The organism is Arthrobacter sp. 01T428, assembly GCF_056398685.1.
This window is the reverse complement of record NZ_JBFTPW010000001.1, coordinates 457834-573176: the sequence shown is the minus strand read 5'-3', so window position 1 is coordinate 573176 and position 115343 is coordinate 457834. Positions and strand designations below refer to the sequence as shown.

The 115343-nt window shown below is 62.8% G+C and carries 99 protein-coding genes, 1 other RNA gene and 1 riboswitch (2 of these 101 only partly in view); of the genes, 45 read left to right on the top strand and 55 right to left on the bottom strand.

Annotated features, from left to right (window positions below; all coding sequences use genetic code 11):
* A protein-coding gene (gene hrpA, locus AC1DJB_RS02675) for an ATP-dependent RNA helicase HrpA (RefSeq protein ID WP_307053597.1) crosses the window boundary here: on the top strand, nt 1-528 show its end. It extends 3474 nt beyond the left edge of the window; 528 of the gene's 4002 nt are visible here — the last part of the coding sequence; its start codon lies off the left edge, out of view; it ends in the stop codon at nt 526-528.
* A gap of 134 nt (nt 529-662) precedes the next feature.
* Here hrpA and AC1DJB_RS02670 read toward each other — a convergent pair whose 3' ends face one another.
* From AC1DJB_RS02670 to AC1DJB_RS02660, 3 genes are all read right to left on the bottom strand, one after another.
* Entirely contained in the window at nt 663-1091 is a 429-nt protein-coding gene (locus AC1DJB_RS02670) for an HIT family protein (protein ID WP_306960950.1), read from the bottom strand.
* Nucleotides 1088-2269 (bottom strand): NAD(P)-dependent alcohol dehydrogenase, encoded by a 1182-nt coding sequence (locus tag AC1DJB_RS02665; RefSeq protein ID WP_441432438.1) that lies wholly within the window; start codon nt 2267-2269, stop codon nt 1088-1090. Before AC1DJB_RS02665 ends, AC1DJB_RS02670 begins: the two co-directional genes overlap by 4 nt.
* A gap of 78 nt (nt 2270-2347) precedes the next feature.
* Nucleotides 2348-3202: a sulfurtransferase gene (locus tag AC1DJB_RS02660; RefSeq protein ID WP_441432439.1), complete on the bottom strand. Its 855-nt coding sequence runs from the start codon at nt 3200-3202 to the stop codon at nt 2348-2350.
* A gap of 115 nt (nt 3203-3317) precedes the next feature.
* On the opposite strand from AC1DJB_RS02660, the gene cds1 reads away from it, so the two are divergent.
* Nucleotides 3318-4406 carry an L-cysteine desulfhydrase Cds1 gene (gene cds1 / locus AC1DJB_RS02655; protein WP_441432440.1) on the top strand — a complete coding sequence of 363 codons (1089 nt, stop codon included), beginning with the start codon at nt 3318-3320 and terminating at the stop codon, nt 4404-4406.
* 15 nt (nt 4407-4421) lie between these two features.
* On the opposite strand, the gene AC1DJB_RS02650 is transcribed toward cds1, so the two are convergent.
* Nucleotides 4422-5078 carry an MBL fold metallo-hydrolase gene (locus tag AC1DJB_RS02650; protein WP_441432441.1) on the bottom strand — a complete coding sequence of 219 codons (657 nt, stop codon included), beginning with the start codon at nt 5076-5078 and terminating at the stop codon, nt 4422-4424.
* 108 nt (nt 5079-5186) lie between these two features.
* On the opposite strand from AC1DJB_RS02650, the gene AC1DJB_RS02645 reads away from it, so the two are divergent.
* Nucleotides 5187-5669: a Fur family transcriptional regulator gene (locus AC1DJB_RS02645; protein WP_441432442.1), complete on the top strand. Its 483-nt coding sequence runs from the start codon at nt 5187-5189 to the stop codon at nt 5667-5669.
* Here AC1DJB_RS02645 and AC1DJB_RS02640 read toward each other — a convergent pair.
* The 5 genes from AC1DJB_RS02640 to AC1DJB_RS02620 form a co-directional block, all read right to left on the bottom strand.
* Entirely contained in the window at nt 5666-6583 is a 918-nt protein-coding gene (locus AC1DJB_RS02640) for a metal ABC transporter permease (RefSeq protein ID WP_441432443.1), read from the bottom strand. The two genes, AC1DJB_RS02645 and AC1DJB_RS02640, sit on opposite strands and share 4 nt — an antisense overlap.
* Nucleotides 6584-7417, bottom strand: coding sequence for a metal ABC transporter ATP-binding protein (locus AC1DJB_RS02635; RefSeq protein ID WP_370872698.1), 834 nt, complete (start codon nt 7415-7417; stop codon nt 6584-6586).
* A gap of 119 nt (nt 7418-7536) precedes the next feature.
* Nucleotides 7537-8529 carry a metal ABC transporter solute-binding protein, Zn/Mn family gene (locus tag AC1DJB_RS02630; protein WP_307053592.1) on the bottom strand — a complete coding sequence of 331 codons (993 nt, stop codon included), beginning with the start codon at nt 8527-8529 and terminating at the stop codon, nt 7537-7539.
* Nucleotides 8530-8624: 95 nt separating this feature from the next.
* The gene (locus AC1DJB_RS02625; protein WP_059387599.1) at nt 8625-9695 is read right to left on the bottom strand and encodes a hemolysin family protein; all 1071 of its coding nucleotides are present in this window, start codon (nt 9693-9695) and stop codon (nt 8625-8627) included.
* Nucleotides 9692-11164 carry a hemolysin family protein gene (locus tag AC1DJB_RS02620; protein WP_307053591.1) on the bottom strand — a complete coding sequence of 491 codons (1473 nt, stop codon included), beginning with the start codon at nt 11162-11164 and terminating at the stop codon, nt 9692-9694. The genes AC1DJB_RS02625 and AC1DJB_RS02620 overlap by 4 nt, the downstream gene beginning before the upstream one ends.
* A gap of 543 nt (nt 11165-11707) precedes the next feature.
* Here AC1DJB_RS02620 and AC1DJB_RS02615 point away from each other — a divergent pair.
* The 5 genes from AC1DJB_RS02615 (at nt 11708) to AC1DJB_RS02595 (ending at nt 18029) form a co-directional block, all read left to right on the top strand.
* On the top strand, nt 11708-15520 hold the full coding sequence (locus tag AC1DJB_RS02615; protein ID WP_476909861.1) for a multifunctional oxoglutarate decarboxylase/oxoglutarate dehydrogenase thiamine pyrophosphate-binding subunit/dihydrolipoyllysine-residue succinyltransferase subunit: 3813 nt from the start codon (nt 11708-11710) through the stop codon (nt 15518-15520).
* 143 nt (nt 15521-15663) lie between these two features.
* On the top strand, nt 15664-16263 hold the full coding sequence (locus AC1DJB_RS02610; protein ID WP_059387597.1) for a GDSL-type esterase/lipase family protein: 600 nt from the start codon (nt 15664-15666) through the stop codon (nt 16261-16263).
* Nucleotides 16264-16382: 119 nt separating this feature from the next.
* Nucleotides 16383-17231, top strand: a complete 849-nt coding sequence (locus tag AC1DJB_RS02605; protein WP_332601910.1) for a DUF4097 family beta strand repeat-containing protein — start codon at nt 16383-16385, stop codon at nt 17229-17231.
* Nucleotides 17231-17845 (top strand): PadR family transcriptional regulator, encoded by a 615-nt coding sequence (locus AC1DJB_RS02600; protein ID WP_059387595.1) that lies wholly within the window; start codon nt 17231-17233, stop codon nt 17843-17845. Before AC1DJB_RS02605 ends, AC1DJB_RS02600 begins: the two co-directional genes overlap by 1 nt.
* 109 nt (nt 17846-17954) lie before the next feature.
* Complete coding sequence (locus tag AC1DJB_RS02595) at nt 17955-18029, top strand: 50S ribosomal protein bL37 (protein WP_369299106.1); 75 nt, start codon at nt 17955-17957, stop codon at nt 18027-18029.
* A gap of 79 nt (nt 18030-18108) precedes the next feature.
* Here AC1DJB_RS02595 and rsrA read toward each other — a convergent pair whose 3' ends face one another.
* Nucleotides 18109-18366, bottom strand: a complete 258-nt coding sequence (gene rsrA / locus AC1DJB_RS02590) for a mycothiol system anti-sigma-R factor (RefSeq protein ID WP_028264789.1) — start codon at nt 18364-18366, stop codon at nt 18109-18111.
* Nucleotides 18363-19202 (bottom strand): sigma-70 family RNA polymerase sigma factor, encoded by an 840-nt coding sequence (locus AC1DJB_RS02585; protein WP_059387594.1) that lies wholly within the window; start codon nt 19200-19202, stop codon nt 18363-18365. Before AC1DJB_RS02585 ends, rsrA begins: the two co-directional genes overlap by 4 nt.
* A 217-nt stretch (nt 19203-19419) precedes the next feature.
* On the opposite strand from AC1DJB_RS02585, the gene AC1DJB_RS02580 reads away from it, so the two are divergent.
* From AC1DJB_RS02580 to AC1DJB_RS02550, 7 genes are all read left to right on the top strand, one after another.
* A complete protein-coding gene (locus AC1DJB_RS02580) occupies nt 19420-19935 on the top strand; it encodes a DoxX family protein (protein ID WP_059387593.1) in 516 nt (171 codons plus the stop codon).
* Nucleotides 19936-19941: 6 nt separating this feature from the next.
* On the top strand, nt 19942-21336 hold the full coding sequence (gene aroA, locus AC1DJB_RS02575; RefSeq protein ID WP_441432444.1) for a 3-phosphoshikimate 1-carboxyvinyltransferase: 1395 nt from the start codon (nt 19942-19944) through the stop codon (nt 21334-21336).
* A 2-nt stretch (nt 21337-21338) separates the two neighbouring features.
* The gene (gene rsgA / locus AC1DJB_RS02570; RefSeq protein WP_284988440.1) at nt 21339-22454 is read left to right on the top strand and encodes a ribosome small subunit-dependent GTPase A; all 1116 of its coding nucleotides are present in this window, start codon (nt 21339-21341) and stop codon (nt 22452-22454) included.
* 59 nt (nt 22455-22513) lie between these two features.
* Nucleotides 22514-23326: a histidinol-phosphatase gene (gene hisN, locus AC1DJB_RS02565; RefSeq protein WP_476909860.1), complete on the top strand. Its 813-nt coding sequence runs from the start codon at nt 22514-22516 to the stop codon at nt 23324-23326.
* A gap of 160 nt (nt 23327-23486) precedes the next feature.
* Nucleotides 23487-23599, top strand: a riboswitch (SAM riboswitch).
* A gap of 35 nt (nt 23600-23634) precedes the next feature.
* Nucleotides 23635-25047, top strand: a complete 1413-nt coding sequence (locus tag AC1DJB_RS02560) for an aminotransferase class V-fold PLP-dependent enzyme (protein ID WP_284988441.1) — start codon at nt 23635-23637, stop codon at nt 25045-25047.
* 51 nt (nt 25048-25098) lie between these two features.
* Entirely contained in the window at nt 25099-25875 is a 777-nt protein-coding gene (locus tag AC1DJB_RS02555; RefSeq protein ID WP_284988442.1) for a class I SAM-dependent methyltransferase, read from the top strand.
* Nucleotides 25876-25904: 29 nt separating this feature from the next.
* Nucleotides 25905-26618, top strand: a complete 714-nt coding sequence (locus tag AC1DJB_RS02550) for a metal-dependent transcriptional regulator (protein ID WP_441432445.1) — start codon at nt 25905-25907, stop codon at nt 26616-26618.
* Between the two features lie 26 nt (nt 26619-26644).
* On the opposite strand, the gene AC1DJB_RS02545 is transcribed toward AC1DJB_RS02550, so the two are convergent.
* A complete protein-coding gene (locus AC1DJB_RS02545) occupies nt 26645-28096 on the bottom strand; it encodes an MFS transporter (protein ID WP_441432446.1) in 1452 nt (483 codons plus the stop codon).
* A gap of 74 nt (nt 28097-28170) precedes the next feature.
* Here AC1DJB_RS02545 and AC1DJB_RS02540 point away from each other — a divergent pair, with 74 nt between their 5' ends.
* Both AC1DJB_RS02540 and AC1DJB_RS02535 read left to right on the top strand, forming a co-directional pair.
* Nucleotides 28171-28551: a hypothetical protein gene (locus AC1DJB_RS02540; RefSeq protein ID WP_253257134.1), complete on the top strand. Its 381-nt coding sequence runs from the start codon at nt 28171-28173 to the stop codon at nt 28549-28551.
* 114 nt (nt 28552-28665) lie between these two features.
* A complete protein-coding gene (locus tag AC1DJB_RS02535) occupies nt 28666-28806 on the top strand; it encodes a hypothetical protein (RefSeq protein ID WP_172465476.1) in 141 nt (46 codons plus the stop codon).
* Between the two features lie 66 nt (nt 28807-28872).
* Here AC1DJB_RS02535 and AC1DJB_RS02530 read toward each other — a convergent pair whose 3' ends face one another.
* Together AC1DJB_RS02530 and AC1DJB_RS02525 are read right to left on the bottom strand one after the other, a co-directional pair.
* Nucleotides 28873-29871 carry a S1C family serine protease gene (locus tag AC1DJB_RS02530; RefSeq protein ID WP_332601913.1) on the bottom strand — a complete coding sequence of 333 codons (999 nt, stop codon included), beginning with the start codon at nt 29869-29871 and terminating at the stop codon, nt 28873-28875.
* Between the two features lie 838 nt (nt 29872-30709).
* Nucleotides 30710-33217, bottom strand: a complete 2508-nt coding sequence (locus AC1DJB_RS02525; protein ID WP_332601914.1) for a polysaccharide deacetylase family protein — start codon at nt 33215-33217, stop codon at nt 30710-30712.
* A 398-nt stretch (nt 33218-33615) separates the two neighbouring features.
* Here AC1DJB_RS02525 and AC1DJB_RS02520 point away from each other — a divergent pair, with 398 nt between their 5' ends.
* The 3 genes from AC1DJB_RS02520 to AC1DJB_RS02510 are packed head-to-tail and all read left to right on the top strand — an operon-like array spanning nt 33616 to nt 36656.
* A complete protein-coding gene (locus AC1DJB_RS02520; protein WP_441432660.1) occupies nt 33616-34668 on the top strand; it encodes a permease in 1053 nt (350 codons plus the stop codon).
* Nucleotides 34658-35413 carry a TIGR03943 family putative permease subunit gene (locus AC1DJB_RS02515; protein WP_441432447.1) on the top strand — a complete coding sequence of 252 codons (756 nt, stop codon included), beginning with the start codon at nt 34658-34660 and terminating at the stop codon, nt 35411-35413. The genes AC1DJB_RS02520 and AC1DJB_RS02515 overlap by 11 nt, the downstream gene beginning before the upstream one ends.
* Nucleotides 35403-36656, top strand: a complete 1254-nt coding sequence (locus tag AC1DJB_RS02510) for a hypothetical protein (RefSeq protein ID WP_441432448.1) — start codon at nt 35403-35405, stop codon at nt 36654-36656. Before AC1DJB_RS02515 ends, AC1DJB_RS02510 begins: the two co-directional genes overlap by 11 nt.
* A 130-nt stretch (nt 36657-36786) precedes the next feature.
* On the opposite strand, the gene ssrA is transcribed toward AC1DJB_RS02510, so the two are convergent.
* The 13 genes from ssrA to AC1DJB_RS02445 form a co-directional block, all read right to left on the bottom strand.
* Nucleotides 36787-37155: a transfer-messenger RNA gene (ssrA, locus tag AC1DJB_RS02505) on the bottom strand.
* A gap of 147 nt (nt 37156-37302) precedes the next feature.
* A complete protein-coding gene (gene smpB, locus AC1DJB_RS02500; protein ID WP_028264808.1) occupies nt 37303-37773 on the bottom strand; it encodes an SsrA-binding protein SmpB in 471 nt (156 codons plus the stop codon).
* A gap of 64 nt (nt 37774-37837) precedes the next feature.
* Nucleotides 37838-39229, bottom strand: a complete 1392-nt coding sequence (locus AC1DJB_RS02495) for a peptidoglycan DD-metalloendopeptidase family protein (protein ID WP_441432449.1) — start codon at nt 39227-39229, stop codon at nt 37838-37840.
* 38 nt (nt 39230-39267) lie between these two features.
* On the bottom strand, nt 39268-40182 hold the full coding sequence (ftsX, locus tag AC1DJB_RS02490; protein WP_059387584.1) for a permease-like cell division protein FtsX: 915 nt from the start codon (nt 40180-40182) through the stop codon (nt 39268-39270).
* On the bottom strand, nt 40179-40943 hold the full coding sequence (gene ftsE / locus AC1DJB_RS02485) for a cell division ATP-binding protein FtsE (protein ID WP_059387583.1): 765 nt from the start codon (nt 40941-40943) through the stop codon (nt 40179-40181). Before ftsE ends, ftsX begins: the two co-directional genes overlap by 4 nt.
* Before the next feature lie 170 nt (nt 40944-41113).
* Nucleotides 41114-42229, bottom strand: a complete 1116-nt coding sequence (prfB, locus tag AC1DJB_RS02480) for a peptide chain release factor 2 (protein ID WP_284988451.1) — start codon at nt 42227-42229, stop codon at nt 41114-41116.
* A gap of 67 nt (nt 42230-42296) precedes the next feature.
* Entirely contained in the window at nt 42297-42707 is a 411-nt protein-coding gene (locus AC1DJB_RS02475) for a pilus assembly protein TadG-related protein (RefSeq protein ID WP_059387582.1), read from the bottom strand.
* A gap of 65 nt (nt 42708-42772) precedes the next feature.
* The gene (locus tag AC1DJB_RS02470) at nt 42773-43165 is read right to left on the bottom strand and encodes a hypothetical protein (protein WP_441432450.1); all 393 of its coding nucleotides are present in this window, start codon (nt 43163-43165) and stop codon (nt 42773-42775) included.
* Between the two features lie 121 nt (nt 43166-43286).
* Nucleotides 43287-43709 (bottom strand): TadE family protein, encoded by a 423-nt coding sequence (locus AC1DJB_RS02465; RefSeq protein ID WP_441432451.1) that lies wholly within the window; start codon nt 43707-43709, stop codon nt 43287-43289.
* Between the two features lie 4 nt (nt 43710-43713).
* Nucleotides 43714-43977, bottom strand: coding sequence for a hypothetical protein (locus AC1DJB_RS02460; protein ID WP_307053579.1), 264 nt, complete (start codon nt 43975-43977; stop codon nt 43714-43716).
* 146 nt (nt 43978-44123) lie between these two features.
* Nucleotides 44124-45062 carry a type II secretion system F family protein gene (locus AC1DJB_RS02455; protein ID WP_441432452.1) on the bottom strand — a complete coding sequence of 313 codons (939 nt, stop codon included), beginning with the start codon at nt 45060-45062 and terminating at the stop codon, nt 44124-44126.
* Nucleotides 45059-45913: a type II secretion system F family protein gene (locus AC1DJB_RS02450; protein ID WP_441437146.1), complete on the bottom strand. Its 855-nt coding sequence runs from the start codon at nt 45911-45913 to the stop codon at nt 45059-45061. Before AC1DJB_RS02450 ends, AC1DJB_RS02455 begins: the two co-directional genes overlap by 4 nt.
* Nucleotides 45913-47136, bottom strand: a complete 1224-nt coding sequence (locus AC1DJB_RS02445; RefSeq protein ID WP_059387575.1) for a TadA family conjugal transfer-associated ATPase — start codon at nt 47134-47136, stop codon at nt 45913-45915. The genes AC1DJB_RS02450 and AC1DJB_RS02445 overlap by 1 nt, the downstream gene beginning before the upstream one ends.
* Nucleotides 47137-47697: 561 nt before the next feature.
* Here AC1DJB_RS02445 and AC1DJB_RS02440 point away from each other — a divergent pair.
* Nucleotides 47698-50148 (top strand): polysaccharide deacetylase family protein, encoded by a 2451-nt coding sequence (locus tag AC1DJB_RS02440; RefSeq protein WP_441432475.1) that lies wholly within the window; start codon nt 47698-47700, stop codon nt 50146-50148.
* A 341-nt stretch (nt 50149-50489) separates the two neighbouring features.
* Here the strand turns inward: AC1DJB_RS02440 and AC1DJB_RS02435 are convergent, their stop codons facing one another.
* Nucleotides 50490-50738 (bottom strand): hypothetical protein, encoded by a 249-nt coding sequence (locus tag AC1DJB_RS02435; RefSeq protein ID WP_284988458.1) that lies wholly within the window; start codon nt 50736-50738, stop codon nt 50490-50492.
* Between the two features lie 49 nt (nt 50739-50787).
* Between AC1DJB_RS02435 and AC1DJB_RS02430 the strand changes: the two genes are divergently transcribed.
* The 3 genes from AC1DJB_RS02430 to AC1DJB_RS02420 all read left to right on the top strand — a co-directional run bounded on the left by AC1DJB_RS02430 (nt 50788) and on the right by AC1DJB_RS02420 (nt 55804).
* Nucleotides 50788-52884, top strand: a complete 2097-nt coding sequence (locus tag AC1DJB_RS02430; RefSeq protein WP_476909859.1) for a lysozyme — start codon at nt 50788-50790, stop codon at nt 52882-52884.
* Nucleotides 52885-53024: 140 nt separating this feature from the next.
* Nucleotides 53025-54089, top strand: coding sequence for a substrate-binding domain-containing protein (locus AC1DJB_RS02425; protein ID WP_084784325.1), 1065 nt, complete (start codon nt 53025-53027; stop codon nt 54087-54089).
* On the top strand, nt 54086-55804 hold the full coding sequence (locus AC1DJB_RS02420; RefSeq protein ID WP_306961017.1) for a DUF2142 domain-containing protein: 1719 nt from the start codon (nt 54086-54088) through the stop codon (nt 55802-55804). Before AC1DJB_RS02425 ends, AC1DJB_RS02420 begins: the two co-directional genes overlap by 4 nt.
* Nucleotides 55805-55887: 83 nt before the next feature.
* Here the strand turns inward: AC1DJB_RS02420 and AC1DJB_RS02415 are convergent, their stop codons facing one another.
* The 3 genes from AC1DJB_RS02415 to AC1DJB_RS02405 are packed head-to-tail and all read right to left on the bottom strand — an operon-like array spanning nt 55888 to nt 59090.
* The gene (locus AC1DJB_RS02415) at nt 55888-57297 is read right to left on the bottom strand and encodes a sugar nucleotide-binding protein (protein WP_476909858.1); all 1410 of its coding nucleotides are present in this window, start codon (nt 57295-57297) and stop codon (nt 55888-55890) included.
* Between the two features lie 4 nt (nt 57298-57301).
* A complete protein-coding gene (gene rfbB, locus AC1DJB_RS02410) occupies nt 57302-58300 on the bottom strand; it encodes a dTDP-glucose 4,6-dehydratase (RefSeq protein ID WP_441432477.1) in 999 nt (332 codons plus the stop codon).
* Between the two features lie 34 nt (nt 58301-58334).
* Nucleotides 58335-59090 carry a glycosyltransferase gene (locus AC1DJB_RS02405; RefSeq protein ID WP_441432478.1) on the bottom strand — a complete coding sequence of 252 codons (756 nt, stop codon included), beginning with the start codon at nt 59088-59090 and terminating at the stop codon, nt 58335-58337.
* A 96-nt stretch (nt 59091-59186) separates the two neighbouring features.
* Here AC1DJB_RS02405 and AC1DJB_RS02400 point away from each other — a divergent pair, with 96 nt between their 5' ends.
* The 8 genes from AC1DJB_RS02400 to AC1DJB_RS02365 all read left to right on the top strand — a co-directional run bounded on the left by AC1DJB_RS02400 (nt 59187) and on the right by AC1DJB_RS02365 (nt 67242).
* A complete protein-coding gene (locus AC1DJB_RS02400) occupies nt 59187-60425 on the top strand; it encodes a polysaccharide biosynthesis protein (RefSeq protein ID WP_306961023.1) in 1239 nt (412 codons plus the stop codon).
* Between the two features lie 10 nt (nt 60426-60435).
* On the top strand, nt 60436-61368 hold the full coding sequence (locus AC1DJB_RS02395) for a glycosyltransferase (RefSeq protein WP_284988464.1): 933 nt from the start codon (nt 60436-60438) through the stop codon (nt 61366-61368).
* 14 nt (nt 61369-61382) lie between these two features.
* Nucleotides 61383-62138: a glycosyltransferase family 2 protein gene (locus tag AC1DJB_RS02390; protein WP_284988465.1), complete on the top strand. Its 756-nt coding sequence runs from the start codon at nt 61383-61385 to the stop codon at nt 62136-62138.
* Nucleotides 62138-62521 (top strand): DUF2304 domain-containing protein, encoded by a 384-nt coding sequence (locus AC1DJB_RS02385; protein ID WP_059387560.1) that lies wholly within the window; start codon nt 62138-62140, stop codon nt 62519-62521. The genes AC1DJB_RS02390 and AC1DJB_RS02385 overlap by 1 nt, the downstream gene beginning before the upstream one ends.
* Before the next feature lie 8 nt (nt 62522-62529).
* The gene (locus tag AC1DJB_RS02380) at nt 62530-63417 is read left to right on the top strand and encodes a glycosyltransferase (protein ID WP_059387559.1); all 888 of its coding nucleotides are present in this window, start codon (nt 62530-62532) and stop codon (nt 63415-63417) included.
* A gap of 10 nt (nt 63418-63427) precedes the next feature.
* Entirely contained in the window at nt 63428-64342 is a 915-nt protein-coding gene (locus AC1DJB_RS02375; RefSeq protein ID WP_306961026.1) for a glycosyltransferase, read from the top strand.
* A gap of 71 nt (nt 64343-64413) precedes the next feature.
* Nucleotides 64414-65277, top strand: a complete 864-nt coding sequence (gene rfbA, locus AC1DJB_RS02370) for a glucose-1-phosphate thymidylyltransferase RfbA (RefSeq protein ID WP_059387568.1) — start codon at nt 64414-64416, stop codon at nt 65275-65277.
* Nucleotides 65278-65286: 9 nt separating this feature from the next.
* A complete protein-coding gene (locus AC1DJB_RS02365; protein ID WP_441432479.1) occupies nt 65287-67242 on the top strand; it encodes a DUF6541 family protein in 1956 nt (651 codons plus the stop codon).
* Between the two features lie 108 nt (nt 67243-67350).
* Here the strand turns inward: AC1DJB_RS02365 and AC1DJB_RS02360 are convergent, their stop codons facing one another.
* From AC1DJB_RS02360 to glf, 4 genes are read right to left on the bottom strand one after another with little or no spacing between them, the layout of a single operon-like run.
* Nucleotides 67351-68112 (bottom strand): ABC transporter ATP-binding protein, encoded by a 762-nt coding sequence (locus AC1DJB_RS02360; protein WP_059387557.1) that lies wholly within the window; start codon nt 68110-68112, stop codon nt 67351-67353.
* Between the two features lies 1 nt (nt 68113).
* On the bottom strand, nt 68114-68983 hold the full coding sequence (locus AC1DJB_RS02355) for an ABC transporter permease (protein WP_059387556.1): 870 nt from the start codon (nt 68981-68983) through the stop codon (nt 68114-68116).
* Nucleotides 68984-70948 (bottom strand): glycosyltransferase, encoded by a 1965-nt coding sequence (locus AC1DJB_RS02350; RefSeq protein WP_059387567.1) that lies wholly within the window; start codon nt 70946-70948, stop codon nt 68984-68986.
* A gap of 14 nt (nt 70949-70962) precedes the next feature.
* Nucleotides 70963-72150 (bottom strand): UDP-galactopyranose mutase, encoded by a 1188-nt coding sequence (gene glf, locus AC1DJB_RS02345; protein ID WP_059387555.1) that lies wholly within the window; start codon nt 72148-72150, stop codon nt 70963-70965.
* A gap of 212 nt (nt 72151-72362) precedes the next feature.
* On the opposite strand from glf, the gene AC1DJB_RS02340 reads away from it, so the two are divergent.
* A complete protein-coding gene (locus AC1DJB_RS02340; RefSeq protein WP_441432480.1) occupies nt 72363-76481 on the top strand; it encodes an FtsK/SpoIIIE domain-containing protein in 4119 nt (1372 codons plus the stop codon).
* 24 nt (nt 76482-76505) lie between these two features.
* Here AC1DJB_RS02340 and AC1DJB_RS02335 read toward each other — a convergent pair whose 3' ends face one another.
* Nucleotides 76506-76913, bottom strand: a complete 408-nt coding sequence (locus AC1DJB_RS02335; protein ID WP_253257159.1) for a hypothetical protein — start codon at nt 76911-76913, stop codon at nt 76506-76508.
* A 318-nt stretch (nt 76914-77231) separates the two neighbouring features.
* Between AC1DJB_RS02335 and AC1DJB_RS02330 the strand changes: the two genes are divergently transcribed.
* The gene (locus AC1DJB_RS02330; protein ID WP_003804966.1) at nt 77232-77480 is read left to right on the top strand and encodes a WhiB family transcriptional regulator; all 249 of its coding nucleotides are present in this window, start codon (nt 77232-77234) and stop codon (nt 77478-77480) included.
* A 130-nt stretch (nt 77481-77610) separates the two neighbouring features.
* On the opposite strand, the gene AC1DJB_RS02325 is transcribed toward AC1DJB_RS02330, so the two are convergent.
* The 4 genes from AC1DJB_RS02325 to AC1DJB_RS02310 are packed head-to-tail and all read right to left on the bottom strand — an operon-like array spanning nt 77611 to nt 85976.
* The gene (locus tag AC1DJB_RS02325; RefSeq protein WP_236811889.1) at nt 77611-79080 is read right to left on the bottom strand and encodes a sensor histidine kinase; all 1470 of its coding nucleotides are present in this window, start codon (nt 79078-79080) and stop codon (nt 77611-77613) included.
* A gap of 30 nt (nt 79081-79110) precedes the next feature.
* Nucleotides 79111-83964 (bottom strand): NAD-glutamate dehydrogenase, encoded by a 4854-nt coding sequence (locus AC1DJB_RS02320; RefSeq protein ID WP_284988471.1) that lies wholly within the window; start codon nt 83962-83964, stop codon nt 79111-79113.
* 57 nt (nt 83965-84021) lie between these two features.
* On the bottom strand, nt 84022-85335 hold the full coding sequence (locus tag AC1DJB_RS02315) for a CpaE/TadZ family protein (RefSeq protein WP_476909857.1): 1314 nt from the start codon (nt 85333-85335) through the stop codon (nt 84022-84024).
* Entirely contained in the window at nt 85332-85976 is a 645-nt protein-coding gene (locus AC1DJB_RS02310) for an SAF domain-containing protein (protein WP_441432483.1), read from the bottom strand. The genes AC1DJB_RS02315 and AC1DJB_RS02310 overlap by 4 nt, the downstream gene beginning before the upstream one ends.
* 152 nt (nt 85977-86128) lie before the next feature.
* Between AC1DJB_RS02310 and AC1DJB_RS02305 the strand changes: the two genes are divergently transcribed.
* Nucleotides 86129-86344, top strand: a complete 216-nt coding sequence (locus AC1DJB_RS02305) for a helix-turn-helix domain-containing protein (RefSeq protein ID WP_059387549.1) — start codon at nt 86129-86131, stop codon at nt 86342-86344.
* 46 nt (nt 86345-86390) lie between these two features.
* On the opposite strand, the gene AC1DJB_RS02300 is transcribed toward AC1DJB_RS02305, so the two are convergent.
* Nucleotides 86391-86963: a hypothetical protein gene (locus tag AC1DJB_RS02300; RefSeq protein WP_059387548.1), complete on the bottom strand. Its 573-nt coding sequence runs from the start codon at nt 86961-86963 to the stop codon at nt 86391-86393.
* A gap of 154 nt (nt 86964-87117) precedes the next feature.
* Here AC1DJB_RS02300 and AC1DJB_RS02295 point away from each other — a divergent pair, with 154 nt between their 5' ends.
* Together AC1DJB_RS02295 and AC1DJB_RS02290 are read left to right on the top strand one after the other, a co-directional pair.
* Entirely contained in the window at nt 87118-87906 is a 789-nt protein-coding gene (locus AC1DJB_RS02295; protein WP_441432484.1) for a LysM peptidoglycan-binding domain-containing protein, read from the top strand.
* A gap of 46 nt (nt 87907-87952) precedes the next feature.
* A complete protein-coding gene (locus AC1DJB_RS02290) occupies nt 87953-88468 on the top strand; it encodes an Rv3235 family protein (protein ID WP_307053561.1) in 516 nt (171 codons plus the stop codon).
* A 141-nt stretch (nt 88469-88609) separates the two neighbouring features.
* On the opposite strand, the gene secA is transcribed toward AC1DJB_RS02290, so the two are convergent.
* The 7 genes from secA to mtrA form a co-directional block, all read right to left on the bottom strand.
* Entirely contained in the window at nt 88610-91354 is a 2745-nt protein-coding gene (gene secA, locus AC1DJB_RS02285) for a preprotein translocase subunit SecA (RefSeq protein WP_441432485.1), read from the bottom strand.
* A gap of 134 nt (nt 91355-91488) precedes the next feature.
* On the bottom strand, nt 91489-92730 hold the full coding sequence (locus AC1DJB_RS02280) for a winged helix-turn-helix domain-containing protein (RefSeq protein WP_306961046.1): 1242 nt from the start codon (nt 92728-92730) through the stop codon (nt 91489-91491).
* Nucleotides 92731-92762: 32 nt separating this feature from the next.
* Nucleotides 92763-93488 (bottom strand): ribosome hibernation-promoting factor, HPF/YfiA family, encoded by a 726-nt coding sequence (gene hpf, locus AC1DJB_RS02275; RefSeq protein WP_234748144.1) that lies wholly within the window; start codon nt 93486-93488, stop codon nt 92763-92765.
* A 158-nt stretch (nt 93489-93646) separates the two neighbouring features.
* Nucleotides 93647-94525, bottom strand: coding sequence for a ComF family protein (locus AC1DJB_RS02270; protein ID WP_306961049.1), 879 nt, complete (start codon nt 94523-94525; stop codon nt 93647-93649).
* Between the two features lie 258 nt (nt 94526-94783).
* On the bottom strand, nt 94784-96520 hold the full coding sequence (locus tag AC1DJB_RS02265; RefSeq protein WP_370872694.1) for an LpqB family beta-propeller domain-containing protein: 1737 nt from the start codon (nt 96518-96520) through the stop codon (nt 94784-94786).
* The gene (gene mtrB / locus AC1DJB_RS02260) at nt 96517-98529 is read right to left on the bottom strand and encodes an MtrAB system histidine kinase MtrB (protein ID WP_332601930.1); all 2013 of its coding nucleotides are present in this window, start codon (nt 98527-98529) and stop codon (nt 96517-96519) included. The genes AC1DJB_RS02265 and mtrB overlap by 4 nt, the downstream gene beginning before the upstream one ends.
* Nucleotides 98501-99175, bottom strand: coding sequence for an MtrAB system response regulator MtrA (gene mtrA, locus AC1DJB_RS02255; protein ID WP_059387541.1), 675 nt, complete (start codon nt 99173-99175; stop codon nt 98501-98503). The genes mtrB and mtrA overlap by 29 nt, the downstream gene beginning before the upstream one ends.
* A gap of 176 nt (nt 99176-99351) precedes the next feature.
* On the opposite strand from mtrA, the gene AC1DJB_RS02250 reads away from it, so the two are divergent.
* Genes AC1DJB_RS02250 through AC1DJB_RS02225 form a run of 6 tightly spaced genes read left to right on the top strand, consistent with a single transcriptional unit; the run spans nt 99352 to nt 105642 of the window.
* Nucleotides 99352-100617 carry a DUF7847 domain-containing protein gene (locus AC1DJB_RS02250; protein ID WP_307053558.1) on the top strand — a complete coding sequence of 422 codons (1266 nt, stop codon included), beginning with the start codon at nt 99352-99354 and terminating at the stop codon, nt 100615-100617.
* Nucleotides 100614-101300, top strand: a complete 687-nt coding sequence (locus tag AC1DJB_RS02245) for a DUF4129 domain-containing protein (RefSeq protein ID WP_441437151.1) — start codon at nt 100614-100616, stop codon at nt 101298-101300. Before AC1DJB_RS02250 ends, AC1DJB_RS02245 begins: the two co-directional genes overlap by 4 nt.
* Nucleotides 101297-102466: a DUF4350 domain-containing protein gene (locus AC1DJB_RS02240; protein WP_476909856.1), complete on the top strand. Its 1170-nt coding sequence runs from the start codon at nt 101297-101299 to the stop codon at nt 102464-102466. Before AC1DJB_RS02245 ends, AC1DJB_RS02240 begins: the two co-directional genes overlap by 4 nt.
* Nucleotides 102467-102477: 11 nt before the next feature.
* Nucleotides 102478-103521, top strand: a complete 1044-nt coding sequence (locus tag AC1DJB_RS02235) for an AAA family ATPase (protein ID WP_441437153.1) — start codon at nt 102478-102480, stop codon at nt 103519-103521.
* 40 nt (nt 103522-103561) lie between these two features.
* Nucleotides 103562-104854: a DUF58 domain-containing protein gene (locus AC1DJB_RS02230; RefSeq protein WP_441437154.1), complete on the top strand. Its 1293-nt coding sequence runs from the start codon at nt 103562-103564 to the stop codon at nt 104852-104854.
* Between the two features lie 53 nt (nt 104855-104907).
* On the top strand, nt 104908-105642 hold the full coding sequence (locus AC1DJB_RS02225; RefSeq protein ID WP_441437155.1) for a DUF4166 domain-containing protein: 735 nt from the start codon (nt 104908-104910) through the stop codon (nt 105640-105642).
* 18 nt (nt 105643-105660) lie between these two features.
* On the opposite strand, the gene AC1DJB_RS02220 is transcribed toward AC1DJB_RS02225, so the two are convergent.
* Together AC1DJB_RS02220 and AC1DJB_RS02215 are read right to left on the bottom strand one after the other, a co-directional pair.
* Nucleotides 105661-106716: a uroporphyrinogen decarboxylase/cobalamine-independent methonine synthase family protein gene (locus tag AC1DJB_RS02220; protein ID WP_284991549.1), complete on the bottom strand. Its 1056-nt coding sequence runs from the start codon at nt 106714-106716 to the stop codon at nt 105661-105663.
* Nucleotides 106717-106720: 4 nt separating this feature from the next.
* Nucleotides 106721-107107: a chorismate mutase gene (locus tag AC1DJB_RS02215; RefSeq protein ID WP_476909855.1), complete on the bottom strand. Its 387-nt coding sequence runs from the start codon at nt 107105-107107 to the stop codon at nt 106721-106723.
* Nucleotides 107108-107185: 78 nt separating this feature from the next.
* Here AC1DJB_RS02215 and AC1DJB_RS02210 point away from each other — a divergent pair, with 78 nt between their 5' ends.
* Nucleotides 107186-107845 (top strand): NADPH-dependent F420 reductase, encoded by a 660-nt coding sequence (locus AC1DJB_RS02210; protein WP_059387535.1) that lies wholly within the window; start codon nt 107186-107188, stop codon nt 107843-107845.
* An 80-nt stretch (nt 107846-107925) separates the two neighbouring features.
* Here AC1DJB_RS02210 and AC1DJB_RS02205 read toward each other — a convergent pair whose 3' ends face one another.
* The 5 genes from AC1DJB_RS02205 to mnmA form a co-directional block, all read right to left on the bottom strand.
* The gene (locus AC1DJB_RS02205) at nt 107926-109635 is read right to left on the bottom strand and encodes an ABC transporter ATP-binding protein (protein WP_476909854.1); all 1710 of its coding nucleotides are present in this window, start codon (nt 109633-109635) and stop codon (nt 107926-107928) included.
* Nucleotides 109632-110666: an ABC transporter permease gene (locus AC1DJB_RS02200; RefSeq protein WP_284991547.1), complete on the bottom strand. Its 1035-nt coding sequence runs from the start codon at nt 110664-110666 to the stop codon at nt 109632-109634. Before AC1DJB_RS02200 ends, AC1DJB_RS02205 begins: the two co-directional genes overlap by 4 nt.
* Before the next feature lies 1 nt (nt 110667).
* The gene (locus tag AC1DJB_RS02195) at nt 110668-111756 is read right to left on the bottom strand and encodes an ABC transporter permease (protein ID WP_284991546.1); all 1089 of its coding nucleotides are present in this window, start codon (nt 111754-111756) and stop codon (nt 110668-110670) included.
* Between the two features lie 115 nt (nt 111757-111871).
* Nucleotides 111872-113500 carry an ABC transporter substrate-binding protein gene (locus AC1DJB_RS02190; RefSeq protein ID WP_059387532.1) on the bottom strand — a complete coding sequence of 543 codons (1629 nt, stop codon included), beginning with the start codon at nt 113498-113500 and terminating at the stop codon, nt 111872-111874.
* Between the two features lie 261 nt (nt 113501-113761).
* Nucleotides 113762-114883 (bottom strand): tRNA 2-thiouridine(34) synthase MnmA, encoded by a 1122-nt coding sequence (gene mnmA, locus AC1DJB_RS02185; RefSeq protein ID WP_370872699.1) that lies wholly within the window; start codon nt 114881-114883, stop codon nt 113762-113764.
* A gap of 238 nt (nt 114884-115121) precedes the next feature.
* Here mnmA and AC1DJB_RS02180 point away from each other — a divergent pair, with 238 nt between their 5' ends.
* On the top strand, nt 115122-115343 hold the 5' end (the start) of the coding sequence (locus AC1DJB_RS02180) for an NAD(P)/FAD-dependent oxidoreductase (RefSeq protein WP_441437156.1). The gene runs 1017 nt beyond the window's last position; 222 of the gene's 1239 nt are visible here — the first part of the coding sequence; it begins with the start codon at nt 115122-115124; the stop codon falls past the right edge of the window.

The window sequence follows — 115343 nt, the reverse complement described above, 5'->3', positions numbered from 1 at the left end:
CCGTGGGACAAGGAGGCATTCGACGCCCTGTACGAGCTGGTCCGTGCGGAACTGATCGACACCGTCTTCACGGTGACCGCCGTCGTCGAACGCATCTTGGGCAGCACACGGCGGATCGAGAAGCAACTCAAGGGCAGCACGAGCCTCGCCTTGATCAGCGCGCTCAACGACATGAAGAGCCAACTCGAGCAACTCGTGTTCCCCGGTTTTGTGGCACGGACGGGCTACGCCCAACTGAGCCAGCTGCCGCGGTATTTGGCCGCAATCGAGAAGCGCCTCGAAAAGCTCCCGAACAATGTCCAGCGTGACGGGCTGAACATGTCCGTTGTTCAGGCGTTGGAGGACGACTACGACGACGCTGTCTCCGCGCTGCTGCCTGGCCGACGGGCAGGAGCTGAATTAACACGGGTGCGCTGGATGATCGAGGAGCTGCGCGTGAGCCTCTTCGCCGTCGAACTCGGCACGGCCTACTCAGTCTCGGAAAAGCGCATCCGCGCGGTTCTCAACCAGGCGCTGGCCCCCGCGTAGCCGGGGCGGTACCAACGCCCGCTCACCTATATGGCCAAATCCCAGGACGCCCGCTCACCTATACGGCCATTCCTGCCAAAGGTGAGCGAGCGTTTGGGAAAACACCACCAAAGGTGAGCGAGCGTTGCCCCAACTCAATCTGCTGGAACGTACTCGCCGTGTCCGGCGGCGACGAGCCCGGCGCGGAGTTTTGCCGCATTCGCGTCGAGCCGGGCAGGGTCCGGGTTGTGCTCCACGGTTCCGAAGTCGAAATCGGCCAGGGACGTTGCCGGGAAGACGTGCACGTGGAAGTGCTCCACTTCGAAGCCCACCACGGACAGTCCCGCCCGTGGTGCGCCAAACGCCTCCACTTGTGCCTTGCCGATTGTCTGCGCGACCGACATGACTTTGTTGAGGAGCTCGGGAGGGACGTCGGTCCAGCGGTCCACCTCTTCGCGCGGCACCACGAGGGTGTGGCCATCGGTCAGCGGGGCGATGGTCAGGAAAGCCACCACGTCGTCGTCCTTCCAGACAAAACGTCCGGGAATCTCGCCGTTGATGATCTTGGTGAAGAGGGTGCTCATACGTCTGCCTTTTCCGAAGGGGGCTGAAGGGTCTTGGTATCGAGGACGAAACGGTATTTGACGTCGCCGGCAACCATGCGGTCGTAGGCTTCATTGAGTTGCCGGGCGGTGACCACTTCGACTTCGCTGACGACGCCGTGCTCAGCGCAGAAATCCAGCATTTCCTGGGTCTCGGCAATGCCGCCGATCAACGAGCCTGCATAGGAGAGCCGCCGCCGGATCAGCGCGCCAGGACTGACCGGAGGCATGTCGGTGGGAGGCAGCCCCAACTGGAAGAGGGCGCCGTTCAGCCGCAAGGTCCGGAAGTACGGGTTCAGGTCATGGGGCGCCGCGACGGTGTCGATAATGACGTCGATAGTGCGGTCGGCGCCTTCCATGGCTTCGGAGTCCTTCGAGAGGATCACGTCGTCCGCACCGAGCTCTATTGCCGCCTCGACCTTGGCATCCGAGGTGGTGAAGACCACCACGTGCGCCCCCATGGCTTTCGCGATCTTGACCGCCATGTGTCCCAGTCCGCCGAGGCCGACGACGCCCACAACGTCCCCCTCCTCGACGTCGAAGTAGCGAAGCGGCGAGTAGGTGGTGATGCCCGCGCACAGCAAGGGCGCCGCCGCGGCCGGGTCAAGGCCCTCGGGAACGCGCAACACGAAGCGGCGGTCAACCACCACGGAAGTGGAGTAACCGCCTTGGGTGATGGCGCCGCCGTTCCGGGAATCCTTCACCCCATAGGTGCCGACGTTTCCGCGTTCGCAATACTGCTCCAAGCCTTCGAGGCAGCTATCGCACTCGCGGCAGGAGTCCACCAAGCAACCGACGCCCACCAGGTCTCCGGGCACGAAGTCGTCGACGGCGGAGCCCACCCGACGGACCCGGCCCACGATTTCGTGGCCTGGGACGAGCGGATAGCTCTGGGCACCCCATTCGCCCCGCGTCGCGTGGACATCGGAGTGGCAAAGACCGCAGAAGTCGATCTCGATCTCGACGTCGTCTTCCTTGGGAACGCGGCGGGCCACTGTCAGCGGGACAAGACCGCTTTCCGCGGAAGTGGCGCCGTATGCGGCCGCCAGGGTCGGCATGCCTTTCGCGGCCACGGGTGCAGCGGGGCTGGCCTCCGCGGTCTCGTCACTCACGACGAGCGGCTTGCCAAGGGGCGGAGGAACGGGGCGTCCGGGAGTCATGCCTCGACGCTACCCCTGCGGGCGGATTTTTTGCCACTCCGCGCTGCCATACCCCTCCGGCGTCACCGGACCCATGACTCATGGGCTCGGAGTGCCTAGCGGCGCTGCACCGGTGACAACCGGGTTGGCGTCGAGCGAGGACCATTGCGAAAAGGAGCCCGGGAAGAGGGCTGCCCTGAATCCGGCGATTTCGAGGGCGGCGATTTCGTGGGCTGCCGTCACCCCGGAGCCGCAGTAAACCGCTACCTTGCTGCCTTCGTCGATGCCCAGGGCAGCAAATCTATTGCGGAGCTGCGCTGCGCGGAGGAACGTGCCGTCCGGTCCGAGGTTTCCGCTGGTGGGGGCGCTCAGCGCGCCGGGAATGTGTCCCGCGCGGGGATCAATGGGTTCGATTTCGCCCCGGTAGCGCTCCCCCGCCCGGGCATCGAGAAGGATTCCACGGCTGTGCCAGTCAGCCGCGTCCTCCATGCTGATGGCATCCATGTGGCCGTGTCCAAGCACGACGTCGCCCGGAACCGGCGGTTGCTCGTCCTGCGCCAGCGGGTGGCCTGCGGCGCGCCAGGCACCCAGTCCACCGTCGAGCAGGAAGACGGAATGGAAACCGGCGTCCCGCAGCAGCCACCACAACCGTGCCGCGGCAGTGCTGCCGCTGTCGTCGTAGGCAACCACGGTATCGCCGTCGTTGATTCCCCAGGCACGGGCGCTCCGCTGCAAAGCAGCGGTGGACGGCAACGGATGCCTCCCCTGGCCCTCGGCCGTGGGATCGGCGAGTTCGTGATGGAGGTCCACATAGACCGCGCCAGGGATGTGGGCTTGGCGGAAGTGCGAATGGCCGTGCGGATCGCCCAACACCCACCGGACGTCGAGCAACACAGTCCGCTTGCCCGCATCCATGCGGTCCTTGAGTGCGGCTGCGTCAATGATCGTGGCCATCAAATCTCCTTTGTTTTGCTGTGTCTACCAAACGATTGCGACGCTGCCGCCGTGCAGCTGCCGACCGGCTACCAGCCTATCCTTGGGCGGCAGCCTCCGCCGGTAGGCTGGATCGGTGAGCACTCTACGCAACCAGGACCGGGCATGGGCCAGCGAGGCAATCCGACGAATCGAAGCCGAGAACAACCGCTCGGCGGATACGCACCTCTACGCAGTGCCGCTCCCCGAACACTGGGGTGTCCAGCTCTACCTCAAGGACGAGTCCACGCACCGTTCGGGCAGCCTCAAGCATCGCTTGGCCCGCTCGCTTTTCCTCTACGGCCTGGTCAATGGATGGATCACGGAAGGGACCACCATCGTGGAGGCTTCCAGCGGGAGTACCGCCGTGTCCGAGGCGTACTTCGCCAGGCTGATCGGACTTCCGTTCATCGCCGTGATGACCCGGACCACCAGCCCGGAAAAGATCGCCCTCATCGAAGAGTTCGGCGGCGCCTGCCTCCTCGTGGATCACGCCTCTGAGGTCTACGCAATGGCCGAGGAGGTTGCCCGGACGTCCGGCGGTTACTACATGGACCAATTCACCTTTGCTGAGCGCGCCACCGACTGGCGCGGCAACAACAACATTGCGGAATCGATTTTCGAGCAACTCGCCCTCGAAGAACATCCGGTGCCCGAGTGGATCGTGGTGGGCGCCGGCACCGGCGGCACCAGCGCCACGATCGGCCGGTACCTGCGGTACCACTGCCACTCAACGCGGCTGGCCGTGGTCGATCCTGAAAATTCCGCGTTCTACCCCGGCTGGCGCGACGGCGTCTCGGACTACACGACGGGAATGCCATCCAGGATCGAAGGCATCGGACGGCCGCGCATGGAACCCAGCTTCGTCCCGGCCGTCATCGACACCATGATCCAGGTCCCCGATGCCGCTTCTGTGGCCGCCATGCGGCACCTGCGCAGGCTGGCCGGGCTGCACGCCGGGCCCTCCACGGGAACCAACCTGTGGGGTGTTTGCCAACTGATTGCCGAGATGGTGGCCCAGGGAAAGCGCGGCAGCATCGTGTCACTCATGTGCGACGCCGGTGATCGCTACGCGGGCAGCTACTACAACCCGGACTGGCTCGCTGAGCGCGGCCTGGATCCCGCCCCATACGAGGCCGTACTGGCCGACTTCTTCGAGACGGGTACGTGGCCAGGCAGCATGTAGGCGGCGCAGACTGAGCTAGACCTCCACGGACTCGAGCGGCGACAACCTCGCATAGCGGGTACCGTACTTCGCGCCGATCCGGGTTACGTGGCCTTCCACCAAACCGCGTCCGAGTTCGTTGAGCAGGCCATCGTGGACCGGGTAGGCCTGGGGTGCGCGGACCGCGATCACGAAGTCAACCACTTCGCCCACCTTTGACCACGGCGCGTGGATGGGCACCAGCAGGGTTTGCACGTCGATGCCATCGGGGACGACGAATGAGTCCCCGGGGTGGAAGACATTTTCGTCCACGAGGTAGCCGATGTTGGCCACCACCGGAATCTGCGGGTGGATGAGGGCATGCTGCCCTCCGAAGGAACGGATCGCGAAGCCCCCGGTTTCAAAAGAGGTGCCGGGTTCGACGGCGTGTACACGCTCGCCGTCGTCGCCCGCCTTCTCGGCAAGTCGGGACGCGACACCGGAGGGTGCGTGCACCTGCAGCCCTGGGTTTCCCTTGAGGGCTCCGACGACGGCGTCCACGTCCACGTGGTCGGCGTGCTCATGGGTGATCAGCACCGCGTGGGCGCCCGCAAGGGCTTCCTCGGACTCGGAAAAAGTCCCGGGGTCGATCACAAGGACCTGGCTGTCCTTTTGCAGGCGGACACAAGCGTGGGTGAACTTGGTGAGCTTCATGCAGCCAGCCTAGGACGGGCCTCCAATGGTGTCCACGAACCGGCGTCCGAGCGTGGCCTGCTGGTAACGTTGGTACTTGCGAACAACCACATCGAAATGAGTCCACGAATGTCACAGGGCGCCAATGCCGCCACGTCCGGGCCCTCAGCCCGGTCGCTTCCGGATGCCAAGGATCCCGCCGTCAAAGAGCAGCGCGTCACCAAGCAACGCCTGGCCGTCAGCGCCGCCCTGGACGAACTCGACGATTTCGTGAGCACCCAGGAACTGTACCGGCTGCTCCAGAACCAAGGCGTCTCGGTGTCCCTGGCCACGGCCTACCGCATCCTGCAGTCACTTGCCGACGACGGCCTGATCGATGTCCTGAGAAATGCCGATGGCGAAGCCGTCTACCGCCGCTGCGCGGTCACAGGCCACCACCACCATTTGCTGTGCCGCAATTGCGGCAAGGCCGTCGAAGTGGAAGCTCCGGCGGTGGAGACGTGGGCAGCCCGGGTGGCTGCCGAGAACGGCTACACCGAAGTGGCGCACACGGTGGAGATTTTCGGGCTCTGCCCCGAGTGCACTGCCAAGAAGGCCGCGGGCCTGCTCTAGCCGGCTACCGCCTGGTCTTCCACTGCCTGGCCCACGGCAGCGTGGGGACGGACGATCCGGCCGTTGATCCCCCGTTTGACGCGCACGTTGCCGATGACCCGGCACACCACATAGATCAGGAACGACAACGTGGTGACATACGGGCTGATGGGAATCCTGCTGCCGAGCGCCAGGAGGATGCCGCCCACAGTGGCCGTGATCGCAAAGACCACGCTCAACAAGACCACGAGCCGCGGCGAAGTGGTCACGCGAAGGGCAGCGGCAGCGGGCGTGATCAGCAAGGCCAGCACCAGAAGCGCGCCGACTATCTGGATGGACAAGGCAACGCTGACGCCGAGCAACACCATGAAGGCAATTGCCAGGCCGCGGACAGGCACTCCCCTGGCTTCCGCCATCTCAGGATCCACACTGGCGAAGCTGAGCGGGCGCCATATCGCGGCCAGAGCGAGCATGACCACCACGGCCGTGCCTGCCAGGACCTGGAGCTGGACAGTGTCCACTGAGACGATCTGGCCGGTCAGTAGCCCGAACTTGTTGGCCGCCCGGCCTTGGTAGAGGGCCAGGAACAAGATGCCCAGGCCTAGCCCGAACGGCATGATGACGCCAATGATCGAGTTCTTGTCCCGCGCCCGGACGCCCATGAGTCCCAGAAGCAGCGCAGCCGCAACGGATCCCGCGAGCGAACCGAAAATGATGTCCGCCCCGATAAGCAGGGCAAAGGAGGCACCGGCGAAGGACAACTCCGAAATGCCGTGCACCGCGAAGGCGAGGTCCCGCTTCATGACAAAAGTGCCTATGAGCCCGCCGAGCAGGCCAAGGACCGCACCGGCCCAGATGGAATTCTGGACCAGGGCCAGCAGTTCGCCATAGTTTTCAAAGTTGAAGATGGTGTGCAGGATGCTTCCGAGATCCATTTAGTGACCTTCCTCCACACCGGCGTGGGCGTCATCGTGGTAGTGCGTCGTCGCGTCCGGAAGGCCGACGACGACGATCCTGCCGTTCGCGCGGATGACCTCAACGCGGCTGTTGTACAGCTCGGACAGGACCTCGGTGGTCATGACCTCTTCCGGTGTTCCCACGCGGAACCTGCCGCCGGCAAGGTAGAGGACGCGGTCTACGTAGTCGATGACCGGGTTGATCTCGTGCGTCACGAACACCACGGCGCTGTTCCGCTCGTGGCATTGCTGGTTGATGAGGGCACTTACGGCCTGCTGGTGGTGCAGGTCCAAAGACAGCAGCGGTTCGTCGCAGAGCAGGAGTTCAGGCTCCGCGGCAAGGGCTTGTGCAACCCGGAGCCTCTGTTGCTCGCCACCGGACAATTGGCCAAGCGGTACGCGGGCGTAGTCACTCGCCCCCACCAAGTCCAGGAGGGCGTCGACGCGCTCATTGACGGCCTTGGCCTTGATCCGCAGGCCCCAACGGTGGCCGTCGACGCCGAGGGCCACGAGGTCCCTGGCGCGCAAGGGCGTATCCGGAGCAAAGGACTTCTGCTGCGGGATATAGCCGATTTTCCGGCTGCCACGTTCCACGGCCTGTCCGGCCACGGTCACCGTCCCCGAGTGAAGCTGCTGCAAACCGAGGAGGACTTTGAGGAAGCTGGTCTTGCCGCTGCCGTTGGGGCCGAGCACAGCGAAGAACTCACCCGCCTGGATGTCCACGTCGAGGTCCTTCCAGAGGGCCCGTTGGCCAAACTGGAGGCCCGCGCCGCGAAGGCTCACTACCGGTGTCAAAAAGAATCCTCGATCCATGGGGTTCGCGAAGAGATGTCGCTGCCGGCCTGCACTTGGATGAACAGGGAGGGCCCCGCAGCCGCCCTGTATATCTTAGGACGATTGCGGGGCCCGTCTGTTCGTATCTGCATAGGCCTTTACTTGTTCAGGGCAGCAGCAACGTTGCCCACATTGTCCGTCATCCAGGCAACGTAGTCCTTGCCCTCGGGAAGTGTCTCGGTAAAACCGATCACCGGGACGCCGGCAGCAGTTGCCGCGGCCTTCAGCTTTTCCGTCTCAGCGCTGGCGGTCTGCTCGTTGTACGCGAGGAAGCGAACCGACTTCGAGGAAATCAGATCGCTCGTTTCCTTGACCGCTGCCGGCGGAACGTCCGAGCCGACCTCAATGGCGTGGCTGAATTCCTCGGGCGTCTTGTTCTCCAAGCCCGCAGCCTCAAGCAAGTACCCCGGTACGGGCTCTGTAACCGCTACCGGAGCGGAACCCTTGGAAGCCTTGATCGCTGCGACTTTGGCGCTGAGTCCGGTCAGCGAAGACTTGAACTTGTCGGCATTGGCGGTGAAGGTCTTGGCATCGGCGGGGTTCAGGCTTCCGAGCTTCGCAGCGATAGCATCGGCCACTTTCGCCATCGCGTCGAAGTTGTACCAGACGTGCTCGTTGAACCCTTCCGGCACCGCTGAGGGAGATGTGCCGGCCGTGGCCGCGGGAAGGAGCCCGGAGACGTTGACGGCGGTAAGGGTCTTGTCCGCCGCGACCTTGCTGTCATCGGCCAGCTTGCTGAAGAAGTCGTCGTAGCCCGCGCCGTTGTCGATCACCAATTGGGCCTTGGAGACGGCCAGCTTGTCCTGGGTGCTTGCCTCGTAGGAGTGCGGATCCTGGCTGGTCTTGCTGATGATGGAGGTGACTGACACTTTGTCACCGCCGACGCTCTTGGCGATGTCGCCGTACACGCTGGTGGAGGCCACTACGTCGATCACCCCGGAGGGCGACGACGGCGCCGTCGCGGCGGGTGCCGCGCATGCGGAAAGCAGGACTGCCAGGCCCGCGGAAGCGGCAAGCGAAAGGCGGGCGGCAAGGGAAAGGCGGGCGGCGGCACGACGCACGGAAAACCTCGGATCTACCGAATCAAGCACAACAGGGGACTCCATGAGTGTACCCGCAAATGGGAATGATTCCTATTTAGAATTTTGGGCGGCTCCTGCCGGCCCCGTTGGAGGCCAGCAGGAGGTTACGCTGATTCCGTTCCGCCCAGCCGTCGGATTCCCCTGGCCTGGGTGGCGTCGCGGATCTCGCCCACAAGCTGTTCGATGACGTCTTCCAGGAACAACACCCCCAGAGTCGCACCGCCCGTCCCCACCACGCGACCCAGGTGCGAGCCGGTCCGCTGCATCACGGCCATGGCATCTTCAATCTCGTCCTCCGGTGCGAGGTTCACGAGGGACCGGATCCGGCTTTCCGCGATCGGATAGCGGCGCCCTTCCTCGGGAATGGAAAGCACATCCTTGATGTGAAGGTAGCCGGTCAGCTCACCGTCGTCGTCCAACACGGGGAAGCGTGAGAAACCGGTGCGGCTGACCGCTTTCTCGAGTTGCCGCGGCGTCGAGCCAGGCTTGAGCGTGACGAGTTTGTCCAGCGGCACCATGATGTGCGCAGCGGTGTGCTCGGAAAACTCCAAAGCGCCGCTCAGCAGGCCGGCGTCGTCGTCCACCAGCCCGTGACGGGTCGATTCCTGCACGATGGACTGCACTTCCTCGAGGGTAAAGGAGGAGGTCACCTCGTCCTTGGGCTCGATCTTCATCAAGCGAAGGATGCGGTTGGCCAGCCAGTTCAGCGTCCAGATGACGGGCTTCACGAAGCGGGCCACGTGGACCAACGGCGGCGCCAGAAGCAAAGCCGCCTTGTCTGCGACCGAAACAGAGATGTTCTTGGGGACCATCTCGCCAAAGGTGACATGCAGGAAGGTGACCGCGAGCAAGGCAACCGCAAACGCGATGACATCCGCCAATTCAACCGGGACGCCCACGGACTCCAGCGGTGCCCCCAGCAAATGGTGGATGGCAGGCTCGGCCACGAGGAGAATCAGCAAAGAACACACCGTGATGCCAAGCTGGGCACACGCCAACATCAGCGAGACGTGTTCCATCGCATAGAGGGTGGTCTGCGCGCGCTTTGACCCGCGTTGGGCCAAAGGCTCGATCTGGCTGCGGCGCGCAGACATTACGGCAAACTCGGCGCCGACAAAGAAGGCGTTGCCGATCAACAGCACCACGAGCCACAGGATTCCTGCCCAGTCGCTCATGCGGCACGTCCTTTACGGCTGGTTTTGGCCACGGGGTTGCCTACGGCATCGCCTGCAGAACCGCCGGACCCCTTGCTCAACCGCTTGCTGGCCTGCTTCCTGCTTTGCCATCCGTTCGAATCGCTTTCCGCTGTGCCAATTTCGGTGCCTTCGTCGTCGTCGGCGTCACCGTCGGGCGCCGTGGGGTGGAAACAAATGCGGTCGATCCGGCGGCCGTCCATCCGGGTGACGGCCAGCGTGCCGCCGCCGGCCTCGACGACGTCGCCGACCATCGCGATCCGGCCAAGTTGGCTCATGACGTAGCCACCCACGGTTTCGTAGGCGGGGTCGTCGGGAACCGTGAGGCCCGGGATCTGTTCACTGACCTCGTCCGGACGCAATAATCCGGGAAAATACCAATCCCCCGAGGCGCTCTGCAGCAATCCGGGCCGGACCCTGTCGTGCTCATCCGCCACCTCGCCGACGATTTCCTCCACCAGGTCCTCAAGGGTGGCGATCCCCGCAGTTCCGCCGTACTCGTCAAGCACGACGGCGAGTTGCAGGTTGCCCTCGCGGAGTTCCAAAAGCAGGGCGTCAAGATGGATGGTCTCGGGAACGCTCAGGACTTCGGACATGATGGCTCCGGCCTCCAGCCGGCTCCTGCGTTCCGACGGGACTGACACGGCTTTCTTGATGTGCACCACGCCCCGGATGTCATCGGCCGATTCGCCGATGACCGGGAAGCGCGAATACCCGGTCCGCCGGGCCGCTTCGATGATGTCCGACACGGGCTGGTCGGCGTCGATGGTTTCCATGCGGATGCGCGGGGTCATGACGTCGGCCGCCGTACGCGCCGAGAAATTCAAGGTCCGGGCAACAAAGTTGGCCGTCCCGGCGTCGAGGGTTCCCAGCTCTGCCGAACGGCGCACCAGGGAGGCCAGTTCAGAAGGCGAGCGCGCGCCAGAGATCTCCTCCTTGGCCTCGAGTCCCACAAGGTTGAGCACCTTGTTCGAGAAGCCATTGAGCACAATGATTGCGGGCTTGAACACGGCCGTGAACATCAGTTGCGGGCGGGCCAGCGCCCGGCCGAGCGGAAATGCCAAGGCCAGGGCCATGTTCTTGGGAACGAGTTCGCCGATCAGCATCGACAAGCCGGTAGCGAAGGCCATGGCCAGGATGAGCGACAAGGACTGGGCAGCAGCCTCAGGCAGCCCGGCCCAAAGAAGCGGTCCGTGCAAGAGGGAGCCGACCGATGGCTCCATGACGAAGCCGGTCAGCAAGGTGGTGAGGGTGATCCCCAATTGGCAGCTCGAGAGCTGGGTAGAAAGGGATCTGAGGCATCTGAGCAACGCCTCGGCGGCGTGGTCGCCGCCGTCGACCGCTCTTTGGACCGTTGACTGGTCGAGTGCCACGAGTGAGAACTCGACGGCTACAAAGAAGCCGGTGCCCAGAATCAGGAGCACGCCGGCGAGAAGGAAAAGCCACTCCATTAGAGGCCGCCGGATCGTGCGGAGGGCAGGAGCAGGGCACCAGGAGGGCTACAGGCTGGTTGGCCCGGCGGGGGTTGGTCGGACGCAGCGGATGAGCGATCCGCCGACCGGCCGGCCAGGAGATCCGGAGTGCGATGGGCATGTGTACGGGTATTGCCGGCTCGGCGGGTGCGCTGCGCGGAGATTGCCGAACGGCTTCCCCTGCAGCTCCCAGGCCGGCACCTAGAATTACTGTCCATAAGAATTCAAGTCTACAGTCCGGCCGAGACGCGGCTTCACGCGACTTCACCGGCCAGGGCCGGGCTCTGCGACGCAGCAAACGACCGGAAAATCCCGGGAAAGATGAGCCCCCTCCGGACGCAAAAGCCGGGCCATCCCGCCTTCAGCATGATTTAGGTCACCACTATTGGCAGATAGCCGCCGCTCGTCACTAGACTGGCTAGGGTCTGAGTTCGCGGGACCCGGACCCTGGCTCGCCTTGCACCCCCCTGCAGTTCCCCGGGCCAGCTGGAAATCAACACTCATGGAAGAGGCGTATTTCAAGTGCCAGAGCAGCCAAGCCACCGTCTACCCGAGGAATTTGGCGGAAACGAGTGGCTCGTTGACGAACTGTACGAGCGGTACCAACAGGACAAGAATTCGGTCGACGCCAAGTGGTGGCCGCTTTTCGAGTCCTTCTATACCGCTGACGGCACTTCTTCCAACGGAACATCAGCAGCCCCTGCCAACCCTCCCACTCGCGAAATTCCTGTCGTGGCACAGGCCGCCGCAACGGCAATGACGCCGGTCGCGCCCGTGGTTGCCCCGGCAGCTCCCCCCGCCGCCCCCGCACCTGTTCCGGCTGCTCCCGCGGCACCGGTCAAGAAGGCACCGGCCACTGTCGCCAAGGACGGCGCGCAGAAGCCATCCGACGGCAGCCAGTCCCAGCCGATCCCGGCACAGCTTCCCAAGAGCACCAAAGCTCCCACCCCGCCGGAAGAGGACGTCGTCTCCGTCCTCCGTGGTCCGGCCAAGGCCATTGCGTCCAACATGGTCATGAGCCTTGAGGTTCCTACCGCCACGAGCGTCAGGGCCGTTCCTGCCAAACTCCTGATCGACAACCGCGTTGTCATCAATTCCAACCTTGCCCGCGCCCGTGGCGGCAAGGTTTCCTTCACCCACCTCATCGGCTACGCAGTGGTCCGCGCACTGTCCCAGTTCCCGTCGATGAACGTGTACTACGACGAAGTGGATGGCAAGCCCGTTGCCGTGCAGCCCGCGCACGTCAACTTCGGCATCGCCATTGACATGCCCAAGCCCGATGGCACGCGCCTCCTGATGGTTCCCAACATCAAGAAGGCCGAAACGATGAACTTCGCGGAGTTCTGGCACACCTACGAAGACCTCATCAAGCGCGCGCGCAACGGCAAGCTCACGGCGGACGACCACGCCGGCACCACCGTGTCCCTGACAAACCCGGGCGGCATCGGCACCGTGCACTCCGTGCCCCGGCTCTCGAAGGGCCAGGCCGCCATCATCGGCGTCGGAGCCCTCGACTACCCGGCCGAGTGGCAAGGCGCGAGCGAGAAGATCATCGCCCAGAACGCCATCAGCAAGATCCTCACGCTGACGTCCACGTACGACCACCGCGTCATCCAGGGTGCCGGAAGCGGCGAGTTCCTCAAGCTCGTCCACCAGCTCCTCCTCGGTGCCCAGAACTTCTACGACGAGATCTTCGAAGCGCTGCGCATTCCCTACGAGCCCGTCCGTTGGAGCCCCGACCTCCAGGTCGACCCCGCTGACGAAATCAACAAGGTTGCCCGGATCCAGCAGTTGATCCACTCCTACCGGGTCCGCGGCCACCTCATGGCAGATACGAACCCCCTCGAATACGTCCAGCGCAAGCACCCGGACCTCGACGTGCTGACCTATGGCCTCACCCTGTGGGACCTGGACCGCGAGTGGCCCACCGGCGGATTCGGCGGCAAGCCGATGCTCAAGTTCCGCGACATCCTGGGCGTCCTCCGCGACGCTTACTGCCGCACTACGGGCATTGAGTACATGCACATCCAGGAACCCGAAGAACGCAAGTGGTTCCAGGACCAGGTGGAGCACCCGTACTCCAAGCCGAGCCGCGAAGAGCAACTGCGCATCGTATCCAAGCTCAACGCAGCAGAGGCCTTCGAAACCTTCCTGCAGACCAAGTTCGTGGGCCAGAAGCGATTCTCCCTCGAAGGCGGGGAATCCCTGATTCCGCTGCTGGACACCATCATTTCCGACGCCGCCGACGACGGACTCGACGAAGTCGCGATCGGCATGGCCCACCGTGGCCGCCTCAACGTGCTCACCAACATCGCGGGCAAGACGTACGCCCAGGTGTTCCGCGAGTTCGAAGGCACCCAGGACCCCCGCTCGGTGCAGGGCTCGGGCGACGTCAAGTACCACCTCGGCACCGAGGGCACGTTCACGTCGGACAACGGCAATGAGACCAAGGTCTACCTCGCCGCCAACCCGTCCCACCTCGAAGCGGTTGACTCCGTGCTTGAAGGCATTGTCCGGGCCAAGCAGGACCGGCTGGACCAGGGCGAGGCGTTCCCCGTGCTGCCCATCATGGTCCACGGCGACGCCGCGTTTGCAGGCCAGGGCGTTGTCGCGGAAACGCTCAACTTGTCCCAGCTGCGCGGTTACCGCACCGGTGGAACCATCCACATCATCGTGAACAACCAGGTCGGCTTCACCACCGCACCGTCGTCGTCGCGCTCTTCGACGTACTCCACCGACGTGGCCAAGATGATCCAGGCTCCGGTCTTCCATGTGAACGGCGACGACCCCGAGGCCGTGGTGCGCATCGCGCAGTTGGCCTACGAGTTCCGCCAGCGATTCCACAAGGACGTCATTGTGGACATGGTGTGCTACCGCCGCCGTGGACACAACGAGGGCGACGACCCCTCGATGACGCAGCCGCTCATGTACAACCTCATCGAAGCCAAGCGCTCCGTCCGCAAGCTCTACACGGAATCCCTCATCGGCCGTGGCGACATCACCGAGGACGAAGCCGAACAGTTGCTGCGCGACTACCAGGAACGCCTCGAACGCGTCTTCGCGGAGACCCACGCCGCACAGACTTCGCCTATCCCGATCATCACGGCGGATTCCGCCGCGGTGTCGGACATCGAGCGTCCCATCGCCCAGCAGGCGGACTTCGGCACCAACGCGCCGGCCACCACCGCCATTTCAGCCGAAATGCTGCAGCGGATCGGCCAGGCGCACCTCGATATTCCGGAAGGCTTCACGGTCCACTCCAAGCTCAAGCAGCTCTTGGAGAAGCGTGAGCAGATGTCCCGCGAAGGCGGCATCGACTGGGGCTTCGGCGAGATCGCGGCCTTTGGTTCGCTCGTCATGGAGGGCGTCCCCGTCCGCCTCGCCGGCCAAGACTCCCGCCGCGGCACGTTCGTTCAGCGTCACGCCGTGTTCCACGACCGCGCCAACGGCAGCGAATGGATGCCGCTGGGCAACCTGAGCGGGGATCAGGCCAAGCTGTGGATCTACGACTCCTTGTTGTCCGAATACGCGGCCATGGGCTTCGAGTACGGCTACTCCGTGGAACGCCCGGACGCCTTGGTGCTGTGGGAGGCCCAGTTCGGTGACTTCGTCAACGGTGCACAGACCATCATCGACGAATTCATCTCCTCGGCCGAGCAAAAGTGGGGCCAGCGTTCCTCGCTCGTGCTCATGCTGCCCCACGGGTACGAAGGCCAGGGACCGGACCACTCGTCCGCACGCATCGAGCGCTTCCTGCAGCTTTGTGCCGAGGACAACATGATCGTGGCGAACCCCACCACGGCCGCCTCGCACTTCCACTTGTTGCGCCGGCAGGCTTACAGCCGTCCGCGCAAGCCGCTTATCATCTTCACTCCGAAGCAGCTTTTGCGCCTCAAGGGTGCGGCTTCAGCGGTGGAGGACTTCACCACGGGCGGCTTCAAGCCGGTCATCGGCGAACACGAGCCCCTTCAGGCACAGGGCGTTGACCGCGTGATCCTGGTTTCCGGCCGCCTGTACTACGATCTTCTGGCGAACCGGCAGAAGACCGGCGACACGTCGACTGCGATCATCCGCCTGGAGCAGCTGTACCCGCTGCCCCAGGCCCAGCTCGAGGCGGAACTGGCCAAGTACCCGAACGCCGACATCGTCTGGGCGCAGGACGAACCCGCCAACCAGGGTCCGTGGCCGTTCATCGGCTTGAACCTGCCGCAGGCACTGGACCGCAAGGTCCGGCTCGTTTCGCGTCCGGCATCGGCCTCTACGGCAGCCGGTTCGATGAAGCGCCACAGCGCTGAACAGGCCACGTTGCTCAAGCAGGCATTCGAACGCAAGTAACCCTCAAAAGAGAAGGCCGCCCGGCTGGAGGTTCAATACCCGCTTCCAGCCGGGCGGTTCTGTTTAATGGAACAAGTGCCCGGTGATCCAGCCGCCCGGCCGGGCACAGTGCAAGGACCGCAACGTTTGGTGAAGAGGTAACCGTGGAAGACAGGAAGCTGCGCATCGCAGCTGTTGGTGATGAACTACTCGCCGGGCTCGGTGACCCCAGGGCCTTGGGCTGGCTCGGAAGGGTTCTTGCGCGGACTCCCCAGGACTCCGTTCCCGTGGAGAGCTACTCGCTTCCCTGCCCCATGGAGGGCACGGAGGGCCTTGCGGCGCGCTGGCTCGACGAAGCCGGGAGACGCTTCAGCAACGTCCACGAAAACCGCCTCGTGATCGGTTTGTCCGGCCGCGACATCGAATTCGGTGTCTCCACGGCACGCAGCCGCCTCAATCTTGCCAATATCCTCGACGGGGCGTCCCAAAGCAACATCGAAGTATTCGTCGTCGGTCCACCACCCACGCTGGACCCGGCCAAGAACCGCCGGATCGCGGAACTCAATGCCGCATTTGCGGACGTCACCACCCGCCGCAACCACCACTACGTCGACACGTTCTCGCCGTTGCTCAACCACGAACAGTGGCGCACCGACCTCGCTGCGAATGGCGGCACCCCGGGCCAAGCGGGCTACGGGCTCATGGCCTGGCTCGTGTTGCACCGCGGCTGGTTCCAGTGGTTGAGGATCGCCCAGCCGGAATAGCCAGGGCCCGAGGCACCCCTCTCGCTTTCGGGACCCATTGCCAAGCGCGATATCGCGATATATCGTGAATTCATCAACGCGATATATCGCGACAATGGTAGCGCAGCAATGGAGGGGCCATGTCAGAAGAGAACTGGACCGTTACCGGTCCGCAGACCATCGACGTCGACGGCGTCCGCTCACTCAAGCTGGGGATCGTCAAGGGTCGCTTCGACGTCGTCACGCACGACGAGGCGACCACCAGGATCGAAGTCTCGGAGATCGACGGCGATCCGCTGAGCGTCAGCCTCATTGACGGCCGGCTCGAGGTCCGCCACCAGTTGCACGGCCCCCAGGGCTGGTTCCGCAACCTGATGGGGACCGTCAACAACACCAGCACCAACACGATCGTCATTAGCATCGCACTGCCAGCCGGCGTCGACGTCGAAGCAGGAACCGTGGGCGGCGACGGCATGGTGTCGGGAGTCACCGGCCATATCCGCCTCAACACGGTGTCCGGGTCAGTCCTCGCGGACGGCACGCGGGGCGAGCTTCACGTCAACACCGTGAGCGGCGAAGTCATCGCCCGAAACCACGACGGCGTCATGACCGCCAAGAGCGTCTCGGGCGAAGTCACGGCTTCGGGCCGTTTCAAGAACATCCGGGCCAATACTGTCAGCGGCGACCTCAGCTTCGACCTTCACGGCTACACCCAGGATTTCGGAGCCAACTCCATTTCAGGGGACCTCACTGTCCGCCTTCCGCATGACGTGGGCGTGGACATCGTGGCCAAGACGGCAAGTGGCACCGTGATGATCGATGACCAGCTCTATGCCCAGTCAGGTGGAAGGGTCCAGACCATCGTTGGCCCTGACGAGCGGCTCATGGTGGCACGCACCAATTCCGTGTCCGGAAAGACCTCCATCATCCATGGCAGTGCGCCAGCCCCCGGAACAACGCACTCAGCACCCGGAGAGGAGGAAGCCTGATGCCGCCCGTCTTTGCCCACGGAGCCCTCCGGCTTTACCTGCTGGCGCTCCTGGAATCAGGCCCCAAGCACGGCTACGAGCTCATCAAGGCCCTCGGCGAACGCTTCGGCGGGACCTACTCGCCCAGTGCCGGAACCATCTATCCGCGCCTTGGCAAACTCGAGGAAGAAGGACTCGTAGCCACCAGCAGCGACGGGCGCCGGACCAACTACTCCATCACCGCGGCCGGACTGGCCGAACTCAACAGCCGACGGCAGGAACTGGCCGACGTCGAGGACAACATCTCCGCCTCCGTGCGGCGCTTGGCCGACAATCTCCGAGACGACATCCGCAGCAACATGCGCGGCTTGCGTGCAGACCTGGCGGCGACTGCCGAAGCCGCGCGAGCCAATGCGAAGTCCGCGGACTTCCAGTCGTGGGCCGGAAGCTACTCTCCGGAGGGACACCGCATCCTGAAGGAAGCCGAAATGATGGTCCAGTCCTTCCGTGATGACATCCGGGTGGAGCTGCGACAGCACGCCGGCTCCAAGGCCCTGACTCCGGTCGCCCTTGAGACCGTGCGCACTGTCCTGGACCAGGCCAGGATCTCCATCCGGAATTCCCTGCGCGGCTGAGTCCCCCGATTCCCTCCGCGGTTGGCCGGCACGGTTCGCGGGGCGGCCCCGTGATGTGGGAGACTGGAGGGCAGCTTTATTGAGTATCAAGAATCTAAGGAGGCCAGCTATGAGCAAGCGTGCACGTAAGCGTCGTGACCGTAAGCGCGGCGGCGCAAACCACGGCAAGCGTCCCAACACCTAAGCCAGCGGCTTAGCGTAAGACTTAATGCGGAGGGCCCCGGAAACCATCAGGTTTCCGGGGCCCTTGCCGTTTGAGGCTGTTAGACGTCCACGGACTTCATAGCGTGGATCCTGTCCAGGATCGAGTTCTTGAGATTCTCAGGAGCCGCTTCCGTACAGGAGCGCTTGACCACGGTGCGAATGACGCACTCAAGGTCGTATTGCTCGGTGCACTCCGGGCAATCTTCCAGATGCACCTTGATCTCTGCGATGTCCTCGCGGGTCAACGCACCATCGAGGTACTCGTAGATACGCTGCATCCGAGCATCGTCGCAGTCGCCCAATCCTTGGCAGCTCATTTCCTTTTCTCCTGTTTTTTGCTTGTGGCCGCGCCCACGGCCAAGGCCTTTTCTTCCGCGCCGGCGCTGATTCCCCGTTCTGCGGCGTAGTCCGCCAGCAGATCGCGCAACATTTTCCTGCCGCGATGAAGCCGGGACATGACCGTGCCGATCGGGGTATTCATGATGTCTGATATTTCCTTGTAGGCGAAGCCTTCGACGTCAGCGAAGTACACCGCGAGCCGGAATTCCTCCGGAATGGACTGCAGGGCGCTCTTCACGTCCGAGTCCGGCAAATGGTCCAGTGCCTCCGCCTCCGCAGAACGCAGCCCCGCCGACGTATGGGACTCCGCCCGCGCCAGCTGCCAGTCTTCGATGGTGTCCGAATTCGACTGCAACGGTTCTCGCTGCCGCTTCCGGTAGAGGTTGATGTACGTATTGGTCAGGATGCGGTACAGCCACGCCTTGAGGTTGGTACCCGGCTTGTACTGGTGGAAGGCGGAGAAGGCCTTGGTGTAGGCCTCCTGGACCAGGTCCTCGGCGTCGGACGGATTCCTGGCCATGCGCATGGCGGCCGAATAAAGCTGGTCGACATACTGCATCGCGTCGCGTTCGAAGCGCGCCCTCCGTTGTTCGGGGGTCTCCGTTGCGAAGTCCACCGCAATCTCGACGTCGGACTCAACCGTCGCGTCGCCGTCGGACGTTGCGTCCGTGACTTCGGTCGCTGCCTTGTACATGGCCGCTGCGGCCGGATCCATGGTGCTCATTGCATCCAAGTCTACTGTCACCCTCCGGGAGTCCCCTGGCAGCTCCCGCCCAAGCGCCAAGTGTCCCTCGCGGTCCTTAACCAAGGCCAAAAAACCATCTCCACTCAAACGACATGACAAAGCGCGGCACCACACACACGCCACAATCCAAGGTCCAGCCCATACCGCACCTTCTTCTGACAACGGCAAGCTCCGGGCAAATATTCCGCAAAGATGCAAGACTAGATCCGACTGCACCCCGTGAACACCGCACCACTTGAACGCAGCACCACCTGAACACCGTGGCACGCCATCCAGGAGGCAAAACATGTCCCTCGTCCGTTTTCTCGCCAGGCCAATGTTGGCTTCCAGTTTTGTCGTCGCAGGGCTGGACAAGCTCAAGAACGCGGATGACACTGCCAAGCAGCTCTCTCCGCTGCTCCGCCGCGCTTCCGAGTCACTGCCTTTCCCGGCGGACGAGAAGACGCTGGCGAGGGTCATCGGCGGTGCGCAAGTGGGCGCCGGCGCCTTGCTGGCACTCGGCAAATGCTCCCGGTTCTCGGCAAGCGTGCTTGCCGGCATCTCGGTCCTGAACACTTTTGTCGAGTGGCGTTCTGCCGACATCAGCACCAAGGAAGGCCGGCTCGCCCGCCGCGCCCAGTTGCTCAAGAACATTTCGCTGACGGGTGGCGTTTTCCTCGCCGCCGTCGACACCGCGGGCAAACCAAGCCTCGCATGGCGTGCCGAACACCTCGCCATGGACGCCAAGAAGGCCACGGGCAAGCAGTTCAAGAAGACAGACCGTGCCGTCCGCAAGGCCGTAGACAACGCAGTTGGAGCATAAGGAAGCATGCCAGGATCCCCCGCCACGCAGACCGACGATTCAGGAAGCGCCACGCCGCCCGCACTCCCCCTGTGGCCGGCACCCTTCGCCAGCCACCCTGTGGATGCCACGGTCACGGTTCCCGGCTCGAAGTCGCTGACCAACCGTTATCTGGTCCTGGCGGCCTTGGCCAACGGCCCAAGCAGGCTGCGGGCACCCTTGCATTCGCGGGATTCCGCCTTGATGGTCGAGGCCTTGCGCCAGCTTGGCGCCACCATCACCGAAGTTCCCGGCGATGGACACTACGGCCCGGACCTTGAAGTCACCCCCATCGATCCCGCGGCCACGGCGTCGGAGACCGCCATCGACTGTGGCCTGGCCGGCACGGTCATGCGCTTTGTGCCGCCGCTCGCGGCCCTCCGCAACGGCGCTTCGGTGTTCGACGGCGACCCCCACGCGCGGCTTCGTCCCATGGGCACCATCATCGAAGCCCTCCGGACACTCGGAGTGGAAGTCAGCGGCCTCGACGGGCATACAGCGAACTCCCTCCCGTTCAAGGTTTCCGGCACAGGCTCTGTCCGCGGCGGCCACTTGGTGATCGACGCAAGCGCTTCGTCGCAGTTCGTCTCCGCCCTGTTGCTGGTCGGCGCCCGGTTCGATGAGGGCCTTCACCTCGAGCATGTCGGCAAGCCCGTGCCGAGCCTCGACCACATCAACATGACCGTCTCGGTCCTGCGCGGCGTCGGAGTGCAGGTGGATGACTCCGTGCCGAACCATTGGCGGGTCGCCCCCGGCACCATTCAGGCGTTCGACGAGAGGATCGAGCAGGACCTTTCCAACGCGGGTCCCTTCCTCGCCGCGGCGTTGGCCACGAAGGGAACCATCCGCATCCCCAACTGGCCGGCCAACACCACGCAAGTCGGGGACCTTTGGCGGGACATCCTCGCCACCATGGGTGCAACCGTCACGCTGGACAACGGCACACTGACGGTCACCGGCGGACCGGAAATCCTGGGAGCGGACTTCGACGAAACCAGCGAACTCGCTCCTACCGTAGCGGCATTATGCGCCCTGGCAACCGGTCCTTCCAGGCTCACCGGCATCGCGCATTTGCGGGGACACGAAACGGACAGGCTGGCCGCGCTGGTCGCCGAGATCAACCGGCTCGGCGGCGACGCCGAGGAAACCAGCGACGGCCTGGTGATCCGGCCCGCAGCGCTGCACGCCGGCGTCGTGCACAGCTACGCCGACCACCGCATGGCTACTGCGGGCGCCATCCTGGGGCTCGCCGTCGAGGGTGTCCAGGTTGAAGACATCGCAACGACGTCAAAGACCATGCCGGAATTCCCGCACATCTGGGCGTCGATGCTCACTGCCGGCGCAGCTGCCGCGGACACCGTTTCAATGGAGACAAGCAACTGACGATGGCTCGCGACGCACGCTCCTGGGATGAGTCCGATGTCCGGATCCGCCCCAACAAGAAGGGCACACGACCCCGTACGAAGGACCGCCCCAGCCACGACGACGCCGTGATCGGGCGTATCATCACAGTCGACCGCGGGCGCTACACCGCGATCGTGGGCGAAAGCTCGGACAACGAGCGCATCGTCATCGCGGCCCGCGCCCGGGAGCTCCGTCGCTCCCCTGTGGTTCCCGGAGACTTCGTAGCGCTCGTCGGCGATGTGTCCGGAGCACCGGACACCCTCGCCCGCCTCGTGCGCGTCGAGGAGCGAAAGACCCTCCTGCGGCGAAGTGCCGATGACACGGATCCGATCGAGCGGGCCGTCGTCGCCAACGCCGACCAGCTCGTGGTGGTGGTTGCGGCAGCCAATCCGGAACCACGCACCGGATTCATCGACCGCGCCTTGGTGGCAGCGTACGACGCCGGAATCGAGCCGCTGCTGCTCGTCACCAAGGCAGATGTCAAGGATCCGACGGAACTACTCGCCAACTATGTGAGCCTCGGTTTCCCCATCATCATCAGCCGGACGGCCGACGCAGGCGCCTCCGGAATCGACGCCCGCTCCGACGACGGCCTGTCCGCCCGCCTCGACAGTGACGCCGTCGGCCAGTTGCGGGACTACCTCGACGGCAAGGTCACCGTCCTCCTGGGCCATTCAGGCGTCGGGAAGTCCACTATGGTGAACGCCCTCACCGGGGCCGAGCGCGCCACAGGCGGGGTCAACGCCGTGACGGGGCGCGGACGCCACACCTCGTCCTCTGCCCTCGCACTGAAGCTCAGCGACGCCCCTGGCGGAAGCTGGATCATCGATACGCCCGGCATCCGTTCTTTCGGCCTCGCCCACGTGAACCCGGACCGCATCCTGCACGCCTTCCCGGACCTGGAGCCGGGGACGGAAAGGTGCGAGCGTGGTTGCAAGCACGATGCCTCCGCCGTTCGATGCGGGCTGGATTCCTGGGTCGCCGAAGGCCACGCGGGCGAGGCCGGCCCCGCCCGCCTTGCATCGCTCCGCAGGCTCCTTGGTGCGGACCCGCGCATGGAAGCCCAAGAGGCCAAGGAACTGGGTACGGTCAACTAACTCAGCGCATGCCGTCCTACCTCCCCGGCTCACCGGCGAATAGACGGTAGTTTGGAACCATGACCCAACCCGATTCGAGCTACAACGACGACCTACGGCTGGCCCATGTGCTGGCCGATTCCGTCGATTCCCTGACAATGGAGCGGTTCAGGGCGCTGGACCTCCAGGTGGAGACCAAACCCGACCTGAGCCCAGTCACCGATGCCGACAAAGCCGCCGAGGAAGCAATCCGTGGGCAGCTCTCCCGCTCCCGGCCCCGCGACGCCGTCCTCGGCGAAGAATTCGGCAGCACGGGCCACGGCTCCAGGCGTTGGATCATCGATCCCATCGATGGGACCAAGAACTTCGTGCGCGGCGTACCCGTCTGGGCTACGCTCATCGCCCTCGTGGACGAGGGCGAAGTAGTAGTGGGGCTCGTGAGCGCTCCGGCGCTCGGCAAGCGTTGGTGGGCGGCCAAGGGCTCCGGCGCCTACATGGGCCGGTCGCTGGCCGCCGCCACCCGGTTGAAAGTTTCCAACGTGTCCCGGCTCGAAGACGCCTCGCTTTCCTACTCCGAGCTTTCCGAGTGGAAGCAGCACGGGAAGCTGGACAACTTCCTGGGCCTCGAGAACGATGTCTGGCGCAGCCGTGCGTACGGCGATTTCTGGTCCTACTGTCTCGTTGCCGAGGGCGCCGTGGACATCGCCGCCGAACCGGAACTCCAGGTCTACGACATGGCCGCCTTGGTGCCGATCGTCACCGAGGCCGGCGGACGCTTCACATCCCTGGATGGCGCGGACGGCCCCTTCGGCGGAAACGCCGTCGCCACTAACTCGATCCTCCATTCCGAGGTCCTCAAGAGGCTCAACCCCGAACTCGACGACCTTCTGTAGCCCCTCCTGTTCACTGAATAAACGACGGCGGACGCCCCCTTTTAGGGGCGTCCGCTGCTTTTTCTTCGGCTGAAGGCACATTTTTCGGGCGGTGTAACAATCCGCTTAACAATCGCGGTCACATTGGAACCCGCCTCGCCGGTGTCCTACTCTCTTTACAGGTCACGAGTGCCAGCGCGAAACCCCGGTTTGCTGGCCGGCAACCCTCCATCGCGGCGGGGTGCCCCGGGTGACGACCCGGCCGGTCCGGAACGGATGCGGCAAGCGCGGACCCCCTGCACGCAGGGGTCCCTCTTGAGTGAGGTCCCATGAGCACAGCCACAATTACTTCTACGGCTCTTTCGCAGCACCACGAAACCGCACAGCAGCTGCCTCGGGCATCCCGCCCGCTGGCCGCGGTCACCGGCGCGGAGTTGCAGGCACCCCTGATCCAGGGCGGCCACATCCGCTACGCCAACCTTGACTACGGCGCATCCGCACCTGCCCTGACGGTTGTTTCCGCGTACCTCAACGAGATCCTGCCGTACTACGCGAGTGTGCACCGCGGCGCAGGCTACGCCTCCCAAATCAGCACCTCCGTCTACGAAAACGCCCGCAACATCGTCCGTGACTTTGTTGGCGGACGGCCGGACGATTCCGTCATTTTCACGCGCAACACCACCGATTCCCTCAATCTCCTGGCCGGCTGCCTGCCGGTCACAGACGGCAAGCACACCGACGAAGTCCTTTACCTGGACATCGAGCACCACGCAAACCTGCTGCCGTGGCAAGGCGTCCCCCACCGAAGCATTGTTGCCGCGGAAACCTTGTCGGAGACCGTAGCCAATGTCCGCACAGCCCTCTCCCATGGTGGCGTCAGCCTCCTGGCTGTCACCGGCGCGTCGAATGTGACCGGCGAAATCCTGCCCATCAAGGAACTAGCTGCCTTGGCCCACGAATTCGGGGCGCGGATTGTGGTGGACGCGGCGCAACTTGCCCCGCATCGCCGCATCAACATCGCCGCCGCGGATGTCGACTACTTGGTTTTCTCGGGGCACAAGCTTTATGCCCCGTTCGGCGCGGGGGTCCTGGTGGGCCGTCCCGACTGGCTCGACGCCGGCACGCCGCACCTGGCAGGAGGCGGCGCCGTCCGGGAGGCACGCCTCGATTCCGTCAGCTGGGCCACGGGACCGGCCAGGCACGAAGGCGGCTCGCCGAACGTTCTCGGTGCGGCCACCCTCGCCCGGGCCACACAAGTCATCGCCAGCCTCGACCACGACGAATGGCACGCCCACGAGGCCGCCATCCGCTCGCACCTGGTCGAAGGCCTCAAGGAAATCGACGGCGTGACCGTGCACCAGATCTTCAGCGACACCGATCCCGAGGACACCATCGGCGTCGTGAACTTCTCGCTCCAGGGCTACGACGCCGGACTTGTGGCGGCCTATCTTGCGGCCGAGCACGGCATTGGCCTGCGCGACGGGCGCTTTTGCGCCCACCCGCTGCTCAAGCGCCTCGGTCTTCCCTCCGGATCCCTCCGGGCCAGTTTCGGCGTAGGATCGCGTTTGGAAGACGCCACTCGGCTCATCGCGGGCATCCAGGCGCTCAAGAGCAATGGCCTCGGTTGGGACTACGTGGTGGACGCCGGCCGTTGGGTGCCCGCGAACGATCACCGCAGCTACCCGGAATGGGCTCCCAACACTCCCGGGACCGCGGGCGCAGCTCCGTGCAGCACCGACTGATTGCGGTAGATTCGTAGGGTATTTTTTCCTGTCCTACGAAGGAGTTTCCGCGTGGCCCCGCGACCCAAAGGCACGTCAGCCGGCCCCAAGCTCTATGAGGAACGGCGCCTTGAACTCGGTCAGAGTTTCCAGGACGGCGGAGAGCACTATGACCGTGTCCGGCCCGGATACCCCGCGGATTCAGCTGACTGGCTGCTGCCGGAAGGCGCGCGGGACGCGGCAGACATCGGCGCGGGCACCGGAAAGTTCACAGCGCTCCTCGTCGAGCGCGGGCTGGCGGTGTCCGCAGTGGACCCCTCCACGGACATGCTCACGCAACTGCGCAAAACGTATCCACAAGTGATCGCCCTGGAGGGCACGGCCGAGGCAACTGGACTCGCGGACTCAGCATTCGACGTCGTCAGCGTTGCCCAGGCATGGCACTGGTGCGATCCCCTCGCCGCCAGCACCGAGATCGCCCGGATCCTTCGGCCCCAGGGTGTGATCGGCTTGATCTGGAACCAGCTGGACACGTCGGTGCTCTGGGTCCATCGTTTGTCTCGCATCATGCATGCCGGCGATGTCCACAAACCGGACTTCCGGCCTGTGGTGGGCCGGGAGTTCACGGGCCTCGAAAGCCATGTGACGCGTTGGGAGGATCCCGTGACTCCGGCGGATATCCTCGAACTCGTGAAGTCGCGCAGTTACTACCTGAGGGCGAATGAGACCACCCGGGCCAAGGTGACGGGCAATCTCGAGTGGTACCTTTTCGAGCATCTGGGCCATGCCGAGGGCGAGGTCATCCCCTTGCCCTATCTCACGCAGAGCTGGCGGGCGCGCAAAGCCTGATGCGGCCTGTTCACGATAGGCTTGGAACCGTGAAGACCAGTGCGCCCTCCTCCTCGATCGAGGACTACGTCAAGGTCATCTACTCCTTCACGGAGTGGCAGGACAAACCCATCACGTCCTCACAGCTCGCGCAACGGCTCGGCGTCGCCAATTCCTCCGTCTCGGAGATGGTCCGCAAGCTCAAGGACCAAGGGCTGGTGGACCACCAGCCCTACAGCGCCATTTCCTTGACCCCCCAGGGAATGCAGCTTGCCCTGGGCATGGTCCGCCGCCACCGCCTGATCGAGACCTACCTCGTGAGGGAGTTGGGCTACAGCTGGGACGAAGTCCATGACGAGGCCGAGATGCTCGAACACGCCGTTTCGGACACCTTCATCGATCGCATGGCCACCAAGCTGGGCAACCCCGGACGCGATCCCCATGGGGACCCCATCCCTGCCGCGGACGGTTCGGTGAGCCTGCCGCATGCGCACCGCATGATCGAGCTCGACGACGGCCATTCCGGCAAGATCACGCGGATCAGCGACGAAAACCCGGAGTTGCTGCGGTACTTGTCCGCAGAGGAAATCGACCTCGACGCCACCATCCAGGTGATTGGCCGCAAGCCGTTCGGTGGTGCCCTGGTGGTCCGGATCGGAAAGGGTCCGGGCAGCCGCGACTATGATCTCGCGGATGAGGTCGCCTCGGCGCTCTGGGTGGCCACCGACGTCGAACACGACGGCTGCGTCCTCGCTGAACACTAACGAAGCCGTGTTGTGGAAGGCGCTGTTCAGGCGCGCTGGGCAGCCGTCCCGCCGTCGTCGGGCGCTTGACCTTCGGGAGAGTCCACTACAGCAGCGCCCAGCACCGGGTTCCGGATCCCGACGGCGGATGCCACCGCCCCGAGGAAGAACAGCACGGCCGTGACCACGACGGCGTTCATGAGGCCTTGGCGGCTGAAGACCGGGCCGATGATGAGCCCGGCAAACGCGATGCAGATCAGGCCTGCGATACGGGCAACAGCGTTGTTCACTGCGGAACCGATCCCTGCCTCTTCCGTGGGTACCGCGCCGAGGATGGCCGCGGTGAGGGGCGCCACCAAGGTGCTCAGGCCGATCCCGAAGACGATCTGCCCGGGCAGCACTTGCGTCCAGTAGTTCAAGGGCTCCTGGACGGCCAAGGTCATGAGGAAACCGATTCCGCAAATGAATGGTCCGGCCGTCATGAACCACCGCGGACCGTATTTGCCGGCCAGCCCGCCGAAGAATGAGGCCGTGAGCATCAGGAGGACCGTCGCGGGGAGCAACGCGATGCCCGCCGTGGTGGCCTTCATCCCTCCCACCTGCTGCAAGTAGATGCCCACTGCGAAGAAGCCCAATGACAGGGCGCCGTAAATGGCGAGCGTGGCAATGTTTCCCCAGCCGAAATTTCGGATGCCGAAGAGCCTCAGGGGCAGCATCGGTTCAGGGGTCCTGGCCTCGTGGACCAGGAAGAGGACCAGGCCGACGGCTCCGAGGGCGAGCGGCATCCAGACCACCATGTTGCCCCAGCCCATGCGCCCTTGTTCGATGAAGGCGTAGACAGGGCCACCGAGTCCCACCATGGCAAGGAACGCGCCGAGGTAGTCGATCTTCTTGCTCGTGTCCGTGGCGGCATCGGACTTCCGCAGCCCGGCGAGGATCGGCCAGACGGCGACGGCCGGAATCACATTGATGAAGAAGATGACGCGCCAGGACAGCAGATCGACCGATGCGCCGCCGATCAGCGGCGCGACGATGGCGGCCGCGCTGGTCCAACCGGACCATTGGCCGATTGCCTTGGACTGCGCGGGACCGGAAAAGAACGTGACGATCATGGCAAGCGAACTCGGGACAAGCAGGGCACCGGCGATCCCCTGGAGGGCGCGCGATACCACCAGCACCTCGCCGTTCCAGGCGAGGCCGCAGGTGACGGAGGTGAGGGTGAAGCCGGCGAGTCCCCATTCCAGGATGCGTGCACGGCCGAAGTGGTCGGACAGGGATCCCGCGACCAGGATCAGCGCGCCCAAGGTCAACAAGTAGGCATCCACCACCCATTGCTGGATGACAAGCCCACCACCCAGCTCGCGGCCAATCGCCGGGAGCGCGAGGTTCACCACGAAGCCATCCAAAATGGCGATGAAGGAAGCCACAATAGCCACAACAAGGACCCGCTTTTGAAGCGGGGTGCTTGGCTGCAGGGCCGCTGCGTCGGTCATGAGCACAGCCTACGCCTGCTTGTCAGCTCCCGTCCGGATTCCTGCCCGATCCTGCCGCGGCGAAAGTCCCGTATCGTTGAATGGTGATTAGCAGACGTGACGCCGCACTGGCCCTTGATATTTCGATGGAAATGGCCCAACGCCACGGCATCCCCTCCAGGCTTTCACAAGCCGAGCTGAACGAACTGCAAGACAATCCGCCCCAGTGGCTCGTCCAATCCCGCGCCAACCGCACCGGCAAGCGCCCTGTCTGGGTCCACTTGAGCTGCGTCGTGTGCGGCTACACAGAGGCCGCGCGTCCCAAGAAATGGTGGCCGGAGTTCACCTACGTCTTCTGTGGCCACCACCGGAACAGCGAGGTTCCCGGAATCCTGCCCGGCGAAGTCCGCAGCGAGTACGAAGGAATCGGCTCCCGGTTCGTGGGCGTCGTGGACGTCCCGGCTCCGAAGGCTGGCCACTAGGCCGTCCGGCTGTCGGTTGATTTCGGGTGAAACAGGCGTAGCTTACAAGGAGAGGGCCTTTCAGGACCCTCTTTGCAGGATCTGCAGGGAAGATCCGTAGTTAGGGAGCATGACATGCCTGACAAAGCGCCTCACCAGCACGAGACGAAGAAGAGCATCAAGTCCATCAAGGAGAAACGGGCAGTGAAGCGTGCCAAGCACGAATCCGACGCCGCAGTGGATCCGGTGGCCCATTTGAGGATGCGGAAGAAGTAGCAAAAAAGCCGGAGCCAGCTTGGCTCCGGCTTTTTCGCGGACTGGCTCCATCAGGTCCGCGGCTCCTCATGAATCCGCGTCAGTCATTTCACTGGGAACTGCCACAATTGCGTGGATTTTTCCGTCCCGGAGGACCGTCAGGAAGAACGGCTCCCCGATGGCCTGCGAAAACAAGAGTTTTTGAAGGCTCTCGGCACTGGATACGGCCCGCGACTGAGCACTGAGCACAAGGTCGCCCGCGAGCAGTCCTGCCCGCTCCGCGGGAGATTCGGCGATGACTTCCACCACCCGCAGCGCTTCCTTCTGGCCTGTCCGGATCACCGCACTCGCGTCCAACGGAATAGGGGTGCTCACCAAGCCAAGGTATGCCCGGCGGACCCGGCCGTCCTTCAACAGGGCGGCGATGATCCGCTGGGTGGTGGTGTTGATGGGCACTGCGAGTCCGAGGCCCAAACCGGCCACGGCGGTGTTGATTCCCACAATCCGCCCTTTGGCGTCGGCCAGGGCTCCCCCGGAATTGCCTGGATTCAACGCAGCGTCGGTCTGGATGACGTCCTCGATGACCCTGCTGTGCCGTCCGGACCTGACCGGGATGGAGCGCCCGAGCCCGCTGACGACGCCTGCGGTCACTGATCCTGCCAGCCCCAGCGGGTTGCCCACGGCAATCACCAATTGGCCTACGTGCAGCGACTCCGCGTTGCCCAGGATGGCCGGCGGCGGCGTGTGGCGCCCGCGGACAATGGCGAGATCAGACAAAGGATCCGCACCGACGAGTTCGACGTCGGTGTGGGTTCCGTCAGCGAAGATTGCCCGCCCGGAGCGGAGACCCGAGACCACGTGGGCGTTGGTCAGCATGTAGCCGTCCCCCGTGAACACGACAGCCGATCCGCTTCCAATCCTGACTTGGCCGTTCCTGCGGGCGCTGCTCATCTCCAAAGCTGCAACATGCGGCGTGACCGTCTCTGCGACGTGCATCACTGTCCGCGAGTAGGCGTCCAAGGCTTCGTCATCTGACGGGGCGTCAGGGATGTCCTCGGGAAAAACTTGTTCCGGCAACGTACTCATCGTGCACCTCCTGTAACCGGTGGTGTCTATATCAACGAATACGCTGCTTCGGTTAGTCCGTTCCGTCCTACGCCGTGGGTGAACTCTGCCACTGCACGCCGACACGGTGAGTGCCGCCGTCGTTACCTTCTTTGAACTGGTTAACAACCACACTCGACGGACCGCAACAGCGGTCGCGTACGAATCCCCGAAAACAAGTAGGGACCACTCAAGACGGCAACCGCCCGCAGTCCTATGGTGTCGGTCAGCGTCCATGCGACAACAGATGGGCGGATTGCAACGACTGGGCTCAGACCGGCGAGGGGTCGCAGCCAATAAGGCAAGGGGGCTTGCTGAATGGACTACCCACAGTTCAAAAACCGGGGTCGGTGCATCGCCTACGCAAACCATCAGGAGAAAGACTGACTCCTCAGCGGGCCCGCCTTCCGGCCTAGGCAGGCAGGGCAACGGCCTTTCGTAGTACAAGCGGGACGCAGCCGACGGGCTGAGATTGGGGCGAACGTGGACGGGCAACAATGGATTTGGGTCGTGATGGTCCTCATCGGAGCCGCAGTGGTAGCCGTTGTGATGGTCTTTGGACACCGGCGACTGAGGCTGGTTGATCGCAAGAGCACTGCCAAACATCGCAACGGGGAACCTGGAAGTTCAACGGACAACGTCGAGAACTCGGATGACGAGCCCGCGGCCCGAAGTCCGAACCATTAAGATCACCCGGGAATGGAACGTCGAATCTTCGGCGGGATCACGATCCGAGGCAAAGAAGCACAACGTCAAATAAAAACACCCCGGTCCGAAGACCGGGGTGTTTTCAGTGAGACGGTTTGTTCGTGCGCCGTGGTTAGAGGAAGTAACCCGAGACATCCGCAATGAGTTGGGCGGTGCCGCCGGAGCGATTGTACAGATTGACCTTGCCATCCGGTCCAATTGGAATGGTGACGCTGTTGGGGACAATCTGGCCGGTGGCGTAGTTCAGATTCGACGCGTTCGGGAGTGCCGCCCCGGAGGGATAGGCCGTGACAAAACCGAAGGACGTCGAGTTGGCCACCGTAAGGTTGAAAATCGTCGCAGCGGCAGTAGCTGGGACTCCGCCCACGCCACCCACCTGGAAGGAGATTGTTCCGTCCCCTGCCACCGCCGTGGCGTTCCTTGTATCAAGGAACCTCGTTGGGGCGATCGGCTCGAACGTACCCGGGAGCGTTGCTACGCCCGACAGGTAATATCCCGAGACGTCGACGATCAATTGCGCAGTGCCACTGGACTGGTTGTACAGTATGACCTTGCCGTCCGCTCCGACCGGGACCGTCACCCTGTTCGGGACGATTTGCCCGGTGGCGTAGTTCAGGTTGGATGCATTTGGCCTCAGGGTTCCCGAGGCATAGGCGGCAACAAACCCGAATGACGTCGAGTTCGCGACCGTCAGGTTGAAGGTCACGGCCGACACGTTTGCCGGGACTCCGCTCACTCCCCCAACCTGGACCGAAACGGTGCCGTTCGGAGCCACGGGCGTTGGGGTGTTCCTGGTATCAAGGAACCTGGTTGGCGCGATCGGCTGGAATGCGCCTGCGGCGGCCGCTGTTCCTGCGACGTAGTACCCGGAAACGTCTGCTATCAGTTGTGCCGTGCCGCTGGACCGGTTGTACAGCGTGACCTTGCCGTCGGCCCCGACCGGAACCGTGACGCTATTCGGGATAATTTGTCCCGTGTCATAATTCAGGTTCGATGCGTTAGGTCTCACGGTGCCGGAGGCGTAGGCCGTGACGAACCCGAATGAGGTTGAGTTCGCGACCGTCAGGTTGAACGTCACCGCGGCGATGCTTGCCGGTATTCCGTTCACTCCAGCGACCTGGAATGAGACGGTCCCGTCGGGAGCCACCGGGCCGCTGCTGGTCCTCGTGTCGAGCAAGCGCATCGGGGTCAACGGCTCGAACGCGCCGGGCGGCAATACTGCTTCCGTCAGGCTGTAGTCATCGGTAACCAGTGTTCCCAGGCTGGTAAGGGTCAGTGCCATGGTCATGGCGGTGGCGCCGGCAGGCACGGGTGGAGAGGTATAGGTGACCTGGGTGTAGGCCGCGGAGGCAGGATAGAGCGGACTCGACGTCCAATACTGCCAGTTGCCCTGACCCAGCCTGTAGTAGAGCTCGAATTGGGTATTCGCCGTCGAGTTGTACCAGGCCGACATCGTGTATCTCTTGCCCGGCGTCACGGTCGGGGTGCATTGGCCCGTATCAAGCGGTGGCAATATTTTGGCATCACCGTCCAGGTAGGTGGTCATGACCAGTTGTTCGGCGGCAGTCCCGGTGTGGGCCCCGGTTACCGTGCTGTAGGTGTAGGTGTTGTTGCCGTAGCCTCCCGGAACCCAGCACGAAGGCGCCCCTCCGGCGACGGGGCCGGCGGTCTCAAAACCGGGATTGCGGAGAAGATTTCCGGAGGTGATGGGCGCCGGCGGCGGCGGCCCGGCCGGGTTGGTCTTGACAGTGCCGCCGATCACTTGGTCGACGGTCTTGACAATGATCCGGCCTGCGGCTTGCTCGGCCACCAGGAAGTCAATGAGGGCATTGAAGTTTGCGGTGCTCACGTTGAGCGGATTGTTCGCGATGTTGATGTGGTGGAAGGTGTATTGCATCCAGCCGCCGCCGGGCTCGGCTTTGAGGGTCAGGTCCTTCAGGTTCTGAAGTGTCCACGTGCTGTCGATCTGGTCCGGTGCCTTCGTCAGATATGGGTCGGCTGGCGGCATGGTTTCGGAGAGCGGCATGCCGGCCGATGCGGGGATCTGGCTTGCAATGTCACCCAATCCACGGGCGCTGTTGTAGCCGCAACTTTGGACAATCGTCTCTATGGCCGGGGTGGACGAGGCATAGGGGTACGCAAAGTTCGTTACGCGCAACCCCATGTTCGTCAGGTTTGTGCGGTCATCGCAAACCTGACGGGTAACCTCACCCGCGTCAGCCTGGGCGAGGTCGGGGTGGGTCACCGTGTGCCCCCCGATCTCGTTACCCGCTGCCTGAAGCGCGAGTGCCTGAGCAGTCGTCATGTGCAGGGAGTCAGAGTTCAGGAAGCCTGACGGAGTGAAGAATGTTCCGTGAAGGCCCTTCGAATTCATGTAGGCAGCGGCTGCCATCTGATCCACGTGGGCGTCATCAAAAGTAAGGGTCACAGTGACGAGGCTTGCCGCCTGGGCTGCCGGCGCCAGCAGGACCGCGTTGAAGAATGTCGCAAGGACAAGCACCACTGTGCCGATGGCCGTGGCTGCGGTGCCACGGGACTTGAGAATTTTCCACCACTCGAGTATTTTCCACGGCTGGCCCCGCTCGGGCACTGAGGCAACCGTCCACCGGTCTGCCCCCACAGAAGTATTTTGGACTGGCGCGTCATTCTGCCTTGATCGTTTCATAGGACCGAACTCGTTTCACAAATGCGGTTCGTCCCCCATGTCCTGCCCGGATATGGCCCGAACGAAACCGGAACGGGCATTCTCACTGCCGGCCACCCACACCCACAAGTGATCGACCCTCCCCAAAATACTGTCGTTCCCACACAGCGACTTGAGTGTCGGCTACCTGTCTTTCGGACACGCCACTCGGTTTCGTCCGGGTCTCCCGCGCAGCGAGTAGCGGAGCTCTGCCCGGTTCGGAAACCGGCAGGGCTGACAGGCTAGTCGCGAACGTGAGCGGCGTGTACAGTCGGTTTTCGCAGCCCCTTCCGGTGTCCCCGACCGGGTCCGAGGAGTAAGGAGTGACTGTGACGCTGCCTGCAGTCGACAAACGCGAACAGCCGGGACGCGAGCACGGAAGTCCGTCACGTGCTTTCACGTCGAAGTCTGCCGCCGGTCTCATCGTCGGGCTCGCCCTCATTGCACTGTTCGCGGCCGTCCGGGTGCTGGCATCATCAACGCCGGAGGTCTTTGCTCTACCCAACGCTGCCCGCGACTTCGCCACACTGTCGATCAGCGTCGTCGTCGAGTCCCTGCCGTTCGTTTTCCTCGGGATCGTCCTCTCGATCGCTGTCCAGGTCTGGCTGCCGGAGGGCATGCTGCTCCGCCGCCTGCCGCGGAGCCCGGTGCTGCGGAGGCTCGTCCTGTCGCTTTTGGGAATGCTGCTGCCTGTTTGCGAATGCGGCAATGTTCCGCTTGCCCGGGGTCTGGTGGTCAACGGCCTGACGGTTGCGGAATCGATGACTTTCCTGTTCGCGGCACCCATCCTGAACCCCGTCACCATCGTCACCACCGCGCAGGCGTTTGGTTGGGACAACGGCATCCTGGCCTCCCGTGTCCTGGGCGGCTTCTTCATCGCCAACCTTGTCGGTTGGATCTACAGCCGGCATCCGCGGCCAGGTGAGCTGCTGACCGCCCGGTTCCAGGAGACATGTTCAATAGCAGACCACCACGCCGGCTCTACCGGAAGGATCAGGCGCAGCGTGCAGATGTTCGCCCAGGAGACACGCGCAATGATGCCTGCACTGTTTGTTGGTGCAGGCATGGCGGGGCTGATCCAAGTTGCCGTTTCCCGCGAAGTGCTGGTCGCCTTGGGTAGCAACCCGGTCTGGTCTGTCTTGGCATTGATGGTGTTGGCTTTCGTCGTTGCGATCTGCTCAAACGTGGATGCCTTCTTTATCCTGTCTTTCGGAGCAACCTTCATGCCGGGGGGCATTGTGGCTTTCCTCGTCTTCGGGCCCATGATCGACGTGAAAATGCTCGCCCTGATGCGCACCACGTTCACCGCGAAAACCCTCCTTCAGCTCAGCCTGCTGGTGGCACTTTGCGCGGCGGTCCTCGGATTGGCGGTCAACTATGGTCATTAGGCGGCTCGTGGGCCAGTGGCAGGGCGTGGTCCTCAGCCTGATCGGCCTCATCGCAACGATCTGGCTGGGCGTGTCAGGGCAGCTTGCCTTGTATATCCATCCGCGGTATTTCGTGTTCACGGTCATCATGGCCGTGATCGCAGGAGTACTTGCCCTCGCGGCCTTCGCCTTCGCTCCCGGCACCCAAGACGGGCACGAGCACACCGATGAGCCCGGTTCGCGATGGGGCTGGCTGTGGCCGGTCGGAAGCGTGCTGACCATCATCGCCGCCGTCGTCGCCTTACTCGTCCTGCCGCCGTCGACCCTTACGACTGCCACCGTGGCACAACGGGACCTCAACGGTTCGGCATCCGCCCTGACACTGAAAGCACCCGCACTGCCCGGCAAGGGAGACTACTCCGCTTTCACGGTGAGGGACTGGGCATCGTTGCTCCGCTCCGGCGCGGGGCAGGACTTTTTTGCCGACAAGACCGCCACCGTGACCGGGTTCATCAGCGCGGACAAGACAGATCCAAACGTCTTCTTCGTGACCCGTTTCGTGGTGACCTGCTGCGCCGTTGACGCCCAGCCGATCGGCGTTCCCGTCTATCACCCCGGCTGGCAGAACGAGTACAAAACCGACAGCTGGGTCACGGTCACCAGCAGCTTTCGCGCCAACCCCAATGCGGCCAGTCGTGAGTCAATTGTTCTGATACCGGACTCCATCAAGCCCACCACCCAGCCGGCACAGCCCTATGTCTACTAAGCGCCGTCCCGTCTCAGCCAAGCGGGCCGCGGCCATTGCTGCCGCAGCAGAGCTACTGGCCGGACGCCGTTTTGCCCGGCGCCTCTACGGCGCCATCGCGATCCTTGCCGTCCTTGCCGGCGGGTTGACCGTAGCAAACCTTTCGAAGCTACCGCACCCCCATTCCACTTCGGCCCTGGCCCGCTCGGCCACTCCGGCCGCCTTCTCGCTGTACACCCTCCAGAGGGACACCGGCAAAGACAACTCAGGCCTGAAGAAGCCGGACACCATCCTCGGCTCAAGCCTCTCCGGAAGCGATCAGGGCACCGTCATTCTCAGTGCCCCCCGCATCCAGGAGTATGCTGCCCTGCCGTCCGCCCTCGCCGTCGTCACCGTCAACGATGACAACACCAGCTCACTTGAGATGGTCCCGCTCACCGGCGGCCCACCGTCGCTCGTTCCTTTGCCAAGCCTCGGGACGGTGGCCAACCTTCACGCGGCAGGATCCAATCACCTCATAGGCTTCACGTTCACCGCTTCTTCTGCCACTGGCCAGTACTGGAAAACGCTCTTTGTCTACGACGTCGACAAACCGTCGTCCGCTCCGTGGGCTGTCCAGGGCATCCACGGTCCGGTCACTGCGACGGACTGGCGCTTTGTTCCCGGCGCCGCCACCTTGGTGGCGCAGGCAGACGACCAATCCATCTTCCTCATCGATCCGCTCGACTCCGGCAAGGTGTCCCCTTTGGGCACGCATGCCGGAATCCTCGGATTCCCCGGGACGAACGAGCTTGCGGTGAGCGACCCGGGGCTGAAGGTGGGCGTCGACCCGCCACGGTATTCGACCATCAATCTCTCCAACGGTGCGCTCACGCCGGCGACCCTCGCGGGAGGCGCCGCCCCGGAGAACAACCAAAGCGCCACGACCACCGTGGGCCAGCCCGTGGTCCTCGACGGTTCGGGGCAGTTTGCGCAGGTGGTGAGAAAGTTCGACGCCGGAAAGGAGACCTCATTGGTCAATCTCACCGACCGGAACGGATCGCGCGTGCTCTACCGGCCTGACGCTGCCTGGTCGCGCATCCTGGACACCTGCGTCTCACCGGCCAGCGACTACCTCGCCGTCGAAACAGCGGCACCCCAATATGCGGGCGACCAATACCCGGTCCGCCCCGAACCGACTCCCATGCGGACAGACCTCGTGGACTTGAAATCGGGCACTGTCGTGAAAAGCGTTCCCGGTTTCCTCCCCAGTTGGTGCGGGTGAACATACCCGGGCAACGGCCGGCCATCGTGGTCTGATGCTCCCGCGGGCAAAGAAAAACACCCCGGTCCGAAGACCGGGGTGTTACCGATGACCCGACTCATCCATGAAGGATGTCTCGACTCATCACAAAAAGTGGAGATGGGGGGAATTGAACCCCCGTCCGATGTCGTGTTGTCAGGGCTTCTCCGGGCGCAGTTCGCGTCGGACTTTCTCGGCCCCAGCTATCCTGCGAACAAGTAGCTGATCCGGGCCCAGTCATCTAAGAGTCCCGCTTGCCTCGATGACGAAGGCAAACAGCAGTGGCTATCTAAATGACGCCAGGATCCGGGGCAATAGCAACCTCGGGCTGACGGACTGTCTTACTGCTTAGGCAGCAAGAGCGAAGTCAGTGCGCTTAGAATTGGCACTTATTGGTTTGCAGACAGCGTTTACGAGATAATTCTGCATCCTCGGCCCGCTTCACCTGTCGCGACTAACATCGTCGAAACCGATCATCCCCGTATTTTGTTATCAATCCCCGCAGGACAACGACCGCCCGAAAACGACCACCTAAAAACCTGCCGGGTTAATCATCATAACGCATCGCGGCACCCGAACATTCCGGGACACGCTTTGGCTGCCTACCCGCGTGGCGGCCTGGGGGAAATCAACGGCGGTTGCGCTCGCGCAGTTCGCGGAGCGATTCGCGCTTGTCCTGCTGCTCACGCAGGGTCTGCCGCTTGTCGTAATCTTTCTTGCCTCGAGCCAAGGCGATCTCGACTTTGGCGCGTCCATCCAGGAAGTACAGCTGGAGCGGCACTACGGTCAGCCCGGTCTCGCGGATCTTGCCGGAGATCTTGTTGAGTTCCTCGCGGTGAAGCAACAGCTTCCGACGGCGGCGCGCGGCGTGGTTGGTCCAGCTCCCCTGGTTGTACTCAGGGATATGGATGCCCTCCATCCATAACTCGTCATTGTAGAAGGTGCAGAAACCGTCGACCATCGATGCATGGCCTTCACGCAGGGACTTTACTTCGGTTCCCATGAGGGCAATGCCGGCCTCATAGGTATCCAATATGTGGTAGTCATGCCGAGCCTTGCGATTGGTGGCCACTACCTTACGGCCACTTTCCTTGGGCACGGTAGAACTCCTTGGTTGTCGAAGAATCACACTAGTCTACGCCAGCAGATCCCTGTCGTGTGGGCTACAAAAGGTTCATCGGGTCAACAGCCTGCCCATTAACCCAGGTTTCAAAGTGCACGTGGCAACCGGTGGAGTTGCCCGTGGTACCTGAATAGGCAATGAGCTGACCTTGACTCACTTGCTGTCCGGAGGAAACCACCACGCTGGTGTTGTGGTAATAAACCGTGGTCAGGGAATCACCATTGATGACTCCGTGCGATATCTTGACACGGTTGCCACCGCCGTCGTTGCCCCAACCTGCAGAAAACACCGTGCCTGCAGCGGCTGCGTATACCGGCGTTCCGCAGGGGGCACCGAAGTCGATGCCCGTGTGCATATAGCCGCCCTGGCCGTAGAAATCGATGGTTCCAGGCGGCGTCGCACGCCAACCGAAGCCTGAGGTGATCGGGATGTTCGCAGGCACCGGGTGAATCAGGCCGAAGTTCGAGCGCGGGTTGCTCGCCGGTGGGACAAAAGGCTGCGGGGCTGCCTGGTTTTGCGCCTGGGCCGCGGCCGCCGCGGCTGCGGCGAGGCGCTGCTGTTCGGCCAACCAAGCTTCGCGCAGTTTACGGTCACGTTCCGAGATTTCCGCGGCGACGGCGTCCTGGTTCGCCTTCACTTGCTGGAGTTGGGCTTGGATCCCGGGTTTGACTGCTTGAAGCTGGGCGTTGAGACGAGTGGTGTCGGAGATGAGTTTGTCCACCTCCGCCTTCTTGGCAGCGGCGTCATCCCGGGCTGCCTTCTCACGCTCAAGTGCGGCGTCCGCCTTTGCCTTGAGATCGCGGATTTCCTGTTCGACGGCGGTGAGCCGGGCCTGGGAGTTCACGTTCGTCGCGCTCTGCTGCGTCAATTTCGTCATCGCGGCGTTCTGGCTGCGCATCGCTTGGTTGGCGAGGTCCATGGTTTCCGTGAGGTTGCCGCCGTCGTTCGATCCGAACAGCAAAGCGACGTTCGTTGGAACCCCTCCGGATTTATACGCCTGCGCCGCGATCTGGCCGATGAGCTTCTTGGTATCGGTGATCTTTTGCTTGTCGTTTTCCAGTTGCTGGGTGATCTGGGCTTTACTCTGCTGCGCCAGATCCACGCGGGCGGCCAAGGCATCAGCCTCCTTGACTGCTGTGGCAACCTTGCCCTGGGCTTCGAGGAGTGCCTGCTGCGCTCCCGGAAGCTGTCCTTGGTAGACCACAAGGTCGCCGGCCGCCTTGGCGATGTTGGCGTCGACGAATTCCAGCGACTGCTGCACACGCGCCGATTCCGCGTTGAGGGCAGCCTGTTGGTCATCGAGATTGTCAGCGTGCGCCCCGGGCGCGGTGCCGAGGCTCGCGGCGAGTGCAATGGCCAGCACGGAACCGGCGACCTTCGCCCGGCCGCTCACTTTGCGCAGCTGCAGCGCAGCCTGGTACTTCCGTGTCATCGGCTGTCCTGTTCGCCCGGGATCAGTGCTCTTCATGGCTAGACCTTGAGATATCGGCGGAGGGTCAGGAGCGACGATATCCCGGCCAGGCCACCGCCCAACGCTATCAGGACCGGCGCAATCACAAGTACCTGGGTCGAGGAAATAAACGGAGTGTTCAGGAACTGCCGCGACAAGTCTCCGTTGAGCCAGAACTGGGCCACCAGCCACAATGTGCCTGAGGCCAGGACTGCACCCACGACGGCGGCGATGACGCCCTCGAGGATGAACGGCAGTTGGATGACGGTCTTCGATGCTCCAACGAGGCGCATGATGCCTGTCTCCCGTCGCCGGCTGAACGCGGACAGCCTGATGGTCGTGGTGATAAGCAGGACTGCACAGAAGATCATGACTCCCGCCACCACCATTGCCGCCACAGAGGCACCGTTCATCCACTCAAAGATCCGTTCAAGGACCTGGCGCTGATCGCTCACGGTCTCCACCCCGGCCTGGGACGAGAACGTTTCGCTGATGATCTGGTACTTCTGGGGGTCCTTCATGTTGATTCGGAAAGACGAAGGAAGCTGGTCCTGGGTTACCGAATCAACGATCGGAGAGTTGGAGAACTGTTCCTTGAAGTGCTTGAACGCATCGGCTTGCGATTCGAACTGGTAGTCGGTGATGTACTGCTTGACAGCCGGCGAATCGAGCATTTTGGCCAGATTGGCCTGCTGCTCCTTGGTGACCGCACCCGAGGCACATCCGGTCGACGTCGAGGAGTCGTTGCAGAGGAAGATGGCGACCTGGACTTTGTCATACCAGTAGCCCTTCATCTGGTTGATCTGCATCTGCAGCATTCCGGCCGCACCAACAAAGGTGAGCGAGACAAAAGTCACCAGGACGACGGAAATCACCATTGACAGGTTCCGGCGCAGACCGCTGCCGATCTCGCCCAGGATAAAAGCGAGCCTCACTGCTGGACCCCCTGCGCGCGGTCGATTTCCGCATCGCTCGCGTCCTTCATCCGCCGGGACTCTCCCACTACCGGAATCATCGAGGTGTAGAGGGCCCTTGCCTCATCGCGGACCACCACTCCGTTCCGGAGCTCCACCACGCGCTTGCGCATCTCGTTCACAATGTCGTCGTCGTGCGTCGCCATGACCACAGTGGTGCCGTTCTGGTTGATCTTGTCGAGAACGCCCATAATGCCCATCGAGGTAATGGGGTCCAGGTTTCCGGTGGGTTCGTCCGCCAGCAGGATGCCGGGACGGTTGACGACGGCGCGGGCGATGGCCACGCGCTGCTGCTCACCACCGGACAGCTCATGCGGCATGCGACGTTCCTTGCCTTCAAGCCCAACAGTCTTCAGCACTTCCGGAACCGTCTCGCGGATGATGCTGCGGCTTTTTCCGATCACCTGCATGGCGAAGGCAACGTTGGCGAAGACATTCTTCTGCGGCAACAGGCGGAAGTCTTGGAAAACGACACCGATTCCGCGGCGAAGTTTGGGGACCCGCCAGCTTGAAATGTTGGCCACGTTCTGGCCCGCGACGTAGACGGAACCGGATGTTGCCCGGTCTTCCTTCAGAATGAGTCGTAGAAACGTCGACTTGCCGGAACCCGAGGCCCCGACGAGGAAGGTGAATTCTCCACGGTCAATCTCAAGGTTGACAGCATCCAGCGCCGGACGGGCATTGGGGTCGTAGACCTTGGTGACATTCTCAAATCGGATCATGACTCTTCAGAACCCCGCCGGACATGCCACGTTCGACCAGTCCAACCGCCAGCGCACGGGCTTTCATTGGGGGAAGTTGAGCGCCGGCTCTTCGACTATACGCACGCTCCGCGATGGAATCGCGGGCTTGGCGCGGTGTGTCGCCCAATCAAGTAATCAGCCCGGGCGCCTTATCCCTCGGCGTTGCGGTTACCTGTGCGCCAGCGAATCCCTGCGTCAATGAAGTCGTCGATGTCGCCGTCGAACACCGCAGACGTGTTGCCCACTTCGTGCTCAGTCCGCAAGTCTTTGACCATCTGGTACGGATTGAGCACATACGAACGCATCTGGTCCCCCCACGATGCCTTCACGTCACCTGCGAATGCCTTCTTCTCGGCATCTTCCTGCTCCTTTTTCAGGAGGAGGAGCCTTGATTGGAGCACGCGCATCGCGGCTGCGCGGTTCTGCAACTGGGACTTCTCGTTCTGCATGGAGACGACAATCCCTGTGGGGATATGGGTCAAACGTACTGCGGAGTCCGTCGTGTTGACGGACTGCCCGCCAGGGCCGGAAGAGCGGAAGACATCGACGCGGATCTCGTTGTCCGGAATGTCGATCGAGTCGGTCTGCTCAATGAGCGGGATGACTTCGACGGCGGCAAAGGACGTCTGTCGCCGTCCCTGGTTGTCGAACGGGCTGATCCGGACAAGCCGGTGCGTCCCGGCTTCGACGCTGAGGGTACCGAAAGCGTACGGCGCTTTGACCTCGAAAGTAGCCGATTTGAGGCCGGCCTCTTCGGCGTACGATGTGTCCATCACGGTAGTCGGGTAGCCATGGCGTTCTGCCCAGCGCAGGTACATGCGCATGAGCATTTCGGCGAAGTCCGCCGCATCAACACCGCCGGCGCCCGCACGAATCGTGACGACGGCCTCGCGTTCGTCGTATTCGCCCGAGAGCAGGGTAACCACTTCAAGTTCCTTGAGGGCCTTACGGATTGATTCGAGTTCCGTGGCCGCCTCCACCATGGAGGCGTCGTCGTCCTCGTCCTGGCCGAGCTCGACAAGGACCTCAAGATCGTCGATGCGGCCCGTCAGCCTGTTCAACCGTTCAAGCTCCGACTGCCGGTGGGACAACTTGGACGTAATTACCTGGGCGGCAGCTGGATCGTCCCAGAGGTTCGGTTCACCAGCCCGCTCGCTCAGTTCTGCGATCTCTTCCTTGAGCTTCTCGACATCGGAAACCTGTTCGATGGAGCGGTAAGTGGAGCGAAGCGCGCGGATTTCTGCGGGAAAGTCAATCTGAGCCATGGTTGTTCCAGAGTACGCCATCCGTTGACGGCCTTGGCACGGAGCCTGGACGTGTGACGCTTGAAAATCAGCGGGTCAGCCGGGAACGCGCAGTGGAACGGGCTTCGATCGGAACACCGTCGGGAAGCAGAAAGCTGACCACAGGCGGATGGGCAACCGCGCTGAGCACCACTTCGGCCGTGGTGTTGTCCGGACTCCCGGTACCCGGGCCGACGGCAAGTTGATCGAACCGTGAATGGGCGCCGTTTTGGCTGAGGTATGACTCGGTAATACCTCTTACCCGCGCGCTGTTGAGGACGGCCGACGGCGTTTCGGCGCCGCTGTCCACTTGGCCGAGGGCATAGCTGTCCGCGGCCGCCACAGAAGCTCCGTCCGCCACGGAGAGGAGCTTCTTATGTTCGATGTAGATGGCCGAGGCCGCAGCAACGACCGTTGCAAGCAATAACGCGACCACGACATAGCCGATGGTCAAGACCATCAAATGGCCGCCTTCCGCCTCTGATTTTCGGGATAGCAGGATGTCCGTCTTCGCGGGAAGACCTCTCACCGGAACCGCCCGACGATTTGCGTAGCCGACGCACTCAGATTCGCGGCGTCCAGATTCAGGGTGTCTCCAAAGGGCAGCATGGGCAACGGCACCGTGAGCTTGACCGTCACCGTCACCGCAGCGCCGGCGGACAGGCAATCGCCGCGGTCGCACGCGATGTCGACATTTGCCCGCTCCGCGGAATGGCCATAGTCGGCAAGGGCCAGAAGGGCAGCCTGTTCAGCGGCGACGCGCCCTTGGGAGGTGTCCTTCTGCATGACATAGACCTTGGCGGCTTGGTCCGCGGCCCCCACGACGGCGAAGGAGCCGCCCTGGATCTGTCCAATTGTGACGATGAAATAGACCACGGGAACCATGAGTAGGAGGGACAGGAGGATGAACTCGACCACCGCGCTTCCCGTTTCAGAGGCACACGGAGGGCCGGTAGGTTCCCGGCCCTCCGCCGCCGGCCCCTCCGCCGCCGGCAGGCAGACCACCTCCCTGAAGCGGGAGAGCGCTGCACGGCCAGGATCAACCCGAAGTCGCAGCATGGCCCCTCACCTCCAGCCCTGCTACGGGACCAATCAGTCCGATAACTGGCAATGGTGCACGGACTGTCACCTCCAAGGTGCGGATTCCCTGGGAGCTGGCCTCCGATGTCGAGATGTCCCGGGCAAAGTCCGCGTTGAGCGCCGTTCCGATCAGCTCTGCTGTGCGCTCACGGGCATCGGACGATGTCCTGTCGGCGAGAGTGCCGTAACGGGCTCCGGACGAGGCCGCATCAATGAGCGTATTGCGCACGTGCAATATGAGGGTCAGTTGAATGACAGCGAGGAAGAATACCGTCAACAGGCCGCCGACCAGCACAAAATCCACGACGGCGGAGCCGCGTTCATCGCCCCTGCCGACCCTCACGCCACTGCCATCTTCCGCTACCCGGCTGCGGAACGGCATGGACTTACTTTCCGACCTTGCTCATCGCCTGGTTGAAGAGTCCTTCCAGTGCCGGGCCGGCCAGCGCCAGCAGGCCCGCGACAAGTGCGGCGGACATCAGGGTGATCATGACCCAACCTGGTACATCGCCCCGCTCCGGATGATCGTCGTCGGGGACCGGACACTTGTGCAGGTTGGTTCCAAGCGCTGATCTGGACGACGGGAGTGTCCACAGCTGCCACAGCAAGAGTCCTGAAGCGGATAGGCCTTCGCGTCCGAGCTTTTTCATTTTCACCATTTCATCTTCCCCATTTCATCTTTCCCATTTCATCTTTCCCAATTCCTTATGCAGGAATCCATTGTGATCCGTGCTGTCTTGGTATTCAGGCAGACGCCCATGTGACGGATGTGAAAAGGCTTGACTGAGATTCGTCATTAGAAGCCAAGATCCAACGCGGCCAAGCCCGGATAGACCGCGAAGATCACCGTGAGGGGCAGGACGCCGAAAACCAGCGGGACCATCATGGCGATTTCCTTGCGGCCCGCCGCTTCCATCAGTTCCCGCTTGGCTGAATCGCGGACATCCGCAGCTTGGGCCCGCAAAACATCGGCCAAGGGAGTTCCGCGTTCGACGGCAACGACAATTCCATCCACGAACCGAACAAGCGGGCCGAGCTCGGTTCGTCCCGAAAACTCGTGCAGGGCTTCGATCAGGGGCGTGCCGGCCCGGGTGGCGGCCAACAGCAGGGCAAACTCCTTCGCCAGTTCGCCGCGGGCTGTGCGACACACTCGATCGAGGGCACCGCTGGCGCTCTCCCCCGCACCTACCGCAAGAGCCATCAACTCGGCAAGGCTCGGGAATTCCGCCAGCATCCGCCTTTCCCTTCGTTTGATCTGCACCCGGAGCATGTAGTCGCGGAAAAGAAACCCTGCCAGTGCACAAACCTGGACCGTAGCAACCGCGGGCACCGGACTGAACCGACCCCCGGTGGCATTCCCGACCACCACGACGAGCGCCGTGGCGAAGCCCGCGGCGGCCCACAGCAGTTGCTCCGCGCGGAAGTCCAGCGCGGACTTTCCAGAACCGGCCTTTGCCAGCTTTTTGTTGAGGGATGTGGTCCCCAGGTTGAACTTCGCCAGGTAGCCGAGGGCGTCGCGAAAAACCGGCCGCAGGATGCGCTCCAAGGGGCCGAACGGTGCGATGTCCGAGGGTGCGGAGAGCAGGCGCGATTCGAGGTTCTGGGACCTGAGTTGCGGCTCGATGCGCTCCACGAACCGAATCGCCCGCATGAATGGCATGCGAACAAAGATGAGCCACAATCCGGCTCCCAAAAGAAGTCCGCAGAATGCAGCCAAGGCAGTCGGCCCAGTCATCGAAGGACCCTTTCATCTTCAGGAAGGGCGGCGATGCGCAGCATCACCCAATAGCAGAAGGCCGAGACCAACAATCCGCCTCCAAGAACGCTGGCTCCGGCCGCCGAGTTATACGCGGCAACGGCTTCCGGCCGGCTGGCCAGCAACATCAGGACGATCCATGGGGCGGCAACGGCCAGGCGAGCACCATTGATGGTCCATGATTGTCGCGCCTCAAGCTCGCTGCGAGTCCTCGCGCTCTCACGAAGGAACTCGGCAAGAGTTCCCAAAAGGCGGCCCAGATCGGATCCGCCCACGTCCCGGGTCAGCCTGAGCGCCTCAATGATCCGGTCGGCAACGGGATCGGCCAAACGCTCCTTTAGTTTGCTCAACGCCGCATCGAAATGGCCGCCGGAACGGTAGTCCGCGGCAAACTCGCGGAAGAGAGCCCGCAGCTCTTCGGGACCTTTGTCTCCGAGCTGGATAAGCGCCTCGGGCAGCGAAAGCCCCGCACGGATCGCCGAGCGCAAATGGTCGACGACATCGGGCCAGAGCTCCCGGAGCATGGCGGTCCGCTTGCGCGCCCGCCAACTGACAACGGCCGAGGGAAGCCACATACCGAACAAGCCGAAGCACGCTGCGATCGAGAACGACGCGGTCATGATGTAGATCACCAGTGCGGCGAAAAGGCCCAATCCGAGGCACGATGCGATGAATCCCCCGCCGCTCACTTTTTCGATCCCGGCCGTGAGCAACAAGGACTCAAGGCGTTTAGGTTTTGGCTCCTTGACGGCAAGCGGGTCTTGTTCCCATGCCGACCACCAGATGAGGAAGACACCCAGCCCGCAGAGAACGCCTAGCAGCGGCGCCATTAGAAGTGCCCCAGGAGCGCGGCGACGTCAAATCCGGCCCGGGCGAATTTCTCGGCGGCCGGCATGGAATTCGACGTGGCTTGGAGCCGGCCGTCCTGCATCGTGAATACCTTGGACGACTCGATGATGCCGTTCTCCACGCGTCGCCCCAGCGAAAGGATCTCGGTGACTTGCCGGCGACCGTCCGCGTGGCGGCTGCAATGAACCACGAGATCGATGCATGAGGCCACGGTTGGAACGACGAACGCACTTGAGATGTTCCCGCCGGCCAGCAGCGGCAAGGTGCAAATCTTGGTCACGGCGTCATGGGCCGAGTTGGCGTGGACGGTGCACATGCCCGGCAAGCCCGAATTCAACGCAATCAGCATGTCCAGGCTTTCGGCTTCCCGGACCTCGCCCACCACGAGACGATCCGGCCGCATACGAAGAGCCTCTTTGACGAGCCGGCGGAGGGGAATTTCGCCTTGGCCCTCAAGGTTTGGCTGGCGACACTGAAGGCCAACGACGTCGCGTAGCGGGAAGTGAAGTTCAAAGATCTCTTCGACGGTGATGACCCGCTCGCGGGAGCCGATATTGGCTGCCAAGCAGTTGAGCATTGTGGTCTTTCCGGCCTGGGTGGCTCCTGAGACGAGAATGTTCAATCCACTGGCGACCGCGGCTCCCAGGAACCGGGCTGACTCGGGCGTCAACGTCCCCAACTCCACGAGATGCTCGAGCCGGGTTGCCTTGACCACAAATTTGCGGATATTCACGGCCCAATGGCGGCGGGTGACGTCGGGAATGACGACGTGGAGCCGAGAGCCATCGGGCAGGGCCGCGTCCACAAAAGGTGAGGAGAGGTCGAGCCTCCGCCCGGAACTCTTGAGCATCCGCTCGACGAGGTCGCGAACCTGCTGCTCGGTGAGGCTGATCGAGGTAAGTTCTGATTCGCCGTTCCTGGCAACGTAAACCTCGTTTGGCGCGTTCAGCCAGACCTCTTCGATGGTGGGATCATCCAGAAGTGGCTGGATAGGCCCGAAGCCGGCAACGGCGTCGAACACGTACTTGCGCGCAGTGTCCAAGCGTCCCAAGGGAGGCAAGGGGCCCAGAAGAGCCCGCTCATCGTAATCATTCACGGCGGCCTCGACGAGCCGGTGAATTTCGACTGCTTGACTCGAAGGATCCAGTCCACGCCGACGAATCAGCTCCCGCACTTCATCCTCGACGATGCGCAATGCTTCCATGTTCCCCCCAATGCAGCATGCGCCCAGGCGCTGCGGAAACCTTCAACCAAGTTAAGGCTAGGGGAGGTTGCGACTCCCTGCCAAGTAGATTTGGGCGGTTGTGGATAACCACGAACAGCACGGCGATTGACAAGGAAGTCCTCGGATTCAACTGAACCTGCCGCGGCTGGATTTTGCGTGGACTATCCGCGGCACGGCATGCACGAAACCGGGATGGATTTGAGGCACTACTCGAGTGTTGACGGTGACTAAATACGAGTGTTGACACCCTGATTGGCCGCTCGTAGCGTCAAGTAATCAGGCGCGCGCCATTGGCCAAAAGGCCAAGCGCCTTTTGCTGTTAAGCCATCGACGCGCAACCGGGTTAATAATAAATGAATGCCCACAATGAGTACTGGCGACCCCGAATTGTGCTGAGGGTAAAACTGCACAGAAGGTCGCACCGGTCAGGTTGCAGGCGCGACGAACGGACTTGAGATGCAAGACGGGTGCATGGTGGCCTCCCGCATTGGGCGGAGGCCCTCCTTTGAAGCTCAAAAAAACCACCGAAAAGCGTTTGCCATGGCCGCAGCCGCGCTCCTTTTGGCGACGCTCTTCAATGCGGCGCTTTTGACCCGGCCGGCCCAGGCCGCGGGTCCTCTTGTCGTCACGTTGACATTTGACGACGCCAACGCTGATCAGGTGGCTGCGGCGAACTATTTGAATTCCAAAGGAATGTTTGGGACGTTCTTCCTTCCCTCCGGTTACCTCAACGCGACCGATCCTAATGGTGGCCCGCCTCCCTACATGACGACCGCCCAGGCACTCGCACTTCAATCGGCAGGCAACGAAATTGCCGGGCACACGGTCACGCACCCCGACCTTGCCCAGATGGACGCGAACGAGGTGGCACGCCAGATATGCAATGACCGCGTCAACCTGACCACTATGGGCTTCCGGGTCACGAATTTCGCCTACCCGTTCGCCTCCGCCACTCCCGCCGTCGAGCAACAAGTCGCCAACTGCGGCTACAACAGCGCACGTGGCCTGGGCGATCTGAAAAGCAAAGCCGCCCCAACGCTGACCGAAGTTGCTGAACCGCTGCCCGTTCCTACCGCGGACCTCTTTTTCACCAAGGCGCCCGATGAGGTAGACAACACGTGGGCAGTTGCCGACATGCAGGCCGTCGTGACCCAGGCGGAGGCCGGCGGCGGATGGGTTCAATTGACTTTCCACCACTTCGACTCGGCTACAGACCCTCTAACTGTCACGACCACCAACTTCCAGGCGTACGTGAATTGGCTGGTGACGGAGCAAACGGCCGGCAGGATCGTCGTCAAGACGGTGCGCCAGGTGATGGCCGCCCAATTCCCGGATCCCGCAAATCCGGCGCTCGACCTGGATAAGCCACTCGTCAATGGGCCGGCCGCCCCGCCACCCATCACGGTGGGAAACCTGATCCAGAACCCGAGTTTGGAAACAGCAGGCCCGGTGGCCACCGGACTCCCCTATTGCTGGGCAATCGGAGCATATGGCACCAACACCCACACCTTCACCAGCGTGTCCCCGGGCCACACGGGGTCCGTTGCAGAACAGATGGTCATTTCCGGCTACGTTGACGGCGATGCCAAGCTACTGCCGACTTTGGACCTGGGCCAATGTGCGCCGAGCGCTACGCCCGGCCATATCTATCAAATGTCCGCTTGGTACACGGCGACGGCTCCGACGCAATTCGAGCTCTACTACCGAACGGGCCTTGGCACGTGGAATTACTGGACCGCAAGTCCGAACTTTGCCGCGGCAACAGCGTGGACCCAGGCCACCTGGACCTCCCCACCGGTTCCGGCAGGTGCGAGCGCAATCAGCATGGGCTTGAACCTGCTGAGCAATGGAACCCTGATAACTGATGACTACGCGTTGTACGACTCGGTTGCCGTGGCCAGCGTGTTCAAATCGATGACACCAAGCAGGCTGCTCGACACCCGTAACAGCACCCCGGTGGCGCCAGGGGGCACGGTGTCCTTCCAAGTCGGCGGCGTCAATGGCATCCCGGCGAATGTCTCGGCAGTGACCTTCAACCTCACGGTGGCCAATCCGACGTCGTTCGGCTTCGTCACGGCCTACCCATCGGGAACCGCACGGCCGAACGCCTCCAACCTGAACTACGCCACGGGACAGATCGTCCCCAACTTGGTCACGGTCCCGGTGGGTTCGGACGGGAAGGTCACCCTGTACAACCAGTCCTCGGGAACCGCGCAACTGATCGCTGACGTCTCCGGGTACTACGTCCCGGCTGCCACATCGGCTCCTGGTGAGTTCCAAGCGCTGGCGCCAAGCCGGTTCCTGGACACCCGCAACAGCACCCCGGTGGCACCGAACGGAACGGTGTCCTTCCAAGTCGGCGGGGTCAGCGGCATCCCGGCAACAGTCTCGGCCGTCACTTTCAACCTCACGGTGGCCAATCCGACGTCGTTCGGCTTCGTCACGGCGTACGCGTCCGGAACCGCCCGGCCGAACGCTTCCAACCTGAACTACGCCACGGGACAGATCGTCCCCAATAGTGTCACCGTTCCAGTGGGCGCGGACGGAAAAGTCACGCTCTACAACCAGTCCTCGGGAACCACGCAACTCATCGCGGACGTTTCCGGTTACTACCTGGCCGGCACCGCAACGGCGTCGGGAACCTTCCAACCCATCGCGCCAAACAGGTTCCTCGATACGCGGAACAGCACTCCGGTGGCACCGAACGGCACGGTGTCCTTCCAGGTCGGCGGGATCAGCGGCATCCCGGCAACAGTCTCGGCCGTCACTTTCAACCTCACGGTGGCCAATCCGACGTCGTTCGGCTTCGTCACGGCGTACGCGTCCGGAACCGCCCGGCCGAATACCTCCAATTTGAACTACGCCACTAACCAAATTGTCCCCAACTTGGTCACGGTCCCCGTGGGTGCCGACGGAAAGGTCACGCTCTACAGCCAATCCTCGGGTACGGCGCAGCTCATCGCGGACGTCTCCGGGTATTTCCTGCCATGAACTACTGAATACACAACACCCAAGTAAAAAAACACCGCCGCTCCGGCCTGCACTGCGCAGGCCGGAGCGGCGGTGTTTGGCTGTTGGCGGCCGTGCAGACAGTATCCGAACTGCATTGAACCACTCACTCAAATCCCATTGGCCACATTAGCACCACCTTGCACATCAGTGTTATGGTTGCCTTCGAATTAGAAGTGCCAACAGCCATTTACCGTCGCGGGTTTGAAACGGCGGAATGAATCAAGTGCCGCCCCATCGGGAGCCGGCAATCTCGTGTGGAGCCAAGAGATGAAGACCATTCAATTTAAAGCCCCTGTCTCCACTTCCCGGGTGCGCCGCGTTCAAGACCTTGCGCTAACAGCGATGTGCGGCGCGGCGGTCTTGCTTCTCTCTGCAACGACGGCCGTTGCAGCACCGGCTCCTTCACCGACGCCCTCCCCGGCGAGCTCCCCGACGTCGTCTCCCGCTAACTCCCCACAAACGACGGCGACCCAGTTGCCGAGCGCAAGCTCAACGCCTTCACCGACGCAGCCGGCAGCAAAAAGCCAGACAGCAACGCCGTCACCAACCGCGACGACCCAAAGCAGCACAGATCGCCAAGCCGCAATGCGCGCAGCTGCCGGACCAGGGGGCGCGCAGATGGGCCAACGCTCCCCACGAGTCCAGGGCGCGGTAACCGCCCAGGGCAGCTGGACACCCACCTTCGGCATCCAGGGTCTCGATGTCAGCTACTACCAGGCCGGCGTCGATTGGCAGCAGCAGTGGAACATGGGGGCGCGATTCGCCTACGTCAAGGCCAGTGAGGGAAACTACTACACCAGCCCCTCGTACAGTTCGCAGTACCAAGGCTCGCGGGCAGTCGGAATGATCCGCGGCGCCTACCACTTCGCGATTCCCAACTGGTCCTCAGGCGCCGATCAAGCCAACTACTTCGTGCAAAACGGTGGCGGATGGAGCTCGGACGGCGCAACGTTGCCGCCCGTCCTGGACATTGAGTTCAATCCGTATGCAGGGCAGACCATCAACGGCGTCTACATGGGCAACACCTGCTACGACATGTCGCCCGCCCAGCTCACGTCGTGGGTACAGAATTTCGGCAACACCATGCGTTCGCTGACGGGACGGCTCCCGATGATCTACACCAACACGAGTTGGTGGAAACAGTGCACCGGAGATCCTGCCGGATTCGGGGACTACCCCCTCTGGGTCGCCTCGTATCCAGGCGGGCCGTCGAACGACGCTGGAATTCTTCCTTCCAGTTGGGCCAACTACAGCATGTGGCAGTACAGCAGTACGGGTCCCTTCAGCGGCGACTCGGACGTCTGGAACGGGGACTACGCTTCCCTCCAAAGGTTTGCCGGCAATCCAGCCAGGGGTTCGTTCGATTCACTGTCGCTCGTCCGGGACACCACCGCGGCATACCTGAGGGTCACGGGCTGGTCTGTAGACCTTTCCAGACCTTGGGTATCGACTCCCGTCAATATTTCAGTTACCGATCCGGTCAACGTGACCACCGGGTACTCGTTCCTGGCGAACGCATATCGCCCGGACGTTGATCAAGCCTTCGGTTACGGCCCTGCACACGGCTTTGACAACAACATCCAGATCACCGCATCCGGCACGTACAAGGTTTGCGCCACCGCCGTCAGCGTCAACGGCACTGTAGACCTTGGCTGCAAGAGTTTTCAGGCAAACGGTGTTGAACCTCCCATCGGATCGTTCGACACGCTCGGACAGGTTCGTGCTCCCGACGACGTTTCCCTTCGCCTGACGGGCTGGGCCATTGACCGTGCCAACCCGCAAACGGCCTCGTTCGCCGACGCCTACGTCACTGACCCCAGCGGACAGACCACGGGCTACCGCATCACGGCCAACACTTCCAGGCCGGATGTGGGAAGCGCTACCGGCTACGGTTCGAACCATGGTTTCGACAAGTCGATCAGCCTGAGCAAAGCCGGTACATATCACGTGTGTACCTATGCCATCGGGCAGTACTACAACACCGCGCTTGGCTGCAAAGACATCACTGTCGGATCCAACCCGCCGCCGAAGGGATATTACGACTCCATTCGAATCTCGCAGGCGCCCGGCGCGGCCAACCTCGTTGCGACGGGCTGGGCATTCGACCCCACCAACACCGCGGCCAGCATTCCTGTCCATGTCTACGTCCAGGCACCGGATGGAAGCAACGTCGGCACGGCATTCACGGCAAATCAATCCCGTCCCGATCTGAACAACGCCTTCGGCATTACCGGTAATCACGGCTTCAGCGCCTCATTGCCAACCAAGGGCACCGGCACCTACACTGCCTGTGCCTATGCCATCCCGGTTGCCCCGCTCGCTTCGGGGAACACGGCGCTTGGATGCATGTCCATTCAGGTAAGCAATACGCCGGTCCCGGCCGGCTACCTCGACTCCGTCGGAGTTGCATCGGTGTCAGGACAAGCCAATATCAGGGCGACGGGTTGGACATACGACCCGGCGGTTCCGGGCTCGTCCAATCCAGTGCATGTCTACATTACGTATCCGGACGGGAGCCGTCAGGGGTATGCCTTCGCGGCGAACGTTTCGAGGGCTGATGTGAACAACGTTTTCGGCATTACCGGAAATCACGGCTACTCGACGCTGGTCCCCGTCACTCAACGGGGCAGATATACGGTTTGTACTTATGGGATCGGGATAGCGCAGTACAGCTCAGGCAACGCGCTTGCAGGCTGTCAATCCCTGAATTACTAAGTCTCCTGCACGGAGCGGGACCTGTGTACCGCGCCTCAACCAGCGGGCGTCGAGCCGAAACGGGCTACGACGCTCAGGTTGAACGGTTAGGGTTATCAAGACGCAAGTCTCAGCTATACCCGTAATCGAAAGGACCCCCGGTGCATCATCGGTCGATTCACCGAGCGGCAGGATGCCTCCTGCTTGTCGGTATCAGCTTGGCCGCCTGTGCCAGTCCCCCAGCCAAACAGCAAAACATCCGCGGCGCGCTCACTGCGATTGGAAGTCCCATTCAGAGCGATCCGATCGGAGCATGGTCCAGCGCTTGGAAAAAGACCTTCACGGCCACGTCATTGAGCTATTCTCCGGACGGCTCTGACGTTGGGCTGACAGCCTTGGCCACGGGCCAGGCCTATTATGCAGCCCTCGACGCCCCCTTGACCGCTCAGCAACAAGACGCAACCAAGGCGGAATGCGGTCCGAACGGGGCGTTCAGCGTTCCGACCTCGGTGACCTCTATCGGCGTCGTCTTTAATATGCCAAGCATCCGGAGCCTCAAGCTCACGCCTGACCTGCTCGCCAGGATCTTCACCGGAGATATCAATCGCTGGGATGACAAGGCAATCGCAGCGATCAATCCGGGAACCACGCTCCCGGACGCGCCGATCGTCCCGGTGACCGCGAGCACAGCTTCAGCGCTGACCTCGGCCAGCACGGGCTATCTGGCGGCCTCCCCCAGTTGGTCGTCCGGGGTAAGCAACAAGTGGGCCAAGATACCCGGCGGCCAAGAGGTCAAGAACTTCAGCGACATCGCCAAGAAAGTCGACGGCACCGCCGGCGCAATAGCCTTCATGGACTCGGCGTCCATCGGGTCCCGGTTTGACACGGCGTTGCTCTCGTTTGGCGGCAGCTTCGTCAGAATGTCCAAGGACTCGGTGGCTGCGGCCGTCCAGGACGGCACCACCAGAACGGTGGCCACGGGAGTCGAGTTTCGCCTTCCGGACAAGACCGACCACGGCTACGCATTGGGGAACGTGAACTACCAGGCATTTTGTACCAGCTATAAGAACGGGGAGGTTGCGTCCCTCGTGAAATCCTGGGCAGACTTCGTGGTCGGCCCCGACGGTCAGGTCGCTTCGACCTATTTCGCCGGGGTGGCCTCCCCGAGTGAAGAGTCCTTGCGGGATGCGTCACGCCTGATTGAGAAGATCGGGAGCGACCAATGATCGACCAACCAGCTGCCCAAGGCCCCGCTCGTCCCGACGTTCGGCAGGAGTCGCTCCCCCGGGCAGGCGGATTGCGGTCCCGGACTCGCAACGTGTCCCCCGCCACCAAGGCCGGATTCGGTTTCTTCATCCGCGTTTTTGCCTTGCTCTCAGCCCTGATCACGCTCTGGATCCTGGCCACGCCGCTGATGGCGTATCCCGACGAACCCGCCCACACCATCAAGGCAGCAGCCGTGGCGAGGGGGCAGTTCTTCCCGGGTCCCGGCGAGTCCTATGGCAACGGGATCCACGTACAGGTCCCCTCCTACATCGCCAACGTCGATTCCCAGCGGTGTTTTGCCTTCCTCAAGGAGATGCCCGCGGGCTGTGCGCCTGCCATTCCCGTTGGCGACACCTACACCACCATCGGCGTGACCTCGGCCGGCTTGTACAACCCCTTCTACTACTGGTTCGTCGGGCTCCCTAGCCTGTTCATGTCCGGAGCCCCCGCGATCTTTGCCATGCGGATTGTCAGTGGACTCATGTCGGCCGCCTTCTATGCGGCCGGGTTCACCGCGCTGTCGAGGCTGCGGCATCCCAAGTGGCCCATGGTTGCGGCCGCGGTTGCGACAACGCCCATGGTTTTCTTCCTGGCCACGGGAATCAATCCGAACTCCTTGGAGGTCGCGGCGTCGATGGCAGCCTTCTGCGGTTTGGTCTCCGTGCTTGAGAACTCAAGGCAGCTTCACCTGGCCCGCCCGGGAATCCTGGCAGTCGGAGTATCGGCAGCGACCTTGGCCAACACCAGGAACGTGTCCTTGTTGTGGCTCCTTTGCGGGGCGATTGTGGCCTGCCTCTTCTTCCGGGGCGCCGACATCGTTGCAATCTTCCGCAATCGGCTATTGCTCATAGTTGCCGGATTGTCCGCCATCGGGGTGGCACTGGGTGTCATCTGGAACTTCATCATGTTGACCGCGCCTCCGTCGGCAGGCGAGGCGCCCGCCGGAATCTCCAATGCGGTTGAAGGCCTTCGGCCCTCCAACGCCTTCGCCACCATGCTGGACAGGTCGTTCGACTTCGTCAATCAGTACATCGGAGTCGCAGGCTGGCTTGATGCTCCGGTGCCGCAAGCCGTCCTGATGTTCTGGAACATGCTGCTCATTGCCCTGTTGCTGCTGGTCTTCCTGATGCGTCCGGCTAGATTGCAGCTGGGCTTCTGGGCCGCGATCGGAATGCTTGCGGTAGTTCCCGCCCTGGTCCAGGCCGCGCTTGTCACGAGCAGCGGATTCATCTGGCAAGGAAGGTACAGCCTCCCGTTGTTCGCGATCGCGGTCATCTCGGCCGGGTTGGCGCTTCGGTTCCGCAAGTTCCACGCAAATCTCATCAGCCGCAGGGTCGCCAAGATTCTTCTCTGGGCAACCTGCGCTGCCCATGTCTACGGCTTCGTGTACATCCTGCGACGGTACGTAGTGGGAATACCGGACTTCGCGAACTGGCTGGTGATGTTCACCAAGCCGGATTGGCAGCCGCCCCTTTCCTGGGAAGTCCTCACCCTGCTCTTCGCCGTTGCATTGGTCGTTGCGGCAGCCCAGCTGTACCGTTTCCTCTACCCCGGCCTGCCGTTCTTCCCGGTCCCGGTGATCCGGGCGCTGCGTTGGGCGGCGCGCCGTCCGGCGACTGCCGCCGTCGGGAACCAAGCAAGCAAGGAACCCGCGGAACGCCAGCGCGTCGAGTAAAGATCGCAAAACCCAATGCAAAAGGTCTGGCCAGGCACTGCCTGGCCAGACCTTTTGCATTGACGCAGTCGTTCTCCGGAGTGTTAGCCCCGAAGGTAGGCCGTCAGTCTCTCGGCACTGTTCGCCGGAACAAACCCTGCGCCCTTGATCTTGCTCAAGTCGAGGATGCTCTTCAGCGGCCGCGGGGCTGCGGATTTGCCCGCAAAATATTCTTCGGTGCTCACGCCGGTGACGTCGTCTCCCGAGGCACCGCGGAGCTCGTAGACGTCTCCTGCGATGTCCGCCCACGACTGCGGTTCACCGTCGTTGCTGAGGTTGTACGCGCCGTACGGCGCGCGGGACTCCAACAGGTGCCTGATTCCAGCAGCGATGTCTTCCGTGAAGCTGAGCCGCCCGATCTGGTCGTTGACGACACTCGGCTTGATCCCGCGATCGGCGAGCGAGGCCATGGTCCGGACGAAGTTGCTGCCTTCGCCGATCACCCAACTGGTGCGCACGATGTAGTGGCGCGGAACCACGCTGACGACGGCGTCCCCGGCGGCTTTGGTTTGACCGTACACGCCAAGCGGGGTGTACGGCTCGTTTTCGTCGTGCGATTCCCGCGACCCGTCGAAGACATAGTCCGAGGAGACATGAACGAGCGTGAGATCGTGTTCGATCGCGGTCCTGGCGAGGCGCGCGACGGCCGAGACGTTGACCTGCCAGGCGGCTTCCCTGCCCTCGGGACTCTCGGCGGCGTCAACCGCGGTGTAGGCGGCCGAATTGATGATCGCGGAGTAGTTCTTCCAGTTCCGTCCATCGAACGACTCTTCCTTTGATAGGTCGAAGTCGGCTCGTGCCGCGAACTCAACCGAAGGGTCGCCGTCGTACAGTCCACGCAATGCCTTGCCAAGCTGGCCGTCTGCACCCACCACAAGGATCTTCCGGGACGGCATCGGCTCGACCTCGGCGAGGCGCGGATGCGCTTTGTCCTTGTCGGACAGCTCAGCCTGGTCCAACGGCACGGGCCAGTCGATGGCAGCGGTCTCGTCGGCGAGGTTGAGGAATGTGTACTGGCTCTGTGCGTCCGCAGACCAGTGATCGTTGACGAGGTACGTGTAGGCCGTATTGTCCTCGAGGGTCTGGAATGCGTTGCCCACCCCACGCGGAATGAAGATGGCCTGGCTCGGATCAAGCTCCGCGGTGAAGACCGCGCCGAAAGAAGGACCTTCACGCAGGTCGACCCACGCACCGAATATCCGGCCCGTCGCTACCGAAATGAACTTATCCCAGGGCTCGGCGTGAATGCCGCGCGTTGTGCCGGCCTTCTCGTTGAACGAGATGTTGTTCTGGACAGGACGGAAGTCCGGCAGCCCAAGCGCGACCATTTTCTCCCGCTGCCAGTTCTCCTTGAACCAGCCGCGGTTGTCGCCGTGAACCGGCAGCTCATAGAGAACGACGCCGGGAATCGGCGTTTCGCGGGCCGCAAGCGGCTTCGAAAACTCGATCGTCATTGGTCTACTGGCCCTGTTCCTTGTATTTGGCTTCAGTGGCTGCCTTCTGCGGACGCCACCAGGACTCGTTGTCCCGGTACCAATCGATGGTGGCTTCGATTCCTGCGTCGAAGTTGGAGTATTGCGGCTGCCAGCCGAGCTCATCGCGGAGCTTGCTCGAATCGATCGCATACCGCAGGTCGTGGCCAGGCCGGTCAACGACGTGGTCGTAAGCATCGGGCGACTGACCCATGTGCTTGAGGATGAGCTCAACAACGTCTTTGTTGTTCTTCTCGCCATCGGCACCGATCAGGTAGGTTTCACCGATCCGGCCTTTTTCGATGATGGCAAGCACGGCGGAGGAGTGGTCGTTCGCGTGGATCCAGTCGCGGACGTTTTCACCCTTGCCGTAGAGCTTGGGGCGTATGCCGTCGATCACGTTGGTGATCTGGCGTGGAATGAACTTCTCCACATGCTGGTACGGCCCATAGTTGTTGGAGCAGTTGCTGATGGTCGCCTGCAGTCCGAACGATCGCACCCATGCGCGCACCAGAAGGTCGGATCCGGCTTTGGTCGAAGAGTAGGGGCTGGACGGGTTGTACGGCGTCGCTTCGGTGAACCGCTCGGGGTCGTCCAGCTCCAAGTCGCCGTACACCTCATCGGTGGAGATGTGGTGGAACCGCTTGCCGTGCTTCCGGGCAGCCTCGATGAGCGTGTACGTCCCGATGATGTTTGTATCCAGGAACGGGCGCGGGTCATGCAGCGAGTTGTCATTGTGTGATTCGGCGGCATAGTGGACCACTACGTCGCAGTCTTCAACGAGCCGATCCACAAGTTCCGCGTCCGAAATGTCACCCAGGACGAACTGGAACCGTTCCTCCGGCAGCCCCTTCAAGGAGTCCACGTTGCCGGCGTAGGTCAGATTGTCGAGAACGGTGACACTGTCCTCAGTGTGCTCCAGGACGTAGTGGACAAAATTCGAACCGATGAAGCCGGCACCGCCGGTAACCAGAAGTTTCTGCATGGGAACAGCCTACCGAACCCCAAGGTGAAGGCCGTCAAGAACCCAGGCGCACCCGGCGTAGCGCTTCGAACATCAGACGGGCGATCATCATCCGCGCTTTGATGATTTTGACCAGCGAACGCCACCCGGCGGGTGTCTGGTTGTCGTCGTGCAGGCGTCGGAGCACAGTCGATTCGTCAAGGTGGCGGATGGACCTTGCCACGTTTCCGCAAATGGCGAGCCAGAGGTCATGCGATTCGTTCACATAAGACGGGATCGGCACGAAGTAACTGAGCGCATCCCGGCGGATGCCCATGGCGCACCCGTAGTAGGCCCGGTACCCGATCAGGATCGCGAAAAGATTGGCCAGGTGCCTCCCCGAGTCGGAAGCACGAAGCCTTGGGATCCAAGGTCTCGGTCCGCCGCCGAGGACGTCGAAATTTCCTGCGACAATCTTGTGGTCGGCCAGCGCATCCAGCATGATATCCACTCGCCCGGGAATCCATACGTCATCCTGGTCGGAAAGCATGATGAATTCGCCCCGGCTCATTTTCACGGCCTGTTCAAACGTCCTGACATAGCCCTTGTTTACTGATGCACCGACAAGGCGGATCCGCGGGTCCCGAATGCCCTTCACGATCTCGGCGGTGTCATCGGGCGACGCATCGTCCACGACCACCAGTTCATCGTCGGGACCAAGATCGCGAAGAATCGAGGCAATCTGCTCCTCGATGAATCGGGATCCCTTGTAGGCCGCAAGGCAGACACTCACCCGGATCGCCTGGCCGTCCGGCGTCGTCGAATCGTTCATGACCTCCACTCTAGGCGAGTTACCAGGGCGTTAGCGGGCAGGCATCATCGCGTATCATCGTAAGGTCACGCCGTCGAGCAATAGGACCTACCAGTAATGAAACCCGTGTTGCTTCGACTCGCTGGATTCACGCTGCTTCCGCTTCTCGCACTGGTACTGCCTTTCCTCCTGCTGCCCGTCATTGCCCGTGTCGCAGGGCCGGCCGGCTGGTCAAGCATCACGTCCGGCCAGGCCATCGGAGTATTTGCCGCCACGATCATTCTGTGGAGCTGGAACATTTCCGGTCCCGTGGCCATTGCCCGGAGTCCCTCACCGCAGGCTCGCGCATCACTTTATTCAAGAAGCATCCGAACGCGCATCATCATTGCGCTCGTCGTCTTTCCGCTCATGAGCATCATCGTTGCCCTCGTAGCGCACGACGGTTACCGCCTTGACGCGATTACCATGGCGTGGGCCACTGCCCTCACCGGCTTCTCCCCGGCCTGGTTCGGTATCGGCACAGGACAACCGCGGATTCTGGCCGTCTATGACACCCTTCCCCGGTTCTGCGCAGCACTGCTCAGCGTGCCATTCATTCTTGCGACCGGCCAGATTTGGATCTATGGCGTCCTTGCACTCCTTGCCACCATTGTGGCGTCGATAGCATTCCAGCTTCGATTCGGGGAAAGCGGGACGTGGTTCCCCCGGCGCCCGGGGAATGCCATCCGTGAGATCGTTCCCGAAAGTGGGACCGCGGCAATCAATTTTGCCGGAAGCGCTTACGCCTCATCCCCCGTCCCGATAGCCACGGCGACGGTGCCGTTGGCAACGGCCACTGCCGGATTCGCCTCCGCGGACAGCATCTACCGCTTTGGCCTTTTCAGCGTGGTGGCCGTCGGGAACACTTTTCAAAGCTGGACGCTTGAGGGAAACCCCGAGGACTCCCGACGGCGCCACACAGTTGCGCTGATGACGCACCTCGCGCTCGGAGCCGCCGGAGCGCTCGGCCTGGGCCTGCTGGGTCCATGGGCTTCTGCCATCCTGTTCAGCGACGCGAATAAGGCCGATACCGCGACGTCCGTCTTCTATGGGATTTCCTTCTTCTTCCTCTCGGCTTCAACGCCCCTCATCAGGAACCTCCTCATTCCCGCCGGACGCCAAAGGACTGTCCTCTTGTGGACCGGGCTGTCGGCAGCTGCGGGAGTCGCGTTCATGGTAGTGGCCGGCTTGGCGTCAAATGTTCCGGGTGTGGCACTGGGAATGGCCATCAGCGAAGCGTTGCTCTTCTTCGGCCTCCTCCTCCCCGCGTCAAGGCTGCTGCCCGCCAAGGCGCTCCCCGTAAGTGTGGACGGGTAGGATCATCTCCGTGATTGAAAGTCCACAAAGACGAACCGCAGCGGTGATCGCCGCTTTCAACCCAGACGACGAACTGCTCACCAACGCTGAATCCATCGCGACGCAAGTAGACGAACTCATAGTCGTCGATGACTGCAGTACGTCTCCGGCGTCGGAGCAGATCTTTGACCACCTTGCCGGTAACGGAACCAAGGTACTGCGCCTGGACAACAACTCCGGAATCGCAGCCGCACTGAACCGCGGACTCGAAGAGCTGGAATCGACCAGCCGCCCGGATTTCGTGCTGACTTTCGACCAAGACTCGCTGCCGGTCCCGGATTACGTCTCAAGCGCCCTCGCCACCTATGACAGGGCCACGGCCGAAGGACAAAAAGTGGGCTTCGTGAGCGCTGAGACGTTCAGCGGGCACCAGGTGCCGGTCCTCGGAGCATCCCACGGATTTCCGGAAGCCTTCGATCCCATGCAGTCCGGTTTCTTCATCCCGATGACTACCTTGGCCGACGTCGGCAACTTCGAGTCGGGCTTTTTCATCGACTGCGTGGATTCCGAGTTCACCGCGCGAGTCCGGGCAGCCGGCTACAGCATCCTCATCGGGGCAGGTTGCGAAGTCGGGCACAGGCTCGGGGCGCGCCTCCCGGCGAAGGTGCTTGGGCGGCCCTTACGGCTCCGTGGCAACGATTTGTCCTTCAACTACTACTCGCCTTTCCGGATGTACTACATCATGCGAAACGGCACCACACTCGCCCGCAGGTACTGGCGCCGCAACCCGGCCTGGGTGATTCGGCGCATGCTGGAAGACGCGAAAGCACAGCTTCTCCGCTTCGCATTCAGCCCGGATCGACGGTACTTGGCGATCGCCGCTTGGGAGGGGCTCATCGATTCATGCCGCGGACGGCAGGGTCGCATCAGCCAGGACCTCCTCAACCGCATCCAGCCACGATGACATATAGGAGAACGATGGAAAATCATGACTCAACGCGGGTCTTGGTCATCATGCCGGCGTGGAATGAAGCCGAGTCGGTGGGCGACACCGTGCGCGAAGTCCTCGACGTCGGATGCCCTTACGACGTACTGGTCGTCAATGATGGCTCCTCCGACGCCACCGCGGAAGTTGCCGCCGAAGCCGGAGCGACAGTCTTGAACCTTCCCTTCAACCTCGGCGTCGGTGGTGCCATGCGCGCCGGCTTCAAATACGCGAAGCGCCTCGGCTACAGCCGCGTGATCCAGGTCGACGCCGACGGGCAGCATGATCCCCGGAACATCGGCGAGGTGCTCGCCGGACTGGAGCACGCCGACATCTCAATCGGCGCCCGATTCGCGGACAAAGGTGAATACAAGGTGAGCGGCCCCCGGAAATGGGCAATGCAGTTCCTCGCAAAAGTCATCTCCGGCCTTGCAAAGACGCGCCTCACGGATGTGACGTCAGGATTTCGTGCCGCCAACGACCGCGCCATCAGCCAGTATCTTGACCACTATCCCGCGGAGTACCTCGGCGACACGATTGACTCCCTGGTCGTGGCAATACGTTCCGGGTGCAAAGTGACCCAGATCCCCGTGGCCATGCGCCCGCGCCAGGGCGGAACTCCAAGCCACAATCCTGCCAAGGCAGCGGTTTATCTCGGCCGTTCCACTTTCGCACTCCTTTTCGCGCTTACCCGTAAGAGATCCGCTATTCCATCCGCATCAACAACATGGGCCCAGGAGGCATCCTAATGGGAAATCTGGCGGCCTTCCTCCTCTCGTTGGCGATCGTGGGGATCGTTTTCGAAATGCTCCGGCGCAAGAAGCTCCGCGAGAAATATGCGGCACTATGGCTCGTGGTGGGCATTGGAACTTTGGTCCTTGCCGCGTTCCCGAGTTTGCTGACAATCGTTGCCGAACTCGTTGGCGTGCAGCTTCCGTCGAACTTGCTGTTCATCATCAGCATCCTGCTGCTGCTGGGCGTCTGTTTGCACCTTTCCTGGGAGATCTCGGTCGTCGAAGATGAGACCAGGACGCTGGCTGAGGAAGTTGCGATCATGCGCACCCTCCTTGAGCGCCTCCAGGCCGCCGAGACCCAGGAGGACGACACCTCCGCTCCTTCCGGACCAAAGTAAGGAACCGAATGGCCCTTGATATCTTCATCCCCTACTGGGGGGATCCTGACTACATGCGGCAGGCAGTCGACAGCGTACTGGCACAGAATTCGGACGATTGGCTCCTGACCGTTGTGGACGACGCCTATCCGGGCGATGAGGTCCGCCGATACTTGGAAGAAATCAACGATCCACGCATCACCTATGTCCGCAAGGAAACCAACGAAGGAATTACGGCAAACTTCCGCACGTGTGTCTCCCGGGCAACGCAGGACACGCTTGTGGTCATGGGTTGCGACGACATCCTGCTCCCTAACTTCGTTGATGTCGCACTTCGCGCCCACCGGGATTTCCCGGAAGCCTGGATCATCCAGCCAGGCGTGGAAGTGATCAACGAGGCCGGGGAGAACGCCCGGCCGATTGCCGATCTTGTGAAGCAGCACCTCGTCAAGCCACACGGGTCCCGGCCCAGGGTGGTCAGCGGCGAGAAACTGGCAGTCAGCCTTCTCCATGGTGACTGGCTCTACTGGCCCTCCCTGATTTTCCGCCGGGACAAAATCGGGAACTTCGATTTCAGGGATGGTCTCCACGTCATCCAGGACCTTGGCTTGATCATCGACATGGTCTTGGCTGGAGCTGAGTTACTCATCGAGCCGGAGGTATGTTTCGCATACCGCAGGCACACCGCCAGCGCTTCCTCAAGCAAATTGCTGGACGGCTCCCGTTTTGCCGGCGAACGCGGCTACTTCGAACTTGCTGCAGAGCTCTGCAGGAAGAAGGGGTGGAGAAAGGCATCACGGGCGGCTGCATTGCGCCTGACGTCCCGGGCCCATGCTTTCTTGCTCCTGCCCAATGCCGCCTTGCACGGCAGCCCCGCGGCTGTCGGGTCCCTCCTGAGGCATACCCTTGGAAACTAGGAAGTTCGACTTGCCACCCGAAATTGATCCGTCGAAGCGGCTAAACAACGTAGCCGCGGTGGTCACCGCCTATCGTCCGACGTCGCACCTGGTCCGTAACGTCTCGTCCTTGCTGGGCCAACTCACCACCGTTGTAGTAGTCGACGACGGCGGCGGGCCCGGTTTTGATCGGATCTTCGAGGACGCGGCGGACGCCGGCGCTATGGTGCTGCGGCTCGAAGAAAACTCCGGAATCGCATCCGCGTTGAACGCGGGGATCGACTTGGCGCGCAAAGCGCCGATCGACTACATCATCACCGTCGACCAGGATTCGCTCCTGACCGCCGAATATGTCCACCGGCTAGTGGAGGCCGCCCAGTCGGCCGAGGCCGCAGGCATAACCCCGGGCCTTGTTTCCCCGGCCCGCATCCATGGCAATCCCGTGAAGAAAGCCGGTTCGAAATCCGGGATCCAGCTGGGACGGGAACCGATTCAATCCGGACTGCTGATTCCGGTTTCCACCCTGGACGCTATCGGTAACTTCTGGGATGGCCTTTTCATCGACCTCGTGGACACGGAATACTACTTCCGCGCCCTCGATGCCGGGCTTCCGACTGTACTTGCGGACGCAGAATTCGACCATTCGCTAGGAACCTTGGTAGATGCGAATATTCTGGGCAGGGACATCAAACTTCAAGATCGTCCGTTGAAAGTCCGCATTGCTGCTTCCTGGCGTTATTACTACATCTTCCGAAACAGGATTCTGGTTGGCCGGCGATACGTTAAGGCACATCCAGGATGGGTTGCCTCTGGCTTGTTTCTCGACATGAGGCACCTCGTTTTCGTGTCAGTGTTGGCACCCGGCCGCGCTGCCCGGCTCCAGTCAGCATTGAGGGGAACCATCGACGGCCTCCGCGGCCGGAGCGGAAGAGCGCACCTCGGCTAGGAGTTGAGTCGGCGGCCATTGGCCAGTCGCTGGTTTTGCCGCGGACTCGAAGGTAAGGGATGATGGGGACCATGCGTGGAATCATTCTTGCCGGTGGCACCGGCTCTCGTCTCCATCCGATTACTCACGGCATCAGCAAGCAGCTGGTCCCGGTTTACGACAAGCCGATGATCTACTACCCCCTCTCCACGCTCATTCTGGCGGGCATTCGAGACATTCTCGTCATCACCACTCCCCACGACGCAGAGCAGTTTCAACGGCTCCTTGGCGACGGTTCCCAATTCGGCGTGAACATTTCCTACGTCCAGCAGCCGTCGCCCGACGGTCTCGCCCAAGCATTTATCCTGGGTGAGGAACATATCGGAAATGAAACCGTTGCCCTCGTCCTGGGAGACAATATCTTCTACGGACAGGGCATGGGAACGCAGCTTCGGAAGCATGCGAACATCGACGGCGGTGCGGTCTTTGGTTATTGGGTGAAGGATCCCAAGGCCTACGGCGTGGTCGAATTCAATGAAGATGGCAAAGCCATTTCCTTGGAGGAAAAGCCGGAACACCCCAAATCGCACTACGCCGTTCCGGGCCTGTATTTCTATGACAACGATGTTGTGGAGATCGCCAAGAACCTCAAGCCTTCACCCCGTGGCGAGCTCGAAATCACGGACATCAACAGGACATATCTTCAGAACGAAAAGCTTCATGTCGAGATCCTTCCGCGGGGCACGGCCTGGCTCGACACCGGTACCTTCAACGACCTCAACGACGCGTCGAATTTCATTCGCACGGTAGAGAACCGCCAAGGCCTCAAGATCGGAGCTCCCGAGGAAATCGCCTGGCGCCAGGGTTTTCTTTCCGACGACGAGTTGCGGGCACGTGCCGAGCCGTTGGTCAAGAGCGGTTACGGAGCGTACCTCCACGGCCTGCTGGAAGACTAGTCCCCGCCCGTGTGGTGGTCTGTCCTTCCGCAGTTAGTCGGTGCTGCCTTATTGCTGGTTGCTCCCGGACTGCTTGTGGCACTCGGATTGCGCTATCGAGGATTTGATGCGCTAGGGCTGTCCCCTGCCCTCTCGGTAGGCGTGATTGTCCTGGCTTCGACGCTGAGCCCCTTTTTGCATGTCCGGTTCACCGTGCTTCCGGTCGCTATCGTGGCGGTCGCGCTCGGCGTCATCGCGTGGTTCGTTTCCCGGTTCCGTCCTCGCGCCGGGGAAATGCCGAGGCCGGGGCTTTGGCGGCGGTCAGCACCATTTGTGGCCTGTGCGCTCGCACTCGCGGTGGTCGGCGCCAGGGTTATGCAGGCTATCGGCGGCCCCGAGCATTTTTCGCAGACCTACGATGCGGTGTTTCACCTCAACTCCGTCAAGTACGCCCTTGATACCGGGAATGCCTCGTCCCTGACGATAGGCGACATGACCGGCGGTGGTTTCTATCCCGCAGGCTGGAACGCGGTGGCGACCTTGGTCGCCTCGACCTTCGCGCTGGACGTTCCGGTCGCCGTGAACCTCACGAGCATAGTCCTCGCGGCAGTGTTTTGGCCTCTAGGCTGCGTCTTGGCGGCCAGGTGGACCATCGGCCGTTCCTCCGCGGTTGCACTGGCGGCCGGCATAGCGTCCGCCTCGCTTGGCGCATTCCCGCTCCTGATGATGGACTTCGGTGTCCTGTACCCCAATCTGCTGTCGATCAGCATCCTGCCGGGTTCCATAGCCCTGGCTGCGGCAATTTCCAGGGTTTCCCCGGCCTGGGTGCCCCGGGACCTGTCGGCGGTCCTCGCGCTCTTGTTGAGCCTTGCGGGGCTCCTTGTGGCGCATCCGACCACCTTCATGGCCTGGCTCACATGGACGGCCCCGATGGTCGGTGTCCTTGCGTGGAAGGCCTTCAAGCTCCGGAGACGGGGTTTGCTGCGTCTTGGGAGGGCCAGGTTCATGGTCCCCTTGATCGGCTATTGCGTTGTATTCCTCATCCTCTGGATCGTCCTCAGGCCACCGTCGGACGCTTCATTCTGGGGCCCGTACCATACGGTCCCGCAAGCTCTCGGCGAAGCCATTGTTTTCTCTCCGTTGGATTTGCCTGCCGCCTGGCTGGTGGCACCGGTGGCGCTCCTGGGCCTTTGGGCGGCGCTGGGGCGGATTCGGTACAAATGGCTCGCAGGAGTTTTCCTGATTTTCACGGTGCTGTTTGTGGTTGTGTCCGGCTTCCCCATTTCCAGGGTCCGTAGTATTTTGACGGGCGTCTGGTACAACGACAGCTACCGTATTGCAGCACTGTTGCCCCTTGTCGCTGTCTTGCTTGCTGCCGTGGGCGTCGAGTGGATCTGCCACAACCCATACCTTTCGCAACTGTTCAAGCGGGTTTTCCGTCGAAGCGGCCCAGGGATCCGCCGGTCCGGTCTCCGGAATGCACTTCAATACGCCTTGGCTGCCGTTCTCGTCGCCGTTGCCGTCGTCGTCGGACAAGTGGGCGGAGTGAACAAGGAAGTGGAGCAAGCGGCGTCAAAGTACGCCTTGTCGGCGGACTCCCCTTTGGTTTCGAGCGACGAGCTGGCAATCTTCCAAAGACTGCACAATGACGTCCCGCAAGACGCGATCTTGATCGGGAATCCCTACACCGGAGCGGCTCTTTCGTATGCCCTCGGTGATCGCAAGTCTGCTCAGCTCCATATCCTTAGCTATGTTTCGCCTGATCTCCAAGAGATCTACGACCACTTGGATGCAGTCTCAAAGGACCCCGCGGTGTGCAGGGCTGTTCGGAGCGAGCATTCCTATTACGTCCTTGACTTCGGATTGCTGGAAGTCCATGGAGGCAACCACACTCCGGCTGGTTTGGCCCGCTTGGACCAAAACCCCGGAGTTCAGCTCGTAGACAGCCAGGGAAATGCGAAGCTCTACAAGATAACCGCCTGCTGAGCCAGCTGAGAAGGCGCACTGTCCAGTTGGTGTCCTCAGGTGTCGGAAGCGGTATCCAGGCCGGCCTTGGCGGGTTGGCCGGCCCTTCGCTAGTCCCGCGCCCCTGGGCTAGTCCGCCGAGCGGCGCCGGAGTTCCCGGACGACGTCATGCACTTCGCCGTCCATGATGATCTCGCCGTGCTCCAGGAGCACACCACGCTTGCACACCGAGGCGACCAGATCCAAGTCGTGGCTCACTACGAACAGCGTCTTGCCGGCCGCTGCCAATTCGTTGATCTTGGTGATGCATTTGCGTTGGAACGGTTCGTCGCCCACGGCAAGGATCTCGTCGATGAGGAAGACCTCCGGGTCCGTGTGAACCGCGATCGAGAAAGCCAACTTCAGGTACATGCCCGATGAATAGAACTTGACCTCGGTGTCGATGAACTCTCCGATTTCGGAGAACTCCACAATCGAGTCGAACATTTCATCGATCTGGTTTTGGCTCATCCCAAGGATGGCCCCGTTGAGGTACACGTTGTCGCGCCCGCTGAGGTCGTGGTGGAAACCGGCTCCGACTTCGATCAGTCCAGCGACTCTTCCCCTTGTATGCACGGTACCCTCGTCCGGCTGGAGCACGCCCGAAATGAGCTTCAAGAGAGTTGACTTGCCTGAGCCATTAAGCCCGAGCAACGCCACGGTTTCGCCTTGTTCGACATCCAGCGAAACGTCCTTCAGCGCATCGAACTTCTTCGAAAGGTCCCCTTTACGCCCCGTCAGCAACCAGACAATTGCTTCTTTCATGCTGCGGGTGTGCCGGAGCACGAACTTCTTCCGCAAATTCCGGCAGGTGATCGCCACCCTGTCGGAAACTTCCGCGGGTACAGTCATTTCAGAGCTCCTGGGCAAAGTGGACAGACAACTTCATGAAGACGAGCTGGCCGATCACGAGGACGAGTGCAGCGACGCCAAAGGCAGAGGGGAACCAGACGGTGAGCAGGTCCGGCGGCATGGAAATCGACCCGGATTGCGCAGCGCTCAGCGTCGGGGACCAAAATGCCCAGTGGAAGATTTCGACGGCGACTGTGACCGGATTCAGCTGGTACAAAAAGAACCAGGGACCCATGACGCGCTGCACCATCGGCCACACGTAAAGGACCGGTGAGGCCCACGTGACGATCATGAGGATCATATCCACGATGTTCTCGGAGTCGCGGAAGTAGACGTTGGCGGCACCGAAAAGGAGGCCAAGGCCGGTGGAAAGAATCGCTGTCAGCACAAACGCCCCGACGACTGCCAGCAATTGCCAGACCGAGGGACTCCAACCGGTCAAGAGGCAGGCTCCGAGCAAGACCACTACCTGGGGAAGCAAATGGGCTGCGGAAACCCACACGGTCGAGACGGGGAACAGCTCCCGGGGCAGGTAGATCTTACGGATAAGGTCTCGGTTGTCCACAATCGAACGGGTCGCGTTGCCCAGCGACTCCGTGAAGAAATTGACCAGCACAATTCCTGCAAACAGATAGATCGCGTAGTTGGGGGTTCCGCGCTGCATGTCGAGGAAGACGCCGAGAGCGACGAAGTAGATCAAGAACTGCATCAGCGGCTTCACGTAGGACCACAGGAGTCCCAAGACGGAGCCGCGATAGCGGATCTTGATCTCCTTGCGCACCAGTAATTGCAGCAGGAACTTGTGTTTGTAGACGTCGACGATGCCGCGGCCGCGGCCCGGTTGGACCAAGTCGGTCACGGGCTGTGCCATCTAGTGGCCTTCCTCGTCGGCCAAGCCAAACGTCTTCTTCCAAGCTTCCATGGAGGTGATCTCCGGCAGGGCCTTGCGGTACTGCTCCGAGAGCTCCTCCCACTGGCGGTAGAGATTGGCGTGGAGCTTTCCTGCTTCCGCCAGCATGGACTTGAGCTTGTCAGGATCGCGTTTGTACCAGGAAGCCGCGGTGCCATCGGCGTTCGAAACCACAACGCTGTCATAGTGCGCCAAGCGGAACCATCTGTTGTCCCGGTGTGCCAGGAAGCCCTGCGGCCGCTCTGCCGATTCCGCGGCCGGCTTCTTCACCAACTGGCGCGCAACCGTGGTGACACCCCATTTAACGAGGTCCTTCTTGTTGGGAAGTCCAATGGGATTGAGACCGGAGGGACCGCGGCCCAATGCCGGGGCTGGAAAATCATCGACGTTCTCGCGCATCTCCGCGTCGGGATAGTCGGACTTCAACGCATTGATCTCGCCGAGCTTCGTGGCGAGATTGCCGTGCAGATGCGCGGGCCCGAGGAAGAGATCCTTGAGGGCATCGAGGCGTGAATGTTCGGTGAAGTACTGCATCGAAACCAAGTGCTTCACATCGGCTTGGAACGACTCCCGGATAACGCGGCCACCCTTCTTATAGGGGCTGTAGATGAGCGTGGTGATCAGGCGGTTCCGGCCATGGAAATAGGCTTGCCATCCGACCAGGTCGTCCTTGTCGATCCAGGAGACATGCCAGACGGCCGCGCCGGGCAAGGAAACCGTGGCAAAACCGGCTTCACGGGCGCGAAGTCCGTATTCGGCGTCGTCCCACTTGATAAAGACGGGAAGCGACAGCCCGATCTCGCGGATGATTTCCGTCGGGATCATGCACAGCCACCAGCCGTTGTAGTCGACGTCGACGCGCCGGTGCAGCCACGGCGTCTGCCGAAGGTTCGCAACGCTGAAGTCGTGCCTCATCTCCATGTCCGCATGGGGCATGGCCGGCACGAATCGATAGGGGTCCACCACTTCACCAAAGGTGTGGAGAACGCTGCGGCTGTAGAGGTCGAACATGTGACCGCCGACGATAGTCGGCTTCCGGCAATGGTCCGAGAACGTCAGCAGGCGCGCGATACTCTCCGGTTCGATCACGACGTCGTCGTCCAACAGGAGCGCGTAGTCGCTGCCGTTCTCCACGGCCTCGTACATGCCGCGGGAGAAGCCACCCGAGCCGCCGAGATTGGCTTGGTTGATGATCCGCAGCTTGTCACCGAGGGCGGACTTCACTTCGGCAAAGCCTGGCTGCTCGGCAACCTTTTGGGTTCCTTGGTCCACGATGAGGATTTCCTGGACGTGTTCCAGCACCTCGGGATGCTCCGAGAGGATCCTGGCGTTGTTCAGGCAGAAGTCCGGCTTGTTCATGGTGGTGATCTCGAGGGTCACCTTGCCGGGGTTGCCCTCGCGCTCCGCGCCTTGCCATTCCGCTGAATCGAGCGTCAGTTCCTCACGGCTGGAGGCCAGATCGAACCAGTACCACCCGCCGTCGCCGAAGGGCTTGAGGGAGAGTTCGAATTCGGTGACAGCGGCGCCCTCGACCCTCGCACCATCAACACGCTGGAGAGTGCCCCGCGCGTTCGACTTGTAGACCGTGACTGTACCGTGGCCCGTTGTACGGACAACAAGGCGGACCATTTGAAGGTCCGTCCAGCGGCGCCAGTAGCTCGCGGGAAACGCGTTGAAGTACGTTCCGAAGGAAAGCTGCTCTCCCGCGCGGAGCCTTACGGAACTCCTGGAGAGGACGTCTTCAAAATGGACCTCTTCGCCGCCCGAACTGACGAAGTGAAGTTTCTCCTCGGTCGACTTGGGGTTCCTGGCGAATTCGTCGTTCTCGCGGAGGCGGATACCGTTCGCTGGTCCGGCGTCGACGTACAACGCTGTGGTGTCCAGCTGGTCATCAGCGGGCAGGATAACCCGCTGCAATACTTGCATCTTGATTTCGCTGCTCACGCGTCTACTCCTCCACTTTCAATTGCCGCGCCGCTTTCGAAGTGCGGACGAATCCTGTTTTCAAACATCGACAGCGCCGAACCGATGGCCATGTGCATATCGAGGTACTTGTAGGTGCCAAGACGCCCGCCGAAGAGTACATTCTCTTCCGCCGCCGCCAAATCCCGGTACTTGAGCAGCTTCTCCCTGTCGAGTGCCGTGTTGACCGGGTAGTACGGTTCGTCGCCCTTTTCCGCGAATCGAGAGAACTCACGCATGATCACGGTCTTCTCCGTCTGGTATTCGCGCTCGGGGTGGAAATGCCGCGGCTCGATGATCCTGGTGAACGGGACGTCGTCGTCGTTGTAGTTCACAACGGAGGTCCCCTGGAAGTCGCCCATGTCCAGGACTTCCTCTTCGAAATCGATGGTGCGCCAGGACAGGTCTCCGGCGACGAAGTCGAAGTAGCGGTCCACCGGGCCCGTGTAGACGACGGGAATCTTGCCGACAACCTTGTCCTTCGAATACTCATGGGAGTTGTCGAAGAAGTCCGTGTTCAGCCGCACTTCGATGTTCGGATGCTCGGCCATCTTCTCGACCCACGCGGTGTATCCGTTGGTCGGAAGGCCCTCGTACTTGTCGTTGAAGTAGCGGTTGTCGTAGTTATAGCGGACGGGAAGCCGGGAAATGATCCCTGCCGGCAGGTCCTTGGGGTCCGTCTGCCACTGCTTGCCGGTGTAGTGCTTGATGAAGGCCTCGTAGAGTGGACGGCCGATCAGCTGGATGCCCTTGTCGTTGAGGTTCTGCGGATCGGTTCCCGCAAGTTCGCCAGCCTGCTCCTGAATGAGTGCCCGCGCCTCGCCGGGCTTCAGGTTGGCCCTGAAGAACTGGTTGATCGTTGCCAGGTTGATGGGCAGGGAGTAGACCTCGCCCTTGTGGACGCCGTACACCTTGTGCACGTAATTGGTGAAGGTAGTGAACCGGTTGACGTATTCCCAAACCCGTTCATTCGAGGTGTGGAACAGATGCGCACCATACCGGTGCACCTCGATGCCCGTTTGCTCTTCCATTTCGCTGTATGCGTTGCCTCCGACGTGGTGCCGGCGGTCGATGACAACAACCTTCAAGCCCAGCTCGGTGGCTGCCTGTTCTGCGATTGTCAGGCCAAAAAAGCCCGACCCGACAATGACGAGGTCAGCGGTCACAAAATCTCCTGGTTCGAATATGGGCAGCCCAATGGTGTGCATTGGCTGCAGGTCAAGCCTACCCGAGATGGCGCGCCCGGTTTTCGAGCCGGCCCCTCCCCGGGCGAACGAGTGCCACGTTTTCCACATAGGCCAACTGCCCAAGAACACCCGGTGCTCAGCACAAATATCGTGGGAGAACAGCAGACGCGCGAACCGAAGGAGCGGACACAATGACATTCCATTGCACCCTTGTCCGGGCCCCGGGGGCGTTACGGCAAAGTGAGCCCATCGAACTGACCATGGCCGCGGGAAACGGCACACCCGGCGCCGTCGTCGAGGCCGCAGTCGCGGCTGAGTTCGGAACCGGAAAACTCGCGGTCGATGGACTGCCCCTCGGCGGCCTCACCGTTGGTTCGGCGCCGCTCATCTCGGGAGCTGTGTTGGTGGACGGGGCCGGTCAGGAGGCGCGGGACACCCGTGACGGCAATCGGAGTCCGGCAGCGTTGTCCTTGCTGGTGCATGCCGGACCAGCCGCGGGCCTGGTCATACCGTTGGAACGGGGCACTTACACGATTGGCCGGAGCAACGCTGATATCTGCCTCCCGGATCCCGATGTTTCCCGGGTTCACGCCGTCCTCACGATCTCCGAAACAGCCGTCACCATAAGCGACACGGGGAGCGCGAACGGAACAGTGGTGGATGGACGCAAAGTCCGCTCCGCCCACCTCTCAACCGCTTCCAGGATTCGATGTGGTGGCTCGGTCATGTCAATAGTCTTCGGCGACGATGAGCATGGAGCGGAGTCGCTGGGGACCGCAGGCCTGGGCGTCGCCGAGCCGATCCTGGTTCCCCGGCGCCATGATGCCGGCAACCGAACGCAACTTCTCCTCACGGCCGGGCTCCCCGTCCTGCTGGGAGTCGGAATGGCACTTGCCACCGGCATGTGGATGTTCCTCGGATTCACCGCAATTTCGGCCATCGCGATTCTTGTCCCGGCAATTTCGGGAAAACGCGAGCGCCGCCTTCTGGCTGCCGCGATCGCGGCGGCCGTCGAACAGGATCGGGCCAGACGACGGCGGTGTTCACCATCCGCCGCTGAGCTCGCCTTTGCCGTCAGCTCAGCAGCCTGCCTCCCCACGGAACACGGACGAAGGCAGTTGACACCGCCAAGAACCAGCACAACGCAAGGAACCGGCACGGTTAAGGGAGCCCGTACGAAGCAAGCCTCGGGCGCAACGCAAGGAACGGCGGGCTGCCGCGATGTCTGGCTCCGGCTCGGCACCAGTCCGCAGAATGCCCGCGTTGCGCTCGATCCCGCGGACCCGGGCTTTCAGCCACCGCATTTAGGCCCGGTTCCGGTAGTTCTGGATCCCTCCCTGCAAACCGTTTCCCTCTCGGGACCCGAAGCCAAGGTGCAAGGAATGTTCAGATTCCTACTCATGCAACTGGCCGCCTTTCCGGGCGCAAGCAACGTCCCCGTCCTCATACACGGAGCGATGACCCACTTGCCGTCAAGTGCCCGGTTCCTCCCCCGCGTCACCTTGACCACGGACTCCTCTTCAGCCGCAACTGTTCTTTCCGCGCCCACGGACAGACCGGGAGCACTGTTTCTGGTGGGGCCGGAACGTGATCCCACCATCGGCGCACTCCGGGCGGCGGCGATCGAGTCCGGATGGAGAGTCTTCCAACGTTCCGCAGGCGGGGACGAAAGCAGTTGCGCGGTCGAACTGTGGAGCAATGGCGCAATCCTCCGCTCGTGTCTATCGGAAACGGAATTTGACCCTGACCTTGTACCGCACCTTGTCTTCGACCGCTACTGTCGGTCATTGGCGAGATTGCCCGGCTCGGCGGCAGAAGGGGCGCCGCTTGTCCCCTCTTGTTGCCAACTTGCCGAATTGCTTCCGCCAGAGCCTTCAAGCATCGCGGACCGCTGGAGCACTTCTTCAGTACGCGGAGGGCTGTCTGCGGTCATCGGGCAAGGAACCGACGGACCCCGGTCGTTGGACCTGGTTTCAGACGGCCCGCATCTCCTCGTTGCTGGAACTACGGGATCGGGAAAGTCAGAGCTTCTGCGCACGATAGTGTCCGCAATCTCGCTGACCCACAGCCCGGACAGGGTCAACTTCCTGTTTGTTGATTTCAAAGGAGGTTCGGGCCTCGGGCCGTTGCTCGACCTTCCGCAATGCGTCGGAATGCTGACGGACCTCAGCGAACACGAGCTCGAACGTACCCTCTCCTCCCTCCGGGCCGAGGTTCGGATGCGGGAAGCGACCCTTTCGAAGGCCGGGGTCCCTGATTTGCCTGCATATTGGGCCAAAGCCGGCGGAACCGGGGGCGGGGGCGAGTCGGGACGAAGGAGCCGGTTTCCAATACTGCCCCGTCTTGTACTTGTAATCGACGAATTCAGGATGCTCATTGAAGACGCCCCCGATGCCTTGGCCGAATTGATGCGGATCGCCACGGTAGGACGGTCTCTGGGCATTCACTTGATCATGGCTACACAACGTCCACAGGGTGCCCTGAGTGCGGACATCCGGGCCAACGTGACTACCAGCATTGCCCTTCGCGTCCAATCAGAAATGGAATCCCGGGACATCATCAACTCACCGGCGGCGGCATCGATTCCGGTGTCTCGACCTGGCCGGGCATATATGGTTCGCGGAGGGGAGGATGCCGAGCCCTTTCAGTCGGCAACTCTTGCGGGCAGCGAAAAGGCCCCGGCGCTCACAAAGGCCGTTGCATTGCCGACAACGGGGTCGCTCCGCTTCGGCGGTTGGTCTGAAACAGCCGACGCAGCGATTCAGGGGGCGATCGCGACGCCAGCAGAAGCCGCCCGTTCCATTATTAAGGCGATCAACCAGGTTTGGGACGTCCGCGGGCGTTCAGCACCCCGGAGACCCGTTGCACATCCGCTTCCAGAATCCGTTCCCTTTCACGAATCCCCCGGCATAGCGGCAATCACGGGAAAGCGCGCGGCAAGCGGATCGCCGGCAGGGCCGACAGCCTACCTTGGCTTGGCAGACTTGCCGGCGCAACAACGAGTTGCCGGCTTGTACTGGACTCCGCTCGTCCACGGGAATCTTGGACTCGTTGGTCCTCCTGGGAGTGGAGTCGACGATACCTGTAAGGCGGCAGCGGCGCAGCTTGTTGGAAGTGCCGAGGAACTCCATCTCTATATCCTCGACGGCGACGGTTCGTACACCGACGTGGCAGCCCAGGGACGAGTGGCGGCCGTCGTCTCCTCCACCGACAGCAGGAGGGGAGTCCGCATCCTGGAGAGGCTCGCGGCTGAGATGTCGTCGCGGCAATCCCCGGGAACCGCCGGGCAGGTCCCGCTTCTGCTGGTTATCTCGAACTGGGGTTCGTGGGTCTCCGAGTTGCGCGCCGGAGCGCTGGCCTGGGCAGAAGACGTTGTTCATGCGATCGTCCGCGATGGACCAAAGGCAGGAGTGGCTGTTCTTGTCACCGGCGATCGCGAACTGACAGCGTCACGCATGTTCGCGTCAATCCCCAACCGCGCCTTCTTTCCCACCGGGACAACGGAAGAAGGGCGCTTGGCGTGGCCGCGTTTCGTGGCTATGAAGCCTCTGACAGGCCGGGCGGTCGTGAGTGGCAACCTGCTTGACGTCGACACGGCAGTCGCGCAGCTCGTGGCGCCCCCTCCAGGCGTGGCCTGGCCATACGGCGTGCCCCCGGAGCCCGCACGGCGCCCATTCCGGGTGGATCCCCTGCCGCAGTTCATCCGGGCTTCGGATCTCGCTGCCCTTAGCCGAACCGAAACCGCTGCCCTTTCCCGCGCTCGCGCGCAGGGGTCGGTACTCCTCGGGGTTGGAGGGGACGAACACGAACCTGCTTGGATCACACTGCCGCGCCCAGGCATCCTCCTCGCCCTTGGCACTCCCGGTTCCGGCAAGTCCTCGTTGCTCACCGCGTTGGCCATGCTCAATCCAGGCCATCATTGGTGGGCGCCACCCGAAGGGACCGATCCTGATGCCTGTTGGGCTGCATTCCACCGGGATGCGCGCCGCAGGCTCGTGGGAGCAGAAGTCATCCCCCTCGTGGACGACGTCGATCGCCTCAGCAGCGAAACCGCCGTCCTCCTGGCTGAACTTCCCGGCATGGGCTTCTCAGTCGTGGCGACTGCGGGAAGCCCAGCCCTCATGCAACGGACGCCGCTTGCTTCCCTGGCCGGAAACCACGGAACCGGACTTCTCCTTGGCAATGCGCCGCCTGCCGCTGCGGATTTCTTCGGCGTGCGCATCGCCGCCGAACAAGCGCCGCCACCGGGTCGTGCTGTCCTCATTGAGAATGGACGAACACGCTCCCTCCAGATCGCCGCTCCGGGTTAGGAAGCCGTACCAAAGCGAAAACAGCTAGAGGGCGGCGCGGGATCCGCCCGCCCGGGAAGCAAAGGCAACCACCCGCTTGTCGAACAAAAAGACGATCGCGGCCAAAGCCGGCACCACCATGGCCAGGCCGGCGAGAACCAGGCCTCCGGTCATGGTGGGAAACCCGATGGTCAGGGCGAACAGCTGGGCAACCAACGCCGGTGCCCGGGTCCAACGGTAGCCACGGAACAGGAAGTGTCCCACGGCAAACAACAATGCAGAAAAGGCCAGCAGAAGGCCCAAAGTAAATACGGCTCCCCAGAATGAGGCCACCGGAGCCCCTGTCACGAGCTCGTATATATACAGCGCCCCGGCGATCAATAGTGCGAGGGCTTCCAGCACAACCACAATCGAAATAACAACGATTCCTGCAGGACGCGGTCCTCCGCCGATTGCCCGGCCTAAGTTATCGCGGCTGGTCCCCTGGCCGTCGTCGCCGGGCGCTGCTGGGTGATGGTGGGGGTTCAGAGGGGGTCTTGACACACTGGCACACTACCGGACATAGTCGAATACCTGTGAGTAGGCCGGTATCCAATGTGATGCATCGCTCACGGTTTCAAACGCTTGAACCCCTTGTTTACATGGCGTTAACATGACACGCTTGACTCAGACGACCAAGGGGGCCCAATGGGTCCCCTTTCCTATGAAGCCTCTCGTGAATATTTTCACAAAAGGCTTAACTAGTACTCACGAATGGAGTGACTGATCAGCATGGATTGGCGTAACCGCGCAGCCTGCCTTGACAAGGACCCGGAGCTTTTCTTCCCCGTAGGCAACACCGGCCCTGCGCTTCTCCAGATCGAGGAAGCGAAGAGTGTCTGCCGCCGCTGTCCCGTCGTGGACACATGCCTTCAGTGGGCCCTTGAGTCGGGTCAGGACGCTGGCGTCTGGGGCGGAATGAGCGAGGACGAGCGACGTGCACTCAAGCGCCGCGCCGCCCGCGCCCGCCGCGCTTCCTAAGCGACTCGGCCCGCAAAACACAACGCCTGAGGCAAAGAGAACACACGAAGATGGCCCGGACTGATAAGTCCGGGCCATCTTCGCATTTCTGACCGCGGTCAGAGACAGAGCGCGTCGCCAGCGGACGGCGTCAGCTCCGGACGAGGTTCAGGACGATCTCGACGGCGGTGCCGCCGCCGTCGCGCGGCCGCCACTGGATGCTGCCACCCAATTCGCTCGTGACGAGCGTCCGCACAATCTGAAGGCCTAGACCTTCCGTGTATGACCCCTCGGGCAGCCCGACGCCATCATCGGCGATCGTCACCGTGAGGAGTTCATCGCCGCGCTCCCCCGTGGACCGATCGGCCATGAGCCAAACCGTTCCGGCCCGTCCTTCAAGGCCGTGCTCCACCGCATTCGTCACGAGCTCATTGATGACAAGAGCAAGGGGCGTGGCAAAGTCGCTCGGCAACTCGCCGAACAGGCCCGCGCGCTCGGTCCGGACGTGCTGCGAAGGGGACGCTACTTCTGCGGAGAGCCGGAACTGGCGTCCAATGAGTTCATCGAAATCAACGCTCTGCGTGAGGCCTTGCGAAAGTGTCTCGTGAACCAAGGCAATCGTCGCCACTCGCCGCATTGCCTGCTCCAGGCCTTGCTTCGCCTCATCGCTGACCATCCGTCGCGACTGCATGCGCAGCAAAGCCGCCACCGTCTGCAGGTTGTTTTTGACGCGGTGGTGGATTTCACGAATTGTCGCGTCCTTGGTCACCAGCTCGAGCTCACGGCGTCGCAGTTCGGACACGTCGCGGCACAGCACCAAGGCTCCGAAGCGATGCTTCTCGTCACGCAACGGAATCGCGCGCAACGACAAGCTGACACCGCGGGACTCGATCTCGCTCCTCCAGGGCATCCGACCCGTGACGACCAGCGGCAATGTCTCGTCCACCATCCGCCGGTCCTTGAGGAGTCCTGCGGTTACTTCCGCAAGGGACCGTCCTTCCAAGGTTTCCACCTCGCCGAGGCGACGGAAGGCGGAGACACCGTTTGGACTCGCATACTGGACGATCCCGTCGGCGTCGAGCCTTATCAGGCCGTCACCCACGCGGGGAGCGCCACGGCGGGAACCCGTCGGTGAAGCGAAATCCGGCCAGAGTCCCAGCGTTCCCATCCGGAGCAGATCGTAGGCGCATTGCCGATAGGTGAGCTCCAGGCGGGAAGGCATCCGCGAACTGGAAAGGTCCATATGCGACGTGACGACGGCAAGGGTCCGTCCGTTCCTGACCATGGGAACCGCCTCGACGCGCAGGGCCATCTCGCTGCTCCAGCTCGTTTCGCTGGAGCGTTCGATGGAACGGCTGGACCACGCTTTGTCGACTATCGGTCGCAGATCCGAGCGGATGCCTTCCCCGACGAAGTCCGCATGAAACACCGTGTGGCTCGTCGACGGCCTCACGTGAGCAAGCGCGATGTAACCGAATTCAGGATGCGGAAACCATAGGGCCAAGTCCGCGAACGCCAGGTCGGCGACCATCTGCCAGTCGCCGACCAGGAGGTGCAGCCATTCGGCATCTCCAGGCCCGAAATCAGCGTGCTCCCTGATGGGGTCTGTAAAGATTGCCACTGCACCTCCATATAACGCCCGGGCTTGTCCCTAGCGTCGAACGATTGACCTCAAGAGCCTCAATGCTACCGACAGAGAAGCCATGTCGTCGGCCTCCAGCGCGTTGACCTCGTCGAACATGCTCTTCGCGCGGCCCAATTGCTCGGCATTGATGCCTTCCCAGGCCCGCAAACGGGCCTCGGCGTCGAGGTCGGCGTCGGTCGATTCGAGCACCGATGTCGTCATGTCCGCTACGGTCGAGTAGAGGTCGTCGCGCAGGGCTGCACGGGCAAGAGCCTGCCAGCGGTCATCGCGCGGGAGCGCGGTAATTCGCTCCAGCAATGAATCGACGTGGAAGCGGTCGAATACCGTGTAGTAGACGTGGCTGACCTCTTCCACACGGGCGTCGCGGCTGTGCGTGATCTTGGCGATGTCCAGGAGCACGAAGCTCTCGAACAGCTCGGCCCAGCGATGGGCGAGCGTGTCGGGAAGTCCCCACGAGCGCGCCTTTTCGAGCCAGCCGGTAACGCGCTCTTTGTCGCTGCCGCGCAAGTAGTCGAGCACCCGGGCCCGCATCGGATCCATCATCGGCTTGAATTCCGCGACGATCTCCGAGATCGGCTTCGAGGCGTTGCCCTGGCTCAGCAACCAGCGAACGGCACGGTCCAGAAGCCTCCGGATGTCGAGGTGGACGGTGCTCCAGTGTTCCGTGGGGAACGAGGCAGGCAGGGCATTGAGCTCCCGCACCATCGACTCGAGTTCGTAGATCTCACGGAGGGCTACGAACGCCTTGGCGACGGCGACCTCGGTAGCCGAGGTCTCCTCCATGGTGCGGAAGGCGAAGGTGATCCCGCCCAGGTTGATCATATCGTTGGCCACCACGGTGGCGATGATTTCGCGGCGCAAGGGATGGGTGTCCAGTTCCGCGTCGAACCGCTCTCGGAGCTGCTTCGGGAAGTAGGAGCGGATCGTCTTACGGAACCAGGGGTCATCCGCCAGATCACTGTCCCGCAATGCCGAGCCCAATTCGATCTTGGCGTAGGCGGCGAGCACGGACAGTTCCGGGGACGTCAGGCCCTGGCCCTGTTCCAACCGTTCGCGAAGCGTCTCGGTGGTCGGCAGCGCTTCGAGGTCCCGTTTGAGGTCGGCGGACTTCTCGAGCCAGTCCATCAGGCGCTCGTAGCTCGGGCTCCATTCGGCGACGCGAGTGCGGTCGTTGAGCAAGAGGATGTTCTGATCGATATTGTCTTCGAGCACAAGGCGCCCGACCTCGTCGGTCATGTCGGCGAGGAACGAAGTGCGCTCGGAAGCATCCAGTTTTCCTGCGGCAACCATCCGGTCGACGAAGATCTTGATGTTGACTTCATGGTCGGAGCAATCGACGCCGGCAGAGTTGTCGATTGCGTCGGTGTTGAGGATGACACCCTGCAGAGCGGCCTCGATACGTCCGCGCTGCGTCATTCCGAGGTTGCCGCCTTCGCCCACGACCTTGACGCGGAGTTCGCGCCCATTCACGCGGATGACGTCGTTTGCCTTGTCTCCCACCTCGGCGTGGGACTCGGTGCTGGCCTTGATGTACGTTCCGATCCCGCCGTTGTAGAGGAGATCGGCCGGAGCGAGGAGGATTGCACGCAGAAGTTCAGGCGGACTCAGCTGAACCGTTCCGTCCGGCAGGCCAAGGGCACGGCGGACTTCCGGCGAGATCGGGATGACCTTGGCCTGGCGGGGGTAGACCCCGCCGCCTGCGCTGATGAGCGAGCGGTCGTAGTCGTCCCAGGAGGAGCGGGGAAGCTCGAAGAGACGCTGCCGCTCGCCGAAGGACGAAGCCGCATCCGGCGTCGGGTCCAGGAAGATGTGGCGGTGGTCGAAGGCGGCCAGCAGGCGGATGTGCTTGGAAAGCAGCATTCCGTTGCCGAACACGTCGCCGGACATGTCGCCGACGCCAACCACGGTGAATTCCTCGCTCTGGGTGTCAAGGTCCAGCTCGCTGAAGTGGCGCTTGACCGACTCCCATGCGCCGCGGGCCGTAATAGCCATGGCCTTGTGGTCGTACCCCACGGAACCACCGGAAGCGAATGCGTCCCCCAGCCAGAATCCATACTCGGCGGCCAGGCCGTTCGCGGTGTCCGAGAAGGTAGCGGTGCCCTTGTCAGCTGCCACCACCAGGTACGAATCGTCGTCATCCTGACGGACAACGTCCGACGGCGGCACAATCTTCTCGCCGTCGGCTGTGGTCACGAGGTTGTCGGTGAGGTCGAGCAGGCCGCGGATGAAGGTCTTGTAGCTTTCGATGCCCTCGGCCATCCATGCGGCACGGTCAAGTGCCGGATCCGGAAGTTGCTTCGCGAAGAATCCGCCCTTGGCACCGGTCGGCACAATCACGGCGTTCTTGACGGTCTGTGCCTTGACCAGCCCGAGGATCTCGGTCCGGAAGTCTTCACGGCGGTCCGACCACCGCAAACCGCCACGGGCCACCTTGCCGAAGCGCAAGTGCACGCCTTCAACGCGAGGCGAGTACACCCAGATCTCGTACTTTGGCCGCGGGAACGGCAGTCCGTCGATCGTGGTCGGATCCAGCTTGAAGCTGACGTACGACTTGCCTTGGAAGTAGTTCGTGCGCAGCGTCGACTCGATGAGGTTGACGAAAGTCCGCAGGACCCTGTCGGCGTCGAGCGTTGCCACCTGGTCAATTGCTTCGGCCAGTGCGGCGCGGGCGCCCTCCTGGCGGGCCGGACGCGCGGCGTCAGGCGACGACGGATCGAAGCGCGCCCCAAAGAGGTCAATAAGGCCGCGGGCAACCTCCGGGTTGGCGAGGAGGGTATCCGCTATGAACTCGAAGGAGTTGGTGTTCCCCATCTGGCGCATGTACTTCGCATAGGCGCGGAGCATGACAACCTGCCGCCAGTGGATACCTTCCCGGAGGACGAGCCGGTCGAAACTGTCGGACTCCACCGCACCGGTCACGGCGGCGCTGAAGGAGTCCGCCAAGAGCTGGCCGGTGGCCACGGGATCGACACCGGCGGGGTACTTCAGGCCAAGGTCGTAGAGGAAGAAGTCCCGGTGGTCGGCAGTCTCAATCTCGAAAGGCCGCTCATCGAGAACCTCAAGGCCAAGATTGTGGAAGTAGGGCAGGATCTGGCTCAGGCTCTTCGGTTCCAAAAGGTAGAGCTTGACGCGGGCATCCTCTTCGAGCAGTTCACCGGCGCCGTTGGGCAGGTAGACATGCACGCCGGGGACCGCCTGGACAGCGACGGCGTCGCGGTCGGTTGTGGCGGCATACTTCTCGAAACGCTCAATGTCCTTGAGGGCGTCTTCGACTTCGTAGTCGACCCGGTAGCCGGCGGGGAACGCATCTGCCCACAGGGCGGACAACCGCTCGGCATCCAAACCGCTGGTGTTCTCGCGGAGCACCTCCGCAATTCCTTCGGCCCAGGACCGCGAAGCCCGGACAAGCCGCTTTTCGAGTTCACCGGCGTCGACGTCGCGAAGCTCAGCCTCCCGCGGGAGCCGGATACGGAAGAACACCCTTGAGAGTGCGGACTCCGTGATCCGGGCCTCGTAGTCGATGCTCTCGGCTTCGAAAGTCTCGCGGAGTTCCTGTTCAATTCGCTGCCGGACGTTGGTGGTGTAGCGGTCACGGGGCAGGTAGACCAATGCCGACATGAATCGCCCATAGATGTCCGGGCGCAGGAAGAGCTTCGTACGACGCCGCTCCTGCAGACGCTGGATGCCCAAAGCCGTTGCTGCCAGGTCCTCGGTCTCTATCTGGAAGAGTTCGTCACGGGGGTAGGTCTCGAGGATACCGACAAGGTCTTTGCCAGAGTGTGAGTCCTGGGGGAAACCGGCCGAGCGAAGCACGGCGTCGACCTTTTCCCGAACGATCGGGATGTTCCTTACGGAACCGGTGTACGCGCTCGTTGCGAAGAGGCCGATGAAGCGGCGCTCACCGTTGACGTTGCCGGCAACATCGAAGCTTTTGACACCGATGTAGTCCAGGTACGCAGGGCGGTGAACGGTGGACCGCGAGTTGGCTTTGGTGATGACCAAGGCACGCTTCTCGCGCGCCTTCCGGCGTCCGGCATCGGTGAGGTGCTGGATTTGGTGCGGGTGGTCACCCGCCCTCAAGAGTCCCAAACCGCTTGCTTCACGCAACTCGAGTACGTCTTCACCGTTCTCGGTGATGAGGTCGTATTCCCGGTAACCAAGGAACGTGAAGTTGCCGTTGTCCAACCAACGCAGCAGGTCCTGCGCTTGCCTGAGTTCCGCGATGTCTTCCGGGTGGGCCACTTTGTCCAGGGACGATGCCAGCTCGAGCGCCTTCGTGCGCATTTTGGGCCAGTCCTCGACGGCGGCCCGGACGTCGTTCAGGACGCGGTGGATTCCGTCCACGAGTTCCTTCTGGAAGTCGTCGGCCACCCTGTCAACCTCGACGGCGATCCACGACTCCATGTGGGAGACATTGTCACCTTGGGCGATCAGATGGGCGATGTTCGGCATCGCCGCGGTGTCACCGCTCGAGATGCCGATGTTCGACGGCACCCGGGCAATGTCCGACAGGTCGCCGGTGAGGTGGTCACGCGAAACCACGAAGAGCGGGTGCATGACGAGCCGGATAGCGCAGTTCTGGCGAACGAGTTCGGCGTTCACCGAGTCCACGAGGAACGGCATGTCATCCGTGACGATGTACAGAATGCTGCGGTCACCCTCATTGGCGATCCTGACGTTGGCAGTGCCCGGCTTGCGGCTCTGCCCCGCTTCCCGGTGTGCCGCCGCCCTAGAGGTCAACTGCTCGGCAGCGTACCCGCGCGCGTCCTCCTCTGCGAGATGCTCGTAGTAGTCCCCGAAGAATCCCTCCCGGACTACTGCAGGTTTAGAACGATCCTCCACGCTGGATCCTGACGACATCGACAAACGCCTCCATCACATCTCAATTGCTGCGTCCTTGCAGCCCACATGGCGAGCCTAACGCTTTAGACGACGCCTTGCTCTGGAATAAATGACAGAGGATTTGCGATTTTGCTGGACAGGTGCACATACCATATTTGCGATGGCGAGCCGCAATGGAGATTCGGGCGCAGCCTCGAAGAGGACAGAGCCGGACAACAGGGCCACGTCGCAGGCTTCAGGATCGGATGGCAGGAACGCTTCGATGCCTTGATTGGGTCCGTACCGCTCCCATGCTTCACGGAGTTCACGTTCGGGTGAGCGGCCAGCGGATGCGGCCCGGACCTTGTTCAAAACCACTCGGGGAGCCGCGTGCGGGACAGCCTGTTCGAGCTCCGCGAGGCCACGCACGTGTCGCGGAACGCCAACGGCATCGGCCGCGCCGACGGCGTAAACGGTGTCCGCCAGTTCGATACTGCGGAGGGTCGCGGCATTGCGTCGAGGGGCCATGGTGTCGAAGCTGAGTTCTTCGTCCGCTTCAAGGCAGAAACCTGCGTCGACTACGACGACGTCCGCGATCTCCTTGGAGAGCTCAAGCACCGAAGAGAGCGCGGCGGCCCGGAGCTCCGTCCACCGGTCCGCGCGCGTAATGCCGGTAAGAACCCGGAAGCTGGTGGTTTTGGCGAAGACCGGCGCGGCGATCCGCTTGAGCGATTCGGTATCCAGCAATCCTTGGTCCGCCAGTCGACAAGACTGCGCCAGTCCGGCGGATTCGTCCAGCAAGCCCAGCGAAGCCGCGACGCTGGCCCCGTAGCTGTCTGCATCGAGGAGGATCACTGACTTGCCTTCCGCCGCCAACTCTGCAGCAATGTTGACCGCCACAAGAGTCCTGCCAGGCGCCCCGGTAGGCCCCCAGACCGCGATGATCCGGCCGGCCCCGGCCGGCACGTGTTCCGGTTCTTCCGGCGCATCGGTGGGACGGAGTTCTGCCGCAGTATCCGCAAACCCGGAATCCCGAGGCTCCGCGCGTCGTCTTCCTTGTCCGGGCAACTGGCCTACGGCATCGGAGATCCTCGACGCCAGCGTTGCCGAATCGACATCGAGCGACGCCGTCACGACGCCGATGCTGCGCAGGCGGCTCTCCTCTCCCGGATCGTCGCTCAGGGCGACGATGGAGACTCCGACAGCCGCCAGCCGGTCGACCAGCGACGCCGTCAATTCCCCAGCGCCTTCGGCGATGACTGCGGCGCGGGCGAGACCGCTTTGGCATGCGGCCAGGAGTTCGGCGAGTTCACCACACCGACGCACCACCGTCACCGGCCCGTGGAGCCGTTCGAGTCCGCCGACCAAATCTTCCCGGGATTGCCCGACTGTGACAACCGGGATACTCACTTGCCGGCACCGCCCGGATTCCACACCACGGCAATCTTCGCTTTGTTTGCCTGCGCACCAAGAAGGTTCGGCATCTGCTCATCGGTCACCAGGACCAGAACCACCTTCTCCTTGGACGCTCCAAGGGTGGAGGCACCCTCCGTGACCTGGGCGATCTCCGCCCCGGGCAACAGCAACTGCGGCGTGCCGAAACCGTTGCGCACATCGGGGTGGGCCACCCAGACGTCGACGCGGGATCCTGCCACAGCCTGGGAAGGCAGCGATTCCTGGATCGCGATCGCCACCGGCTTGCGGTCCAAGGAGTCGGCGGCGCCCAGGCTTTCCTGCGGGACGAGTTGGTTCTTGGCAATTCGCTGGATGGCAACTCTTCCCTCCGGCAGACCGCCAGCCAGAGTGACATAGCTGGACTCAACGTCGTCGAGCCGGACCTTGACAACCGCAAGATCGTCCTTGCTGACTTTCTGGCCCACGGCAATCGACTGGCGCGCCGCATAGACCTGAATGGTGCGGTCCGCGGTTCCAACGAGGGCGATGACGCCGGCCAGCGATGCCAAGACCAGGAGAATCCCCACCAAAAGCCGCGGATCCCTCCATGACGGTTTCCTGAGCCGCGCTGCAGCGGCCGCGGTAGTTACACCCATCCTGCTCCCCCGTTTGTCTTGTTAGTCGGCGTCGACCTTCAGTGGCCTTTATTCTGACCGCATCTGGGTCCCTTCCGAAAGCCACATGCCTCAAATTACGTCAACCTGTGGATAACCGCGGCAAGTGGATCGAACAGTGGCAAAATGGATGCATGCCCCGATTCCTCACCCTCGCTGATGTCGCCGAACAGCTTCAGATCAACTCGCCGCAGGCATACGCTCTGGTGCGAAGCGGTGAGCTCAAGGCCATCCAAGTGGGCGGCAGGGGCCAGTGGCGCGTCGAAGAAAAGATGCTGGAGCAGTACATCGAGGAACGCTACGCCGAGGCCAGCAGGATCATCCAAGAAGCCAAATCCAAGTCGTCCTGATCTCCGTCCAGCGCCCCAGGACAACGACGGCGGGGAGCCGGCCGGGCTAGAAGTCCTGGCCCCGCAATGAACGCAGCGCGGCAAGTGACTGGAACGGAATTGTTGCCACAGATACGACGTTCCCGGACCGGCGGACCTCGCCCGGCAACATAACCGCGAGATCAAAGTGGTCCTTGCCCACGCGATCAATGACGCCCCGCATCGTCCGCTCCTCCTGCGCCAACTCAAGCAGATGAACCGCCAGTTCCGCCCTGTCACGGGCCAGCATTCGCAGTGCGCTGGCCAGGCCAAGCCGCTGTGATGCCTTCGATTGGCCAGCCCGGACCTGCCGACCCAGGCCCTGATACGCCAAAGCTGCCGCGACGGGCACCAACCACTGGTGGCGACCTTCGTCCAAAACCACCGATTCGCTCCCGACATGACTAAGCGTCCCTGACACCTGCGTTCCGGATCGGAGCTTCACATCAATCTTCCGGCCGATCGCGCCACGCAGCCTGTCGGAGACGTCGATTCCGGCGATCTCCACACGTGCCCGCTCTGATATTTCCGATTCAAGTCCCAGCAATCGCTCAGAGGCCAACTGTGCCTCCATGTCTTCAAACAGAGCATCCCAACGCATTGCGTCAGCGTAAGCGGGCATCCCTCGACGGTCAATCTGTCTTCATCGACAAGCTAGTCCTAGACAAATGCCACTCGTTGTGACCAAAATAATTCAAACATCATTAAATAGCATCAAATCGCACATACTTGCATCAACTGGGTAAGGGGAACCCATGGAACAGACGAACAGGCCCGTTCGGAACGATGTTGCAATGGCGGTGACCATCCTGGTGCTCGCCCTTTTGCTCGCTGTCACTGGACTGATCTTGGTTGACCGATGGAACTCCGCGGCAGGACGACTCCAGACACCCATGTTCGAAGACCTCCTGGGATTTGTCGCAACTGCCTCCGGTCTGGGGATCGGTGCCTGGTGGATCGCCACGTTCATCCTGGCAATGGCCGCCGCGCTCCTCCAGCAAATGGGAAAGAACCGCTGCTCGAGCGCCACTGCCAAACTCAGCCCTGCGTTCATGCGCAGACTGGCCGTTGCAATTCTGGGCCTGAATCTCGCGGGAATCCCCGTGGCGAATGCGGCACCGGCACAGTTTGAACCAGCGTGGAGCCCAGCAAACGGCTCAAACTCGTCGAGCGGCATCTCTGCCCAATGGAAACCCTCCCCTAGTCCTTCTCCCCATCGCCCGGCCATTCCCTCGTTTGAGTCCGGCTCGTTGGAGATCAACCCGCATTGGCAACCCCGCGCACCTGCCACTGCGCCCGGGCTCCTGGGTAACGGGCCGCAGCGTGGCGCCGAACAGCCTGCTTCGCCAAATCAAGGCGAAGTGGTGGTGAAACAGGGCGATTCACTGTGGTCGATTGCCGCCCGGCAGCTGGGCCCCATGGCCAGCGACGTCGACATTGCCCACCACTGGCCGAGGTGGTACTCCACCAACCGGCATGTCATTGGAGACGACCCTGGGCTCCTCCTACCGGGTCAGGTCCTCCAACCACCGCCGAACCAGTGACCCAGCCCAACCACCACCAACCAGCGATCCGTAACCGAGGAAGTCCATGAGCGCATCACCAGCCGTCCGCAGCGTGCCGAATGAAGTCCTTCAGGCGGCTTCGCCACCCATTGCCTCCCGTTCGATCATGGCTTCCCCTCGTGCGAAAGCCCGAACGGACGGGCCGTCGGGCGGGGGGCCATCTCCTGCCCGCAAAGCGGCCCAGATCCGCAGTCTCGACGGCGAAATCCGCGCACTGGCCCGCAGCATCGCCCAAGCCGCGCTCGAGGTCCTTGCAGGCACCCGGCCGGCGCAACAGCTCTCACGGACCCTGGATCCCGGATGCCTCAGCGCCCTTCAACACCGTGCCGCATTGACGCGAGCCCATGCTGCCAACGCCCCGGGTGGGCAGTCGCGCCTTCACCGAAGTCCAATGGTCCGTTCCGTGCGTGTCTGCGCGGTGAACGACGGAGTGTACGAGGCCAGCTTGGTTGTCTCGGAAGAACTCCGCTCCCGCGCCGTAGCCATGAGGCTTGAAGGGATCAACGGCGCATGGCGGGTTACCGCCCTCGAAATCGGCTGACGGCCCGGTTCAAAGCACGCGAAAACGGAGAGGGACCAGAACGCGCGTTCTGGTCCCTCTCCGTTTTCGCTGCAGGCATCGGCTTATTGGAAACGTCCGGAGGCTGCGGGCGTCAGCTACATGCGTCAGGCAGTCGCAGTGTCAGCGGCGCTTCTTCCTGTTGGATCCGCGTTGCTTGTCATCAGCGGCAGCCTTGGCGGGGTTGCCTGAGCGGCCCGAGGCCCTCCCCTCGACGCGGGTCTGGCTCGCGCCGTCTTCACCAGGCGCCGTGTACTGCAGCTGAACAGGCTTTTCCGGGGCTTCGAGGCCGGCCGCGCGGATCTGCGGATCGTGATGTTCCACGTGACCGCCTTCAGGGCTGCCATCCACTACCACCACGTCTTCGGCGGGCGTTACTTCCACTTCCAGGTTGTAGAGGAAGCCCACGCTCTCTTCGCGGATGGCTTCCATCATGCTCTGGAACATCGTGAATCCTTCACGCTGGTACTCGACCAGGGGATCCCTTTGGGCCATCGCGCGCAGGCCAATGCCTTCTTTGAGGTAGTCCATCTCATAGAGGTGTTCCTGCCACTTGCGGCCAAGGACCGAGAGGACAACCCTGCGCTCAAGCTCGCGCATGTTCTCGGCGCCAATGGCTTCTTCCCGCTCCTTGTAAACGAGCTGGGCGTCCGAAAGGATCTCGTTTTTAAGGAATTCAACGGACACCCGCGCCTTCCCGCCGGCTTCGTCGATGACGTCCTGGGCCGTAACAGTTACCGGGTACAGGGTCTTGAGGTTGGTCCACAGCTGGTGGAAGTCCCAGTCATCGCCGGTTCCCTCTGCCGTCGCGGCATCGATCAAGGCATTGATGGTGTCTTCCAGGAAGAACTGGACCTTTTCGTGCAGGTCGTCGCCTTCAAGGATCCTCCGGCGGTCGCCATAGATGGCTTCACGCTGGCGGTTCAGGACGTCGTCGTACTTGAGGACGTTCTTGCGCTGCTCGGCGTTCCGCCCTTCAACCTGGCCCTGGGCCGAAGCGATCGCGCGGGACACGAGCTTGGATTCGAGTGCAACATCGTCCGGTACCGAGCTGTTCATGAGGCGCTCGGCAGCGCCGGAGTTGAAGAGCCTCATGAGGTCATCGGTCAGCGAGAGGTAGAAGCGGGACTCCCCCGGGTCGCCCTGGCGGCCCGAGCGGCCACGCAGCTGGTTGTCGATTCGACGGGATTCGTGGCGTTCCGTGCCCAGCACATACAACCCGCCAAGTTCAAGCACTTCCTCATGCTCGTCCTTGACTGCCTGCTTGGCCGCTTCGAGCGCTTCGGGCCATGCGGCCTCGTACTCCTCGGAGTTTTCCTCAGGGTCCAGGCCCCGCTTTGCCAGTTCGGCGATGGCCGTGAACTCGGCGTTTCCGCCCAGCATGATGTCAGTACCGCGGCCAGCCATGTTGGTGGCGACCGTGACGGCGCCCTTGCGTCCCGCTTGCGCGACAATCGCGGCCTCGCGTGCGTGGTTCTTTGCGTTCAGGACCTCGTGCCGGATGCCCTCTTTGGCCAGCAGCTTGGCAAGGTATTCGCTCTTCTCAACGCTGGTAGTGCCGACGAGCACGGGTTGGCCCTTCTCGTGCCGTTCCGCGATGTCCTTCACGACGGCTTCGAACTTCACGATTTCGTTCTTGTACACGAGGTCCGACTGGTCGATGCGCTGCATGTCCCGGTTGGTGGGAATGGGTACCACGCCAAGCTTGTAGGTGCTCATGAACTCGGCGGCTTCGGTTTCAGCCGTGCCGGTCATGCCCGAGAGCTTGGAGTACATGCGGAAGTAGTTCTGCAAGGTCACAGTGGCGAGAGTCTGGTTCTCAGCCTTGATCTCGACGTTTTCCTTGGCCTCGATCGCCTGGTGCATGCCTTCGTTGTAACGCCGTCCGGCGAGGATACGGCCGGTGTGTTCGTCAACAATGAGGACTTCGCCGTCGAGGATGACGTAGTCCTTGTCCCGCTTAAAGAGCTCTTTGGCTTTGATGGCGTTGTTCAGGAAGCCGATAAGCGGGGTGTTGGCGGATTCGTACAGGTTCTGGATGCCGAGGTAGTCTTCGACCTTCTCGATGCCGGCTTCGAGAACACCGACCGTCCGCTTCTTTTCGTCGACCTCGTAGTCGACTTCAGCCTGGAGGCGCTGCACGACCTTGGCGAATTCGCTGTACCAGCGGTTGGTGTCACCCTGGGCAGGACCGGAAATAATGAGCGGAGTACGGGCTTCGTCGATGAGGATGGAGTCCACTTCGTCAACAATCGCGTAGTTGTGGCCGCGCTGCACAAGCTCGGATTTGTCCCACGCCATGTTGTCGCGCAAGTAGTCGAAGCCGAATTCGTTGTTGGTGCCGTAGGTGATGTCTGCCGCGTACATCTGACGGCGCACTTCGGGATCCTGGTTCGACAGGATGCAACCGCTGCTGAGGCCAAGGAAGCGATAGACACGGCCCATGAGTTCGGACTGGTATTCGGCGAGGTAGTCGTTGACTGTAACGACGTGCACGCCCTTGCCTGTCAGGGCATTGAGGAAGGCCGGAGCGGTGGCCACAAGGGTCTTTCCTTCACCGGTCTTCATTTCGGCGATATTGCCCAGGTGGAGGGCGGCCCCACCCATGAGCTGGACATCGAAGTGGCGCATCCCCAAGGTGCGGGAGGAAGCTTCACGCACCGCTGCGAAAGCCTCCGGCAAGAGATCGTCCAGCTTCTCGCCGTCCTCGTGGCGGGCGCGCAGCCTGTCCGTCTCCTCGCGCAATTCGGCATCGGAGAAGGTCTTGAAGGAGTCTTCGAGGGCGTTGATGGAATCGGCGTAGGTCCGCAGTTGCCTCAGGGTTTTTTTGTCACCCGTGCGGAGAAGTTTTTCGATAAGTGATGCCACGTAAAGTTGCTCCCAGTCTCAAGCTGCCGAATTCTGGCGGTTTCAGTCTACGGGAGAGACCAACGCCACGCGGCCCCGTTTCCCTGAGAGCGGAGCGCAAGGCGCCCGCAGGCCACCGCCGGAGACCCATGACCTCAGCCGCGGGCCACTGCCGAGGCAAGCGGCGACGAGAGATCGCCCATCGGTGACACGACGACGTCGTCGAGCCCCAACCACTGCGCCATAAGCCGCAGCTCGGCGGCAAGCTCGACGGCGGTGTCCGCCGGAGCGTCCGGCTCGCCGTGGGCGGCACGCACCAGAAGCTGCTTGGCTGCGCGGTCGGCCTTGAGGTCTACGCGCGCGACCACTGCGTCCCGAAGGAGGAAGGGCAGCACGTAATACCCGAACTTGCGTTTCTCCGCAGGCGTGTAGATCTCGATCCGGTAATGGAAGCCGAACAACTCCTCGAGCCTTCTACGCTCAAAGACCAGTGAATCAAACGGGCTGAGCAAGGCACGGCCCGTGGCGGCCCTGGGAAGACGGGCCTCCGCGTGCCGGTACAAGGCCCGGTCCCAACCACGCACCGTGACGGGCTCCAGGCGGCCGGCGGCAACGAGCCTGTCGATCGATGCTGCAGCTGCCTTCACCGGAGTCCGGAAGTAATCGGCGAAGCAGCGGATTGATCCGATTCCATGGGCCTGGGCTGCCGCGTCGATCAGTCGGTCCATTGCCGCCGTCGACAGCTCGGAGCCGCCGTCCGGGAGGGCTCCTGCTCGGGGGATGACCGCAGGCAATCCCGGTGGCAGGACCCGCGATGTCAGCGTGTACCGGCGTTCGAACTGCTCCGTCCTCGACGCGGCCGTCACGAGCCCCTCTTCAAACAAGTGCTCCAAAACCCTCTTGACCAGGTTCCAGTTCCACCCCCAGTTATCGTGCTGCCGGTCTTCCTGGTGCCCTAGGTGGGCCGTCAATTGTGCGGCAGTCATGGGGCGCCCGGTCGCGAGCGTATCGAGGATCCGGTTGGCCATGTCCTCCCGGAGTCCATGTTCCAAGTGGGCTGCGCCCACCCATGCGCGGTTTTGCCAGAGCAGCAGATCCTGGAAGTGTTCCGGGCGGATGAAGCTCGCCTCGTGCGCCCAGTATTCCATCATGCGCCGCGGACTTCGCCCGGCCATCGCATGAAGGATGCTCCGGTCGTAGTTGCCAAGCCTTGAGAAGAAAGGAAGGTAGTGGCTGCGCGAGAGGACATTGACGGAGTCGATCTGCACCACGTGGAGGCGGGCAAAGGTGCGGCCCACCGCCCGCGAAGTCACGGGGCCGGTGGGCCGTTCCTTGTCCAGTCCTTGGGCTGCCAATGCAATCCGCCGTGCCTGCAACAGGCTCAGCGAAGCGGCCATGCCAGTCCTTTCATGGGAATTACGAATGCAAGCTAGGCTGTGGCGGCTTGGTCATTCGAACGGTAAGCGTGGATCTTTTCCTCCACGGGTTCGTCTCCTGGTTCGCATGTGGAGTCCAGAGTGATTACTCCATATGTCCAGCCACGGCGGCGGTAGACGACCGACGGCGTGTTGGTTTCCTTGTCCACGAACAGGTAGAAATTGTGGCCCACCAATTCCATGTTGTCCACCGCGTCATCAAGGGTGAGCGAAGCGGCGGGGAAAACCTTGCGACGAATCAGGACCGGGGAATCACCGGCCGGAATGTCGTTGTCGACGTCGTAGGGCGAGGTCTCCACCGGTGGCGTCGTTGGCTCCTGGTGGTTGCTTGCCTCTACGTAAATGGGTTCGCTCGCGCTGGCCGGCTCGAGCGTCGCAGTAGCCTCACGAACGGCTTTGGGGGTGTGGCGGCCGTGGTGGACCTTCTTGCGGTCCTTGGCCCTGCGGAGCCTCTCCAGCAGCTTGCTATAGGCGAGATCAAAGGCGGCAAACTTGTCAGCGGCGCTCGCTTCGGCCCGGATCACAGGGCCCCGGCCCAGAACTGTCACTTCGACCGTGAGCTGGCCCGGTGTCTGGCGCGGGTTGGTTTCCTTTGAAACCTTCGCGTCGACCCTCTGGACCTTGTCCCCAAGCGATTCAATCTTTGATATCTTCTCGCCGGCATACTCGCGGAAGCGATCCGAAACGGTCAGATTACGGCCGCTGATCATGAACTCCATGGTGCCCTCCAAACAACTCAGGTGACACGATAAGGGCGCTTCTAGGGGCTGATCTGACGGACAGTCGAGCCCCTTTCCGAGCCGCTATCGACAGGTACATCTGTTCTTGGTACCCATAACCGACGTTAGTTCATCGCCACTGGTAATTCATCCTTTCGTCACTTATTTTTTGTTTGAGTCGGCGCGGGCTGGGTGTCCAGCCCGTCCGCAGGTTGGTCGCTGCCGGCCGGCGGCCGGGTGGCGGCAAGGACCACCGCTCCACACACCACGCCTCCCGCCGACGACACGGCCCGGGCGGCTTCGGCGAGGGTCGCACCCGTAGTGAGGACGTCGTCGACGATGACGCATGCCCTGCCCTCCAATGACCTTTTGCGGGACAGGCGAACGGTCATGGAACCACGGACACGGCGCGCACGCTCTCCGCGGCCCAAGCCCTTTTGCCCGCTTCCCGGTCCGGGCGCCTTCTTCAAGGCATCCGTCATGTGCAGACCCGGCAAAGCGCCACGTTGTCCCAAGCGGCCAAGCAAGAGATGGACCGGACTGAATCCGCGGCGCCGGAAAGCCGCGTTACTGCTGGGAACAGGTATAAGGCAGACGCCTGCCGCGTCTCCAACGGCAGACCGGATGGCCTTGCCCAGTGCAGGCGCGAGCACGGAGGCGAGCCGTCCCTGGCCCAGATGCTTGAAAGAAAGCAGGGCTTGGGCCAGTTCGTCCCGGTAGTGTCCGCCCGCGACGACGGGCAGGATCACGGCCCCTTCCGCCGTGAGCAAAGCCGGTGCCTGTCCTTCGGCGCGAAACGGACGGGCGCATAGCAGCCGCAGGCGCCGTGCACAGGTGCCGCAGAGGGCCGAATCTTCGAAACCGCAGCACACACATTCGACAGGGGCCAGAACAGCCAGCAGCTCGACGAAGGCCTCACCGACGCCCTGCGCGAGCCTCGCCAATCGTGCAGGATGGACTCCCCGATGGCGTGCGTCGTCACTCGGGACCACAGTGCGGTCAGGGTCACGCACCCGGCAACGGCCCACAGTACCCATGCCCCAAGCATCCGGCTCCTCGACGGCTGACAACACTCCCCAACCGCGCTATGTGGAGAACAAGTGGCGACGTTGTCGGAACGTGGGCCCACGCCGCCCGGGTTCCCTGGCCGAGCGAAGCGAGGTTAGGGAGGCCGCGGGTGGGCCCACGCCGGCGAGGGCCCCGGCCTGAGCTTGCGAAGGCTGGGAGGCGGTGGGTGGGCCCACGCCGCCCGGGTTCCCTGGCCGAGCGAAGCGAGGTTAGGGAGGCGGCGGGGACTAGCCCGGGAAGGAGGGGTCTACCGGACCCTTGAGTTGCAATTCCCACCCATTGCCGACCCGTTGGAAGACGCCTGCGCCCGACTGTCCAAAAATCTGCTCGGGTCCGTTGCCCGCGCTGATAGTCGTCAGGTTCGGCCATGCCGGCAACAACTGCGGCTGGCTCGATGTCAAGGACAACAGCTCGGGAACCACGTTCTCCGTTGACGAAGCTTTCATCACCGCGACCGTCGTGGAATTGACCCAGACCCCTTGATCAACAGGGGCGGAAGAGAACAAGGTTATGGGTGCAGTCAGGTCTTTGGGGGTGCCGTCAGGATTGCGGACAATTCCGGTCACCTGCACCGATGATTTCCCGTTCATCTCGGAGATCACCAGTGCGCGCGTCCCTTCGCGGGATATCCGGAAGTCCCTCACGACGCGCCCTGCCAACCAGGCCGGCGCCATCGTCACCGTGGGGACGGGCTGTCCAAGAGGAACGTTGGACGGTTTGAACGCCACCACCTCGGTGGCCCCGTTGGCTCCTGGACCTGCCGTCCAGACCCAGTCCTGCGGGCTGAAGGACGGATGGCTCAGGGTTGTCCTGGTTGTCAGTTGACGGGCGGGTAGGCCGGGAATCATCGAATACAGGCTGGTTCCGGCACTGTTGAGGAAGGCCACGGCCTGGGACGTCGGGGACTCGGCGGGAGCGCTAGGGTTCAGTCCGGCCACCGGCTGCATGTCCGGGAGGGCCGAGACCCTGTTGTTCTCGTAGCGGACGAGTTCGTTGTTACTGACGGCGATTTGGCGCGCGGGAGCATTCTTCTCAAGCACGGGCGGCAGGACCGAGCCGTTGTCCTCCACGCGGACCAGATCCTGGTCGGCACGCAACTGAACATTGACCACGTCCGGCTGGCTACGGAAAGTCAGGGTCAGCTGGTTTTGCATCCGCTGCCGGTCCTCGGCAGACGCATCCACGAGTTCCTTGGCGGAAAGGTCCACTTGGGCGGCTCCCGACACCACCGGGACCGACTCCCTGGCCAGCTTCATGCCGGAGGGAAAGGCACTGACAACCGCACCCTGGAGGTAGGGCGCAGGACCGTCGAGCAAGGCGCTGGTCATTGCCTTGACGGTGTTCTTCTTGATGAACCACCGGACGTCCGGAACCGCATAGGTGAAGGTCGGGTCGTAGAAATAGATGGGCTGGGCCGCGTAGATGACTTTGAACGTCTCTTCGGGTATCGCGGTGCCGTCGGGGACCGCCGAGATCCGCCATTCGCCGTCGACCTGTTCCAGGGTCACCGGAATTGTCTCGGTGGTTCCTTCGGGGAACTGCGTCGCAACGCCGTCGGCGTCGACCGCGTAGGCGAGGTCCAGCTGGTACTTGAATTCGTTTTCCACACCGGTCTTGACGACGGTCGCCTTCCGGAAAACGAGCGTGCGCTTGTCGGACTTCCAGCTGACGGACAGCGCCTGCGTGAGGTACTGCCTGGCCACGGCGTAGTCGCCTTCGTAACCGCTGCCTGCACCATAGAAGTCTTCGATGATGGACTCCGGAGTGGCACCGGGGTGGGGCGGCGGCGGGAAGAAAACAGGAGCGTTCGGGTTGCCCGCGCTTTCGTCCTTGCTCTTTCCCACCGGACCAGACCGTGGGATCTGGGCGCAGGAACTAAGGACCACCATGAGGACAGCAAGAACGGCGATCACGGCCCTTAACACGTACGGGCGTCGGGAGAGGTACGGGCGTCGGGAACTCAAGGTGCCGTTCCCCCTTCGGCTTGGTCGTCGTCGTCGTGTCCTGCCGGAGGCAGTACGGCGGGCAGTTCGGCGGGCAGTACGGGAGGCAGTAGTGGCGGCGCCGGCGTGTCTTCCAGCCCCGGGTCCGCGGCGGAACCGCGCTCGAGTGGCGGATCGCCGGCATCCAATACGAGCATCTGGCGCTCAGGAGCGGCGCCCGGCAAATGGATGTCTGCCGGTTCAAGCTGCAACGGTGATTTCACGATGGTGCCACCCTTCTTGAGAGGCAGCGTCAGCCGGAAGTTGGAACCGGATCCCTTGCGCCCCCAAGCTTGCAACCAACCGTTGTGGAGCTTGGTGTCCTCTGCGGCGATGGAGAGTCCCAGTCCGCTGCCACCCGTGGTCCGCGCACGCGCGGGATCGGCGCGCCAGAAACGATCAAAGACCCGCGCGGCTTCTGCCGGGGTCATCCCTATGCCGAAGTCACGCACAGAGATGGCGACTGCCTCTTGGTTGGCGGCAACGGAAACGTGGACCGGTTTCCCCTCGCCGTGTTCGACGGCGTTGAGCAGCAGGTTCCGCAGGATGCGATCGATCCTGCGGGCGTCCATCTCCACGATGATCCGCTTGTGGCGCGAGGTAAGGCGAACTTCGGAGCCATATTCGGCGGCAACGGGAGAGGCACCGTCGATGACATGGGAAACGACTTGGAAGATGTCCGTCGGCTCGGAGTCCAACACGGCGGCCCCTGCGTCGAAGCGGGAAATCTCCAGCAGATCCGAAAGCAGCGACTGGAAGCGCTCCACCTGGTTGTAAAGCAGCTCGGCGGAACGCTTGTTGATGGGGTCGAAGTCATCGCGGGCGTCGAACAACACTTCGGCTGCCATCCGAACGGTCGTGAGCGGTGTCCGCAGTTCATGGGACACATCGGAAACGAACCGCTGCTGCATCTGGGACAACGTGGCCAGCTGCGTAATCTGCTCCTGCAGGCTCGCGGCCATGTGGTTGAAGGAGGCGCCCAGCCTGGCCACCTCGTCTTCGCCCTTGACCACCATCCGCTCCTGCAACTGGCCTGCGGCCAGCTTCTCGGAGACGACCGCGGCATGGCTCACCGGACTCACGACGTTCCTGGTCACGTACCAGGCAATACCGCCGATCATGAGGATGAGTGCGGCTCCGCCCGCCCACAGCACGTTCTGGATTTCGTCCAGGGTTTGTTGGGCGGTATCCAGGTCGTAGAGGAGATAGAGCTCGTAGACCGTGCCATTGAAGGTGACTTTGTTCCCGACCGCGATCCCGGGGTGGTCCTGGTTGCCGACGGGGAACTCGGTGGAAGCCCAGTACTGGTCCTTGCCCGATTCCTGCACAGACTTGCGAAGGGCCGGAGGAATGACGCGGACCGTCAACTGATCCGAGGCCCGCGATTCCACCCAGCGGTTGCGCGGTTTGGTTTGTTCGGGCATCGCTTCGAAGACGTATCTCCTCTGGATGACCGAGCCGTTGCCTTCCACCGCTTTGAGCGTGTCATAGACAAGTGTGATGACGCTTGATTGGTCGTTGGCCTGTGACCCGTCAAAGGTGTCCTGGACTTGCTTGACGTAGTAGCGGCTTTCGGACTCGGCTTGCTTCAAACGCTCCTGGAAAAGGTTGTTCGCTATTTGGTTCGAGAGATATGCGCCGACCACCGCAAACGACACCATCGACAGCACGATTGTCACCGCGACGGTCCTGAATTCGAGGGAGCGGCGCCAACGGCGCAGCAAGGCGCGCCACAAGTACCGGATCCCTGGCCGGATGTGGCGAAGTCCGGTCACCACGAGGCGGGAGACACGCAGTGCCAGGATCAGGGCGCGGCGCGTCCAAATGCGTGTGCGCTCCAGGATCCACGGGAGATTCAATGCCCGGGCGTCCGTGTGTTCCGGGACAGGATGTCCTGAAACGGGGTGTTTGACCTTGGCCTCCGGGGCCTCCTGGTCGGTGCCGGGCTCGCCGGTGGAAGACTCAGGCGCCTGCTTTATATCCGACACCACGAACCGTCAATACAACTTCGGGAGCTTCCGGGTCACGCTCGATCTTGGACCGCAGGCGCTGGACATGGACGTTGACCAGCCGGGTGTCGGCAGCGTGGCGGTAGCCCCACACCTGCTCAAGGAGCAGTTCGCGGGTGAAGACCTGCCAGGGCTTGCGCGCCAGCGCGACCAACAGATCGAATTCCAGGGGTGTCAGCGAAATCCGCTCGCCGCCGCGCGTCACCAAGTGGCCCGCGACGTCGATGGTGACGTCGGCAATCCGCAGGGTCTCGGGCGCTTTCTGGTCGCCCGGACGCAACCGGGCGCGGACCCGGGCCACGAGCTCGGCTGGCTTGAAAGGCTTGGGCACGTAGTCGTCAGCACCGGATTCAAGGCCGCGGACGACGTCGGAGGTGTCCGATTTGGCGGTGAGCATGACGATGGGAACGTCCGACTCCCCGCGGATCTGGCGGCACACTTCGATGCCGTCCGATCCGGGCAGCATCAGGTCAAGCAGTACCAGATCCGGTTTGGAGGAACGAAACACCTCCAGCGCTTGTCCGCCGTCCGCGCAAAAAACCGGGTCGAAGCCGTCGTTCCGCAGCACGATGCCGATCATTTCGGCCAGCGCTTCGTCGTCGTCTACTACCAGGATGCGTGCCTTCATAGTTATATATTCCCTTATGACCAAGCCTTTGTCCCGTTGAGCCCGATCACGGCATGGCGCGCTGCAGCCCGCAAGCAAATGGGCTATGAGGCGCGACGGCGGAACTATAGGCTGGTGCGAACGGCCCCTTTCGGGGTCCGTGCATTGCCGCGGACGCATCTTTTGGGGAGGAAAACGTGTCACAACCCGATCCGGGTTACCGGCCTGAACAGGGACCGCGGCCACCGTGGGGCGCCCAGCCACAATGGGGCGCGCCGCAACCGGGCGCCCAGCCACAATGGGGCACCCCACCGCAATGGGGCGTGCCGCAGTATCCGGGGCAATCGTGGGGCCCGCCGGTCGATCCGCGCTGGCCGGCAGGCGGTCCGCCGCCGTACGGCCAGCCCCGCTATGTGGCTCCCCCGAAACCCGGAATCGTGCCCCTCCGGCCGCTCTTCTTCGGTGAAATCATGGACGGTGCATTCCAGACCGTCCGCCGGAACGCCAAAACCATGTTCGGCTCCGCCCTCATTGTCCAGGCCGTTGCCGGCGCATTGAACGAGGTGGCCGCGCTGGGCATGCTCGGGATGGTCGAACCTCCCGTAGGAGGATTCACGAGCCAGGACGAGGCGATGCGGTATCTTGGCCCGGCCGTTGGCGCCACTGCAGGGATCATGGGAATTTCCTTGCTCACTATGGTGCTCACAGCCGTCCTTCAAGGGGTCATGGCCATTCCCGTCGCCAGATCCGCGTTGAACCGGCCCACGGGGTTCAAGCAAATGTGGTCCTTGGCCCGCTCGCGTATCTGGCCCTTGGTAGGACTTGCCGCCCTCCTCCTTGCTGGATCATTGTTGTTCTTCCTGGTCCTGTTCTTGCTGGCCGTCCTCGTCCTGGCCGGATTGGGTCCGGCCGGGGTGCTCTTGCTTTTCCCGTTGGTCTTCGGCGCGGCCGTCGTATTTTTCTGGATCTATACGAAACTGTTGGTGGCCCCGGCCGCCATCACCGTAGAAGAACTCGGCGTCTTCGCCGGTCTTCGGCGCTCGTGGACGCTGACGCGCCGGAATTGGTGGCGGATCTTCGGAATCACGCTGCTGGTGGCCTTCATGGTATTTATCATCGGGTCGGTCATCCAGATTCCCCTGGGCTTGGCTTCCGGTGGAATAAACTCCGTGTTCGCCCCCCATGCCGGCGCCGCACAAGTGACCACGACGGCGATTGTCCTCGCCGTGGCCTCGCTGGTCGTAGGGGTCCTCGTAAGCGCAGTTGGCTTCGCTTTCCAAACCTCCGTAGCAGCCCTGATCTACATGGACCTGAGGATGCGACGCGACGGGCTGGACGTGGAGCTCCTGCGGCTTCTGGAGACCGGGGAAGATCCCGACGGCGTTCCCGGCCGGCGCAGGGCACGTCAAGTCGGTGCGCATCCATGGCCGCCGAACACCGCCCAGGGTACCCCACAAGGATGATCCCGGTCTCCGCGTCCCTTGCTCTTCTTCTCCCTGCCATCGAGCCTCCCGTTGATCCGGACCGCGGCGAGGCCCAGCGGTGGGCGGCCGAAGAACTGTCCAAGCAGCAGTACGCATCGGCCAAGCCAAGTTGGATCGGCGAGGTATGGAATCAGTTCGTCGACTGGCTCCGTTCCTTGAACGGCGATTCCATGGGTGGGGCAAATATCGGCGTGCCGCTGATCGGCGTCCTGGCCGTGGTCCTCATTGTGGTTGCCGTGATGGTCGTCAGGCCGAGGCTCAACGCGCGGAAGAAGGCGTCGGCGAAGGTTTTCGACGGCGAGCCGACGGTTGATGCCGATACGTTCCGCGCCCGCGCATCTGCAGCGGCAAGCCGTGAAGACTGGCAAACGGCCGTCGTCGAACAGTTCCGCGCCGTGGTTCGCTCTGCGGAGGACCGGGCAGTCATTGACGTCCAGGCTGGCCGGACCGCGGACGAGGCGGCTGCCCAATTGGGGCGCGCGTTCGGGGACGCCAGTTCGCGGCTTGAGGAAGCCGCCAGGATTTTCGATGGCGTGAAATACGGAAAGGCGACCGCCACCGCTTCCGACCATGCAGCCGTCCTCTCACTGGACACCGGACTATCGGCCATGAAACCTGATTTCGCCGGGCAGTCCGCCAACGGTTTGGCGGTGCCGCGATGACATCGGACACTCAAACAGTCCGGTGGTCCGCGCAACTGCGGGGTTGGTTGCGCCGCCATATGGCCTGGATCATCATCGGGGCCATCGTGGCGGTACTCGGATCTGTCACTGTGTTCCAGTCCCCGACGAACACGGACACGGCACCCCTCTCCGCCCGCAATGCCGCTCCTGATGGCGCCATGGCTGCGGCCGAAATCCTCCGGCGGCACGGAGTCACGGTCACGGAATCCGATTCATTCGCGACGACAACCTCGCTGCTGGCCGGGAAACCACGCGCCACCGTCTTGTTGTATGACCGCAACGGCTATCTCGATTCCGCCCAGTTGCACAGCCTGCTGCAATCGGCCGACCGCGTGGTGGTCATCGCTCCCGGCTTCCGAACCCTGACGGGGCTGAGCCGCGAGATCCGTCATGCCGGAGTGGTTCCCAACGGGACGTCAACGTTGGAAGCAGGGTGCGGGCAAACGGATCCACTTGTTGCGGGGCGTGTCTCCGGCAAGGGCGCGTTCCTTTACACGGGAGCCGATGTGACGTGCTACCGGCCTGGCAGCAACGACGGAGGCATGTACGCGGCCAGTGCGGACGGTCGGCTGGTGGTTCTCGGCAGCACGGCCGTTCTCAGCAACGATCTCCTGCAGGTAGAGGGCAATGCCGCACTGACTCTTCGGACCCTCGGGCCAACGCCGGATCTCGTCTGGTATCTGCCAGGCCTTGGAGACGTACCGAATAATGGCACACCGCCCACGCTGGAGGAATTGGCGCCGCCGTGGGTTGGCTTCCTGGGATTGTGGCTGGCGGTGGTCGCGTTGCTCGCTGTGCTGTGGCGGGGCAGGCGGCTTGGTCCGCTCGTGTTTGAGCCGCTGCCGGTGGTGGTCAAGGCTGTAGAGACCGCCGAAGGCCGTGCCCGTCTCTATCAGGATTCCCGCGCTGTCGGCCAGGCCGCCGACAATCTCCGGGCCGGCACTTTGACCAGGCTTGCCAAGCACTTCCGGCTCGGCCCCGAAGCCCGCGCGGAGGCCGTCCTCGATGCCGTGTCCCGAAAGGTCAACCAGCCTGCACAGGAGTTGCGCATGCTCCTGCTGGACCACCGGCCACGCACCGAATCAGAACTCGTCCACTGGGCACAAAGCATCGAAACACTCGAGCAGGAGGCAACAGCCCCATGAGTAATCACGCAATGAGCAATCAAGCAAACAGCTACACCGACGGCAGCTATGGCTACCCGGGCGGCCCGGCGTCGCAGGGGCAGCCAACGCAGGCGGCTACCCGGTCCGACCCTGCCCGCAAAGCCCTGCTGGACGTCCGTCACGAAGTAGGCAAGGCCGTGGTCGGGCAGGATGCAACGGTGTCGGGCATGCTCATCGCGCTGCTGTGCGGTGGCCACGTACTGCTTGAGGGTGTTCCGGGCGTCGCCAAAACCCTCCTGGTACGGGCCTTGTCCACCGCGTTGAGCCTGGATACGAAGCGCGTCCAGTTCACTCCGGACCTCATGCCGGGCGACGTCACCGGCTCACTCGTCTACGACTCGCACACCTCGGAATTCACCTTCCGCGAAGGACCAGTGTTCACAAACATCATGCTGGCCGACGAAATCAACCGAACGCCGCCCAAGACCCAGGCGTCGCTGCTGGAAGCCATGGAGGAGCGCCAGGTATCCGTGGACGGACTCTCCCGGCCTTTGCCGTCGCCGTTCATTGTTGCCGCCACCCAAAACCCTGTCGAGTACGAGGGCACCTATCCCCTGCCCGAGGCGCAACTGGACCGCTTCCTGCTCAAGCTCTCCATGCCGCTGCCCGGACGTGCCGAAGAGATCGAAGTGGTCCGCAGGCACTCGGAAGGATTTGATCCGCGCAATTTGCTGGCTGCGGGAGTCAGGCCAGTAGCGGGCGTCGCCGAACTCCAGAATGCCCGCGACGCGGTGGCCGAAGTGACAGTGGCCCCCGAGATCCTCGGCTACATCGTGGACGTCGTGCGGGCGACGCGGGCAGCGCCGTCGTTCCAGCTGGGAGTCTCCCCGCGCGGCGCGACGGCGCTTCTGAACACCTCGCGTGCCTGGGCATGGTTGTCCGGGCGCAACTTCGTCACCCCCGACGACGTCAAAGCGCTCTCGTTGCCGTGTTTGAGGCACCGTGTCGGACTGCGACCCGAAGCCCAAATGGACGGTGTGCATGTAGATGATGTCCTTGGCAGCATCCTGGCGTCCGTCCCCGTGCCGCGCTGATTGGCCTCGCCTCATGACTCTCTACTTCGGGCAGTACTGAATGGCGATCACAGGCCGCTTTGTGCTGCTCGTTTTCGCCGCGTTGGCCCCCTTGCTGCTGTTTCCCGCCTGGAGTACGGTCCTTCTCGCCACCGCCTTGCTGCTGGCGTTGGTGTTGTCCGACCTCCTGCTGGCCGCGTCCCCGGCCAAAATCGCCCTTCAACGCAAGGATCCCGGGAATGTCACCCTGCACGCGGACACGGAGTCCGTTCTGACGCTGGAAAACGGCAATCGCCGTAGATTCCGCGGAGTGGTGCGTGACGCGTGGCAACCCTCCGCGGGGACGGTCGCCCCGGTCCAGCGTGTTGAAATCCCTGCTGGTGAGCGGCGTCGGATGTCGGTGGCCCTGAAGCCAACACGGCGCGGGGACCTGTCGGCACCGCACGTAACGCTCCGTTCCTTCGGCCCGCTCGGCCTGGCTGCCAGGCAACGCACCGTGACCCTTCCCGGCCGTCTTCGCGTTCTGCCGCCGTTCCATTCCAAGCGGCATTTGCCGTCCAAGCTGCGAAAACTCCGGGAGCTCGACGGCAAAGCGGCCGTGCAGATCCGCGGGGCCGGCACGGAATTCGATTCCCTCCGCGATTACGTCCGGGGCGACGACGTGCGCTCCATCGACTGGCGGGCAACCGCCCGGCGCACCGCCGTCGTCGTCCGGACCTGGCGACCCGAACGGGACCGCCGCGTCGTCATCATGCTCGATACCTCGCGCACGGCAGCAGCCCGGATCGACGACGAGCCCCGCCTGGACACCGGGATGGAAGCGGCTCTCCTGCTTGCGGTGCTGGCAGAGCGGGGCGGAGACCGCGTGGACTTCTTCGCTTTCGACAGGCGCGTCCGCGGGCGCGTCGATTCAGCGGCCAAAGGCAATCTGCTCGGCTCCTTGGTCCAGGCCATGGCTCCGCTGGAGGCGGAACTGATCGAGATGGACTGGACCCAGATCCCGGCTCAAGTACGGGCCATTTCGGCGCACCGTTCCCTTGTGGTCCTGTTGACCTCGCTCGACAGCGGCGCACCCGAAGAAGGACTCATTCCTTTGGTGGCGCAACTCGTACGGCAGCACGTCGTGCTGCTTGGATCGGTGCGGGACCCCTTGCTGGGCCGAATGAAGGAAGAACGCACGACGGCGAGCCAGGTCTTCCGTGCCTCCGCCGCCGAACGTGCCCTGCTGGACCGTGAGGCCGTCAGCGCCCAATTGCGCCAGCTTGGCGCGGAGGTAGTCGACGCCGAGCCGTTGGAACTGCCGCCGCTCCTGGCGGATGCGTACATTCGGCTGAAGGCCGCGGGACGCTTATAGCCTTGCCAGGCGCCCAGTCCAGATATCAACAACCCGGAATCCGAGGAAAGCACATGAGCACACCCATCTACGAGTTGGCGCTGGGCGCTAAGTTCCGGCAATTGCAGCCCGAACTCCAGGACTATTTCTCCCTGGCCCCGGGCTCCGGATCTTACGGAATCGGCGAGGGCGTATTCGATGTGGTCGGTTGCAGGCAGAAGTGGCTCCGCCCACTCCTTGCCACGGTTGCCGGCGAAGAGGCCTTCTTCCCCGAGTACGGCGAGCGCATCCCGTTCCGCATCGAAAATCATGCGCACCTTGATCCCTTCGGACGGTCCAGCCTCACGGCCCGGCGTGAAATATTCTTTCCCGGGCACACCCGCTTGTTCCATGACACCACTGTCGCGGAGGCCGCCCACGACGGTGGCACCCGCTTGGTCGACTATTTGGGCCGATGCCGCAGGCTGGCCACGGCGTTGGACCTGGATGTCACCGCGGAAGGGCGTCTTCGCGGTGTCTCGGGTGCATCACGCCTGTTCCTGGGGCCGCTGAGGCTCAGCTTGCCGGCTTCCCTCGACGCAAAAGCCTATGCAGAGCAGTGGTGGGATGCGGCAGAAGGAAAGCATCGGATCCAGGTGAAGGTGCTTCAGCCGCAGGTCGGACTGGTGCTGGTCTATGCCGGCTCCTTCGACTACCGTTTGGCGCCCTCGCTGCCCGCGAACGATGGTGCAGTTGCCAAGCGTTCCGCCACTGCCGCCGTCGGGCTCCCCCGTTACGCCGAGCCGGACCGTTGGGAACGGCGCGTCTAGAAGGGCCCGGACGGCAGGCTAACCGAGCGCGATCTGGTTGAGCCCATCCGCAATCTGGGTCAAGCGGTTAAGAACCTCTTTAGCCCCCGACGGCGAGAATCCGGCCAGGCCGTCCGACGGCGTGACCCGCACGGCACCCAGGCTCGACGCCGGCAGACCGAGTTGGCGCCACGGTTGCCAGACGGTGTCCACGAGCTCGGCGGTGCGTGGCAGGGTTGCCCGTGGATTCCCTACGGGCAAAGCGCCGGCCCATAGGCGTTTGCCCGCTTCCACCGCAGTGGCAATTTGTTCCCATTGGCGCGTAGTGAGTGCTTTGAGCGGTAGGGCGACGCCGTCAGCTCCGGAGGAGAGGATCTGCTGGATCGGGGCTTCGATTTCCGGAACGGAAACCACGGTCTCGGCCACTCCTGCGGCCCGCAGCGCGTCGATCACCAACCGCCAGGCTCCCGTGACTTCCTCGCCAGGGATGGAACGCAGGGTGCGGTAGCCACTCGCCGTCGGGATGGTGCCGGCCAGCACGGAGGAGATGTCCGGTTCGTCGAGCTGGACCACGATCGCGGCGCCGGGCACGGCAGCGCGGACTTTGGATACGTGCTCGGCGACTCCGGCGGCCAAGGACTCCGCAATGTCCCTGCGGGCGCCGTAGTCAAGAAGGGCGCGCTCCCCGTTATGCAAGTAAAGGCCCGCGGCTAGGCTCAAGGGGCCGCGCAGCTGAATCTTGAGTTCGTCGGCGGAGGATTCTTCCGAGCCGGCAACGTCGGCGAGGATATTGATGTCGGTGGCAAGGGCGGACTTCGCACGCCGCAGGTCTTTCCCCGGGCGGTCAACCAGGCGCCAGCCGTGCGGCTGCACATCGATGGCCAGCTCGACCAGGAGCGATGCCGTCCGGCCGAGGGCATCCGAGCCCACGCCACGATCCGGAAGCTCGGCCAGGAACGGCAGGTGCGGGCTGCCCAGTTCGCCGCGGATGATCCGGGCTGCCTCAGCAGGATCCGTTCCGGGCCAAGGACCCAATGCCGTGGCGCTGACCTGGTTCTGCGCGGTTTCGGCTTTCTGCGCGGTCTCGGCGGCCACGTGTTCAGGCCTGCGCGATGGAAGCCTGGTGGCCTTCGGCGATTGCCTCGTGGTGCCGGATGACCTCACTGATGATGAAATTCAGGAACTTCTCCGCGAAGGCAGGATCGAGGTGCGCTTCTTCGGCGAGCCGGCGGAGCCGCGCGATCTGGGCGGACTCGCGTCCCGGGTCCCCGGCGGGAAGCTTGTGCGTCGCCTTCAGGACTCCCACTTTCTGGGTGGCTTTGAACCGCTCCGCGAGGAGGAAGACGAGGGTGGCATCGATGTTGTCGATGCTGGAGCGGATGGAGAGCAACTCGTCCATGACGGCCTGGTCCACGCGGCCGGCGAGGGAGCTGGCGGAAAGATCGAAGGAGTCGGCGTCGGGGAGGGCGTGGTTCTGCTCGGTCATTCCTCCAGTCTAGGGTGTGCGGGCCGGCCCTTGAGGGGCAGAATGGGCATGTCCGCGCCGATGATAAGGAGAGCACGCATGAAAATCGCAGTTCTTGGCACCGGAATGGTGGGGCATACCCTGGCCGACAAATTGGTGGCCGTAGGCCACGAGGTCATGATGGGTTCCCGGGAAGCCGGCAATCCCAAGGGGACGGAGTGGGCGGCGCAGGCGGGTCCGGGGGCAAGCTCCGGTTCCTTCGCGCAGGCGGCAGCCATGGCCGAGCTCGTGGTCAACGCAACCCCGGGCATGGTCTCGCTCGCGGCGTTGAGCGAAGCCGGGGCTGCGAACCTGGCGGGCAAGGTCCTGGTGGATGTGTCCAATCCGCTGGATTTTTCCGCCGGCTTCCCGCCGTCGCTCTCCGTCTGCAATACCGACAGCATTGCCGAAACCATCCAGCGCTCCTTCCCCGCGGCGCGTGTGGTCAAGGCCCTCAACACCTTGACTGCTCCCCTGATGGTTGATCCGCTCAGGCTCGCCGATGGTGCCCATGACGTCTTCGTGGCGGGGAACGACGACGACGCGAAAGCCACCGTCGTCGCGCTCCTGCGGGAGTTCGGCTGGCTTCCGGAACACATCCACGACCTGGGCGGGCTCGACGTTGCCCGTGGCCTTGAAATGTGGATGCCGCTGTGGCTCCGGATCTTCGTGCGCCAACCGAAGGACAAGCTCTTCAACATCAGCATCGTGTCCGAATAGCCGCGCAGAACGGACATGCCCGCCCTTCGTGGAGAAGGGCGGGCATGTCCGTTCTTGCGGATCGCCGCTTGGATGGAGGGCTAGATGCCCAGCAGCGCGCGGTTCTCTTCCCGGCGTCGGGCCTGTTCGTCAGGATCCGGCACCGGCAGCGAGGCAATGAGCTTGCGGGTGTAGTCGTGCTGGGGATTGCCCATGATCTGGCTGCCGATCCCTTGCTCCACGAGCTTGCCCTTGTACAACACGCCCACCCAGTGGGAGAGAATATCCACCACGGCGAGATCGTGGCTGATGAACAGCGCAGCAAAACCGAACTCTTCCTGGATGTCCTTGAACAGTTCCAGGACCTTTGCCTGCACGGAAACGTCGAGGGCCGAGGTGGGCTCATCGGCGATCAGGAGGCGCGGGTTGAGCGCGAGCGAACGCGCCAGCGAAGCGCGCTGGCGCTGCCCGCCCGAGAGCTCATGCGGAAAGCGTTCAGCGTACGACGCCGGCAATTGGACCGATTCGAGCAACTGCGCCACGCGCAGGCGTGCTTGGGCCGGGCTCGGGTGGGTATGGATCAGCAGCGGTTCCGCGACGCACTCGCCGATGGTCAGGTGAGGGTTGAACGAGGCGGCCGGGTCCTGGAAGACGAAGCCGATGTCCTTGCGCAGCGGCTTGAACGTGTGCTCCTTGAATCCCAGCATTTCGTAGCCAAGGACCTTGAGGCTGCCGCCGGTTGCCCTGTTGAGGCCTGCTATGGCGCGACCGATGGTGGACTTGCCCGAACCGGACTCGCCGACCAGGCCGAAGACCTCGTTCTCGGAGACCGTGAAGCTGACGTCGTCCACGGCTTTGAACCCGGGCTTGCCGAGGCGGCCCGGATACTCGATGGTGAGGTTCTTGGCCTCGACCAGGATCTTCCCGGTCTGGTGCAACCGTTCGGTGGCCCCCTCGGACGCTGAGTTGCGGCCAAGGTGCGGCACAGCGGCCAGCAGCTTCTTGGTGTAGTCCTGCTTCGGCTCGGCGAAAAGGACCCTCGCGGTGGCCTCTTCGACGACGTCGCCTTGGTACATGACCACGACGCGGTCGGCCAGGTCGGCCACGACGCCCATATTGTGCGTAATGAGCACAATCGAGGTGCCGTACTTGTCCCGCAAGTCCCGGAGCAACTGAAGGATCTCGGCCTGGACAGTGACATCCAGCGCCGTCGTCGGTTCGTCCGCCACGATCAAGCCGGGGTTCAAGGCAAGCGCGGCCGCGATGACGACGCGCTGCTTCTGGCCTCCGGAAAGCTGGTGCGGATAGTAGTTGACGCGGGTTTCGGGATCGGGGATGCCCACCTTCCGCAGGGCTTCGGTGGCCCGTTTCTTGGCCTCCTTGGCCGAGATGCGGTGTCCGTCCGAGGCGTGTGCCCGGATGCCTTCGGCGATTTGCCATCCGACCGTGAACACCGGGTTCAGGGCCGTTGACGGTTCTTGGAAGACCATGGCCACGTCGCGGCCACGGATCTTGCGCAGTTTGGACGCGCTCACGCTGATGACGTTGTTGCCGTTGATCAGCACAGCCCCGGAGCTGATGGCCGTTTCAGGGAGGAGGCCGAGAATGGTCTTGGCCGTGACGGTCTTGCCGGAACCTGACTCCCCTACGATCGCCAGCACTTCGCCGGCTTTGACCTCAAGGCTGACGTCCTTGACCGCGTAGACGTCGCCGCTGTCGGTGGCAAAGGTGACTTTGAGCCGTTCGATGTCCAGGACGGGCTGCCCGGATGTCAGCGGCTGGTCCGAAATGTTGCCGATGTTGGTGGTCATGCCTTACCTGCTTCTGGTTCAGGAGCGGTGGTGGCCCCTGTGTTCGTGCCGTCGGTTCCAACTGCGGCCTTGGAGCGGGAGGCCTTGCCTCCAGCACGCTTCCGGCCGCGTAGGCGGGGATCGTTGAGGTCGTTGATGCTTTCGCCGACCAACGTCAGCCCCAGCACGGTCAGGACGATCGCGATACCGGGGAAGACGCCGGTCCACCAAATGCCGGAGGACGCGTCCGCCATGGCCTTGTTGAGGTCGAAGCCCCATTCGGCGGCCGAGGATGGTTCAATGCCGAAGCCCAGGAAGCCAAGGCCCGCAAGGGTCAGGATCGCTTCGGAGGCGTTCAGGGTGAACATCAATGGAAGCGTCCTGGTGGCGTTCTTGAAGATGTGCCGGGTGATGATCCGGAGGCTGGACGCGCCCAGGACCATGGCCGATTCCACGAATGGCTCGGCCTTGAGCCGGATGGTTTCGGCCCGGATCACGCGGAAATACTGCGGAACGAACACCACGGTGATCGAGAAGGAACAGGCGAGGATGCCGCCCCAGAAGCTCGACTGGCCACGGCTGATGACGATCGACATGACGATCGCCAGGAGCAGGGAGGGAAAGGCATAAATGGCATCGGCGATGACTACCAGCACCCGGTCCAGCCAGCCACCGAAGTAACCACTGAGGAGGCCGAGCGCCACGCCGAGGAAGATGGACATCACCACGGCGACGACGATCACGGTCACGGCGGTCTGTGAACCCCACAGGACGCGGGAGAGGACATCATAGCCGCCGACTGTGGTGCCGAGCAGGTGCTTGCCGCCGGGAGCCTCCTGGGTGGGGAACGAGCCTGTTGCGTCACTCAGCTGGGAATAGCCGTACGGCGCGATGAACGGCGCGAGCACGGTCGAAAGAAGGAAGAGCCCGGTCAGCACAAGCCCGGTGATGAGCATGCCCCGCTGGAGGCCGACGCTCTTTTTGACGTGGGAGATGACAGGAAGTCCGGACAGGAAGGACTTCTTCCGTCCTGAAATTGTTGCGGTGCTCATGTCAGTACCTCACTCGCGGGTCGATCAGCGCGGCGACGACGTCCACGACGAAGTTGGTAAATGCGACGATGACGGCCAGCAGCACCACGATGCCCTGGACCGCTACGAAGTCCCTCGCGTTCAGGTATTGGACCAGCTGGTAGCCAAGGCCCTTCCATTCGAAGGTGGTCTCGGTGAGTACGGCTCCGCCGAGCATCAGGGCGATCTGCAAGCCCATGACGGTGATGATGGGGATAAGCGCCGGCTTGTAGGCGTGCTTCGTCACGAGTCGGAACTCGCTGACGCCGCGGGAACGGCCGGCCTCGACGTAATCCTTGCCCAGGGTCCCGATGACGTTTGTCCGGACGAGTCGCAGGAAGACACCCGCGGTCAGGAGGCCCAACGCGATAGCGGGCAAAACGGCGTGGGACACGACGTCGCCGAGTGCCGTGAGATTGCCGCTGCGCACGGCGTCGAGCCAGTAAATGCCGGTGGGAGCGGCAAGTTGGCCCATGGTCAGCTCAGTGCGGGTGGATACGCGACCGGCCACTGGGAGCCATCCGAGCCAAACGGAGAACGTCAGCTTCAGCAGGAGTCCGGAGAAGAAGACCGGAGTGGCGTAGCAGAGGATGGCAAAGCAGCGAAGGAAAGCGTCAGACGCCTTGTCGCGCCGTTGCGCGGCGATCATGCCCAGCGGGATGCCGACCGCGAGCGCCACGATGAGGGCGTTGATCGAGAGCTCAAGGGTGGCTGCACCGAAGGTCGACAGCATTTCGACGACGGGCCGCCGGTCCGTGATGGTGGTGCCGAAGTTACCGGTGATCAACTGGCCCAGGTATTCGAAGTACTGGATGATGATCGGCCGGTCGTAACCGGCGTCGTGGATTCGCTGCGCCAGGACATCCGGGGGAAGCCGGCCGCCCTGGGCTGCGGTGATGGGGTCTCCGATGACCCGCATGAGGAAGAAAACCAGCGTCACGAGGATGAAGATCGTGGGAATGATCAGGAAGAACCTGACCACGATGTACCTGCCGAGACCCCCGCCCGCTGATTTACTCTTGGGAGCGACCGCGTCCGGTTCGACGTCGGGCACCTCTATAAGTGTTGTCATTGCTACCTAAAGTTCATTGCCCGCGGATCGCGCGGGGTTTTGCTCAAAATGTGAGGCAATCAGCAATAAGGGGAGGCAAAGCACCTGTTGGCACCCGCCTCCCCCTACCGGCTGCTTACTTTGAAATAGTTCCCAGTCGGAACTTGAAGGAAGCGTCAAGCGTCTTGTCGACGCCGTTCACGCCCTTCGCCGAGATGGCAACCTGGGCACCCTGGAGCAGCGGCAAAGTGGAAATGTCCTTTGCCAGAGCGTTCTGGGCGTCCTTGATGGTGGATTCGCGAGCCGACTTGTCCGTGGTGGTCAGCTGCTTGTTGATCAGGTCGGTCACGGCCTGGTCGTTGAAGTGGTTCTTCAGGAAGCCGCCGTTCGGGAAGAACGGGGTCAGGTAGTTGTCGGGGTCGCTGAAGTCGGGGAACCAACCGAACTGGAAGAGCGGGTACTCGTCGGCGCGGCTGGCCTTGCTGTAGGTCACCCATTCGGTGGACTGCAGGTTCACCTTGAAGAGGCCCGACTTCTCGAGCTGGTCCTTGATCATGGCGTACTCGTCGCCCGAGGACTTGCCGTAGTGGTCCGGGTTGTACTGGAGGTTCAGCGTGACGACGTCCTTGACCCCGGCATCGGAAAGAACCTTCTTGGCTTTGTCCAAGCTCGGCTTTCCGTTGTCGCCGTAGGCATCCTTGAACGACTCGTTGGCGCCCAGGAAACCGCTGGGGACGTTGGAGTACAGCGGCAGGTAGGTGCCCTTGTAGACCTGGTCGGCGATTGCCTGGCGGTCAACGAGGTTGGCGATCGCCTGGCGCACGGCAAGTGCCTTGGCCGGGTCGGCACCGGTTGCCTTGGCACCGAACGGCATGGTGTTGAAGTTGAACGTGATGTAGCGGATCTCGCCGCCGGGACCAACGTTGACCTTGACCTTGGAGTCCTTCTTGAGGTCGTCGACGTCGGTGGCGCTGAGGCTTCGGTTCGCAACGTCGATGTTGCCCTGCTGGATGTCCAGCTTCATGTTGGTCGGCTCGGCGTAGTACTTGATCGTTGCGGCGTCGTTGGCCGGCTTGCCCAGGACACCCTGGTAGTCAGGGTAGGCCTTGAGGCTGATGAGCTCGTTCTTCTTGTAGCTGTCGATCGTGTACTGGCCGTAGAACGCCTTGGCCTTGATGATGTCGTCATCCGAAAGGAGCTTGTCGGCCGGGAAGACCTGGTGGTCCACGATCGGCGCGGCCGGGCTGCTGAGGATCTGCGGGAACGTCTGGTCGTTGGCGAGCTTCAGCTTGAAAACGGCCGTGTTGGCGTCCGGGGTGGTGACGCTGTCCAGGTTTTCGAGCAGGCTTGCCGGACCAGCGGGGTCGTTGATCTTGAGCTGGCGGTCGAAGGAAAACTTGACGTCGGTGGAGTCCAGCGTGTGGCCATTGGCCCACTTGAGTCCGGGCTTCAGCTTGACGGTGTACTCGGTGGGCGACGTGAACGACGCCGACGCTGCCAGGTCCGGAACGGGGTCGGCGCTTCCTGGCTTCGAGTTGAGGAGGAAGGAATAGACCTGGTTCATCACCATGAAGGAACCGTTGTCGTACGAGCCTGCGGGATCGAGTGCGGTCACCTTATCGGTGGTGCCATAAGCGATCGGACCGCTGGCAGCTGAGGAAGCTGAACCGCCGCCGCCCGCCGGGCCCGTGCAGGCCGTCAAAGCGAATACGGAGATGCCCGCGAACGCGATAGCGCTTCGCAAGGCTTTTTTGTTCAATGCCATCAGTGAACTTTCTGTTCGATGGATACGGCAAACCGCCGTCGGTAATTTCTTAGGAGCGCATACTCCTGACTCCACGATTCAATCAGAAGCTTTTCTGGTGAAACGTTTGATTTTGTGAGTTGAGACACAAAATTTACTTTTCTTTTGGCGCATACTCGGCTAGGGGAAAGCGGCAGGCCGCACTGGACGCTGATGAAACAGGCCCGTTAGCGCTAACAGTCTTGCGAGCGCGGATTCACCCGCTGCGGCGAGTGGCCGGGCTTAGAGTTCCGCGCGCTGAAGCGACCGGGCGACGTCGATAGTTGCCTGGCCGAGGACACGGGTGCCTTGGTAGAGCACGATGGTCTGACCGGGGGCCACTCCGCGGAGGGGATCGACGAGGGTCACCACGAGGCCCTCGCGCTCGATGCCGGCGTCGTCGACATGCCGCTCGACCGAGGCCTTCGCGGGAACCGGATCGCCGTGGGCGCGCACCTGCGCATAGCAATCGAACTCGGCGCCGGTAGCCACCTCGGCGATGGGCAGGCCCGCCCAGGACACCTTGATCCCGCGGATCTCGTCGATGGCCAACAGGGCTTCGGGCCCGACAACCACCTTGTTTTCCTTGGGCCGGATTTCCAGCACGAAGCGCGGCTTGCCGTCAGCGGCGGGGGTACCCAGCTTGAGGCCGCGGCGCTGGCCTACGGTGAAGGCGTTGGCTCCGGGGTGCTCCCCTACCTTGGTTCCGGCCTCGTCCACGATGTCGCCGGTGGTCATCTCGATCTTCTCGGCGAGCCAGCCGGCCGTATCGCCGTCCGGGATGAAGCAGATGTCGTGGCTGTCCGGCTTGTTCGCCACGGACAGGCCGCGGCGTTCGGCCTCTGCGCGGACCTCGGCCTTGGAGGGAGTCTCCGCCAGCGGGAACATGGAGTGCTTGAGCTGTTCGTGGGTGAGGACCCCCAGCACGTAGCTTTGGTCCTTGGCCCAGTCTGCGGCGCGGTGGAGTTCGGGGTTGCCGTCCGCGTCCTGGATGACCTTGGCGTAGTGGCCGGTGCAGACCGCGTCGAAGCCCAGGGCGATGGCCTTCTCCAGCAGGGCGGCGAACTTGATCCGCTCGTTGCAGCGCATGCAGGGATTGGGAGTGCGGCCGGCCGCGTATTCATCGATGAAGTCCTGGACTACGTCTTCCTTGAAGCGCTCCGAGAAGTCCCAGACATAGTAGGGAATCCCCAGCACGTCGCAGGCACGCCAGGCGTCGCGGGAGTCTTCGATGGTGCAGCACCCGCGGCTGCCCGTGCGCAACGTTCCGGGCATGCGGGACAGCGCCAAGTGGACGCCGACGACGTCGTGCCCGGCCTCGACGGCGCGGGCGGCGGCAACAGCGGAGTCGACTCCGCCGCTCATGGCTGCAAGAACTCGCATGCTGGCTTTCTGTTGATGGTGGGGAAAAGAATTGCGGCTGAAGTGAGTAAGCGCGCCCAACTATTCTAGCGCCCGCGGGAATCCGCCCCAAAAATGCCTTGACCAGCATCCCGGACGATTCTAAAGTCAAAACTAACAGTTTTAGATCGCGGCTGCGCGCGCGTTGACGCACACGCAGACCGCGCATGCGAACCGCCAACGTCCCGCGAATCGAGTCACCATGGACACCGAACACATCCTGATTGCAGGCGGCGGACTGGCCGGCGCCACGGCTGCCAAGACACTGCGCTCCGAAGGATTCCAGGGCCGGATCACCGTGGTCTGCGCCGAGAATGAACAGCCCTACTTGCGCCCTCCACTCTCGAAGGAGTTCCTCCTGGGCAAGGCCGGCGAGGATACCGTCCCGGTGCTGGCGGCCGGCTGGTACGGGGAGAACGACGTC

Bases quoted from the DNA above. Each gene is read 5' to 3' on its own strand.
- AC1DJB_RS02535 (WP_172465476.1), top strand. From the start codon at position 28,666: ATGCCTGACAAAGCGCCTCACCAGCACGAGACGAAGAAGAGCATCAAG.
- AC1DJB_RS02385 (WP_059387560.1), top strand. From the start codon at position 62,138: ATGGGAAATCTGGCGGCCTTCCTCCTCTCGTTGGCGATCGTGGGGATC.
- hisN (WP_476909860.1), top strand. From the start codon at position 22,514: ATGACCCAACCCGATTCGAGCTACAACGACGACCTACGGCTGGCCCAT.
- AC1DJB_RS02340 (WP_441432480.1), top strand. From the start codon at position 72,363: ATGACATTCCATTGCACCCTTGTCCGGGCCCCGGGGGCGTTACGGCAA.
- AC1DJB_RS02515 (WP_441432447.1), top strand. From the start codon at position 34,658: ATGGTCATTAGGCGGCTCGTGGGCCAGTGGCAGGGCGTGGTCCTCAGC.
- mtrA (WP_059387541.1), bottom strand. From the start codon at position 99,175: ATGAAGGCACGCATCCTGGTAGTAGACGACGACGAAGCGCTGGCCGAA.
- AC1DJB_RS02215 (WP_476909855.1), bottom strand. From the start codon at position 107,107: ATGACCGAGCAGAACCACGCCCTCCCCGACGCCGACTCCTTCGATCTT.
- AC1DJB_RS02540 (WP_253257134.1), top strand. From the start codon at position 28,171: ATGGTGATTAGCAGACGTGACGCCGCACTGGCCCTTGATATTTCGATG.
- rfbA (WP_059387568.1), top strand. From the start codon at position 64,414: ATGCGTGGAATCATTCTTGCCGGTGGCACCGGCTCTCGTCTCCATCCG.
- AC1DJB_RS02235 (WP_441437153.1), top strand. From the start codon at position 102,478: ATGAGCAATCAAGCAAACAGCTACACCGACGGCAGCTATGGCTACCCG.
- AC1DJB_RS02290 (WP_307053561.1), top strand. From the start codon at position 87,953: ATGAGCGCATCACCAGCCGTCCGCAGCGTGCCGAATGAAGTCCTTCAG.
- AC1DJB_RS02190 (WP_059387532.1), bottom strand. From the start codon at position 113,500: ATGGCATTGAACAAAAAAGCCTTGCGAAGCGCTATCGCGTTCGCGGGC.
- AC1DJB_RS02495 (WP_441432449.1), bottom strand. From the start codon at position 39,229: ATGACACGGAAGTACCAGGCTGCGCTGCAGCTGCGCAAAGTGAGCGGC.
- AC1DJB_RS02580 (WP_059387593.1), top strand. From the start codon at position 19,420: ATGTCCCTCGTCCGTTTTCTCGCCAGGCCAATGTTGGCTTCCAGTTTT.
- AC1DJB_RS02380 (WP_059387559.1), top strand. From the start codon at position 62,530: ATGGCCCTTGATATCTTCATCCCCTACTGGGGGGATCCTGACTACATG.
- rsgA (WP_284988440.1), top strand. From the start codon at position 21,339: ATGGCTCGCGACGCACGCTCCTGGGATGAGTCCGATGTCCGGATCCGC.
- AC1DJB_RS02645 (WP_441432442.1), top strand. From the start codon at position 5,187: ATGTCACAGGGCGCCAATGCCGCCACGTCCGGGCCCTCAGCCCGGTCG.
- AC1DJB_RS02660 (WP_441432439.1), bottom strand. From the start codon at position 3,202: ATGGCCACGATCATTGACGCAGCCGCACTCAAGGACCGCATGGATGCG.
- AC1DJB_RS02650 (WP_441432441.1), bottom strand. From the start codon at position 5,078: ATGAAGCTCACCAAGTTCACCCACGCTTGTGTCCGCCTGCAAAAGGAC.
- AC1DJB_RS02305 (WP_059387549.1), top strand. From the start codon at position 86,129: ATGCCCCGATTCCTCACCCTCGCTGATGTCGCCGAACAGCTTCAGATC.
- AC1DJB_RS02240 (WP_476909856.1), top strand. From the start codon at position 101,297: ATGACATCGGACACTCAAACAGTCCGGTGGTCCGCGCAACTGCGGGGT.
- AC1DJB_RS02350 (WP_059387567.1), bottom strand. From the start codon at position 70,948: ATGCAAGTATTGCAGCGGGTTATCCTGCCCGCTGATGACCAGCTGGAC.
- AC1DJB_RS02205 (WP_476909854.1), bottom strand. From the start codon at position 109,635: ATGACCACCAACATCGGCAACATTTCGGACCAGCCGCTGACATCCGGG.
- prfB (WP_284988451.1), bottom strand. From the start codon at position 42,229: ATGGCTCAGATTGACTTTCCCGCAGAAATCCGCGCGCTTCGCTCCACT.
- AC1DJB_RS02625 (WP_059387599.1), bottom strand. From the start codon at position 9,695: ATGAGCGACTGGGCAGGAATCCTGTGGCTCGTGGTGCTGTTGATCGGC.
- AC1DJB_RS02405 (WP_441432478.1), bottom strand. From the start codon at position 59,090: ATGAACGATTCGACGACGCCGGACGGCCAGGCGATCCGGGTGAGTGTC.
- AC1DJB_RS02355 (WP_059387556.1), bottom strand. From the start codon at position 68,983: ATGGCACAGCCCGTGACCGACTTGGTCCAACCGGGCCGCGGCCGCGGC.
- AC1DJB_RS02420 (WP_306961017.1), top strand. From the start codon at position 54,086: ATGATCGACCAACCAGCTGCCCAAGGCCCCGCTCGTCCCGACGTTCGG.
- AC1DJB_RS02360 (WP_059387557.1), bottom strand. From the start codon at position 68,112: ATGACTGTACCCGCGGAAGTTTCCGACAGGGTGGCGATCACCTGCCGG.
- AC1DJB_RS02225 (WP_441437155.1), top strand. From the start codon at position 104,908: ATGAGCACACCCATCTACGAGTTGGCGCTGGGCGCTAAGTTCCGGCAA.
- AC1DJB_RS02670 (WP_306960950.1), bottom strand. From the start codon at position 1,091: ATGAGCACCCTCTTCACCAAGATCATCAACGGCGAGATTCCCGGACGT.
- aroA (WP_441432444.1), top strand. From the start codon at position 19,942: ATGCCAGGATCCCCCGCCACGCAGACCGACGATTCAGGAAGCGCCACG.
- mnmA (WP_370872699.1), bottom strand. From the start codon at position 114,883: ATGAGCGGCGGAGTCGACTCCGCTGTTGCCGCCGCCCGCGCCGTCGAG.
- AC1DJB_RS02270 (WP_306961049.1), bottom strand. From the start codon at position 94,525: ATGGGTACTGTGGGCCGTTGCCGGGTGCGTGACCCTGACCGCACTGTG.
- AC1DJB_RS02440 (WP_441432475.1), top strand. From the start codon at position 47,698: ATGGCCGCAGCCGCGCTCCTTTTGGCGACGCTCTTCAATGCGGCGCTT.
- AC1DJB_RS02245 (WP_441437151.1), top strand. From the start codon at position 100,614: ATGATCCCGGTCTCCGCGTCCCTTGCTCTTCTTCTCCCTGCCATCGAG.
- AC1DJB_RS02620 (WP_307053591.1), bottom strand. From the start codon at position 11,164: ATGGAGTGGCTTTTCCTTCTCGCCGGCGTGCTCCTGATTCTGGGCACC.
- AC1DJB_RS02400 (WP_306961023.1), top strand. From the start codon at position 59,187: ATGAAACCCGTGTTGCTTCGACTCGCTGGATTCACGCTGCTTCCGCTT.
- AC1DJB_RS02330 (WP_003804966.1), top strand. From the start codon at position 77,232: ATGGATTGGCGTAACCGCGCAGCCTGCCTTGACAAGGACCCGGAGCTT.
- AC1DJB_RS02600 (WP_059387595.1), top strand. From the start codon at position 17,231: ATGCCGCCCGTCTTTGCCCACGGAGCCCTCCGGCTTTACCTGCTGGCG.
- AC1DJB_RS02510 (WP_441432448.1), top strand. From the start codon at position 35,403: ATGTCTACTAAGCGCCGTCCCGTCTCAGCCAAGCGGGCCGCGGCCATT.
- AC1DJB_RS02605 (WP_332601910.1), top strand. From the start codon at position 16,383: ATGTCAGAAGAGAACTGGACCGTTACCGGTCCGCAGACCATCGACGTC.
- AC1DJB_RS02390 (WP_284988465.1), top strand. From the start codon at position 61,383: ATGGAAAATCATGACTCAACGCGGGTCTTGGTCATCATGCCGGCGTGG.
- AC1DJB_RS02430 (WP_476909859.1), top strand. From the start codon at position 50,788: ATGGGCCAACGCTCCCCACGAGTCCAGGGCGCGGTAACCGCCCAGGGC.
- AC1DJB_RS02665 (WP_441432438.1), bottom strand. From the start codon at position 2,269: ATGACTCCCGGACGCCCCGTTCCTCCGCCCCTTGGCAAGCCGCTCGTC.
- AC1DJB_RS02530 (WP_332601913.1), bottom strand. From the start codon at position 29,871: ATGAGTACGTTGCCGGAACAAGTTTTTCCCGAGGACATCCCTGACGCC.
- ftsE (WP_059387583.1), bottom strand. From the start codon at position 40,943: ATGATCCGATTTGAGAATGTCACCAAGGTCTACGACCCCAATGCCCGT.
- AC1DJB_RS02230 (WP_441437154.1), top strand. From the start codon at position 103,562: ATGGCGATCACAGGCCGCTTTGTGCTGCTCGTTTTCGCCGCGTTGGCC.
- AC1DJB_RS02475 (WP_059387582.1), bottom strand. From the start codon at position 42,707: ATGGTCTTGACCATCGGCTATGTCGTGGTCGCGTTATTGCTTGCAACG.
- AC1DJB_RS02560 (WP_284988441.1), top strand. From the start codon at position 23,635: ATGAGCACAGCCACAATTACTTCTACGGCTCTTTCGCAGCACCACGAA.
- AC1DJB_RS02445 (WP_059387575.1), bottom strand. From the start codon at position 47,136: ATGGAAGCATTGCGCATCGTCGAGGATGAAGTGCGGGAGCTGATTCGT.
- AC1DJB_RS02320 (WP_284988471.1), bottom strand. From the start codon at position 83,964: ATGTCGTCAGGATCCAGCGTGGAGGATCGTTCTAAACCTGCAGTAGTC.
- AC1DJB_RS02640 (WP_441432443.1), bottom strand. From the start codon at position 6,583: ATGGATCTCGGAAGCATCCTGCACACCATCTTCAACTTTGAAAACTAT.
- rfbB (WP_441432477.1), bottom strand. From the start codon at position 58,300: ATGCAGAAACTTCTGGTTACCGGCGGTGCCGGCTTCATCGGTTCGAAT.
- AC1DJB_RS02295 (WP_441432484.1), top strand. From the start codon at position 87,118: ATGGAACAGACGAACAGGCCCGTTCGGAACGATGTTGCAATGGCGGTG.
- AC1DJB_RS02310 (WP_441432483.1), bottom strand. From the start codon at position 85,976: ATGGGTGTAACTACCGCGGCCGCTGCAGCGCGGCTCAGGAAACCGTCA.
- AC1DJB_RS02280 (WP_306961046.1), bottom strand. From the start codon at position 92,730: ATGGCCGCTTCGCTGAGCCTGTTGCAGGCACGGCGGATTGCATTGGCA.
- AC1DJB_RS02465 (WP_441432451.1), bottom strand. From the start codon at position 43,709: ATGCCGTTCCGCAGCCGGGTAGCGGAAGATGGCAGTGGCGTGAGGGTC.
- AC1DJB_RS02300 (WP_059387548.1), bottom strand. From the start codon at position 86,963: ATGCGTTGGGATGCTCTGTTTGAAGACATGGAGGCACAGTTGGCCTCT.
- AC1DJB_RS02200 (WP_284991547.1), bottom strand. From the start codon at position 110,666: ATGAGCACCGCAACAATTTCAGGACGGAAGAAGTCCTTCCTGTCCGGA.
- AC1DJB_RS02195 (WP_284991546.1), bottom strand. From the start codon at position 111,756: ATGACAACACTTATAGAGGTGCCCGACGTCGAACCGGACGCGGTCGCT.
- rsrA (WP_028264789.1), bottom strand. From the start codon at position 18,366: ATGAGCTGCCAAGGATTGGGCGACTGCGACGATGCTCGGATGCAGCGT.
- AC1DJB_RS02635 (WP_370872698.1), bottom strand. From the start codon at position 7,417: ATGGATCGAGGATTCTTTTTGACACCGGTAGTGAGCCTTCGCGGCGCG.
- AC1DJB_RS02460 (WP_307053579.1), bottom strand. From the start codon at position 43,977: ATGAAAAAGCTCGGACGCGAAGGCCTATCCGCTTCAGGACTCTTGCTG.
- hpf (WP_234748144.1), bottom strand. From the start codon at position 93,488: ATGGAGTTCATGATCAGCGGCCGTAATCTGACCGTTTCGGATCGCTTC.
- AC1DJB_RS02210 (WP_059387535.1), top strand. From the start codon at position 107,186: ATGAAAATCGCAGTTCTTGGCACCGGAATGGTGGGGCATACCCTGGCC.
- AC1DJB_RS02455 (WP_441432452.1), bottom strand. From the start codon at position 45,062: ATGACTGGGCCGACTGCCTTGGCTGCATTCTGCGGACTTCTTTTGGGA.
- AC1DJB_RS02415 (WP_476909858.1), bottom strand. From the start codon at position 57,297: ATGACGATCGAGTTTTCGAAGCCGCTTGCGGCCCGCGAAACGCCGATT.
- AC1DJB_RS02450 (WP_441437146.1), bottom strand. From the start codon at position 45,913: ATGGCGCCGCTGCTAGGCGTTCTCTGCGGGCTGGGTGTCTTCCTCATC.